Origin of the sequence: Brevibacillus fortis, assembly GCF_046196545.1 — a bacterium.
Classification (GTDB): Bacteria; Bacillota; Bacilli; order Brevibacillales; family Brevibacillaceae; genus Brevibacillus; species Brevibacillus fortis_A.
Genome location: NZ_CP176370.1, coordinates 3,761,092 through 3,870,770, shown reverse-complemented (window position 1 = coordinate 3,870,770; position 109,679 = coordinate 3,761,092). Strand labels below are relative to the sequence as shown.

The following is a 109,679-nucleotide window of genomic DNA, read 5'->3' as shown; positions in this document are numbered from 1 at the left end:
AGGAAACACCATCCGGCACAATGCTCGCTGCCTGTGCGCCGAGGGTTACTTCGAACAAACCAGCCACGATTGCTTGGGAAAAGGCTGGCGGAAAGCCAAAGGGGCCGAGAAAAATCGAGAGCAGCGTACTGATGATTTCCGTCAGATGAATCGTGGAGAATAGTTGGATTAATACCGAAAAAACGATGATGAAGCCACCGATCATGAGCAGTGTATTCAAAGCGGATTGCACTGCTTCTCCCATTAATTTTCCGAACGGACGTCCATCGCGGACACGTGCCCGATGCATCGCTTGCAAGGCGCGTAAAGGAAGAGGCAGTGAATTTTTCTCCAATGGGGCTGAAATAATGGCAAAAGGCGCATGGAAACGATAGATCACACCCATGAGTACAGCTGACAAATAATGAGTCAGAGCTAGAATGATGCCCATTTGCTCACTGTGGAAAAAGCCTATTGCCACTGCTCCCATCACGAACAAGGGGTCTCCCGTCGTTGTAAAAGAGACGAGACGTTCACCCTCAGCCTTCGTCACATTGCCTTGCAGGCGCAGGCGTGTTGTCAGCTTTGCGGCGACCGGATAGCCGGACGAGAAGCCCATAGCCAGTACGAACCCGCCTGTGCCGGGAACGTTAAACAGTGGGCGCATTAATGGCTCCAGTAACACGCCGACAAAATGAACGACGCCCAGACCCATCAACACCTCAGACAGCACAATAAAGGGAAGGGTAGAGGGGAAAACTACCTCCCACCATATTTTCAGACCGCGTACGGCAGCTTCAAAAGAAATCTGCGAGTAAGCAACCAACGAAATAACAATGGAAACTGTCGAGAGGGCGAGCAACAAAGTAAGTACGGGTGAGTGGCGTGACATGGATTCCTCCTGAATCGAAGAAAAGTAGTAGTACATGTCTACGTGGCAGGCGGGAGAACTATGCGTAAGCTTGGTCGACGAATATCTCCCAAGTGTGAAAGGAACAGCGATTTACCACATAGGCTGGTTACAGGGAGGGGGTTTTTCCATGCAGACAAAGCGTAAACCAATCGTGGGTGTAGCCCTGGGGTCTGGAGGCGCTCGCGGTTTTGCGCATATTGGTGTATTGAATGCGCTAGAAGCACATGGCATCCAGATTGACATGCTGGCTGGCTCCAGTATGGGCAGTCTGATTGGGGCTGTCTATGCCAACGGAATTGAACCGCACATGATGGGAAAGCTTGCTCTTAATTTAAAACGCAAGCATTGGCTCGATTTGACCGTACCCAGCATGGGCTTTGTTACGGGGGAAAAGATCAAGCAATTGATTCGTCTGTTAACGCACGGAAAACGCTTGGAAGAGCTGAACAAACCGCTGGCCATTGTGGCGACGGATATTGAATCAGGAGAGCGAGTCGTATTTCGTGAAGGCCCAATTGATCAAGCAGTGAGGGCAAGCATATCCATTCCAGGCATCTTCGTACCTGAAAAAGTAGGGGGGCGGCTTTTAGTCGACGGAGGAGTCATCGATCGTGTGCCCGTGACGGTGCTGCGTGAAATGGGTGCCGATATCGTAATTGCGGTAGATGTCGCCCAATTCGATACACGGATGGAGGTCAAAAGTATTTTTGATGTCATCGCCCAGACGATTGATGTCATGGAAAGGGAAATTCTGCGACATCGAATCATTGCGGCAGACATCGTAATCAGGCCAGATGTTGGACACTATAGCAGTATCGCGTACACGGGTGTCGAAGAAATTATCGAGCTAGGCGAACGTGCAGGTACTGAGCATATCGAACGCATTCAGGAACTAATTGCAAATTGGGAGGCACAAGAATGAGTGAGGAACAGCTTTATGCCAATAGACGCAGATCTACAGGAACCAGAGGCGTTAGCTGGATACTTGCCTTGGTTTTTGTCCTATTGGGTATTTCTTTTTTTGTACCGACGAATTATTACGTGAGTCGTCCGGGTTCAGCGATTGAGTTGGGGCCGATGATTCAAGTGGAAGGCGGCAAGAAAGACGAGACCGGCTCCTTCATGCTCACGACGGTTCGAATGGGCGAAGCGAATTTGCCGTGGTATTGGTACGCAAAAATGGCGCAGGATGTTGAGTTGATGCCCAAGGAGTTGGTTGTCAGTAAGGGCGAGAACAGCGAAGATTTTATCCGTAGAGAACAAGCGATCATGGACAATTCACAAAAAATTGCGGAGGCAGTCGCATTCCGTCTTGCCGGTTTCGAAGTGAAAATCGAGAAGCAGGGTGTGTGGGTGATGGGTACTCTGGAAGGGTTCCCTGCCCATAAAGCATTGCAAATTGGTGATGTCATTACGTATGTTGACGGGGTTCGCACGTCCGAGGCAAAAGATTTGCTGACAGCCCTCTCTACAAAAAAAGCAGGCGATCAAGTCGAAATTAGGTACACAAGAGATGGACAAGAGGCCAAAACGATGTTAACCTTGGAACCACTACCTGAATCCAAGTCAGTTGGAATTGGTGTACGCCCTGACAACAAACAGGAAATCATCATTCCGAAAGAAGTAACCATTGCCTCACAAGGGATTGGTGGTCCTTCTGCGGGATTAATGATGACACTGGAGATTTATGACCAGTTAAATACGGAGACGGATTTGACAAAAGGCTATAAAATTGCAGGAACAGGCACGATTTCGTTAGACGGAAAAGTAGGCAGAATCGGTGGCATTAATCAAAAGGTAATCGCAGCGGACAAAGCGGGCGCAGAGATCTTCTTTGCTCCGCAGGATACGCCAGATACGAACTCCAATTACGAGGAGGCGTTAGCGACTGCCAAGCGGATTGGAACTTCAATGAAAGTGGTTCCAGTCAAGACGGTAGAAGAAGCGATTACGTACATGAATGGACAAAAACCGAAATCTACCTGAGCAAACTAGCTGTCAAGCAAAAATGGTTGACAAAGCTTTGGGCAGGGTCTATAATCATCTTTGTTGTGCATGAGGTGAAATGCTATGAACATTAAGTTAGCAGAGTTAGAGCACCGAAAAGGAGAGCCGTTGCCATTCCAGGTAACCCTGGATGCAGATGAGCTGAAGAAGCGCCATCATGAGATTCGCGGGATTACTCCTGTGAATGCGAGTGGTGAAGCCGTACAGCTGGGCAATCTCTATTACGTAAAAGGAAGCATGAAGGCAGATGTGAATTTTGTCTGCGCGAGATGCTTGAATCCTTTTGTCGATCAGGCAACAGTAGATTTCTCTGAGACATTTGCGCTTGCGGATGATCCGATCCTGCAAGATGACGAGGACAGCGATATCCTTCCTCTGGAAGGCGATGAAATCGAGCTGGACTCGCTGTTGCAAGAGGATTTCTTACTGGCAATGCCGACCTTCCCGCTTTGTGAGGAGGATTGCAAAGGTCTGTGCCCGACTTGCGGTGTGAACCGTAATGAAGTGGCATGCAGCTGCAAGAATGAGCGTGTTGACCCGCGATTGGCTGGGTTGGCTGACTTTTTCAAAGACAGCAAATAAGTTTTCTTACTGTATTCAAGATGATTCGCCGACCATTCGTGGCAGCGTCTCATTTTTGAAGGATGGCATAAGCATTTTGCCTATACTGTCCACCCAATAGAGCTTCTTAGCATTTGTCAGTTGAAGGAGGTGTAAGGAAGATGGCAGTACCTCAACGGAGAACTTCCAAAACCCGTAAAAGAATGCGTCGTACGCACTTCAAATTAGAGATTCCAGGCATGATCAAATGCGATAATTGTAGCGAATACAAGCTTGCGCATCGTGTTTGCCCAAGCTGCGGTCACTACAAAGGCGTGAAAGTAGCGAAGTAATATTCGCTGCTACGAAAGCAAGGTGAGAAATCGCCTTGCTTTTTTTGTTCCTTCCTATTGCTTATAATTACTTGCGAACGCTTAATATTGCTTGCAACGTTTACTTAAATGACTTATAATGAAGTCAAGATAAGGATGGGGTTGAGGCTTCGTGTTTCAAGAGGAGAGGCTCGCTGCAATTCTTGCGTATTTGCAGGAGCACCAGCGAATCAGTGTGCAAGAGGTAGTTGAGAAGTTTGGGGTTTCCCGTGATACAGCGAGACGTGATATCGTCAAGCTGGAGGAGCAGGGGCAAATCCTGCGAACTAGGGGAGGAGCAGTATTGCCCAGCCTCAACAAAAAGAACTACTCCCATCAGGAACGAATGCAGCTTGACTTGACAGGAAAGCGCAGTATTGCTGCAGCGGCGGCCCGTCTGATCAAAGATGGCGATTACTTGCTGCTCGATGCTTCCACAACTGTTCAGCTCGCGGTGGAATCCTTGCAGACCCGCGACCATGTCATCATCACGAATTCATTAGCGACTGCCTCCAGTATGTCCCGAAAAGAAGGCGTTCTTGTCAAGCTTTTGGGCGGAGACGTACATGCAGAAGATCAATGTGTACTCGGTACACGTGTGATTCAAAACCTCGCTGATTTTCATGTGGATAAGGTGCTGGTTGGTGCATGTGGTCTTACAAAGGAAGGGCTCATGTCTACGCAGGAAGACCACGGCTTTCTGATCAAGGAAATGATCAAGCGCGCCGATCAAGTGATCATACTCACCGACCATACCAAGTTTGGGAAAAGCATGCTGTATCGCGTTGCCGGTTTTGACCAGATCGATATTATCGTGACCGATAAGCTGCCTGAAAAGGAAATGGCTGAGGCTTTGCACGCTAACGATGTAGAGGTGATTGTAGCTTCCACATGAAGCTATTGATCCATAATAAAGAGGATAATTTCCATTTGGCTGGCGTGAATGGGTGACCAGCGTGACAGCAAATGGATTTATCGAAAGAGAGTCCTTCAAATGGGAAGGGCTCTTTCTTTTTTCTTGCATTTGTGTACGGCCCCTGCTATTCTAGTAATCCTGACTTTTCCAAGAGGAGGGTTCTATGGTCTATTGGCGGATTATTCACAAGAGCTATCGTCGAAATCTTCAGTATCGTTTATCCCATGTCGTCAACAATGTCGCAAGCTCGATTTTTGGGCTTGTTTTTATTGCCATTTGGACGGGAGTGCTTTCTGGAAAACAAGTTTACGGCCCATATGATGTCAAAACGATGGGGTATTACATCGCGATTTGCCAAAGTGTTCTCTGGATGACAACATTTATCTCGCCGGGTCTGAATGTGCAAATAGCGGTAAGAAGCGGGGCTGTCAGCCTGGATATGATCAAGCCTGTTCATTATCTTTGGTACATGCTCAGTCAGGAGTTTGGACGACTTTTGTACAACGCTTGTTACCGAAGTGTTCCGATCGGCTTGTTGCTAGGATTAGCGGTAGGCTTCTTTTTTCCCTCCCATCCGTTCACTTATTTCTCATTTATCCTCTCGCTTCTGCTAGGAATTTACGTAGGCATGTTGCTCTTTTATCTCGCGGGCATTTCCTCCTTTTGGACGACAGAAATTCGCTGGGTACACCTCATCCTTTTGTCATTGATCTTTGGGTTAGGTGGCCAAATGATTCCGATTGACTTGATGCCCGGAATGATTGGAAAGGTAGCTCCTTATTTGCCTTTTTCCGCGATGATTTATTATCCAGTCATGACCTTGCTGGAGCTTGCACCTCCTTATGGCATGCTTGTACAAGCTGGCTGGGCGCTCGTTCTAACGGCAGTTGCTTTATCGGTGACGAACATGGCAAGAAGAAAGCTAGAAATTCAAGGAGGATAACCATATGTTTGCCCTCTATCGCAAACTGATTACGGCCAGTATTCGCTCGCAAATGCAATACAAGATAAATTTTGTCACGAGCGCTGCCACGACCGGAATGATTATGGTGCTAGATTTTATTATTCTCTCAGCGATTTTGTACCGATTTCACGATGTGGTCGGGTGGAATATTTACGAGGTTGGGATGCTTTACGGGATTTCCTCGGCATCTGTCTCCTTGTATCGACTGTTTGCACCGGAAATCAACGACTTTGAGAAGTACATCGTACAAGGGGAGCTCGATCAGTTGCTCATCCGACCTGTTTCACCTTTGCTTCTGCTATTGACACGCAATCTTGATTTGTCGAGAGTGGGAGGGGTAGTGCAAGGGGTGTCTGTTTTGGTCATCTCATTGTCGGGACTTGCGGCGGAAGGAAAATCGATTATGGGGTTGGTGCTATTCTCGCCGGTTGCCATTTTGTCTGGCGGAGTGATCTATTTCTCCATTGGACTTGCTACGGCTGGGGTCGCCTTTTGGACGCATCAGATGAAAGACATGCTAACCTTTACCATTTATGCGCCAGCCAATGCTTCCAATTATCCGATCGGGTTATATCCAAACTGGCTCAAATGGCTGTTTTTCTCAGCGATTCCGATCGCGTATATGAATTATTTGCCAATGTTAACGCTGTTGGGCAAAGGGGGCGAATGGTTTTATCCGATACTCACCCCGGTAGCTGCAGCGATTGCTTTTTATTTCGCTCGTATGCTGTGGAATGTCGGGATTCGACACTACCATAGTACAGGGAGCTAAGGAGGGGTAACATGATTGAAGCAAAGCACATCGAAAAATCATTTTTCCTGAATCAAGCGAAAGAGGGGCGCTTTGCTTCTCTACGAACACTCTTTTCTCGTGAACGAAGGGAAGTCAAAGCCGTCCATGACATCTCTTTTTCCATTGACAGAGGCGAGTTCGTGGGATATATCGGGCCGAATGGAGCAGGAAAATCGACGACAATTAAAATGCTCGCTGGAATTCTTCATCCCAGTCAGGGGGAGATACGAATAGGCGGATATAGTCCACAGCGCGAAAGAATTCAAGTAGCCTCGCAAATCGGCGTGGTGTTCGGGCAGCGAACACAGCTGTGGTGGGATCTGCCAGTCAGAGATTCCTTCGAAATTTTGCAAGCGATGTACAAGATTAACGACAAGGCATATCGGCGATCGATGGAGGAGTATCAGGAGCTGCTGGATCTGCATGAGTTCCTGGATACGCCAGTGCGTAAGCTGTCATTGGGTCAGAGGATGAGAGCTGATTTAGCGGCGGCACTGCTGCACGATCCACCTGTCCTGTTTTTAGACGAGCCAACGATTGGGCTGGATGTGGTCGCGAAGACTCGCATCAGAGCGTTTTTGAAAGAAGTGAATCAGACCCAGAAGAAGACGATTCTATTGACGACTCATGATATGGACGATATCGAGCAACTCTGCAACCGGATTATCGTGATCAATCATGGCAAAAAGATGATGGATACGAGCTTGGTCGATTTGCGACGCCAGATAGGGTTGCCAAGCCTCATTCGAATCGAATTTCGACAACCGCCCGAAAAGCTTTACGACCTAGAAGGAATCGAGCGGATGGAGCTATCAGACAATGTGCTTTCGATTTACTTCGACAAAGGAAAAATTTCTTCCCCGCGAATCCTTGCCGAAGTGGCGGGCTGGGGTGAACCTCTGGATATTCAGATGAAAGAACCGGGGATTGAGGAGATCATTCGGCTCATTTACCGTTAGGGACGGCTACCTATTTTCGTGAACGATACTTGTAATTCCGCATCTTCTCCCTTATACTGTGTTTTGGTACCAGGTATTAAAAACAGATCGCAATCATACATAGTACAATTGAATCCTGCTTATGGGGGTGTTCGGCATCGCCCGCTTGCCAAAAAAAGATCGCCAGTCCCGCTTGGTGCAGTCTCTGGCGGATAATCCATTTGCGACGGACGAAGATCTGGCTGAGTTATTTCATGTCAGTATTCAAACCATACGTCTAGACCGACTGGAATTAGGAATACCGGAGCTGCGTGAACGTATCAAGACAGTCGCAGAGAAAAGTCTTGATCCTGTAAAATCATTGGGTGTCGATGAAATTATCGGTGAAATTGTTGATCTACAGCTCGATTCACAGGCCATTTCCGTATTGGAAATTAAAGAAGAGCACGTTTTTTCGAAAACACAAATTGCCAGAGGGCATTATATATTTGCTCAGGCCAACTCATTGGCAGTAGCAGTAATTAACGCAGACGTAGCGTTGACAGCTACGGCGAGGATCCGCTTCGTCCGTCCTGTACGAGCAGGGGAGAAGCTGGTTGCCAAAGCAGTGGTGAGAACTCGTAACGGCGACGAATGCAAGGTGCGTGTAGAGACGAAGGTCCAAGGTGAATTGGTCTTTACCGCAACCTTCCGTGTAGTTGAAATGTCGAGCTACCATAACAGCATGGATGAGGAGTAAGGAGGAGTCACGGTTGCGAATTGCAGTGGATGCGATGGGCGGCGATCACGCACCGAAGAGTACCGTATTAGGGGCGCTTGCTGCCATCAAGGAAAACCCGGCCATTACAGTTGTATTGGTGGGAGATGAACAGGCTATTCGGAACCACTTGCCGCAGGATATTCCGGCAAACATTGAAATCGTTCCTGCAGCGGAAGTGATTTTGCCAGATGATGAACCGGTTCGAGCTGTTCGGCGTAAGAGAAATTCTTCGCTGGTTGTAGCTGTTGAGATGGCGCGCGAGAAAAAAGTCGACGCGATGATCTCGGCTGGGAATACGGGAGCATTAATGACAGCAGGCTTGCTGTACGCAGGTCGCATGGATGGAATCGAGCGCCCGGCGCTTTGTGCCTATATCCCGAATACAAAAGGCCGCGTAACACTGACGCTGGACGTCGGAGCCAATATGGATGCCAAGCCGCATCAGCTTGTACAATACGCGGTGATGGGGAGCTTGTATGCTGAAAAAGTATTGGGCTTCGAGCGTCCGACAGTAGGCTTGCTGAATGTCGGGACGGAAGAAGGGAAGGGAAACGAATTAACGAAAGCTGTTTTTCCTCTCCTTCAAGAAGCTGACTTGAACTTTGTAGGAAATGTGGAAGCACGCGATGTTATGCAAGGAGCCTGTGATGTGCTCGTATGCGACGGCTTTGTAGGAAATGTTTTGTTAAAGGCCGTAGAAGGTGCGGCTTCCACAATCTTTTCGCAGTTGAAGCAGGAGTTTACTTCCAGCCTGATTAATAAGCTAGGAGCCGCCATTCTGAAACCTGGATTGGTTCGCTTTAAAAAGAAAATGGATTATGCGGAATACGGTGGTGCTCCCTTGCTGGGATTGAAATCCCCTGTGATCAAGGCCCACGGTTCCTCAAATGAGCGCGCAATGAAAAACGCCATCGTCAGTGCTACGCGGTTTGTTCAGCAGGACGTGAACGAGGTTATCCAGCAATCATTACAGAAAAATACTTTGGGAGAAAGCGAGTGAAGCAGATGAGTGCAAAGCGTTCAGTAGGGATATTGTCTACAGGCTCTTATACCCCGGAGCGGGTATTGACGAACTTTGATCTGGAGAAAATGGTGGAAACCTCTGATGAGTGGATTGTTTCCCGTACTGGAATTAGAGAACGCCGCATTAGCTCACCGGAGCAAGCTTCCTCCGACTTGGCTTACGAGGCTGCCAAAGAAGCGCTCGAAAAAGCAAACATCAGCGCAGAACAGCTGGATATGATCATTGTCGCTACCGTAACGCCTGACATGTCGTTCCCGTCTACTGCTTGCTTGCTGCAAGAAAAGCTGGGTGCTACGCGTGCGTCTGCTATGGATCTTTCCGCGGCTTGCACAGGCTTTCTGTATGGAATTACGACAGCGGCTCAGTTCATCGAGAACGGTTTGTATAAAAAAGTGTTGGTCGTAGGCGTTGAGACCTTGTCCAAAATTACGAATTACAAAGATCGAAATACATGTGTGTTGTTCGGAGACGGCGCAGGTGCAGCTGTTATCGGTGAAGTTACTGAGGGCTACGGCTTCCAGTCCTTTGAGCTCGGCGCAGATGGATCAGGAGGATCCCTCTTGTGCATGCCGGCAGGTGGTTCCAGAACCCCTGCATCTGCTGAGTCTGTCGAACAAGGACTGCATTATCTCTACATGGCAGGCGGAGAAGTTTTCAAATTCGCCGTTCGCGTCATGAATTCTGCAACAGAGGCTGTCTTGTCCAAAGCGGGCGTATCGAAGGATGAGATTGACCTGTTGGTGCCGCATCAGGCAAACAAACGCATCATCGATTCTGCTGTACAGCGTTTCGGTCTGTCGGAGGATAAAGTTGCGATCAACCTGGATCGCTATGGAAACATGTCTTCTGCTTCCATTCCAGTAGCGTTGGATGAAGCAGTAAAGGCTGGTCGTGTCAAAGAAGGCGATAACCTGATTCTGGTTGGGTTTGGTGGCGGCTTGACTTGGGGAGCGACGCTCTTGAAGTGGTGCACGACTCCGGTAGAAGGGAGCAAGTAGGAATGGGAAAAGTAGCCTTTGTTTTTCCAGGGCAAGGTTCACAATTTGTAGGAATGGGGCAAGCTCTCTCCGAACAATCGGAAGCGGCCCGTCACATATTTGAGCAGGCTGATGAAGCGCTCGGCTTTTCCTTGTCGGGACTGTGTTTTGCAGGACCAGAAGAGGAGTTGAAGCTGACAGCAAACACACAGCCAGCTATTTTGACAGCAAGCATCGCTGTTATGGCAGCATTGAATGAAAAGTTGCCTAACTATAAGCCTGCGTTTGTAGCGGGTCACAGCTTGGGTGAGTATTCTGCTTTGGTCGCAGCTGGGGCCTTGTCCTTTGCAGATGCAGTCAAAACAGTGCGAGCTCGCGGTCAGTTCATGGAAGAGGCAGTACCAGCTGGACAAGGTGCAATGGCCGCTGTCTTGAACATGGATCGCGCGGCACTGCATGCGGTTTGCGAAGAAGTAACAGCATCAGGACATCCTGTTCAATTAGCGAACATGAACTGCCCAGGGCAAATTGTCATCTCTGGTTCTGCTGAAGGTGTGAAGCTGGCCGGTGAAAAAGCGAAAGAAGCGGGCGCAAAGCGTGTCCTTCCATTGAATGTAAGCGGTCCGTTCCACTCGAGCTTGATGCAGCCGGCAGCAGATAAACTGCAAGCAGTTTTGGAAGGCGTTACGGTACAAGAAGCGACTGTGCCTGTTGTGGCAAACGTAACGGCTAGACCAGTGTCTGAGGCAACCGTTATTGTAGATCAATTGGTTCAACAAGTTTCCGCCCCAGTTTTGTGGGAGGATTCTGTGCAATGGATGGTCGAAGCAGGCGTGACAACCTTTGTAGAAATTGGTCCTGGAAAAGTTTTGGCCGGTTTGATCAAGAAAATCGCACCAGCGGAAACGACGATTATCTCTGTACAGGATATGGATTCGCTTACTGAGCTTTTGAACGGAGGGGTACTATGCTAACAGGAAAAACAGCCCTGGTCACAGGGGCTTCCCGTGGTATTGGGCGTGCGATTGCTTTAAAGCTGGCAGAAGCTGGCGCTAATGTAGTTGTCAATTACGCAGGGAGTGAAGCGGCAGCGAGTGAGACGGTTGCGCTTATTAAGGAAATGGGCCGCGATGCCATCATGATTCGCGCGAACGTTTCTTCTACAGAAGATGTCAACGACATGTTCAAAGCTGCTCTGGATCATTTTGGTGCGATCGATATTCTCGTGAACAATGCGGGAATTACTCGCGACAACCTGATCATGCGTATGAAAGAAGACGAGTGGGACGATGTCATTGCGACGAATCTGAAGGGTGTATTCAACTGCGTAAAGGCAGCGACCCGCCCAATGATGAAGCAGCGTTCAGGCAAAATCATCAATATCACTTCTGTAGTAGGTGTTTTGGGGAACGCAGGACAAGCAAACTACGTGGCTGCAAAAGCTGGAGTTATTGGCTTGACGAAGACGGCTGCTCGCGAGCTGGCTAGCCGGAATATTACGGTGAATGCTGTTGCACCAGGATTTATCGATACAGAAATGACTGCTGTATTGCCGGAGGATGTCAAAGCAGGACTCACAAGCCAAATTCCGCTTGCCCGCTTGGGACAAACAGATGATATCGCAGCTGTGGTGCTGTTCCTGGCATCCGACGCAGCCAACTACATGACAGGGCAGACCCTGCATGTAGACGGCGGAATGTACATGTAGGAAGAAAACCTCAATCGAGCGTTTTTTCGAAAACTGGTTTTTTGAAAGCTCATCCACTATAATACGGGAGAGGGGGTGAAGCAAGATGGCAGATACTTTGGAGCGTGTGAAGAAAATCATCGTCGATCGTCTGGGTGTAGATGAGTCCAAAATTACTTTGGAAGCTTCTTTCAAAGAAGACCTGGGCGCTGACTCCCTGGATGTGGTTGAACTCGTAATGGAACTCGAAGATGAGTTTGATTTAGAGATTTCCGACGAAGATGCTGAAAAGATCACTTCTGTTGGTGAGGTTGTTAAATACATAGAATCTCACAAGTAATTGATCTGTTGGAAGTCCCGTACCATACGGGACTTCTCCTTCAATTGCCACCTGTACATAATCCAAATAAATACACGTTTTGCATGCAGTGAATGTTAGAAGCTGACTGCTGACTTTCATATAGAGGTGATTGTAATGAAACGCAGAGTGGTGATTACTGGCGTTGGTGTCGTTTCTCCAGTAGGGAATGACGCGCAGACTTTCTGGAACAGCTTGCTGGAAGGAAAATCAGGCATTGACCGTGTGGCTGCCTTTGACGCTTCTGATTATCCAACACAAATTGCAGGCGAAGTGAAAAACTTCGATCCTGAGCAGTATATGGAAAAGAAAGATATCCGACGTACAGACCGATTCGTTCAGTTTGGATTAGCTGCTGCCAAAATGGCAGTAGAAGATGCAAAACTGGAGATCACGCCAGAAAATGCGGAACGAGTGGGTGTATACATCGGGTCCGGAATCGGTGGTCTGACTACATGGGAAGAGCAGCATTCCGTATTGTTGGAAAAAGGACCGCGTCGCGTGAGTCCGTTCTTCATTCCGATGCTGATTGCAAACATGGCGTCTGGTGCAGTATCCATTCAATACGGTGCAAAAGGACCAACTTCCAGCGCGATTACCGCTTGTGCGACAGGTACAAATGCGATCGGTGATGCACTGCGTCTGATCCAGTTCGATCACGCAGATGTCATGATCGCAGGTGGAGCAGAAGCAACGGTGCGTCCAATGGCATTTGCAGGCTTTTGCTCAGCGAAAGCGATGTCCACCAGAAACGATGAGCCGCAAAAAGCAAGCCGTCCGTTTGACCAAGATCGCGATGGCTTTGTAATGGGCGAAGGTGCTGGTGTTCTGATCCTGGAGGAGCTTGAGCATGCGAAAAAACGTGGAGCAACGATCATCGCGGAAGTCATTGGCTACGGGATGAGTGCAGATGCTCATCATATTACTTCTCCATCTCCTGGTGGCGAAGGGGCAGCGCGTTGCATGGCAAGCGCACTGAAAGACGCTGGCGTTGACCCAACTGAAGTTCAATATATTAATGCACATGGTACTTCTACTGACCAAGGAGATATCGCAGAAACACAAGCGATCAAGAGTGTGTTTGGCGAGCACGCATACAAACTGGCTGTCAGCTCGACCAAATCGATGACAGGCCATCTGTTGGGTGCTACTGGTGGTGTCGAGGCAATCGCAACGGCATATGCGCTACGTGATCAAGTACTGCCTCCAACAATCAACTTGGAAAACCCGGATCCAGAATGTGATCTGGACTATGTTCCGAACCATGCGCGCAAGGCGACCGTCAATGTGGCTGTTTCCAATACATTTGGATTCGGCGGTCATAACGCAACGGTAGTCCTGAAGCGATACGAAGCATAAATGAGCCCTACTGATAGAAAAAGTAGGCAGTCTTCTGGAATGGTGGTGAGGGTGATGAATTTTGCACAGCTGCAAGAAACAATAGGCTTTCGCTTTCGCGATGAAAGTGTTTTGCGGCAGGCATTCACCCATTCTTCCTACGTGAACGAGCAACGCGGCAAACGAATATCAGACAATGAGCGGCTAGAGTTTTTGGGGGATGCTGTGTTGGAGTTGACCGTCTCCCAGTTTTTGTATAAAACTTTTCCGAAGATGAGCGAAGGGGAAATGACGAAGCTGCGTGCAGCTATTGTCTGTGAACCTTCTCTCGTCAAGTTTGCTGAACTGTTGAATTTTGGCGATCTCGTATTGCTGGGAAAAGGGGAAGAGCTGACAGGTGGACGTCAGCGACCAGCCTTGCTAGCGGACGTTTTTGAGGCGTTTGTAGGTGCGCTTTACTTGGATCAGGGGTTGGACGCAGTCTTTTCCTTTATGGAAAAATACGTGTACCCGCGCATCGACAAAGGAGAGTTTGCCCAGGTAACCGACTTCAAGAGCCAGTTGCAGGAATTTGTTCAACAAGACAATCTGGGAGACATCCATTACCGAATTGTAGAAGAAAAAGGACCAGCTCATAATCGAGAATTCGTATCTGAGGTGCTTTTGAACAATCGTTCGCTTGGCATCGGCTCTGGCCGCTCCAAAAAAGAAGCGGAACAGCAAGCTGCTGCACGAGCGTTGGTCAAGCTGGGGGATAAATAATCACTCGTCAGCGAGAAGGGCTGCATCATCTGCTACAAGATGGTGCAGCTTTTTTCTTTCGGGTGGGAAACATAGGGAAAATACTGCGAGATGACCGACATCTATGATACACTTACAGATGATCAAGTAGGCTCGTAGTAGGTAGCTCCTGTTCGATGCAGGGGCTTCTTTTCGGGTACCATCCGATCCTTGCATGTTTTCAATCTGCCAGTTTGGCAGGCAGTCTTGGATGGTTTCTTAAGGAGGACCGTACGTATGTATTTGAAACGCCTGGAGCTGGCTGGATTCAAATCCTTTGCCGATCGCACGGAATTGGAATTTGTACCAGGGGTAACAGCCGTAGTGGGACCGAATGGAAGTGGGAAAAGTAACGTTTCTGATTCGATCCGCTGGGTGCTTGGGGAACAGAGCGCGAAGTCGTTGCGTGGAGCGAAAATGGAAGACATTATTTTCGCGGGCAGTGACAAGCGCAAGCCAGTGAATTTCGCAGAAGTGACACTCACCTTGGACAATACAGATCGTTCGCTCGATGTGGAATATTCGGAGGTATCCGTTACCCGCAGAGTATATCGTTCTGGTGACAGTGAGTACTACATAAACAACAGATCCTGCCGTCTAAAAGACATCATGGAGCTGTTCATGGATACCGGGCTGGGTAAAGAAGCGTATTCCATTATCGGTCAAGGAAAAATTGAGGAAATTCTCAGTACCAAGTCCGAGGATCGCCGTGGAATATTTGAAGAAGCAGCCGGAATCGTCAAATACAAAACACGCAAGCGCGAAGCGGAGAAAAAGCTCGATGACACCGAGCAAAATCTGGTGCGTATTCACGATATCGTCAGTGAAATTACGGAGCAGATCGGACCTTTGCAGGAGCAGGCAGAAACAGCCAAGACATACAAGGAGCTTCATCGCCAGCTGGTTGAGCATGAAGTAGCTCTTTACGTGCAGCAAATTGAAGCAGCTCATACGAAGTGGGAAGCAGCCACAGGACGCGTAGAGGAACTCAAGCATCTGTTAATCGGACAAACGACCGAAGCATCCAAGCAAGAAGCTGATTTGGAGCACGCGCGTTTTCATGTCACCCAAATTGACCAATCTATCGAAGAATTGCAACAAGTACTGTTGACTGTCAGTGAAGAGACCGAAAAAGTCGAAGGACAACGTGAGGTATTGCGGGAGCGTATGCGCAATCTCAATGCCAATCGTCAGCAGACGATGGAGCAGATGTATCGGATTACCGAGAAACAGCACGGTCTTGAGGCAGAACTAGCTGAAGAACAAGAGCGGGCCAAGGAAGCCGATCGTCGAATGACCGAGGCCCACGCTTCGCTGCAAGAGGCAGAAGGTCAATTTTTTTCCATGGTGCAATCACTGACAGATGATGTTGAGCGTTTGAAGAGTGATTACTTCGAAAAGCTCAACGAAATGGCGAATCTGCGCAACGAAAATCGCCACCAAGAGCAGCTTCTCAAAACAAGCGAGGCCAGAGTCGAGCGTCAATTGTCTGGAAAAAAACAGCTCGATGAAGAAGAAGAGCAGCGATTAGCTCAGTTGAGCCAACTCCAAGATCAGCTGGAGAAGACCGTTTCTACCATTCAAGAAACTGGCGTCAGATACAAAGAGCTGGTTGAAGGTATGCGCGAAGGACAAGCCCGTCTCGAAACAGCCCGTCGAGAGCTGCGTCACTGGGAGCAAAAGCGGGAAGCAGCGAAGTCTCGTTTTGACCTGTTAAAAGAAATGCAGTCGGAGTTTGCAGGGTTTCAGCAAGGGGTAAAAGAAATTTTGAAAGCACGCGAGCGGGGCTTCAAAGGAATTCATGGAGCGGTCGCTGAGCTCGTTGTCGTGCCACAGCAATACGAGACGGCGATGGAAGTTGCATTGGGTGGAGCACTGCAAAACGTCGTCGTGGACAACGAAGCATCCGGTCGTGCAGCCATTGCTCACTTGAAGCAGCACAATGCAGGTAGAGCGACATTTCTACCGCTCGATGTCATCCGTCCTCGCACCTTGCAGGCAAGCGATAAGCGCCAGCTGGAGACGGAGAGTGGAGTCGTCGGAATCGCGAGTGAGCTCGTGACCTTTGAGGAAACGTACCGACCCATCCTTGAAAGTTTATTGGGCAATGTCATTATTACGGAAAAGCTGGAGCAGGCAAACAGTGTGGCCCGTACGCTTGGCTACCGATATCGTGTCGTGACGCTGGAAGGCGATATCGTGAATGCTGGCGGTTCCATGACAGGGGGGGCCTTGAAAAAGAACAGCACGAACCTGCTTGGACGCAACCGTCAATCAGAAGAGCTGGAAGCGCAGCTGGTAGAAATCGATCAGGCAATTTCTGGGCATACTACCCTTATGGAGCAGTTGACGAAGGAACTTGCGCAAATGCAGCAGGAGCAAGAAGCTCTGCGTACAGAAGGCGAGAGTCTGCGACTGAAAGAACAGGAAGTAAAAGGGCTCTTGCAGCAAAAAGAATCGGAAGGCAGATCCTTGGGCGAGCGAGCAAAGCTCGTTGAACAAGATATTGAAGGCTATCGCCGCGAAATGGAAGAAGCCAAACGCAAGCAAGAGCAGCTGCAAGCGTCTTTGACTGCCATGGAGCAAGAGGAAAAAGAGCTCGGTGCGCAGATCGCAGAAGCAGAGGCGAAACGCCAAGAGCAGCTCGAATCCAAAGAAGAAATGAATCAAAAGATAACAAGTCTCAAGGTACTGAATGCGCAGGTCAAGCAAGAGTATCAATCACGCTTGGAGCAAACAGAACGTTTGCTGGAGCAAAAAAGCCAATTGCAGCGCGAATGGGAAGAACAAAACGCGAATTTGGCATCTCTTGATGAGCTGGAGCGTACGAACGAATCGTCCGGGCTTGAGCTGGATCAGCGCATTAGCGAATTGCGTCAGGATAAAGACCGGGTAGCTGGCTTGATTCAAGAGCGGCGAAGTGAACGGGCGACTCTCTTTTACAAACAGGAGCAAGTGGAACAGCAGGTGAAGGAAATCCGCCGCGAGGTTAAATCGCTCGAGGAAAAGCTTCATCAGGAAGAAGTAAAAGTCAACCGCAACGAGGTTGAGCTCGATCATCTGTTGAATAAACTCTCCGAAGAATACGAAATGAGCTACGACCTGGCAAAGCAAAAATACCCGGCACGTGGCGAGATTCAGGAAGAGACACAAGTGGTCAATCGTCTTAAAAAGCAGATTGGGGCACTTGGCACCGTGAATCTTGGCGCGATTGAGGAATATGAGCGCTTGTCCGAGCGTCAGCAGTTCTTAAGCTCGCAGGAAGCTGATTTGAATGAAGCAAAAGACATGCTCTATCAAGTGATCCAAGAAATGGACGCAGAGATGTCGCGCCGCTTCAAAGAAACATTTGATGCGATCTCGGAGCAGTTCCGCGATGTGTTTGTCCAACTGTTTGGCGGAGGACGCGCAGATCTTGTACTCTCCAACCCAGATAATCTGCTTGAGACGGGCATCGATATCGTGGCGCAGCCACCTGGCAAGAAGCTGCAAAATCTCGCGCTCTTATCCGGGGGCGAACGTGCTTTGACTGCGATGGCATTGCTATTTGCCATCCTGCGTGTGAAGCCAGTGCCATTCTGTGTATTGGATGAGGTAGAAGCCGCTTTGGATGAGGCAAACGTTAACCGTTTCGCCGAGTACATGCACCATTTCAGCAACCAGACGCAGTTTATTTGCGTCACACACAGAAAAGGCACAATGGAGAGCGCAGACGTGCTATACGGTATCACGATGCAAGAGGGCGGCGTGTCCAAACTCGTCTCCGTGAAGCTGGAGGACAGTGACAAGTATATCGAATCAGCCTCTTAAACGGATTTGCCATTCAATTGATATTACCCGCAAAGGAAGATGAATATGAGTTTTTTCAAGCGCCTTCGTGATGCTATTGTCCAAAAGTCCGAAGAGGTCACCCAGAAGTTTACGGATGGCTTGGCTAAAACGAGAGACCTGTTAGTAGAAAAAGTAGAGGATTTGGTACGTCGCTACAAAAAGATCGACGATGACTTTTTCGATGAATTAGAGGAAATTTTGATTACGTCCGATGTGGGCGTCAATACCGTAATGGAGCTCATTGACGACCTGCGGACAGAGGTGCGCAAGCAAAAAATCGAGAATGCGATCGACCTGCAGCCCATTCTCTCAGAAAAACTGGTTGCCCTTTTGAAAAATGATGATGCTGCGGATACGGCTCTGAACGTAGAGAACGGTCGTCTGAACGTCATTTTGTTCGTAGGGGTAAACGGAGTTGGGAAAACGACCACAATCGGTAAAATGGCGCATATGTTCAAGCAGCAAAATAAAAAAGTGCTGCTGGCAGCAGGTGACACGTTCCGTGCAGCAGCGATTGAACAGCTGGAGGTCTGGGGAGAGCGTGTAGGAGTTGACGTAATCAAGCAGCAGCAAGGCTCTGATCCGGCTGCCGTGATCTACGATGCAGTTCAGGCAGCGAAATCCCGACAAGTCGATGTGCTGTTGTGCGATACCGCAGGCCGCTTGCAAAACAAAGTCAATCTGATGGAAGAGTTGGCGAAGGTTCACCGCGTATTGCAACGCGAATTGCCAGGCGCTCCGCACGAGGTCTTGCTAGTTTTGGACGCTACGACTGGGCAAAATGCGCTCTCGCAGGCGAAAACGTTTGGACAGTCTGCTGGTGTAACAGGTTTAGTCCTGACCAAGCTGGATGGTACAGCAAAGGGCGGTATCGTCATTGCGATTCGCAACGAGCTGAACATTCCGGTGAAATACGTCGGCTTGGGTGAAAGAATGGATGACTTGCAGCAGTTTGATCCTGAGCAATTTGTTCATGCGCTGTTTGCTGGATTGATCCAAAAAGATGAAACAGAACAGCAGGAAAATGCGTAAAAACATAGTGTTTCGAAGAGAAAAAAATGATGTCAATAAAAAAGCTTGACACTAGGTGTGGAATTAGGTACTATAATCTACGTGCTGTAAAGAAAAAGTCTTTACAGTTTGAAACGAGTACCTCATAGCAAAGGATTGGTTTCATGTTAGAAAAGACCAATCAAGTCAATCTCTTGTTTGACTTTTACGCGCCGCTACTCAAGGGCAAGCAGCGAGAATATCTTGAGCTGTATTATCTGGACGATTTATCGCTCGGAGAAATTGCCGAGATGCATGAGGTCAGCCGCCAAGCTGTTTATGATCATATTAAGCGGGCAGAGAAGCAACTGTTTGAATACGATCAGAAGCTGCGCCTCGCTGAGCGTCATGAAAAGCGCATGGACGTGTTGAATCGCATGAATGAACTTGTAAATGAGCTTTCGGAAAGCGAGACAAGAGACGAGCTGAATACTTTGCTCCACCAACTGTCAGAGATGGATTAGGAGGGCTCGCATGGCGTTTGAGAGCTTAGCCAATCGGCTGCAAAACGCGTTTGACAAACTGCGCGGCAGAGGGAAAATAGACGAGACCATCGTGAATGAAGCGATGCGTGAAGTTCGTCTGGCCCTGCTGGAAGCAGACGTTAACTTTAAAGTAGTAAAAGACTTCGTTGCTCGTGTCAAGGAGCGCGCAGTCGGTCAGGAAGTTATGAAAAGCCTGACGCCTGGTCAAATGGTGATCAAAATCGTGAATGAAGAGCTGGTCGCTCTGATGGGTGGCAACGTCGCTCAGCTCACGATGGCGCACCGCCCGCCGACCGTCATCATGATGGCAGGTCTGCAAGGGGCAGGTAAAACGACCACAACCGGTAAGCTGGCCAAGTACTTGCAAAAGCAAAACCGCAAGCCACTTCTGGTAGCGGGAGACATTTACCGTCCTGCTGCGATCAAGCAGCTTCAGGTTTTAGGGGATCAACTCAATGTTCCCGTCTTCACTCTCGGTGATCAAGTCAGTCCTGTCGATATCGCTCGCCAAGCGATTGAACACGCGAAGACGAATCATCTCGACGTAGTCCTCATCGATACAGCAGGTCGCCTGCATATTGACGAAGCGCTGATGGACGAGTTGAAACAAATTCGCGAGGTAACCAAGCCCGATGAGATTTTGCTCGTCGTGGATGCGATGACAGGTCAAGATGCCGTCAACGTAGCAGAGAGCTTTAACAGCCAGCTCGAACTGACTGGTGTGGTTCTCACGAAGCTCGACGGTGATACCCGAGGCGGTGCGGCACTGTCCGTCAAAGCTGTCACTGGCAAGCCGATCAAATTCGCGGCGATGGGTGAAAAGCTGGATGCACTCGAACCGTTCCATCCGGATCGTATGGCTTCCCGTATTTTGGGTATGGGGGACGTACTCAGCCTGATTGAAAAAGCACAGGCATCCGTGGATGAAGACAAAGCACGCGATATGGAACGCCAAATGCGTCAAGGTGAGTTTACCTTCGACATGTTCCTGGATTCCATGCAGCAGCTTCGTAACCTGGGTCCTTTTGAAGACATTCTCGGCATGCTGCCAGGAATGAACAAGATGAAGGGCAAAATGAACGTGGATGAGAAGCAGATTGCCCGCGTTGAAGCGATCGCCAAATCCATGACCAAACAAGAGCGCGCTAATCCTGATTTATTGAATGCCAGCCGTCGCAAGCGCATCGCAAGCGGAAGCGGAACGAGCATTCAAGAAGTCAATCGCTTCCTCAAGCAGTTCGAGGAAATGAAAAAGATGATGAAGCAATTCTCAGGCGCTGCTGACAAGATGGTCAAGAAGTCGAAGAAAAAAGGCTTAGGATTACCGTTTATGGGTAAAGGCGGAGGCAACAACCAAGGCGGGATGAACTTCCCCTTTAACTTCAAGCCACCGTTCAAGTGAGTAGGCATGATCTCTTCGCGACACTGACTTGTCAGCTGGCCGCGATGGTTCAGATATAGTAGCACCAACGCAGATGCTCTTCTAGCGTTGATTAATACAGGAGGTGACACAACATGGCAGTAAAAATCCGTCTGAAGCGTATGGGTTCCAAGAAAGCTCCTTTCTACCGTGTAGTAGTAGCTGACTCCCGTTCCCCACGCGATGGCCGTTTCATTGAAGAAATCGGTTACTACAATCCGGTTGCTCAACCGGCAGTGGTGAAAATTGATACCGACAAAGCGGTACAATGGATCCTGAATGGTGCAGCTCCAACTGATACCGTTCGTAACCTTCTCTCCAAAGAAGGCGTTATGGCTAAAGTGCACGAAACCAAATACGGCAAATAAGTCGGTCTTCTGGAGGTTTGATGATGAAAGCGCTGGTCGAAACGATCGCTAAAGCTCTCGTCGATCATCCGAATGAGGTTCGTGTTAACGCAGTGGACAAAGAGCGTACCCTTGTCTTTGAATTGTCGGTACACCCTGATGATATGGGGAAGATTATTGGCAAGCAAGGTCGAATCGCGAAAGCCCTGCGCACGGTCGTGATCGCCGCATCCGTGGAAACGGACAAGCGTGTCACGGTTGAAATTGTATGAGAAAAGGCTGGGAGCTTTCCCAGTCTTTTTTCTAGTATCCAAGATGCTCATAAACCATGATGGTTTTTCCGAAAGGAGTGGCGAAGGTGCTTACTATATTTCGGACGGTACAGGTTAAACTGATCATTACGGAAGCATCACGGGCTGCTCTCATTGATCAGTATAGCCAACGACTTCGTTTGCAGCGTAAAGAGTGGGAGCAGTGGCAGTTTCAATCGAAAAAGCTATTAACCGAGGCGAAGAAAAAGTCTGCGGATACATATGCGTTGGCGCAGGAAAAAATCGCGCAGGAAGAGCGTCGACGCAAGGAAAAGATAGATCACCTGACATATACCCTCCAGCAGGTAGAAAATCTCCCAGAGGGAAGCGAGATCGATTACCAGACTGTTCAAAGCCCTGTCACGATTCAAGAGGGCGATGTATGGGATGAAATTATGTCCGGAACGGAAATCATGATAAAAGACGGCCTGGTACATGAGATTCGGCTACAAACGAAAAATGGTTAACAAAGAAAAGGAGGAATGAACACGTTGAGCCAAAATAGTTTTTACGGAGTAGGCAAACTGGTTAATACGCATGGCCTGCGTGGTGAAGTACGTGTAACACCAACAACTGACTTTCCAGATCAGCGTTTTCGCAAAGGAAATGAGCTGTACTTGTTCCATCCGACACTCAGTGAGCCGCTAAAATTGAAAATCGCTTCTCGTCGCTCACATAAAAATTTTGAGATTGTGGGCTTTCAAGGCTATGAGCATATTAACGATATCGAAAAGTACAAGGGCGGAGAGTTGAAAATTCCAGAGGAAGCGCTGATGGAATTAGAAGAGGACGAGTTCTACATTCATCAGCTCGTCGGCTGCATCGTAGTAACCGACGAGGGCGAAGAACTGGGGAAAATCGTGGATGTCATGCAACCAGGAGCAAACGATGTGTGGGTAGTGAAGGGAAACCGCGGGGAAATCTTGCTGCCGTATATCGATGAATGCATCAAGGAAGTGGACATCGCGAACAAACGTGTGGTCTGCCATCTGATGGAAGGCTTGCTGTAGGAGGAACTTCAGATGCGGATCGATATTTTCACGCTCTTTCCCGAAATGTTTACAGGTGTTTTATCCAGCAGCATTTTGGGAAAGGCAAGCGAAAAAGAACTGGTTGATTTTCACGTCACCAATTTTCGCGATTTCTCTGAGAGCAAGCACGGTACGGTCGACGACACCCCTTATGGTGGTGGCGGTGGAATGGTGTTGAAGCCAGAGCCGTTGTTCCGGGCCGTAGAAGCCTTGACGGGCGAGAAAAAACCCCGAGTGATTCTGATGTGCCCACAGGGTGTGCCTTATCATCAGAAGCTTGCAGAAGAGTTAGCGCAAGAAGAGCACCTTGTCTTCATTTGCGGTCATTATGAAGGGTACGACGAGCGAATTCGGGAGCATCTTGTCACAGATGAGATCTCAATTGGCGATTACGTCCTGACTGGGGGAGAGCTTGCGGCGATGGTGGTCATTGACAGTGTCGTTCGTTTGCAACCAGGGGCGTTGGGAAACCAGACGTCAGCTGTTGAGGATTCCTTTTCAACAGGACTGCTCGAATACCCTCATTACACAAGACCGGCTGAGTTTCGCGGCTGGACAGTACCAGACGTACTGTTGTCAGGGCACCACGCCAATATTGAAAGCTGGCGGTTAAAAGAATCGCTGCGGCGAACAAAAGCACGGCGTCCAGATTTGTTGGAAAAGCTTGCGCTGACAGATGAAATGAAAAAGCTATTGGCTGAATTGGAGCAAGAAAAAAAGTAGGTAACAAATAGGAGAAGAGTCTTGTAGTTTTGTGCCCGCTGTGTTATTATACTTCTTGTGGCAATTTTGCCCGCTGACTAAGGCGGTCCGCTACTCGTAACGCAGCCTAAGCGGCTGGACCTACGGGTTAGACGAGTAAGAACGTCTATCGGAAGGAGGAAACTCAAATGAACCAAATTATCCGTGAACTGGAAAAAGCGCAATTGAAACAGGACATTCCTGCGTTCCGACCTGGTGACACTGTTCGTGTACACGTTAAGGTTATCGAGGGTCAGCGTGAGCGTATCCAGCTGTTCGAAGGCGTATGCATTCGCCGTCGCGGTACAGGTATCAGCGAAACATTTACAGCTCGTAAGATTTCTTACGGCGTAGGTGTTGAGCGTACATTCCCAGTACACACGCCTAAGATCGACAAGATCGAAATCGTGCGTCATGGTAAAGTACGTCGTGCGAAACTGTACTATCTGCGCGATCGCGTAGGTAAAGCAGCTCGTATTAAAGAAATTCGTCGATAAGCGTAAAGCTTAGAAAGAGGACTGGCCTGCTTGCCAGGCCTCTTTTTTCCATTTAACGATCTTGAAATAAAATAGTTCATCTTGACATATGTTACAGCTAAGGTTGGACGAGCTTTCATGGGAGGATCGTAAGTCATGAGCGAAGAAATTACCTCCAGTCATAAGAAGAAAAATGAACTATGGGAATGGATAAAGGCACTTGGGATCGCCTTAGTCTTGGCGTTTCTCATCCGTACCTTTTTGTTCGCCCCGTTTATTGTAGAAGGCGAATCCATGGAAAGTACATTACATAACAGCGAAAAATTAGTTGTGAACAAGGCGATTTACTTTTTGCAAGATCCGAAGCCTGGTGAAATTATCGTGTTCCATGCTGAAAAGGAACGAGATTACATCAAGAGAGTCATTGCTGTTGAGGGTGACACAGTAGAGGTCAAAAGCGATCAGCTGCTGGTCAATGGCAAAGTGGTAGAGGAACCGTATCTTGCACAATTAAGAGAACAAGCGAAGCAGCAGGGAGAGCCGTTCTTTACCCACGATTTTCCCCCGGTCCAAATACCAGCAGACCATATCTTTGTGATGGGCGACAACAGATTGAACAGTCATGACAGCAGAGCCATCGGTCCTGTTGCCGTCAGTACGGTTGTTGGTAGAGCTGAATTTACTTTTTGGCCGGTTGCGGGAATTCGCTTGACAAGATAATGCAAAGCTTCAAGGTAGGTGAGACATCATGACGATCCAATGGTTTCCTGGCCATATGGCTAAAGCACGTCGTCAAGTAACGGAAAAGCTGAAGTTAATCGATGTAGTCATTGAGCTTCTCGATGCACGTCTGCCGCTTTCCAGCCGTAATCCGATGATTGACGAGATTGTCAGTGATAAACCACGTTTGATATTACTTAACAAAGCAGATTTGGCGGATGAACGGGCAACAGATGAGTGGATTGCTTATTTTCGCAAACAAGGCATTCGCACATTGCCGATTGATGCCCTGAGTGGTAAAGGTGTCAACAAGCTCCCAGAAATGTGTAAGGAGCTAGCTGCTGACATGCTGGCAAAGCGCAGTGAGCGGGGGATGCAAGGTCGTGCCATCCGCATCATGATCTTGGGAATTCCCAATGTCGGCAAGTCTTCCCTCATTAACCGCTTGTCCAAGCGCTCCGTAGCGGCAACAGGTGATCGTCCGGCGGTAACCAAGGCGCAACAATGGGTAAAAATGGGAGATACACTGGAGCTTCTCGATACGCCTGGTATTCTTTGGCCGAAATTTGAAGATCAGATGGTAGGTCTGCGATTGGCGGCAAGTGGGGCAATTAAAGACGAGCTCATCGATTTTACGGAGGTAGCATTATTTGTCATCAGCTACATGATGCACTACTATCCGGAACGCCTGATCGAACGCTTCAAGCTAAAAGAATTGCCTGAGGATCGAGTAGAAATGCTTGAAGAAATCGGGAAGAAGCGCGGATGTCTCATTTCTGGCGGAAATATCGACTACGACAAGGCAGCGGAAATTTTCCTGCGTGAGCTGCGTTCCGGCAAGCTGGGAACGATCTCTGTCGAGCGCCCAATTGACTGGGAAATGGACGAACCGATTGGTAAGCCAGTATCTTTTCCAGAATAAGCTTTCCAGCCATCAAAAACCTGTCTATCGACATATACGGTAGGCAGGTTTTTTAGTATGAGAATCTGTAAGGAGAAATGAGTCAATGAATCTAGCGGATATGTCGATAAAAGAAATACGAGTGACGATGGAAAAGTTGGACGAGGTACCTAAAGATTTTTTACAATTGCTGAAAGAAGATAAAAGAGCGGGTGTACAGGCTCTGGCGAAGCAGGCGGAAGCAGCGATTGCGCGTCAAGAGAAGCTCGCACAGATGTGGGCTGACATGACCGTCTATGAGAAAGCCATGTTTGATAAGGGGGATCAATACATATTCGGGGTAGATGAGGTCGGACGAGGACCATTGGCTGGTCCAGTTGTCGCGTGTGCCGTGTGCCTGCCTAAGGATTTTTACTTGCCAGGTCTGAATGACTCGAAGAAGATACCCGTATCCACTCGGGAAGCTTTTTGCGAAATCATTCAAAGAGATGCGCTTGCTGTTGGGATCGGAATTGTCGATGCAGCAAGAATTGATTCAATCAATATATTGGCTGCTACAAAAGAAGCGATGAAGCTGGCGATCCAACAGGCAGGTAAAGCGCCAGATGCATTACTGATTGACGCTGTGCAGCTAACCGGAATGGATTGCGTGCAGGTTCCGATTATCGGGGGAGATGCCAAGAGTGTCTCGATTGCAGCCGCATCGATCGTAGCGAAGGTCACCCGTGATCGATTGATGGCCCAGTATGCCGAACAATATCCAGCCTATGGCTTTGACAAACACGCAGGCTACGGCACCCCTGAGCATTTAGCAGCAATCGCTCGATTTGGACCTACTCCGATTCATCGCAAGACATTCACTGGCGTAAAAGAACACGCCTAAAAAGTGCTAGTAACATACTGCCTATAGGAGGAGGATCTGCATGTTTTCCCCGTCGCAACTTATTCAATCATTCGTGCAAAAAGCACCCATATCCGCTCCGAAGCCGGTTGAGCTTACTCCCGGACAAGTGTTTAAAGGCACGGTAATCAAGCATTACCCGGACAATATGGCGCTCGTACAAGTCGGGGGAATGCAGGTTCAGGCTAAAATGGAAGCAAGTCTGGAACCGGGCCAGAAAGCTTGGCTGCAAGTTCAACCATCAACAGGTGTCGTCACGTTGAAGGTTTTGGAAAGCGTCGGGGAAGGAGCTGGCAAAGACGCCTCTCTAGAAGGGCTAATGCGATCACTAGGGATTGCCGATACAAAAGAGAACAAAGCGATCGTGCAAGCTCTGCTTGGTGCCAATCTTCCTGTGAACAAGGAAACCATACAAGCTTTTTCAGCCGTTGCTGGGCGATTAGGCGTAGACAATGCCACTATTGAGGCATTCATGACTGCCATGAAACGAAATTTGCCACTGACTCCCGATACAATCGCAGGGCTCAAAGCTTTTTTATCGGACAAGCCAATGGGTCAGCTCATACAAAACCTGTTGCAACAAACCTCGCTCTTTTTAGAGGGAGAGGGCCAGCCTGCACAGACGACAGGGCAGCTGCCTCAAAGCCAATCACAGCAAGTCCCCGGACAAGCTAATGCAGCAATGGGAGATGTCAACCAGCTTGTTAGTCAGTTAAAAGAAAAGTTGACCGGACTCTCTTTACTTATTGCGGGCAGCGATGGGACAGACGAGGGACTGGCAGTCAAGCAAATGCCACAAGGGAATCAGCCCAATCAAGGTGCTTCGCAAAACGCGACTGGAGGAAGCCAGACTCAGCCGCTGCCTGCGCAGAGCGGTCAGCCTTCAGCGCAAGTGCAGACATCACCCCAACCATCAACTCAGGCTTTCAGTAGCATACCATCGCCATCACAACCTGTTTCGTCAACTGTTTCCACTGAGACAGTACCTGCACTAAACACTGCCGGTAAGCAGGTGGAATCGCAGCAAAACGCCATGACCGGAAAGAGTAATCAGTTGCTGCCTAACGAGACCAGTGGTCCAAGCGTCGACTCAAAAATTGCTCGAAATGAGCCATTGCCTATTCCTCAGTCATCACAAATGAATCAGGAGCCGATCCAAAACAAGCAGATGGCAGAGCAAAGGGCCGTAGTGACAGATGCGGGGCAAAAAGTCATTCCACAAATGATGCCTCAAGCATCTGGTGCAGCGAATGGAGCCACAGCTGCTAACCCGATTGCTGAATTGTTTCGTCATTTAGGCGTAACCCACGAGAGGGAATTGATGGGACAGGCATTTTCACAGGGGACAATCGATTCGCATTCATTAAAGCAGATGGATACAGTCAAATCCCTCTTGCTGCAAATCAGTCAAGCGCCAGCTCAGGCACTTCCAACCGCCTTGCGTGAAGCTGCTGATCAACTGCTGCAACAAGTGACCGGACAACAGTTGATGATGGTACAGCCCTCAAACCAAGCTTTGTCTCAAATCGTTATGCAAATACCGATTCGCCAAGGTGAGGGGGATGAGACGGCTTTCGTCCAAATTGAGTCGAAAAAGAAAGGCTCTGGACAGCTTGATCCGGAGAACTGCCGTCTATTCTTTCATTTGGAACTCCAAAGTATGGGGACAACCATGATTGATGTAAGTATCGTGAATCGAATCGTTAACCTGCAAATTTTTAACGATACACCATGGGTGGAAGCACTCATTCAAGGGTCCAAGGATCGTTTTGCTGACCAATTACAGGACGTTGGTTACCATCTATCAGCTATGCGGGTCCAGCCAGTCCCGGCAGAGCGCGGCAAGTCAACAAGTCCGATCCAAGCCAAAGGCCCCATCCTGGCTGACTATAAAGGGGTTGACCTTCGCGTATGAAGCCGCCATCCTCTTCAGAGCAAAAACGCAAACAGGCAGTTGCGCTAAAATACCAGGCGGGTACCATGGAAGCCCCAAAGATTGTGGCAAAAGGCAAGGGGTACGTAGCTGACAATATACTGAAGACAGCAAAGGAGCATGATATTCCGGTACAAGAGGATCCATCACTTGTAGAGGTTTTGGGCAAGCTCGATTTGGATCAACAAATTCCTCCGGAGCTGTATCAAGTTGTGGCAGAAATCCTTGCTTTTGTCTATCGCATCGATAAAGGTGGAGGAACCAAATAATGAGCGATCGCCGCCGTCTTCTTGGTCAAAGAGGAGAACAGCTTGCTGAAAGCTATTTAGTGAACAAGGGTTTCCGCATTGTCGATCGAAATGTTCGAACAAAACGTGGGGAAATGGATTTGATTGCTCTAGACGGAAATTGCTTGGTTTTCATTGAGGTTCGAACGAGGAGCAGTCAATTTTTTGGAACAGCGGGCGAGTCCATTACTTGGAAGAAGAAACAGAAGCTGCGTGAGCTTGCCATCGAATACTTGCAAAAAACTTCACAGCCAATCCCGGCCTTTCGCTTTGATGTCATCGCGATTTACACCGGTACATCAACACAAGGTGGAGACTTCATGAAGCCGGTCATTGAGCATTATGAGAGTGCTTTCTAGGAAAAACGGGCTCTTGACCACGAATATATTGGGGATACGTCTACAGCATCAGTCGCAGAGCCAGCGTACTATGTACTGTACTCGACGCGATGAAACTCCTCCAAGCATCAAAATTCGCTTTCCGGCTCAAAAGCTGGGAAGCATTTTTTTTTGATAAAACGGATCGATTCGTACAGACAAGCCCATAACTAGTATCACTTTTGCTTTTGAATCTGGGATTTCGACAATTGTTTGAAAGAAAAACAAATGTTTTTCAAAAAAATAGCCGATTTGGTGTGACATTTTTCCATCTCATTCGTCAATAGTAGTATAGGAAATAATTTGGAGGTAAAAACATGAAAAAGATTAAGAACAGTTTAATGAAAAACGTCTCCTTAGCGGTAGCAACTATTTGTACTGTTCAGTTTTCAATTACAGGCATTGCTTCTGCACAAGTCACGACACCACAACCTATTGAAGCTTATAGTATGGTAGCAAGCTCTACTGGTTTGAAAGCAAGCGTAGGCTCAGTGAACGTCACGATTGGGGATACAGAAACCATTCGCCTTACTTATAATGGCAGCCCTATCGATAACGCATTGGTTGATTGGGAAATTGGCAGCTCCAGCATCGCTTCTGTCAGCAATGGGGTTGTGTACGGTAAGAAAGTAGGAACGACTGTTGTAACTGCTAGATACAACGGTTATCGAGCTACAGTTAGAGTGACTGTTGATAGAGCACAGATTCTCGAAGCAACGAAAACAGAGGTTTCTGTTAAAAAAGGTAAAAAAACAAACGTTAGTTTGAAATTTGCGGGCAGCAGTCTCCCTGGATCAAGAGCGACTTGGAAAACCGCGGATAAAACAGTTGCAACTGTTGACGATGGTGAAATCAAAGGTGTAGGCGAAGGAAGCACTGTCATTACTGCTAGCTACAAAGACCAAGAGGTAGAAATCCGTGTTGATGTTGAAGGCGGAAATTCTGATGGTAAGCTGGAAGCAGATGTTACCCAGCTGAAAATGGAAAAAGGCGATAAAGAAACCATTAAGTTGACGTATGACGACGATAAACTTTCCGGTTCAAAAGCAACCTGGAAAACTTCAAAGTCCTCTGTAGCAACTGTAAACGATGATGGTGTCGTTACTGCAAAAGGCAAAGGTACAGCAACGATCACTGCAAAATACAAAGGCTACGAAGTAGAGGTTGACGTTTATGTAGATACAGACAGTTCTGGTAAACTGGAAGCAGATGATACCAGCATTTCTTTGAAAAAAGGCGACAAAGAAACCGTTAAGCTGAAATACGATGGTGATACACTCAGCGGTTCGAAAGCAACTTGGAGAACAAACAGATCCTCTGTAGCTACCGTAGATGATGGTGTGATTACAGCAAAAGGAACCGGTACGGCTACCATTACAGCTGAATACAAAGGTCATAAGGTTGAAATTGAAGTAAAAGTAGATATCTCCTCTGGTAGACTTGAAGCAGAAGAAACAAGAATCTCCATGAAAAAAGGGCAGCAAGACTTTGTACTGCTCAAATACGATAATGAAAGAATTTCTCTTTCCAGTGCAACTTGGAGAACATCTAATTCTTCCGTAGCAACTGTAAATAGCAGTGGTGTGATTACAGCCCAAGGCAAAGGTACCGCTACTATTACAGCAGAATACAAAGGCTACAAGGCAGAAATTGAAGTAAAAGTAGATACTACTTCCTCAGACATGCTGGAAGCAAGCGATACGAGCATTACCTTGAAAAAAGGCGCGAAAGAAACGATTCGACTGAAATACGATGGCAGTTCAATCAGCGGTTCAAAAGCATCTTGGAAAACTTCTAAATCTTCCGTAGCAACCGTTAGCAGCACTGGTACCATTACAGCAAAAGCTAAAGGTACAGCAACCATTACAGCTACGTATAAAGGCGAAAAAGTTGAAATTGAAGTAAAAGTGGACAGCAAAAGCTCAGGCAAGCTGGAAGCAGATGACACAAGCATTACCATTAAAAAAGGTGACTCCGAAAAAATCAAGCTCACCTATGATGGCGATGACATCAGCAGCTCTAAAGCGAAATGGAAGTCCTCTAAATCATCCGTAGCTTCTGTATCCAGCAGCGGTTCGGTAAAAGGTAAAAAGAAAGGTAAGGCCACGATTACAGCTGAATACAAAGGCTATGAAGTGGAAATCGAAGTAACAGTAAAATAATGGAAGACAGGAAGCTCGCTGAATCTTAATTGGTTCAGCGAGTTTTTTTCCAAGAGGAAGGAAATCCTGTTATTTGTTGTGGAGGAGGAAAGAATCTTGAGAGAAATCATCTTGGAAAAATTAAAAGAAATCGAGCAAGCGCATGACTTAAAAGTATTGTTCGCTGTTGAATCAGGAAGCCGGGCATGGGGATTTCCGTCCAAAGATAGCGATTATGATGTACGTTTCGTCTATGTGAAGAAACCGGAATGGTATTTGTCCATTGACGACAAACGGGATGTGGTGGAAGTACCGATCAATGACCTTTTAGATATAAACGGCTGGGATATTCGAAAAGCGCTTAAGCTATTTCGAAAATCGAATCCGCCACTACAAGAATGGCTTGTGTCAGACATTGTTTATCTCGATACACTTGGCTTTCGAGATGAGCTGGTAAGGTTGCAAGGGGAAATATTTTCGCCAAAGGCTTCCTTGCATCATTACCTCAGTATGGCAAAGGGGAATTTTCGGGACTACCTTCAAGGCGAGCAAGTCAAAATCAAAAAATATTTTTACGTGTTACGCCCGATCCTCGCATGCATCTGGATCGAAACGTATCATACGAATCCACCCATTGGATTTGATCAGTTAGTTGCAGAGCTGATAACCGATGCTACGTTAAAAGGTAAAATTTCTGAGCTGCTCCAAAGAAAAATAGCTGGGGATGAGTTGAACTGGGAGCCAAGAATCGAAGAGCTTCACCATTTTATTGAGGAACAAATTGAGCGCCTGACTGCACTGACTAGCCAATATACAAATGATCTGGAGGACCCAACAGACAAGCTGGATGAGATATTTCGAAAATATTTGCAGAAGGCGTGGATTGTCAGTTAGTTACGATGGAAACGTTACGATAGATAGGGAGGTACAAATATTTATGCAGGATCATATCCGAAAACATATACAGCAACCTCTCGAAATTCACTTCGATCAACCAGATAAACCTTACGGCTGCTTCTCCCATTTCTCCGGTCATCCAATTGAGTTGGAAGGAGAACTATGGACAACTTTGGAACACTATTTGCAAGCCCAGAAAGCCTCAGGGAAGATCCTTGAAAAAGAGATCATGCGCAAGGCATTACAGGCAAAAGTAGAACAGTACCCTGTCATTCGTGAAATTCTGCTCTCTACTGGGGATGCAGCCATAATCGATCGTACGAGTAACGATCCAAACATACTAGGAAAATTGTGGATGGAAGCACGTGCAAGTCTAGAGGGGTACCAACCGCACTTCTATTTGCCGCCATGGATTGTGTTTCCAGAAGAGCATCCTTATAGTTTGTTTTGGCGGATGGGATTTGGTGAGGACTATGTCATGCATTATTGGCCATGGCTAGAGGAAATGAGCAAGGATGCCAGGAAAGAGTATGACGCTTATTTTCCGGTACCAGAGGAATGGAAGGTTGAAGATTTGGATGGGGAGGAAGAATGAAGCTACTGTTCATTTGCAGCAGAAATAAATGAAGGAGCTTGACGGCAGAAAGGATTTTTCACGGGATCAATGACTATGAGGTAAGATCAGCAGGTACTGAAACTGGGGCGCGTATCGAAGTAACAAGTGGTCTTATCCGCTGGGCAGATCTCATTTTTTGTATGGAGAAAAAACATGTAAGGCGGTTACAAGAAAAGTTTAGCTCGGAACTGATGGAAAAAAGGATCATTTGCTTGGGCATCCCTGATGAATATGTGTACATGGATGAGGAGCTGATCGAGATTTTAAAATCGAATGTTTCCGCATATATAGAGATTCCGGATTAGGCTGTTATTACCCGGTGTCGATGTATACCGGATTATTATGTATAATAAGGATGATATGGCTCGATCGCACTATCCATACTTATCGTAAAGCGAGGATTTTCACCATGAAGAAAAAACTTGTACTGGTTCTAGATGTTGAAATAGCAGACAAAGCTGATATGCAGCAACTGGCCGATTCTATGTCCACAGCCATTCAATCCGTGGAAGGGATTGCCTTGCAAGACCTGGTTATGTTTGATAACGATGAAAACAATGCTGACAAGCTAATTGCTAACATAAGAAAAGAAATGGCCTAATAAGGAGAGCGTCCTGTGTTTTTCGTTTATGTTCTGGCTTACCTGATCGTTGCTCTCCTCTATGGACTTTGGACGATGAAAAGCCAACAGCTCTGGGTTCGACTAACAGGAAATTTCATCGTTCACCTATTTATTGCTGCAATCATGAGTCTCGGTTACTTTTTTGCGGAAAGAAGTGGCAATGACCTGTAATGGGAGATGAGTGTATGGATTATCAAAAATTGAGTAAAGAACTGTCCTATGCGCTTCGTCATGCCCCCCATGAATATGAGCTTGAGTTAGACGAACAAGGATGGGTACCTATCAAGCAATTGCTTTTGTCACTTCATGAACAGCGCAAGTGGCGAGCGGTTACCGAAGAAGATTTACATACGATGATTGCGTTATCAGAAAAAAAGCGCCATGAGATCAATCAAGGCAAAATTCGCGCCCTCTATGGACATTCAATGCCGCAAAAGATCCAAAAGGAAGAAAAAGAACCGCCTGCGTATCTTTTTCACGGTACGCCGCAAAGATTCCTCGATTCTATTTTGGCTAGTGGGCTTGTTCCAAAAGGAAGACAGTATGTGCATCTGTCTGAAGACGTCCAAACAGCAGAGCAGGTTGGAAAAAGAAGAGACGATCATCCCGTACTTTTGCGAATCGATGCGAGGCAAGCTTGGCAAGATGGCGTGAAGTTTTACCATGGAAATGAGCTCGTATGGTTAGCAGATCACGTGCAAAAAGAGTATATCTCCGTATATCAGAAGTAGCTCGATTTGCTCGAAAAGAATCAACACAGCATAAGAAAAGACTCGCATTCGTGGTCTTACCCCTGTCAAGTAGACACAATTAAAAAAGCCTAAGCAGCCAGTGTGTTTCGGTATTCAACCGGGGCACACTGGTTTAATTTTTTCTGGAACCGTTCATGGTTATAAAACCAAATGTATTTTTCAATGGCTTGAAAGAGATCTTCTTCTGTCTTACACTCAGTAAAGTACAATGTCTCAGTTTTGAGATGCGAGAAAAAGGATTCGATGCAGGCGTTATCAAGGCAGTTTCCTTTGCGAGAGTGGCTGCCACTTATGCCAAGTTCCTTTATTCGCTTATTGTACTGTCGAGACGTGTATTGGAAGCCCTGATCTGAATGTAGGGTTGCTTTCAGCACGTCTCTTTCTTCGTTTAGCTGCCCCACAGTGTCTAACACAAGTTGTAAATCATTTCGCTTGGAAACTTTCCAGGCAACAACTTCGTTGTTAAAAAGGTCCTGAATGACCGAAAGGTAATAGTAACGGTTATGAAGTGCAACATACGTAATATCTGTTACAAATACCTCATTGGGCTTGTCCGCTCTAAACTTACGGTTAAGTAAGTTGGGATATACAATCGAAGGTGCTTTACCAAAATAGCGGCGCTTCCTCCTGATGATGGATTGAAGGTTTAATTCTTTCATCAGGCGGTATATTCGCTTATGATTCGCATTCAATCCCTTCTTCTTTAATGCTATCTGCATTCGTGGATAACCATAGTATGGATGCTCCAAATGAATCGCCATCATATGCTTTTTCAGAATCTGATCTAACTCATTTCTTGCTGACGGCTTTCCTTTGGTGCTAAGCCATTTGTAAAAACCCGACCGTGACACTTGCGCAATTTCTACCAACCACGTTAGTGGATATTTTTTACGCAGCTCGTTTATGATCGTAAAGCGAGTTATTTTCCATACCTTCCCCCCAGATGCAGATTGGGATTGCGCTTTTTTAGGTATTCTACCTGCGCCTTTAGATAGTCCCTTTCTTCTTCCACAGTAGCAAACTTGGTTCTTGGACGACCAACAAATGGGGTGTCACTAGAACCATTCTTTCCTCTTTGATCCACAAAACCTTCGCCTTTATTCTTCTTTCGAACCCATTGTAGAACTTGTGTTTTACTAGGTATCCCTAATTCCTTAGCTATTGCTTTATAACCCATCTCTCCCTGTTGATACATGTTTACTGCTCTCAGCTTAAACTCCTCGGAATAACGCTTGAATATTTGACCTTTTTTAGCCATGAGAAAATCCCCTCCAAGTAGAGTGTACCACCCACCGTTAGGTGGGCGGGCTTTTTACACTGTCTACTCAAAGGGGATAATATCATTCGAACGCGGGTCTTTTTTATATCAAGGTTAATCGTAAGGAGGTAAAAGCGGCATGGAATTGTTGTTTGCTTTTCTACTGTTGGCAGGACTTTTTGCAATTTACGACGCGATTCGGAAGCTGAACCAGAACATCGTAACGCAAGTGGATCAAAACCAACGAATCATTGAACTACTGAATGAATTGAAGAGAAAGCAGTGAGGGTAAGGGTGACCGAGCACAAGTGCGCAGCTGCCACGACAACGCATTCATGAAGTGATGGTGAGCAATTTTTTTATGTATTCCGCATGATGATTACCAGAATGGTAGTAAACTTCTCTAGCGACTTTACGTAAAACGGCTACATATTTTGGAATCAGGACTGAGATGACAGCATCCGAATTGTATTTGTCTTGTTCGTAGTCGATCAGGGGAAAATCACTAATCAGGAGAAAACTGTAATTACATCCATCTGGCACGGTGTCGTCCCATTCTTGAAGATTTTCAGAAAAATACGGCCAAGATATATTGATTTGAATGTGGTCTCGATCCTAAGTCCAGGATCAGCGATTATCGTTTTCCTCCTCATATTCAAATGGTTTCAATAATAAAACACGTTCTAAATCGTTGGATAAAGTGATAAGGTCCAGGTTGCTGTAAAAGGAAATGCGTTCAAAAATTCTCAAGCCAGTCACCTCCGTTTTTACGCTTTTTCATAAAGATAAAGAATACCGTCGTCGATCGACCAACTACGTAATGAATGCCCCCAATCGCTTGTTTGCGAAGGTAAGTATTTTTCGAGGTCATTTACGATTTTTTCCCAATTTTGATCACTATCAGTAATCTCGATGAACTCACCGTATACTAAGTCAAAAACGAGGTACCCCATTTCGTACTCAATGCAATCGATCTTATAGTAAGAGACACTGTATACTTCGTCCCAGTCGATATGAACAGGTTCAGCATGTTCGTAGTGGATAGAAATTTGATGGCGATCAACCGCGAAAATCAAATAGAACCAACTCCTTACCTATTTATTTGCAGTATACCTGTTGGTGAGAAAGATTTCCATAAATGTATGGTGGAGTGGTAGATGTTTGGGGAGAGTGTAGAGGTCAAGTTTGAGAAAGAGTTAGATTTAGAGTAATTAGAATTAATAGTAATCACGGGAGAATTCTTTAACGATGTAGTCTGTTTTCAATAAAAGCATTTTACTGTTCTATACCCAATACAAATGAAGTCCAGAACAAAAGACTTTTAACAAATTTGTATAAACGCTTAGACAAAACCTCCAATTTACTTGCCCACCCCCTCTATCTTTTCCTACCCTATAACCAGAGGGGGAGAGTACATGTACGCATGCAGTTATTCAGGCACGGTGCTCGGCATAGATGGAATGGTTGTCACTGTAGAAACAGACATTGCCAATGGCTTGCCTCAATTCGATTTGGTCGGATTGGGCGGTTCAGCAGTAAAAGAAGCGAGAGATCGTGTTCGTGCTGCCTTGCGCAACGCAGGATACGACTACCCAATGCAGCGGATCACCGTTAACCTGGCACCAGCAGACCAGTGCAAGGAAGGCTCAGGCTTCGACCTCGCTATTGCCTTTGGAATTTTACTAGCCTCGAAGCAAATGATCCCTAGACCGGAGAGAATCCTCGTTCTAGGAGAGTTGGCATTAGACGGTTCTCTTCGTCCTGTAACGGGTGTACTCCCTATCTTGCTAGAAGCCAAAAATGCAGGATTTACCCACGTGATTCTCCCCGAACAAAATGCAGCGGAAGCACAGCTCGTCGACATTACCGTATTGCCAGCGTGCAATCTGGAAGAGGCTGTGAACTACTGGAAAGAAGGACTTCATGGTAAAAACTCCGACCTGATTTTTCACGAAAGACAAACAGGCAAAACCAATGCAAACCAGCTGCCTCCAGACTTTGCCAATGTTTACGGACAGCACTTTGTAAAACGTGGTTTGGAGATCGCTGCAGCTGGATTTCATAATGTGATCGTTAACTGAAACATTACCATGTATAAAACCAATACAAAAGGACATTAGTTAAAACAATGCTAGTGTCTTTTTGTATTGGTTATAACCCTCGACAATTCCTTATACACGTTCAATCCCTCATTACCTATAACAACCCTACCCATTACGCAACACGTCCCATATACGTCTAACAGATAGTCTTAGCACTACGTCGAAGGTAGCAGAAATATTTGGTATAATTGGCATATGAATATAAATTCGCTTTCATCAAGAAGGTGGATCATTAATGTTTTTTGCTCAGAATAAAATTATGCTGGTGCTAGTGGCAATTATAAATGCTCAATATACAAACAAAAGATTGTCAAATGTAAAGAAGGGTCATAAAAGAATTGAACTGGAAATGAAAGTGTAGAAATAAAAGTCTAATTTTATGAGAAATGAGGGGCTTATACATATGGCTGAGTACCGTATTTATGCTGGACTGGGAGGAAGTTTCGGGGGTGCTAAATTCATTGACACTTTAGAATTTGAGAATGAAGATGAGGCTGCTGACTATGCCTTTGACACGGCTTGTGAAGAATTTGAGAGATGTGCTGGGCTTTACGGACTAGCGTCATACAAACAAATAAAAGAAGAGAATCCAGACTTAGATGATGACGACCTTGATGAGATATACAATCAAGAACGTGAACGTTGGCTTTCTTATAAAGTGGAGAGAGTTTAGTTAAAATCAATATTTCATTGAGAAAAGAGGCACCAGTATGAGAGATCTAATTACAACAACTTACACGAAAGAAATGATTGTATTAAACCTGCTTAACACAATCGAGAAATTGGGTGACATAAGCAATGGTGACATGGTTAAAATTGCGGAAGATTATAATGTTGACATTAAACGGATAAAAGACGTTGACATGGATCTGCATAGAATAGAAGACGTTCTTTTCAAGACTGTTTTGAATTTAATGGGGATAACAGGAATGAACCTAAGTGCAGCAGTTGTTGAGGAGATTTGGCACAGATTTATTTGCATAAGCTCTCAAAACATGAAGAGCATCGATGTTTATAATTATCTATATTCGGTTGCTAATGGCGAAACGGAATAAAAGGAGAAATTGAATGAATTTATCCTCATTACTAAACAGCCCATTATTTTGGGTAATCATTCTTGGATTGCTGATAGGATTGTTTATTAATAATAGCGCACCTGGCAATAAACAGAAAAAGCAAAAAGGATTTAAAGTGTACTACGCTAAAACGAGACAAGAAAGAAGGCACATCAGAGAAAATACAAGAATCTAATAAAAGATGGTTTTGATCAAAAGTACTTAATAGCAAAGGATTGATACAATGGCAAGAAGTCAACTTTTAAAAGATATTGTAAGCGGAACAGTAAGTTTGGAAAGTGTTTTTTTAAGATTAAAGGTCATAATGTCAGATTTTGAAAACGAGCATATAACGAACTGGGTAAATGGTGAATTACAGGGATACAGGGAGTCAAATGAGGTTCCTCATTACCGAGCATTTAAGGGAACTGCAATAGGAACTTTTATAGTTAATAATCGAGTCCAATATACTAATGCCCCAGTTCCTTTGGAGTCCTTACTTGATACTAAGGATGTTGAAGAAATAATCTCATTAAGAGTACACGATAGTATTGCGACTGTTCAATCAATGCTAAATGGAGACAATCGAGAAAAATATGGAAAAGTAGTTCCGACCTCATTCTGTCATTCAATATCAACGTATGAGCTACAAATTGCAGGGATCGTAGTCAAACTTTCTTCGACTCATCTAGAAGGAATTGTTTCTGCTGTAAAATCTAAATTAGTAGAAGTTATTATGGAACTAGAAAAGCAATTTAATAATCTGGATAGTTTAGATATAAAATCACAAGTAGGACGAAAATTCTACTAAGAAGGAACAGGTTGTATTTAACATAGAACAAATAATTTATGAGGGGTCTATAGAAATAGGAGATAAGAACAAGATAGGAAAATCCAGATTCGGTTGGATGGGTGGTAGGAAAGAATGAGTATTAAAATAGGAGACAACAACAAGATTAAAAACTCATCTATAGGTAACCAGTACAATTTTAACAATGGAGAAAAAAAGAAATCCTTTACTGAAAGACATCCGATCATCGTTTCGTTTGTGGTTTCTCTCGTAGCTGGATTTATATTACTCCTGTCATTTTGGAAGGACGTAATAAATTGGGTAGAAGGGATGTTTCGTTAAATTCGATAAAATGAAGATTTTAATTAGGGAGAGTGTTGCATGCATTACCCTTTAGTTGTTGCAGTTATAAAAGAGCCTTATTATCAGATACCTGATTGGTTGAATACAGATGTGGCTTATACTGAATATGTCAAGTTAACAGGTCAAACTACTAGTGATGAAGTTGATTTGTTTATTGCGATGCTTTTGGGATACAACAATATAGACATTAAGGGTACATCTCATGAAGTGTTAAAACGATTATTTGATGAATCGGATGTAGTAATTGGAGGAGGAATCTATTTCGAAAGCAATGATAGAATAATTCCTCCGAGTTGTTGTTCTGGTCTAGAAGCTTGGAGAGATGTGCTAGATAGTGTTATTAACAGGATAAGCCCTTGGATGGGGCATAATCCAACACCAAGAATGGAATTCGCTGATAATATAGTGCGTGTTTGGTCGGATGATTCTAATGAAGAAGATGTAGACAAGAATGAACTGTACTATATTGATTTTGATTATGTGGAGTTTATTGCAAAGCTAGAAATGGTTGAATCGGACTTAATGGAATTTGCAAGAGTGCCTCTCTTCAATAGATTTTTAGAGTTTGACCTTGAGTTAGCCAATGATGTGGTGAAAAGGTTTGAAAGTTGGTTTATCTTCAAAGGTGACTAAGAGGGGCAGTAAAGAAGTGAATAAAACGGTGATTTGATCAACATGACACCTGACCGGAGAGAGGATGATTTCATTGCCAATTAGTTGGGATTGGGATGGGGTGGAGCCTCGCACAAAGCCAATTGAGAAAAGTGAACCATTATTTAAAGAAGGTCAGAAGGTGTTCACTAAAGGCGGTCTTGAGGCAACTATTGATAAGCAATACAGTAAGTATTCAGAGTTTATATACACTATTTCTTATGTTAAAAATGGTAGAAAATACGCAACGAATATAAAAGAGACTAGCTTAGGCTTAATGCCATTCGAACCAGAGCCAGAAAAGCCTAAAAAGGATTATGTAGCAATTAGGCAGCGAGTTATTCAGAAGGCTGAAGAACAAAAGAAACGCGCTGACCTAATTGGAAGACTTGCAGAAGTGAAGGATTCCGGTTCTGAATACTACAAACAGTGGGGATACATTTTCCATCGAGAAGATACTGGTTATAGTATTGAGTTTATTTCAGTCAGTGGAGCTGGCGTATTCACTAGAGAACAACTCATGTTTCCTCACTACAGAAGAAAGAAAAAGACAAAAGAAATCTTTCCATCTTGGAAGGTTGAATCCGAATGAAAACAAGATTTAATTAGAAGGGATGAGTGCTGTTCACACTTTCATCCAAGAGGTTAATGGATTCAAAATCAAACATTGGACATTAGGTAATGTTTACTATATCCAAGTAGGCAGCGATTGGATTGTTGAAGATGAAGATCTTTCAAAAGTAATCGAGTTTGCATTGAAAGGGTAATTTGATTAGGGGGCAATTGTGGTTAGAAAAATATTAACTGCACTAGTATCATCCGTAATTTTCTGCCTGTCATTAGCGTTTTTAAACTATACTCCAGAAATTGATCGTGAACCTAATGTACAATACTTTTCTTTTGTCAGTTTGGTGATGATTTATCTGATATATGCCACTCCTGTTTATCTGTTGTTAGGCGTTCCAAGTTCATTAGTAATTGATATTATTAAGAGGAAAATAAAGATCTCAAATTCATTATTTAAGTATGTATTTGAAGTTGTTGTTTACTTGATTTCTGGTATTTTGGCAACATTTATTTTCTTACTTATTCTCTCAGGTGGAAAGATACTTTTAGATCTGACAAATACTAGAGGATTCTTTCAACTTGGGGCTATAGCTTCTTTACTTTATTATCACATTTATATTATGAGCTATCTTGTTAAAAGGCAAGAAGGATAGATAAAACAGCGATTTGATAGGAGGGTGATTAATGAAGAGTAAAACAGCTGGGCTACTCCTATTGGGGTTTACCATGCTTACAACCGTAATTGCTTACGGCTTTGACCAATTGACTAATGCAATTAAAGAGTCTGCTGTTTTTGTAAGAGGTGGAGGCTCAATCGGTACGAGCGAACCAAGTGTGCCTGAATTTACATGGATATTCCTTGGAATAAGCTTGTTTATTAGTTGGTATATGATGAGTATGAAGGATTGAATAGAATATCGTTTTTATTGGAAAATTTGGGGGATGAACCTGTATGAATCAGAAAGTATCAGTAAAATATTTTGATATTCCTGATAAATATGTTGAACTAGACAGCCCAACGGTCTACTCGATTGCTGAGAAAATGGATTTTGTGGAATATTGCAAAGAACATTATAGTCCTAAGAATCTTCGATATTACTTTACGGATAAAAAAGGAAGAAAGGTAAGTCCAAGATGGATTATTACCTATCTGTTTCACACAGGGAGCGATTTACTCAGGCATTTAAATGATGAAACTGAAGTAGAAGTTTACAGTAACACATATAGTGCGATCAACATTTTTAACAAAATAGGTGTCAAAGTGGAGGAAAAGAATAGGTATCTTGATTAAATTGGCATTTCATTGAATTTTAAACGGAAAAGGTTAATAATTCATGGGAACAAGAATTCGTGCAGAAATGTTAATTAAGCGCAGTTATCCTCATCTAAAGTATGTAAGAGTACACACTTACAAGCCCTATCACGTTACAATTTATATCTGGGATGACAATTTAACAATATCTGAAGAAGAAATGAGTGAAGTTGTTAATTTTGCATCGAAAAGCATTATGGTAAGTCTTAGATTCCAAGTAAAACCCTATGATAAATTGAAGGAAGATAAAATACCTGAAGTTGCAGAGTATCACCAGTTGCCTATGGAAATTTTGACTGTAGCTCAGATTGGAAACAATACAGAAGATGGGATCATCAATGCAATAAATACAGTGTTTCGATCCATAAATATGGAGTTTGTTAACTATGAAAGAGATACTGCTATGCTAAACTTTAGAGCCAACAACAGGGTTACTGATGTAGAGAAAGAAATGATACAACAATACTTGTCCGAATTAATTCCATTGGGGACGTATTTCCAAGTTGTTTATATGTGATACTCCATCAAATGGGGACTTCATGAGGATTGCAGTGTGTACTGATAAGAGGGTCAATTCATTTAATGTATACAAAATATTAATGGGTTAAACCTATAACGAGTTTCTATATTTACCATATTATTTATTTTTATTTAATTAATTCAAATATAAGGAGGAATTCCTCCTTATATTTGAATATCCTACTGAGCATGAAATTGCTCTAATTAATCCATTGTTCTCTTGTCATACTTCTCAGATCTAACGTCTAAAACTCTCTCATTGATCTTAATGTGGGTATCGTCAAGCCATTCTACTTTTTCTTCGGAAGGAAAAGTTACCAAGCAAGACTCAAAAACGACTTTATTAGTTGATGTAATGAGAAAAAAAGAACAATTAGATGATTTTGCTAACCAGAAACAGATAACTTTTAATGATCTTCATAAGATTGTAAAAGGAAAGTGGTTACTTTCTGCATTTGTGCAAAGCGTTTATTCTAAAATTCAAGAGTTACATAGTAAATGTTCTCAAAAAGCACTAGATGGCTTAAAAATGTGTCAGTATTGTGAGATCGGAAAAGACACTCAATGCTTATGGAAGATTAAAAGGCACCATAGTCTCCAGATTGCTGAGACTTTAGTATTAGATTACTTAGATGATACAGAACTAGACTATATCTATACAGATCTTCAAACACTCGCTTAAACCAATCTACTAGATTCGTTGAGCCATATAAAATTATTAAAAACGAGACAGGTATCAATTAACTAGTCTCGTTTTTTTGTTGCTCTGCAAGATACCTTAAAGAACGTAAGTAGGTTTATTCATAAATCTTCCCCATGTACAATATGGCCGCGAGTGACTTCCACTGTAAGCGTCCAATAAGACAGTGTATAGAAACTTACCTACATCTGTGGGACAATCTTCTAATTTAAAGTTTTTAAAGTAAAGTTGAGAAACTTTTCAGGATTCCATTGCCTCTAAAAAGGCAGCGAGCGATAGGTTTTCCCATTCTTCGGGGTTAATTTGAAGATCGTGTCTTAAAGCCTTGATAAATTGAATGAGTTCTTTTTTTGAATCAACATTGTTGCATTGCTCGAAAAGGTCCATATTATGATTTCTCCTCCCCTATAAAATCAAAGACACTCAGTGTTTAGTTCATCTCGTTGTGATTTCTGATTCCCCTGCTGGCATGAATCCCTAACTACTGTACATGCTCAAAATGCTCAAAAGCATTTGTAATCGACAGTAGGGGGGATCTCTCTGTCATGAAAAATCTCAACTTCAACTCCAAAGCTAGGAGAGTAGATCCACTGATCACCGTCGATTGCAGTGGTGTTATCAAGCGTTGGAAAGATTCATTATAGTCCGTTGAACACTACTCCTGACTTTTCCAGCATGTTAATATGATACTAACTATCTGGAACTTGGTGGTGAAGAAAATGGAAATTAGATTTGAAGCCAAAGTATGCCACATTGGATTATCTATTGGGTTCTTTTCTAAAGATCATATAATCGCGTGGGCAGATAAAGTAATTGATCTTTTAGAGGTAACAGATATACCTGATATCGTGTTTGACCTTTCAATGGTAAAAAAAGAGGAGGACATTCCTCGCTTACTTATCGAGCTTTGCACTAATTCAGAAGAGGAAAAAGCATTAAAAATAATAGTTGGAATGATTAACCTCAGTTACAAAAACAAACACTATACTCTTTATGAGACATGTGAAATTCTCTATAGGTTATCAAATTACGTTGATTCTGATCATAAATGGAATGGATATCTATATGCGATCACGGGAAACCTTGAGCTTGCCCTGGATGGATATGGGGATGTAGATACTTCAAGGGAAGAAATAGAAGAGTTTTTACTTGAACACGAGAAATATTCCGAATTGTTCGGTCTGAATTCACATCCAAATCAACCAATAATTACAGAGTTTAAGCCGAGGAAGGAGCATATACTTTTAGATGTTTCCCGTGTAGTTGCTCCAGCAGATCTTCATATGATCTTGAAACGTCAACTTGATTTCCCTGATGTGTACGGTATGAATTGGAATGCATTTTGGGACGCAATCACCGGTATGGTAAAGCTACCCATGAAAATAACTATAACTGGATGGGAAGTATTGGAGGAACGGCTTCCGAAAGAAGCAGATTCTTTAAAAAAACTTCTTAAGGACTATTCATTACGTTATACTAACGAAATTTTCACAGTAGAGTATGAACAATAAAACGAGACATCTTCTAATTGAGGATGTCTCGTTTTCATTTCTGTTGCTCCGCAAGATATCTCAAATACCTCACATGTTCTAAGGCCTTCTGCTTGTCTTCCTCGCTCAGCTTTTCTAACTCGTAGAAGAATAAGCTTTCATATTCGGAAAGAGGTTTGTCTTTCTTAGAGGAAGGGGAAGCTGTATCCTCCAAAATTCCGGCTTTCTCCAAAAGCTCCTCATATGTAACGCCCTTTAGATAAGCTGCAAGCACTTTCAAGGTCTCGTGTTTAGTTTTATGGGTACCAGCTTCAATTCTATTAATTGTCGAATGGCTCTCACCTGAAACATCCGCGAGTTCCCGCTGGCTTCTGTATCCACTTTTTTCTTTAATACCAATAAAAAAACGCCGAATTATTGGTGTATCAAGAAGCCAACTATAGAGGGGGGAGCTTCTTGATGTTGACAAACGCTTTTCGCTGGGGAAGGATTTCATCGCCAAAGTGCTGCAGCTTTTCCAAATCGTACATTTGAAGATATCTTTTTTTGGACAAGGTGTCTCATGTGTGTGACAAAGATATATCAGCCCTGAAAGGAGGCCAACAATGATCAAACCACCTAAAGGTATCGAATTCCATCGTGTTCACTCCTGATATGAAACGAATGGTCCAAGCATTGGAGGTTCTATTTAAGTCAAAGCCAGCAGAACCAAAGGAAGCTACTGAGACAGATCAATCAGTAAAGGGAAATAGACTAAAGGAATACTGGCCGACACTCACACAACTGCATAGAGGGCCGAAGAGCGGGAGAGAGCGAAGTTAGGAGCTACGCCTTAATACATTCCACCATTTCACCAGGTAAGGGTGATAACAAGGTCAAGGTGGGGTCACTGTCAAAATGATTTCTTTGGAAAAGCATTCAAGACAGTAAATGACCAATATATAAGGATTATTGTTATGACAAAAATGAAGAGATTCATTTTCGCTACGAAAACATAGAAGTAAGAGTTGAATCGCTGTTCAACTGCTCAAGTCTTACTGTTCTATGAAGTCCGGAATTAAAGAAACAAATGTTTATAAACGCTTAGGCAAAAGCTCCAAATTACTTGCCGACCCCTTCTATCTTTTCCTACCCTATAACCAGAGGGGGAGAGGACATGTACGCATGCAGTTATTCAGGCACGGTGCTGGGCATAGATGGAATGGTTGTCACTGTAGAAACAGACATAGCTAATGGTTTGCCCCAATTCGATTTGGTTGGACTGGGTGGTTCAGCAGTAAAAGAAGCAAGAGATCGTGTTCGTGCTGCCTTGCGCAACGCAGGATACGACTACCCAATGCAGCGGATCACCGTTAACCTGGCACCAGCAGACCAGCGCAAGGAAGGCTCAGGCTTCGACCTCGCAATTGCCTTTGGAATCTTACTAGCCTCGAAGCAAATGCTCCCTAGACCGGAGAGAATCCTCGTACTAGGAGAGTTAGCATTAGACGGTTCTCTTCGTCCTGTAACGGGCGTACTCCCTATCTTGCTAGAAGCCAAAAATGCAGGATTTACCCACGTGATTCTCCCCGAACAAAATGCAGCGGAAGCACGGCTCGTCGATATTACCGTATTGCCTGCGAGCAATCTGGAAGAGGCAGTAAACTACTGGAAAGAAGGACTTCATAGTAAGAACTCAGACTTGATTTTTCCCGAATCTGAGACTGCCAAGACAAATGCGAAGCAGCTGCCTCCTAACTTTGCCAATGTTTACGGACAGCACTTCGTAAAACGTGGCTTGGAGATCGCTGCAGCTGGATTTCATAATGTGATATTGGTGGGGCCACCAGGTTCAGGGAAAACTCTTTTAGCTACTTGCCTGCCCGGTATCATGCCGATCATGACCATTCATGAATCTTACGAAGTGACGAAAATATACAGTATTGCTGGTCAATTGAAGCGGGAGAGTGGGCTTGTCGAGGAAAGACCTTTTCGTGCCCCGCACCATACGATTACCGCTACTGCACTGATTGGCGGTGGTGCGCAAATCCCGCGTCCCGGAGAGTGTAGCTTGTCTCACGGTGGTATCCTTTTTCTTGATGAGATGCCCGAGTTTTCTCGGCATGTATTAGAGGTACTGCGCCAGCCGCTGGAATCAGGGGTTGTTACAATTGGACGATCTAAGCAGGTTTTTACCTTCCCCGCTCGATTTCTTTTAATCGGTTCGTGCAATCCTTGTCCGTGTAGATAATATCCTTGGCAAAACAATACTGAACGGTAACTGAAGCACGAGGGCGTTTTGAACCTTGACTAGGTGTTGTATGTACTTGAATTCGTTCAACGAGGGCTTTCACAATTTCACGCCTCGTTTCGAATGATGGATTGTCATCTAGCTTGTTTCGTAGTGAGGTGAGTAATTGAAAAGCATTCATCATCTTCGTAGAGTAATCGTGGTCAACTTGCAGCGAGCTCTTTATTTCTTTTAAGCGCTGCTCGAGAATCTCTTTCTCGTGATTGATCTTTTGAATCTGTTTTTCTAAATCGGTAAAAGTGATGATGCTTTTACGGAAGAGATCCAGGATACTTTGACGTTCGATGTCTTTATCATCTATGCTCTTTTGGATCAGTGCTGTTTCGGACTCCATATCGACCTTCTCAGTCTGCTTTACTTCCCTTGCTGCTGCAATCTCCTGCAGGGCTTCCCCTGGCTGATTAATAAAGGCCAAGCAATCTCTCCACACAAGGTCCTCGATCCAATCTTGCGGTAAATTCTTCGAGGTACATTTCCCTTGCATCGGGCCCTTATATGCTTGTTTACCGGTACAGACATAGAAACCTTTTAAAGCTCGTTTACTTCCAGGATAATGAATCCCTACATACTTTAATCCGCAGCACTGGCATTTTAGTAGGCTTCGCAGTAAATACTGATTCTTTGTGTTCCGCATAGCTTCAATTTGATTACTTCGAAGGACTTTCTGCGCTTTTTCCCACGTGTCAACATCAACTATTGCTGGAACTTCGCGTTCGATTAGATCGCGTTTTCGCGTACTCCTTTTACCATAAAAGTGGACTCCCTTGTAAGAGGTATTCGTGATAATCCCACGTACTCTTGAAGGGCGCCAGATACCCGCGGTATTCTCTTTACGTTTCCCACGAGCTACTTTCCGATCGTCTCTTGCGTAAGCAGTAGGGACGCCAAGTGCATTCAAATAATCGGATACCTTAATGCAGGAATGCCCTTGGTTAGCTAACATGTGAAAGATCAGCCTGACAACACCTGCCTCTGTCATGTCGGAGTGGGGGAGTAGCTCTTCACATACCTCCAGATAGCCTTCAGCGTCTACCCGATAACCGTAGGGGACAATACCACCAAGCCATTTGCCAGACCGTGCAGCGCGGTTTGCACCGTACCACAGACGTTCCAGGATGGTCTCACGTTCTAGGTCAGCTACACCTGCCAAAATGGTTAGCAGGAAGCGACCAGATGGGTCACCTGTATCAAAGGGCTCCGTCATGGAACGAATCTTCACACCGTCAGTTTCTAGCTCGTGGACGGAATTCAGGATAATTCTTGCGGATCGTCCAAGTCGGTCTAACCGGTAAATGAGAAGGAGATCGATAATTCCATTCTTAGCATCTTGTAACAGTTCACGACCAGCTGGACGTGCTTCTAATGGAACGGTTCCAGTTACACCATCATCCTTGTACCACTTAACAATTTCTAACTGATGGAGATCCGCATACTTACGAGCAAACTCGAGCTGGTTTTCGATTGTACCTCTTTCTGCTTGATCATCTGAACTGACACGTGCATATACGGCGAGCCTAATCAAAAACGTTCACCTCTATTTATATTTTATTGAATAGGAATATACGTTCGTTCCGTGGTGAGAAATAAAAAGCCCAGCGGGCTTTTATATCTTAAAGCATAGAATAAAGCAAATAAAAATTCTCTCGATCAAACACTGTTTCAGCTATTGAATCGTTAACAGTAATCTCCCATTTATCTAACTTCCCATTAATATACTTCAAATTCTCTATTGTCCTTATTTCCTCTGAGTATGTAGTTACAATTTCTACATATCTAATATTACTATCAGGCTCTTCAGAGACACACATTGATTCGATAGTTCCTCCTTGCTGGATATTAGAAGTGAAGATATCAAGATAATGGTTACCAACATAAATAAAATCGTTTCTTGCTTTAGTGATCATTATATTTCCTCCTCGTCAACACCGTACTGCTCTAAATAAAAATTGAATTTTTGTATTGTAGAATCTTTAGCAATTCGAAAGTCATTCGGGGTGTATAAACTATTATGCTTTCTAGTCTGATCATACAATGATTTATAAAGATTTTTTACAATAAATCCTACATTGTTTACTTTTTCCTGGAATTGACCACTGTCGAGAAAAAGCTCAAAACCAACTTTTTGTAATTTAGATTTTTTGAAGAATTTTTCAAGTTCGTTGTTAAACCAAATTTTAAACTCGTCACGAAGCTTTTCTGAAAAAATGTACATTTTATAGTCATCATTAAATTTATTCCACTTATTTTGACGAGTCGATTCAGCTTTTTCTTTCAGGATGTTATATTCTTCTTCATCAATTAACTTATTATCAAATAACTTTTGATACTTATCTAATTCATTTAACAATTTCTCTTCTTCATCTTTAATGATTCTGGCACGTGCTTCTTGGTATGAACTATAGCCGCTTTGGGAAAATGAATCTTGGTTCCCAGTACCTCCGGAGTGGTATGTGCTAACACTTCCTACGACCTGTAGTTCAAATTTAGGTTCTGGTTCCTCGGTTCGATCTGGAACAAATCTGTCAGGTGTTTTTTCGATCATACCCAATTCACTAAAATCAAATAGTTCTATTTGTTCATACTGCTCACGTTTTAATTCGGCGTATCGCTTTTGAGTTTTGTAGTAATGCCATAGTCGTTGTAAGTCGAGTTCCTGATGATAAACTACATTACAGTAATTCTCAAGTTCAGTTGTATTTTCCTCTCTTATTTTTCTTAAACCTCGACCAATAACTTGGGCATATGGAGATAGTGTTTTAAAAGGTCTAAATATCGATATTATGGAAGTATTCGGGTTGTCAAAGCCCTCACCGAGCATTTGAATATTAATTATGACATCATATGCTCCATTACAATAATCATTAATCCGAATTTCATTTTCTTTATCTGATAAATGGCTGCTAACATAAGTAGCTGTTAATCCTTCTTCATTGAACCATTTAGTTAAATCTTTCGCGTGTTGATCATGGCAAGCAACTGCTAAAACTTGATGAGCGGGATAGCTGTTCCTTTTTTCAAGTAAGATTTCTTTGGTAAGTTTAATAACTGCCTTTGAGCAACTTTCTGACATTGCTACACTTCTATTCACCCAATCGTCACCTAAAATAGCACGCGCTTGTTTCAGACTATACTTTTGCCCAGATTCATTGTCTACAAATTCGACAGTGCCTGGTACTTCTTCTTCCTTAACAACATCTTTTACAAGCCCATCTAGGATTGCCTCGCCAAGTGAATACTCAAAAATAGGATTCCTAGGGTTTTCGGTAATATCTAAACCATCGCCTCTGAAAGGTGTTGCCGTTAATTTTACAATTTTAGTTGCATTGAAATAGGATAAAGTCTCTTGCCACATTGGTGCTGCCGAATGGTGGGCTTCATCGATGATTATCATGTCAAAGAAATCTCTGTCTAAAAGATTGATTAAAGAAACATTTTCACTACTACCTGTAATTTTTTGAACGTTCGTTATGACAATGTCAGACATTTTTAGTTTTTGGAGAGTTTGTTCTTTCTCTCCGTCATTCTTAGGGTTGAAGCCCCTATATAGATAACTTTTTGGGAATAACTTTCTGTCAAAAATAACTTTTCGTTTGTACCAGAATGTCTTTTCTGGGTTGCTGATAGAATCAAATTCTTGGAATATCGTTTTTCTAACGATTTTTCCAGGAGCAATTATCAAAACTCTTCCTTTGCTTATTTGAAAGGGGAGTAATGCCATCAGACCAGTTTTTCCAGAACCAGTTGGCATTACTACGAGAACTTCTCGATACTTATGATCAGAAAACTCCTCATAGTGTGAGTGAACGGCTTCGTAAGCTGCTATTTGAGGGGGGAGTAGGTTGCTATTGTTTCCTTTAATAAAAGGAGTTACTGCCTGAAATATTGTCATTAAGGAACAATCCTTTCAAACGATAATGTAAACTTATGTAAATGGTAATATAGAACCATTGCAAAAGCAGTCACATTATGTCGAAAGATAGAAATTGGTTCGGTTTAGTAACATGAGCTGAGCGAAGCACCTTTTCTCGAATCCTGATTAATCTATCCTCACACAGTACTGGAGTTACTCCAAATTGGGTAGATAACTCCTCAATGATACCTGGTTGATCGAATTCAAGGTTAGACAGCATATGAAAGGGCAGTGCAGCGTACCTTGTAAAATTTCTTGCATCCCATTCCTGCAGCTCACGAAATGCCGCTGGCATCATTATCTGACGTCCGGAATGTCGCAGGATATGGCATAGCTCATGATAAAAATGCTCCCTTTGAATAAATAAGGGGAGCCTTTTGTCAATGGTGATGCTTTTAAATCGGCCGAGTTCATATGCCATAGATGGAATCTCTTTGTAAATGAGATAGATATCTAATGATCGTGCGATTCGTTGCTCGTCCAGTTCTACAGGTGAAGTTATGCCTAGCTGTCTGTAAAAGTGGCTTATCCAGGCTTCGAGTGGAGTAGGAGAGTATGAGATTTTCAATCTGGACCACCTCGAATGAGAATGTACGTTCGTATTTAAGCAAAAAAAAAGAGCAAAATAGGCTATTAGTATTATACCTTTTGGTGTAAAATTTTTCTAGATTATGTCGGTATATGATGAAAAGTATTAAAAATTGTAGGAGGAGAGTCCTCTTGAAAAAAACATTAGAGCATATATTGCAGAATTATGAAGTGGCTAAGTTATCTAATTATGGTGGAAATGACATTGCTAGATACATCCGTCAAGATGCCAAAGAAGTATTATTTGAAAGAGCAAGTCTGAATGAAGCTACATATTTAGTTGAAGGATCCGCTGGTAGAGGGAATTGGGCTGATATTCCTTGGTTAGCTGTATTTGATAAGGATATCACTATAACAGCAACAAAAGGTTACGATATTGTTTATCTTTTTCGGGCAGACATGACTGGAGTATATCTCTCATTGAATCAAGGTTGGACCTTCTTTAAAGATACGTACGGAACAAAGGGTGGGAGGGAAAAAATTAAAGCCGTTGCTAATGCATGGCGCAATCTACTAAGTTCAGCATTAAATGATTTTTCAGTTAAAGAGATAGATCTTCGTGCGACGAATGGTCTTGGGGAAGGTTACGAGTTAGGCCATATATGTGGGAAGTTTTATGAGTTTGGAAAAATTCCTGACGATAGTGTTCTCATTAATGATCTTCGTAATTTGTTAGGTGTATATAGAGAACTAAAGGGCCATCTAGGTAATAGGTCGATTGCAGAAATGGCGGAGTTATTATATACAAATCAAAAAATTAAAAAGAACTTACTTGATGAAGAGGAGAACGAGGATAAATTTCAAATCCTCGTGAATACAATAGAACCAAGTGAAACTCCTCTTGAACCGCAGCCTAAGCCAACAATAAAGAAATCTGGTAACAAAGAGGAATATCCTAGAAATCCAAAAATTTCAAGAGAAGCGCTAGAGTTTGCCAATTATTTGTGTGAGATTGACTGTAGGCATTTGACATTTACTTCGAGTGTTACTGGAAAGAACTTTGTAGAGGCTCATCACTTAATACCAATGCGTTTTCAAGATTATTTTGAGAACAGTCTAGATGTACCTGGTAATATCGTGGCTTTATGCCCTAACTGCCATAGACAGATTCATTTAGCAGAAGCATCACAGAAGGTTGAATTAATAGCTCAGCTTTTTGAGAAGCATCAAGAGAGTTTACAACGCTTTGGTATTAATGTAACAGTTACAGATCTCCATAAGATGTATGAAGTTCCTACAGTTTAAGTTTGCAAATGAGGTGAACACTGAATGTCAAGACGACAGAAGATTTATAAGTACAAAAGCTATGTTGATAAAGAAAATATCAAATTTAGGGGTTGTATAGAACTCAATCAGAGGTATCTTTTAGAAGTTCCTTTAATACGAGATGATGAGAATCAGAAGACTGTTCTGGTTATCATGAAAAATCCGAGTGTAGCTGATAAAAATAATTCGGACCATACAATTAATAACGTTCTTAAGTTTTGTTGGGGAAAAGGATATAGAAAAGTTCTGATAATGAACTTATACTCGTTTTATTCAACTGATCCAAAAGGGATCGCTAACCATATTAATAATAACCAAATCCATCTGGCTGTTGGCGAAGATAATGATAAAGTGCTTAAAGATGTTTTAAGCGAAGTTTACGACATTATTGTTGCTTGGGGTGGGAATACATTTGGTCTTACTGACTACTACAAAAATAGAATAAAGCAAGTTTATAAGATAATTAATAGCAAAAACTTGTACTATGTTGAAAGTGTATCTGGTGAGGGATGGTATCCAAGACACCCTCAAGTTTGGAGTGTAAATAAACAAATTGATATGATTACTTGGAGTGGACCTACGAACAATAAACAGTAGCACATGTGGATCAATCAGTAGAATAAAAGAAGATAGCACACCTCTTGAGCGCTTATCAGGAGGTTTTTTCCTTTTGTGTTGCATAAACAAAATCGAATGTTGCAGGTATTTAGAACTATTTATCGAGTGTATAATGTTGGTCTGAGGAAGTCATGGACTTGCTTAGTAAGAGGTGACTATCGTTATTAAAGGAAATAATCTGCAACTTGGTAAAATAGCAAGAATTGATGGAGTCAACATGGTGTTAAATGTGTGGCCTAAAAAAGATTAGGCTCTTTGTTAAGTGTGCATAGTTCTCTTTATAGAATTAAGAGGTAGAAAGTAGTAAGAAACAAAAAAGAACGCGTGGGTAAAAGCGCTCTTTTTCTGCAAAAATTCTCTTTGGATGGTAAGTAGAAGTGTCACTTTAAGTACGATTTCAAATGTTTTACTTCATTGCAATATTAATCTAGTGTAATCATTATTTTTTCAATTCGTTCTAAAAGTTTTTGGATTTTACTGTTATCGGAATCTCGATTTACCCAATTCAATAAGAATGACCTGTATCCGCCAAAATAGTTAATCAGATCTGATTTTCTTCTAAAGTACAAATTGTCGTGTTTTTTTCGATAATACAGTGGTTCGGAGTTTAGCTTCTGAATTAACTGGTCAATAGGAATGTTACTACTAGCTTCAGCTATGAAAATAACCTTATTAATATCATACAATCTTCTTCTTGAAAGAGTAATCTCCTTTCCAACAACAAATCCGTTTAGACTAATACTTTCTTTTCCTTTTCTAATTTTTTTATTATTTAGTTTAAAACCTTTGGAATAAAGTATTCGTGCAATTTTCTTAATAAAAAACGGATTGTGAAGATACTTGTTATTCGAAGAAAAGAGTAAATCATCAGCATAACGTGTATATACGATATTAAACTTTTTACAGTACTGATTTATTCTAAGATCAAGTTGTCTGAACACAATGTTTGAAACACTGGGCGACGTAATAGCACCTTGGGGTATCTTATTATTTAAAGAAATGATCTCGTAAAACAGTTTTAAGATTTGTTGTTTGTCGTCTTCACTAATTTTAAAGTAGTTGTCGAAAACACTTATTACTAGTTCTTTAGAGATTGAATCAAAAAAGTCCTGAATGTCTATTCTTAGATAAAACTGATTATTAAGATGTGGTATTAAATAATCTTTATATGAAGATCCTTTGACAAAGCCATAAACGTAATCTGGCAATGGAATATGATTCAAAAAATTAATTCTCAATTTGTCCTGTAACTGTCTTAGTAATGAATCATCATTCAAGCAATGAAGTTTTCTTGAACCTGATTTTTTAGGAATAAACATTATAGAATAATCTTTGTTCTTATCCGAAATAATGTCTGTAACGTCTTTCTGTTTAAAAGTTAAAATTTTGTCAAAAAAGAAATCTGTATTGAAAATAAATTTCTTACTTAGCATACATTTCACGTCCTCAAAAAAAAAAAGATGGATGAGTACCATCTCAAAACTGCGCTTCGCGAAATTTCAGCGGGCAAACATTACAACTGCGATAATCAGCCCGCGATTTTCCATATAGCGGCACTTAACCCACAGCCTTTTATTACTCGTTAAAATAATAAGTCATTGTGGGGTCCGAAGACCTTACTACTCACCCGAAAAGTTATTAACTACCTTTGTCTCTATTGTTTTTATTATATCGTATAGTTCTTTAAAGTGTAACTCAAAGATTTCTATTTTTTTCTTTTTTTCTATTTCTTTGTCAATATACTCTTCGAATATATAATCAATCCACTCTGTGACCCAGCCACTAGTTTTAACATATTTTTTACTATAAATATTAATCGTATCATATATTTTCTTCTCTTGATTATTTAGTGTTCTTTCTGACTCCTTAAGATGCTTTTGAAATTCACCTTTTGTTCTTAAAATATCGTACTTACCATTGACTATGAGTCTTGACACTGTAGTTTGATAGTAACTATCGTCTTTGAAATTATATAAATCATCAAAAATTTTATTAAAGGTGTTATATTTCTTTTTAAGCCAATCTATAAAAACCGCTGAGTTCAGATTATTTACTAAAGCTCCTTCGATTGTAGTATCTACAGTGTACACATTATATTCACGACAATACTCCAATACAAGAGACTTAATTAATTTGAAGGTACTACTGTTGATATACCACCAATCTGAGTCAATTGAAAAAGTACTCTTATTAATAAGTCCATTTATACGTTTTCTTAATTGGTGAGTGGAGTCTCTTTTTTTCCCAAAATAAAACTTTTCTTTCTCCATAATCATACTGGAAGCTAAAGGATTAATGTGCTCATTACTAGAGCTAACGATCTTTACTTTATTTGAATCTACTTTAAGTATCTTATCCATATCAACGATGACTAAGTAGGGGATATTAATATTCTTGCGTTTGGGATGAACTATATTTAGTTTTACACTATTGCCGTCGAAAGAGTAGAAATCAATAAAGTTCAAGAATTGAAAGAGCTCTCTTATTTTTTCATTACTAAAAAGTTCAATTTCAGTATCTCCTTCAACAAATACTATTCCCTTAGCGAAGTAATAGCCTGCTTCTTGGTCAGTTATTTTATTTATTTCTTTTAAGTCATCGGGTTTCCTCATTCTCTTGATTTTTGAATAATTATTCGATAAAGCGATATGATATATTGAACTATTATTCTTTGACTTCACAATGTTTTTTACAATACGAGGTGAATGAGTTGATAAAACTACCTGAGGTTTACCAGACTCATAATTGTAGGCCTTAACTAGTTTATCAATATATTGGGGGTGTAGCCCTGTTTCTGGTTCATCTAATATGATAAGTGCATGTTTAATCTTATCCCTTGATATTTCACCAATTATTCCACCTAGTAAAACTAAAAAATTAAATGAATTTATTCCATCGGAGTAGTAATCAAGGTTTTCATTTTTGTGGTTGAAATCGCTACCGTTCAACTGTAATTGTAATATTTTTATGAATAATTCTTGGGAACCAAATGAAGTTGTTTCTATGTTACTTTTTTGAAGGACAGACTTTATTATACTGGTTGTATCAGTGTATGTAGTACCGAAAGTATTACTGAAAAATTTTTCAAAATCAGATTGGAAATCAACAGATGGGAGCTTGCTAAAATCTCCAATAAATTCCCATAGTTTCTCCCAATCTGTAAGATTGATGTGTCTGCATTTTATCATGTAAACTGGAAATAAATTTTTAAGGGAGCTACGTAATTCATAGGGTATTTCTGGTAACCATTCAACAGTACCGTTTTTATTTTTCCTTAATCTTAAAGATAACTCATCATTATTTGTGAATTGAGATAGTTCATATATCTTGTTGAAAAAATCACTATCTAAACTGAAAATAGACCTATTTAGGTATTGCCGGACGATTTTATTTAGAAATGTAAAGTCATAAAACATTGTTACTTCGAAAAAATCATGATAAGGATTTATGGTATCTAGTAAAGCTGTACTTACACTATTATTTACTAAACTGTCGTAAAAAAAATTGATTGAATTAATTATATTGGTTTTACCACTTCCATTTTCACCGATAAGACATGTAACATCACTAAAAAGGATTGTTTCATTACGAATTGATTTAACATTTTTAATAGTAATTTTTTTGATCGACATAATGTTCTTACCTCTTCAAGAAAATTAGTTTTAAATTTCTTGTTATTTTACAGGAAGTCAAAGACTCAAGTTATCTCAATAGCATCAATAATAGGTTAACGCACTAATTATTTTTCTAATACTTGATGCTGTCATTTTTATTGATGTCAATGTGTCCTTGCGAAAAATTCCTCGGTAGATGCTTGCTCCCCAAGCATTTGTGGAGTTGAAGCTTGATTTGATTCAATCAATTTAACAGCTAAAACGGCAGCATCTCCGTATTTACCCATAAATTGATCCTCCTGACCCTGAATAAAAACGAGACAGCTATTAAGTAGCTCGTCTCGTTGTCATTTCTGCTGCTCCGCAATATATCTCAAGTACCTTACATGCTCTAAAGCCTTTTGTTTATCTTCCTCGCTTAGCTTTTCTAATTCGTAGAAGAATAGGCTTTCAAATTCTGGTTGTTTTGACTGGTTTTTATCACGACTAGAATTGTTACTGCGTCCTAGTAGATAGTCAATTGAGACCTCAAAATAATCAGCTAACTTTTGGAGGGTTTCGTTATCTGGCTCGCGTTTGCTTTGTTCATACATTGCATATGTAGTTCTTGCGATGCCAATTTTAGTTGCGACATCTTCCTGGCGCAGTTTCGTTCGAGTACGTAAATCTTTCAAGCGTTTACCTAGCAACTAGAACACCTCCTAAACTTATTATAACTACACAAAGAGTGACATTGAAATCAGTGTCACGATAAGTGTATTTTTTGGTTGACAAGACACATATCGTGTAATATATTTGAATCAAGTTACACGAATTGTGACATAGAGGGAGGTTATATTATGAGAGAATGGCTAATTTCAAAACGCAACAAACTTAGTCTCACACAAGAAAAAGTCGCAAGCAAAGCTGGAATTGCTCGAACAACCTACGCAATGATAGAGCAGAATAATCGTACCCCAAGTGTGAATGTTGCAAAGCGTATAGCTAAAGTGCTTGACGTTGATTGGACACTTTTTTTTGAAGATAAATGTCACATTACGTGTAGTTGTGTGGTATCTAAGCCAGCCTGAAAGGAGGCCCACAATGATCAAACAACCTAAAGGTATCGAATTCCACCGTGAGTTCGCACCTGATATGAAACGAATGGTCCATGCTTTAGAGGTTTTGCTTAAGTCAAAACCAGCAGAACCAAAGGAAGTCACTGAAACAGATCAACCAGTAAAAAAAGAGGAAACAGCCTAAACGAGTGCTGGACGACACTCACACAACTGCATAGAGCGCCGAAGAGCGGGAGCGAGCGATGATATGAGCCGCGCCTTAATACATTCCACCATTTCACCAGGTAAGGGTGATAACAAGGTCAGGTGGGGTCACTGCCAAGACTCGACGCTGCATGCAGTTGTGTGATGAAAGTGAGGTGATCAATTTGGATGAACTCGATCATTTGGTTAAACGAATTAGCTGGTACACCAAGAAAGTCAAACAATCAGCAAAATGGCCACGAGAGAAACGGCAACGTCGGCTCCCAAGACTTCTGGCTTACAAAGAAAGACTGCATGAGCTAATCAGAAAAAGAAAGCCCTCGGCTCATATGGATGCCGAGGGAGAGTCTGGAAAGTGAGCTTGGATTCATTGTACATCGAAAATCGAATAACGAAGGTAAGGATGGTGCGAACACATGAGCGACTTTGGCAGGCAATTGAGCCAGTCACTCCATGAGGCTGGGATGACTCAAATGGCATTCAGCTTCGAAACGAACGTCAGCAGAGAGGCAATCTCCTCCTACACAACGGGTAGGACTATTACGCCTCCAGATATTAAGTCGAAATCGGTGCTATTAACGGATAACCCATACCTGTCAATGGAGGCTGCTCAAGAGTCAACTGCTGGGACGAGCCCCGGAATCATAGGCGGTGATCGAATCGAAGTGAATCGTCACACCGTTCTGGATCGCACGGAACACGAAATGAACGAGCTATTGAAAGTGATTCGAGAGGCAGAGGAAAGCCTTATCAGTACGCCGCCACGATCCTTAACAACACAGGAAAGGCAAGCAATCGAAACCTTGATCCAAGAGACATTGGATGTCGTCACAGCAAGTACCAACCTCGCAGCAATCCTTTGCAGGGAGTACAAGGTGTCATGGATTAAACAATGGGCAATCCACAAATCAAAGTGGATGAAAAACGGACTCATGAAAATGATGAAAGGGGTAGGGCTACATGAATAATCAGTACATGGTGTTTGATCAAGACCAGCTCATGATTATGATTGGGGCATTAGTGGAAGAGAAGGTCAGGGTTCAGCAAGCGGGTAATGCCTGGCAAGCAAAACGGCTTATCATCACGGCAAATACTCTTATCGAAATGTATGGTGGAAATCCCGGTTACTTGGATGAGGAACAGTTAGAACAGGCTTCTGGAGCGTTAGAAAGAGCGGTTGAGAACCGTAGAGGTTTGGCACAAAACAAGGCGTCACAGGCTCTATGGCTTGCTGCTCGTTTACGGGAGGTAAAGGCAGAGCGGGAGAGGCGATTTCTTAAAGCACCGTATGTAATGGTGAAGGGCAAGCGGAAAGCGGTCCTTTTGAAAGCGAGAGAAGTCGCTGCATACCTACAATATAAAAAAACCGCCCGCGGCGAACGGACGGCTTAGAAAAACACTGTATCGGAAGAATACCACAACCACATAAGGAGGACAACCCCGTGAGTAAATCGCTTTTGGATAGAGGCATCGTAGCAGTAGAAAACATTGATTGGAAAGGTGATCGTTGGGCCGCATTTCAGGTGAACGGAGCTTTAAAAATCAGCGAATTCTCCAAATTGACTGAAGGGCAAGAAATAGTCTTGCAAAATTGGGAAGAGATCGAGCGATTGAGGAACTTTCTAAATAGCTTGAAGCCAGTAAAAAAGCCAGAGGAGGTTGTCATTCATGCAGCAACTGCTTGATTTTCCGGAGTACGTCGAACGGACAGAGCCTAACAGACAGCGGCAATTGGAACCCTTAGCTTTTGAGGTTGATGACAGCGGGCTTGAATGGACGGTGCGGGATGTTATCGAAGAATTGGAGCTTCTTGTTGAGGGGAAAGCAACGATGAATCAAGAGGATTTCGTAGAGGGGATAAGGGAACAGGCAAGACGCTTGATAAAGTAACGCGGGCTTCGGCCCTGCGTGGAAGATTCTGCGACCTCCTAGAATATGAGAGCGCACGTGAGGGAGTCTTCCACGGAGGTTCGAACCTCCAAGTAATACATAGCGAGGTCAAGACGTGGCGTAGGCAAGGAACTACAACGGCTGCCGTAGAGGTTGGGACGGTGGCGCCTCGCGACCAAATCCAGAGGAGGTGTGAAGAGTGGGGCAAGTGGCAGAAATGATTCTATCAGGTTTGCTTTGCCAAGTATGCGGCGCATATATGGACGATTTTGAGGAACCTGGACATCCAAGAACTTGCGAAGATTGCCAAGAAGAAAAGTAAAAGACCCAGCGCTGCAACGCTGAGTCTGATTCGAAGCATTTACCACTTAGCAGTATCGTAACGTCAACGAGCTGAAAGTGCAAGGAGGCGGAGCTATTTGAGTCTACAACAATTTGATCCAACCGAATATATGCAAGCACCTTCTCAGCCAAAAACGGCGGGGACTGAGGCGCTAATGACAAGACAGGCGCAGGAAGTACAAGCTGCAATGGTGGTTGCAAAGCGGTTTCCGCGGGATGAAAACGAAGCATATGGTCGCATTATGAAGGCTTGCAGCCGCAAGATACTTGCTGAAAATGCGATGTACGAATATCCAAGAGGCGGACAAAAGGTTACAGGGCCATCCATTCGTTTAGCAGAAGTGCTTGCTCAATGCTGGGGAAATATCGACTCAGGAATTATTGAGCTGGAGCAGAGAAACGGGGAGTCATCGGTGATGGCCTATGCTTGGGATCTAGAAACGAACACTCGCCAATCAAAAACGTTTACCGTGAAGCATGAGAGGAAAGCGCGCGGATCGATTAATAAGCTAGACGACCCTCGGGATATTTATGAGCTTGTAGCAAATCAGGGAGCTCGCCGGGTTAGGGCATGCATTCTCTCGGTCATACCGGGTGACATTGTAGATGCTGCGATTGAGCAATGCAAAGTGACACTTGTTAGCGGTCATAAAGAGCCACTCTCGGATAGGGTGAGAAATGCGCTTGTGTTGTTTGAGAAGGACTACAGCATTTCAAAAGAAATGGTGGAAAAATACATCGGTTGTAAGGTAGATGCCTTCTCGGAACATGACTTCATTCGTTTAGGAAATGTGTATCGTTCGTTGAAAGATGGCATGGGAAAGCGTGAGGATTACTTCGATATTCGATTAACTCATGAGAATGGGTCGAAGCTGGAAGAACAATTCAAACAACAACAGCAGCAAGAGCAAGGTGGTGTAAATCCTGATGGTGGAGCTGAACAATCAGAACTACCACTCGATTGAGGCTGATCTAGTTTATATGAGCAACAGCCAGTACAAGGACTTCATTGAATGCGAGGCTAGGGCCGTGGCAAAGGTGAAGGGGGCTTGGATAGAGCCACCAAGCGATGCTTTGCTAATTGGTTCATACGTACATGCTTGGGCCGAAGGAGCGCTAGAAGAATTTAAGGCAAGCAACCCGGCATTGTTCACAAAAAAAGGCGAACTGTATGCACATTACAAGGTCGCAGACAAAATGATTGAAACATTGGCAAATGATCCGTTTATAACTTTCCTTCTTCAAGGAGAGAAAGAAAAGATCATAACAGCAGAATTTGCAGGAGCGATATGGAAGGCAAAGCTGGACGTTCTACATGCTGAAGGAGAACGGATCGCGGATATCAAGACAGTCAGGGATATCCGGGGGAAGCACTGGGATAAGGAACTCGGCTGCTATGTCTCATTCGTTGAGGCATACGGTTATCTGAGGCAGATGGCGCTTTACGTGGAGTTGGAACGAATCTATCACGGTCGCAGCCATTGGTACGATCCTTACATCATCGCTGTTTCCAAGGAAGACCCACCAGACAAGGAAGTAATCAGCATGGATACACACCGGATTGAAGATGAGCTGGCTGAGATAGAACGGCGTATGCCTCGAATCATTGAAGTAAAGTCTGGTTTCACGGAACCAAAAAGATGCGGCACCTGCCGATACTGCCGTGAAACAAAGAAGTTAAGCAAGGTCACGCATTATATGGATTTAATTGCTTGATACGCCGAGGGGGCAGGGGATGGGCATAGCAGAATACGGGACAACGGGGTTTTTGGTCCTTCCCCGTTTGTCTTTCCGGAATAGAAGGGACAAGCTGTTATTCGCTGATTTGATGGAACGGGCCAGCTACAAGGACGGTGCTGGGCAGAAGCGAGGCGAATTGCTGTTCAATACAGCAGAGTTTGAAAGGGAAGTGGGCTGGACACGCAAAGCAATCACTACCTCACTAAACCATCTGGTGAAGGATGGCTTGATCAAAATTTCAGCAGCAAAACGCAGATGTGACGGGGTTTTCATAACGATTTTGCACTATAACCAGATGCAAGACTTGAGCACTTACAAGGCTCACAATTCCTCCGAAAAAGGGACAATCAAGGGACAATCAAACGCCGACGAAGGGACAATCAAGGGACAATTAACCGATTGTGAAAACCCTTGTGGCTCTAAGGATGAAGGGGGTTCGCAAATGACAGAAGGGACAATCAAGGGACAATCAAATGCTCATGAAGGGACAATGGAGGGACAATCTTTATTTATTAAACAACAAGAACAGCAGTATGAACATAAGAACCATTTAAAAGACTTACCCGAGCAGTTGTCGAGAATGGAGCATGTGGAATCCTTTGTTGACTCGCAAATGCTCGCCAACCCCATATCCACTTTGCCAAGAAAACTCTTCGTTGAATATTTCAACACCATCCGTTTGAAGCGAGCAACGGGTCGGATTGCAACAAGTAAAGCGGTGAAGATATGGGACAAGCTGTTGACTTATTGGGAAAACGAGAAATTGGCTAACACTCCTGACGGTCGGGCAGCCATCATCCTATACGCTTTGAGCATTCACATTATGCAGCATGATGACAAGGACGAAGATTACACCTATGGGATTATCCGTAGAACAACAGAGCATGAAGCTCGCCGGAAGATGCTAAAACTCAGGAATCAGGGAGGTGCTATTCGTGAAATCGCTGCAACAGGTACTGACTCAGGGCGAGCAGAGTATCACGAGAAGCGCCGAAGCTTCTAAGCCGCCAGCAAGGCAATGCCCTCATTGCGAGAGAGTACTCGAGCCGGTGCAAATCGACCTTCTTGGTCAAAAACGATGGGGGGCAGTCACTTGCTCTTGCGAGACAAAGGCCAGGGAAGCCTTTGAACAAGAAAAGCGGAGGCGCGAATGGTTGACCCTCTGCCATGAATTCACAAGCAGAGACAAACTGCTTCCAAAAGCAACTCTAGAAAACTACGAAAATCGTATGGGATGCACGAATGCCATTAAGATCGCAAACAACTTTGTTGATACATACATCGAATGGTTAAGTGATCGCCCAGGATTGGGGCTTTACCTCAACGGACCAAATGGGTTAGGGAAAACGCACCTTCTCACAGGGATATATAAAGCGTTGATGAAACGGAACGTTTCGGCAGTATTTATGACCACCTATCACATGTTCCAGCGATTCAAAGAGGTAGGCAAGGTCAATGATTACGAGTATGAAAAACGCCTTTTGAAAGTGCTGTATGGTTGCGAGGTGCTACTTCTGGATGATGTAGGCGGTGAGGTTCCTTATGACTCCCGGGCTGAGAAACTGCTCGATGTAATCAACGTTCGAAGCCAAAAGAGGCCCATTATCTACTCGAGCAATTTCACGACAGGAGGGCTTGAACAGTGGATGGGAAACCAAGGGAAGAGAATCGCTGATCGTATCTTGGAGAATGCCATCACGATCACGCTGAATGGCGAAAGCAACCGGGGACTGATTAACGATGAACATCATGACTGGCTTGCTGGAAGGGTGAAAGGCCTTGAATAACACTGTCGAACAAACCGAAACCATGATTCATGTCCTAATGAATATTCAAGCTGAACAGAGCGTGCTTGGGACGATGATCGTAAAAGGTACTAATTTCCCGTTGGTTTACTCGATTTGTCTGCCTGAGGATATGTACTCGCCTCATCACAGGAAAATCTATCAAGCCATGGTTGACCTAAATCAAAAAGGTCAGCCAATCGATCTTGTATCAGTAACCACTCGTCTTCAAGATGACAAAACGATTGATGATGTGGGTGGTGTTAGTTACCTGATGGAGCTGGCAGGCTCAGTTCCAACAGCTGCAAACGTTGAATACTACGCAAAAGTGGTTCGTGAAAAATCAAATTTACGCAAGTTGCACTTGGCTGCTTTGCAAGTACCGAAGCTGATCATGGAAGAGGTTGACCTCGATAAAACAGTCGCTTTCCTAGAGAAAACGCTTCTGGATGTCATTGCAAGCTCTTATAGCAAAGGTTTCCGGAAAACAAAGGATGTTCTCCTGAATGTCTACGATGCTATCGAGCATAACGCAAACAGTGGAGCTGGCGAGGTAACGGGACTTTCAACCGGATTCAAAGAATTGGACCGGATAACGAGAGGGCTGCAAAGGTCGGACTTAATCATTGTCGCTGCTCGTCCATCCGTTGGTAAAACTGCCTTCGTTCAAAACATAGCACAACGTACTGCGGAAAAAGGTTCCGCCCCGGTAGCGATTTTCTCGCTCGAAATGAGCGCGGAGCAGTTGGTACAGCGCATGATCAGCTCAGAGGCTAATATCGAGGCGGACCGCTTACGAACAGGACAGTTAGAGGAGGAGGATTGGCTAAAGCTCACAGAGGCCATTTCAAACCTTTCTAAAAAGCCAATATATATCGACGATACCCCAGGTATTACGGTAAGCGAGATTAAAGCCAAATGCATGCGCCTCATGAATGAACACGGTGGGCAGTTGGGTGCCATTATGATCGACTACTTGCAGTTGGTTCGCTCACGAGCAAAGGCAGGTAGCAGGCAAGAAGAGGTATCTGAAATCTCACGCACCCTAAAGGCGATTGCGCGTGAGTTGGATGTGCCAGTCGTTGCACTGTCTCAATTGAGCCGTGGAGTAGAGCAGCGGCAAGACAAGCGCCCAATGATGTCAGACATTCGAGAATCAGGATCAATTGAGCAGGACGCAGATATCGTTGCCTTTTTGTACCGCGATGATTACTACGACAAGGAAACAGAAAACAAGAATGTCACTGAAGTCATCATTGCAAAGCAACGAAACGGTCAAACGGGAACGGTAGAGCTTGCATTCCTGAAAGAGTTCAACAAATTTGCTGATCTTGACCAGCGTTTTAAAAATAGCCAGATGACTATGACTGATGTCTCCAAGGATGAAGATGACGAGGATGGAGACAAAACATGGAGGAGCTAGCAGAAGGGCTGTCTGGTGAAATTGCGGTAAAGGTGCCGATTCCTCAGCGATTATTGTTGATTCAAAACGATAAAGAGCGATCAGCAGCAATGCGGCAATGGTGGAAAGCTTACGCAGACAGGTATCCGGAATTTAAAGCAGATCGTACGGACGCCTAGTTTGTATACATGGTAAAACGGGGAGGAGAGCAGACATGAAGCAAGGCAAACGCCCAAACAGACGGCAAAAAGAAGAAATGCAAGCACGCAATTTAAACCCAGCAAATTGGCTGGTTGAGCGCGATAGCACGACAGAGCTGGTTTTAATCCATCGTTTCTCCGGTAATACAAAGACTATCAAGAAAGGGGCATAACCGGTGCAACGGCTGATTATCCCCTTGCTGATGGAGAAGAGACGGCGGAACCCAACAACAAAGAAGATGGAGAACATTTGGGTCGTTCCATCATGGAATCATTTGTACACCATCGTCAGAAATGCTCCAACTCTAGGTAAGTGGGGAGAGCTTTATAAACAGCGTGTAGCAGAGGCTGCTCTTGAATGGGCCATGGATAACGATTGGGTGATGATTGAGACCAGAAAGGTAATTCTTCGCACATGGATTTACTGGAATGACGCAAGAGAGAAGGATTGCCATAACACTGATAAAGCTTGGGCAGATGCTTTTGAAGGAATCCTCTACAGAAACGACAGTCAGGCATTGATTCAATATCAGGACTTTCAAATTGATCGGGCAAACCCGCGTATCGAAATAGAGCCGATTGTTGGCGGTCTGATCGTAAGAGACACGCCAGCACGAAAAAACAAGCCATCAAAAAATCAGATGGCCATTGACTTCTAATCCAAGGGAGAGTGTGGAAAATGAGCAATCAAGCACAATTTACGGCGATGGTAAAGAAAATGGCAACGGATGATAAAAAAATGGTTTTGAGCTTGGAGTTGGTAGGGAACATTGAGCCAACTTCGCTGGTGAAATTGGTAGATATGATCGGTGACAAAGTGACTGTAAATCTTGGTAACCCACAAATGGCTATGGAGTTTGACGAGAATGAAAGAGAAGAACGTCGCGGTTTATCCGTTACAACCGATCAGTCTGGAGTGGTAACACAAGTTAGCGAAAACAACGAGGAAGACAACAAAGATACTGGTGACCTGGAGAAGGGTGGCGACGAATCCTCTGAAAACGAGGAAGGATCTGAAAACACCTCGATTCAAACGGAAGACTCGGAGAAAAAAACACCTGATCCAGAGCAGCAAAGCCAAGAAGAAACCGATGACAAAACGAGTGAAGGCGATCAGGAGGCAAATAAACAAGATGATGCTGTCGCTGCAATCGACAAGGATAAACTGGTGGCATTCATCTTGAGCGGACAAGCTCCAGCGTTTGAAGAAATGGAGTATGACTTCCCTGCATTGCTTGCACGAAAACAAAATGGCGAAACGTGGATTAAGATTGCGTCGTCCATAGGCACCTCGTCCTCCAAACTTCAAACAGCTTGGTCCAAATACAAGAAACTCGTTGCTGAACATATGGCAAAAAACGGTGAGGAACCGGGGGCAGCGTAAAGCTGCTCCTCTCCCCTAGAAAAGCGGAACCATATGACAGCCGTTAAACCGAAGCCGGAGCATCCTTGGAGACGTGGCTTTCCTAAAACCTCCGAGCAAAAGCGGATAAACGAAACCATCGTTAATGCGAAAGTGAACGACTGGAAAGTAGGCGGAGCATTGCCACCTTGGAACGGGAAGAAATAGGGCTACTCAGGATAACGGCGTCCATGACTACCAAAAAGTTCATGGACGCCTCCATACACACGAACAGGAAGGTCAGGAAACACGATGGCAACATGACCAGCATCAAGCTGTAAACGGTCGGAATCTTGTTCTATGACATAGGGTAACTCCATAGCATTCAGGGCCTCTTTCAGATAGTTGACCTCAGCCCATTCGACCGAGTAATAAAATGACTTTTCCATAAGACCAACTCCTTCGCTCTATTATGCCATGAGGAGTTAGGACAAAAATAGACGGGCACACAAGCTCAAATATGTTAAATAATCGTCAATCGTTTCTTAAAGTGAACATAACCCAATCAGCACCAATGAAAGTTGCTTTTGTGCAGATACCTTCAAAATGCCAAACATCTTGCGCCACGGAGTAGGGACCATTTACAGCCCAACTTTGACCAATCTTTCGTGATGTAAGCAATGTTTCTAGCACTGCTTGGGAGAGATCGCTCTGATCTAAAGGGGATTTAAAGCTGATTGCATAGTTGTAATCGCCTTTCGAGTATGGTTCACAGGCAAGAAGATTTAGTTTGGTCCCGAATGTGATTTCAAGATTTGAAAACATCTTCATTACTTTTTGTTTGGAAGATGCCTTTGAATAAATACTCCAGTGAATAGTTTCAAACATAAATCTCAACTCCAATAAGGCAGTGTATTACCAAATATTAAAATAATGCTCAGGATACTTACTTTAATACATCCAGAATTAGGGAGGTTGAACCAACTATAAGTGTAATCAATAAAATTGCACAAACGATAGTTACAGCTCGCCATGACTTGGCATAAAGAACAGCGCATAAAAAAACAAATTCAACAATGACAATAAGTACCCAAGAATCAAAATTCATACAACACCTCAATAATGTATGGCATCATTACCCATATATTACCACAGGTGGTCGGGGCAAACAGTAATTAACACAATGCTCAGGGAGATAAGGAGGAACGATTCGTGAGAAAGCAGGTTCCTAAGTGTTCAGGATGCGAATTTTTGGGCGAAGGAGAAGCGTTGTCATACAGGAATGCAGTAATCACAGGACTTGTAAAAGCGAGGTTTTGCAAGCATCCGAAAACTATGACTAGAAACGAAGAAGAGAGAACAGCGGGTTATCCAGGTATCGAGTCCAAGCAATTCAGAACAAGTCCGAATTGGTGCGCATTACGATAACGCACGCCTTGTTTTACAAAATGTCTATTCAGGTAAGAGGGAGGGGTTACAAGTGGTTTTGTTGTTTGTTATCTCCTTTGGATTGTTCATCCTCCTGTTTATCCCTGTTGGAGTTCATTGGGGATTGGTTCTTATTAATGCAGACTACAACGACAAGATTATCGAGTGGGAACGATTCTTCTGGAGAACCTGGTTTATGAAAAATTTGAAAATGGCTTTGTTATGGAGCGTAATTCAGATGATCGTATTTATCGTGATGTGCTATTCAATTAACAGTTTATCTCAATAGTTAGGGAGGAAAGTGGGATGGAATATAAATTGTTTTTAGTCGGAGAGGAATACATTGTTGCACAGACAGCAAAAGAAGCACTGGCTGACCACAACGAGCGTGGCGGCGAAGGATATCACCGTACGATAGATGACGTATCAGAGGTCCCTCTGGATAAGGCAGGTAGGTTCGAGCAAGAGGAAGGCGGCTATAAAGACATGACCTTCCGTGAGTTTATCGGTAGCGACTTCGTTTATGAAAAACCGACATGCATTTGCTGGATGGAGTGATGGAAATGACCGAACAGCAGATCATCGAAACGCTGGCAACGAAGGTGATGGGGTGGAAAGTTGATGGTTCAAAGCTGATTAAAAACGGATACGTTTCCTACTTGATCGAATGGAACCCACTCAAATACATGGACGATGCTTGGGTGATAGCAGAGAAACTTCACATCGGGGTGCTTCCACAGTCTCCAGGGGCTCCAGAGGATATGAAATTCCTTGCAGTCTTTGAAACTCATCCATATGACCGAGATATTGAAGTCTACGCAAATACAGCGCAAGAAGCCATATGCAAGGCAGCGCTGGAGGCAGTCGCTTAACAAAACGGTAATTAAGGAAAGTCCGTAGTTACGTTTATAGAGGAGTTAGACACCGTTTCTTCACCGATTGCTTGTACATGTATATGGTCATGGAGGACACGATTGTCAAACTTCCACGTGAGTGACCATCCGTCTCTTCCATCTATGTCATAACCGATAAGTTCTCTTTGACCCCAAGTCTGAGTACCGGTTGGGATCAACCAGAACAACATCGTTTCCGTATTTTTTGCTTCAACATGAATGGTCATTTTATGAACACCTTTGGGTGCCCTCCACCAGTTTCCTATTTTTGGTAAATCAGTGGAGACTCGTAATATTTCTGCACGCTGAAGATTTGTGTCAAGTAAGACAGGTTCAATTTTTGGGGGGAATATTAGGGCAAGGATCACACTGCTCAAAACAAACATGAATTATCACCTCGAAAAAAGTTTTCCCAAGGTTGGCATCTGTCATTAAACAAAACAATCGATTTGTAAAGGAGCGAGAACATGGATAAGAAGCAGCTTCTCATAGATGCAATTTCGGGGAATAAATCAATTTTGGCGGAACTGAACAACTTCGCTGAAAATGAGGGCCACACAAACGCGCAGGTGATGTTGGCGGTATGCAGTAAGATCCGTCAACTCGAAAAGGAAACTGCTGAGTTAGAACGCGCACTTGAGCAGGGAAATGAGCTAAAGAGGGAACGGGATATCCATGAGTGGTTCGAACTGACATACTCACAATACCTGACTATTCCCCGGAGTGTCCTGCAATCCATGCCTGTAACGTGGCAGAAGAAGTTTGTTGTACTCCTGGACGAGTTGGATGAAACACAGTGGCTATCTTTGTTACCAAAGGATACCTGCTACAGGGTAGAGCTCAGACAAACGAAGGATTCGCTAGACGGTAGAGGATGGAAGTGGGGCAGCAAAGTATCAGACCCACTCGCTGATTATCAAAGGGGACGAAGGAACATATTTGCCGAGTGATCGGAGGTATTGAGATGGGCGACTACTTTGAATGTGAAGTGAGAAGGAACAACGAAGATGAGACACATGTCGCAACAATAAGCCTGCGTCTTCTTCCGAGAATTGGGGAACACATTAAAATCGCAACGGATCAGAATGTTTATAGTTGCAAGGTAACAGACATTTGGCATTTTGTAGGCGGAAAGAATGCAGGGCACACCGTTCAGATTTACGTGGACTGGGCTTAACTTAACATTACGTTTGATAAGGGGTGGCAAACGGTGTTAGAAAAATACATCGGTTATGAATGGTCAATGTATATTGTTTGCTACCTACTCGGTTTGGCGACAGCAGCAATCATCTGGGCGGTAGTGATTGCGATAAAGGGAGGGGAACGGGATGCAAGCAGGACGTGAGATCAAGTTTCGGGCGTGGGATAGGAAGCAAAGCAAAATGGTCGACATGAATCATCTAAGGCATCATGCAAGTGGATTTCGCTTACTTGACGAAGACAGGGAGTATGAGTTTATGCAATTCACTGGTCTCCGCGACAAGAACGGCAAGGAGATATACGAAGGTGACATTTTGCGGTATCCAGACGCTTACGACAGCGGAAGCGATTGGGAAGAAACGATTAGTGTCGGGGCAATTGAATGGGACACAAATCAAGCTCAGTTCACTGTAACAAACAGGCATTCGGTTGATCTGGAGTGCTTATTTGAAGACATCGATGAAACAGAAGTGATCGGGAACGTATACGAGAATCCTGAACTCTTGGAGGTGGACAACTGATGCAAGCAGGACGTGAGTTGGACAAGCAAGTTGCGGAAGCATTGTGGTGGCAGGTTGACGAGCATATGGACATCTATGTGAATGGTGAAGTATGGGAGAAGATACCTCAGTTCTCCACCACAGGGGACGGAATGTTAATGCTGATTGAAGAAGCGCGGAAACAAGGCATTTTGATCGACATTGATACCATGGAAGATAGATACAAGGTAAAAGCCTACCGATGGAACGATCACAAACTGGAGTATGACGAGATTGGGAGAGTCGAGGGAGAGTCAGCGCCTCGCGTAGTATGCGCCGTGTTTTTACAGGAAAAGGAACTGAGAAATAAGCGGCACTTAACATAAGAGAAATTTAGGAATGTTAAAAATGGGTGTTATAGATTTCTCCAAAATCAAGCCAAGCTTTCACAGAAGCATAAACAAGCACAATTATGACAAGAAGAATGAGAGCCAAGCACCCCAAACAGCTGTACTTCATATTTAACACCCTTTTAGAGAGAAAATATATTAAACGTTCAACCAGTTACTAAATTATACCAATTATCGCGTTGCTTAACAAAATATTTCGGGAGTTAAAAATCCACGCTCATTAATCAGAGCGTGGAAAAATAAAAACTAATTAATTTGAGGGTAACTTGTTAGTCATCTTGCCTAATATTTGATTGACATGAATCGGACCGATCATTCTGCTATCTAAACTATTTAAACGATTATCACCTAAAACGAATATTGTTTGTTCGGGGATAGTTATAGGCCCGAAATCCTCAGTTAGATAGAGATTTTCTTTCTTGGCTACATTTTTAGCTGATGCCAAGTATGGTTCGTCGACCGATCTGTTATTGATGTAGAGAATATCATCTTTATATTCAAGCGTTTCTCCCGGCAACGCAATAACCCTTTTAACGTATTGTCGATCTTTCTCGGCTTGGAAAATAACGATATCCCCACGTTGGATAGGATGGGAGTCATAGTAGGTTTTATCAGCAAGAAATCGATCGTTGCTGTTCAAAGTAGGGGCCATACTCTCACCTTCAGAAACAAAGACACTTGTGGATTGGTCAGGCTGGACAGAAGAAAGACTTGCGAAAATTAAAGATAACATGAGGAAGAGCGTTTTCATTCGTATCACCACCTTATAGTTTTTTCTAATTTTATCCAATTGATTTCCAAAAGAAAAGCCCCCAACAGGGAGCCCGAATATGCGTTCGTCAAACCATATTATAGCATGGGCTGCCACGAGGGGGAATTGGAAAGATGAGCGCACAGGTACAAGAACAACTGTCATTTCTACAACCGGTTAATGAGAGAGAAGTCAGAAAAGCAGTTGTGAAAGAATTGAAATCATACAAAGCCCTCCGTGTTGCTGTTCAAAACAAGAAAGAGCAAGTGGAGAAGGGCATAGAGCAATTGTTCCCTCGGCTGCAGCTTTCAGAGACACAGAACGAATTGAAAGCGAAGCAGATCGAGAGAGCACTCGAGTATTCACTCGATGAGGTAGAGCGACAGATCATCGAAGAGAAGTATCTCAGTACATCCCGGGTCAAAGACATCAACGTTTATCTTGATATGGGATTGGACAAGGATCGGTATTACGAGAGTAAAAAAGAAGCTATTGCTCAAATTGCAAAGGCACTCGGTATGATCTGAGTGCCTTATTTTTAAAAAATGCACCGACAAAATCCCGACAAAATACGGGACAAAAAAACCGATAAAGGGCGGGACGATTTGAAATGTCATGGACGGTAATCTTGAGTCAAGAGCAAGCGACATCGGCTCTTGGGAGATACCGTCTATCCCTTATCAATGACGCACCGGTACATGTCGAATGGGCGATGAAAGCTGTTGGTTTACCAAGCAGAGCAGCAGGAGTCCTAGCGCGCATGATGTGATTTAACACAACGCATGCCTTGAAGTTGCGGCGAAGGGTACGGGGAACGTGTGAGAGCGTAGTGAACGCTTTTTACATTGTTTTTGTATTGTTCGTTGCAATAACGACCATGACCGATCTGCTTGGAGGTTCGTCGTTGCGACAATATGTCATGCAGGTGATTGTATGAATAGATACTCAAACAGGAAATGAGCAGCGCCAGTATATCGGCTGCCTCCGGATCATAAATGCTACGGTTGTGTATGGGTGAGTGTCCAGGGAAACAAGCTGCATTGCTTACGGCCTGTATGTGTGAAGCAAAAGAAGTAGCAGCGCTCAATAAACAGGGACTTATTTGCGAGTCGCGACTCAGACCACTCGCTCCCTGTTCGGTGGGCGTTCCACATGGTGAATTTATCGCAAAAAAACATCTCGATTCACCTTAGATAGTGAAACGAGATGTTTAATCGTTCTTTTTGTTATTTAGTTATTCGATCTTTTGAGACAGTACCGTTTACAGTTCGTTCTCATTTTGTGCAATTTTAACAGCGATGTAACCTGCCAAATCCGCTCCCTCTTGTGAGTTAACCGAAACTGTATGTTGACCAGTTCCCCATGCTGAGCTACTTATCTCATCAAAAGCATCACCAGGTGCAACATTTCCGGACATTAACTGAGTACCACTTGAATCCGTTACTGATACGAAAAAGCTAGATGTTCCATTATTTTTTACATATACTTTCACCCAACCGTAACCAGATGGTATGTTGAAACTCTTGTTAGTATGTGTTTTTTTAAGCGGTTCGTTATCAATAGGCTTTTCTACTGCCATAGGAATGAATACGTTCTCGGGATTTTTTTCGGAATCATCCAAATCATTAACCTGATTCCCCGTAACGTGACTCACAGCTGTATCAGGGGATGATGCCATAGCACTAGATCCAATAGATAGACTGCTAAGTAAAAGAGCTGCTGCAATTGTGCCTTTAATGGATTTTTTCATAATAACTCCTCCAATTGGATTATTTGGAATAAATTTCCTATTCACTATATTACATGAAAAATTTGGTTATGCAAGAGGTAGTTTCCTTTTCTTGCCATACTTCTGTTGAAGGGGTCCTATGGATATCGGGAAAAGATTATTCTATTAAGGACCCAAGCAGTGCTTTTTTCATGGAGGTGGGTGAAATGTAGTGCGTCAGTATGTCGACTCAGCGACAGGAGAAATTTACTACACGGAGGAAGTGCTGCGACGGTCGGACGAGATTGTAAAAGTTTTTCGTCCAGTAGGTCGCAGCTCAAAATTCGTAAAGATCAAAGCCAGCCAGAAGGCAAAGCGACGGCTCAGAAAGCTGTCACTCGCTGAGGCTGGCTTTTTGTTGAAGATTGCACCGTATGCAAGCGAGGGCACTAACCTCTTGCAAGGTGACAATGAGCGCGGGCAAAAGGGGACGCCACTTACCGTCAAAGACCTTTCCCGCATCGCAGACTGCTCCTATCCAACAGCACGCAAGATCGTGAAGACATTCGTGGAGCTCCACATCATGCGTAGAACCGATTTGGAAGGACGGTCAGGTTTAGCAATTAATCCACTGTATTCTCTCAACGGGAAGACAGCAGAAGCTTGGCTCCTGAATCTATTCAAGAAGGAGATCACAGAGGCTGGCGAGGACCCCAATTTGGACTAGGGGGTCGCCAGAAGCCAACAGGCAGCCAAAGCATGAGGCTCTAAGCTTCAACCCCATTTTTTGCGGTGAAACAAAGCATATACTTTTACGCTGGAATAGTAGTTGTTTGATTACACCTGCAAAACACGGCATGAGCTCAACAGTATCAAGGCATCCGGCAATTTTAAAGCTGGCAATATTCTTTATTCTTACTTTATCGCCACGAAGGAGCTGAACAGCTTGGACATACGGAAAATATCAGTCTCTAAAATCAATCCAGCCCCATATAATCCCCGCGTGGATTTGCAACCGGGTGACATCGAATACGAGAAGCTGAAAAGATCGATTGAGGAATTCGGTTGCGTCGAAACGCTCGTCTGGAATGAACGGACGGGTAACCTGGTCGGAGGTCATCAACGATTTAAGATACTTGTTAATGAATTGGGATCCACGGAAGTTAATGTTTCTGTTGTGGACTTGGATGACATCCGCGAGAAGGCGCTCAACATCGCATTGAACAAGATCAGCGGTGCTTGGGATGAGGAAATGCTTGCCCAGGTGTTGGTGGAACTGCAGGAGAGCGATTTGGACGTAGAGCTCACAGGCTTTGATTTGGATGAAGCTGTAGATTTGATCAATGATTTCGTCAACATTGAAATAGATGAACCAGTTAAAGAAGATGATTTCGATGTTGAGAAAGCACTAAATGATATCGTTGAACCGGAGACGAAGCCAGGGGATATCTGGAGGCTCGGGCGGCACATTCTTATGTGCGGAGACGCCACAAGAGAGCAGGATATAAAACGGCTGATGGATGGACAGCAGGCAGCACTAGTAGTTACTGATCCACCCTATAATGTTGCTGTCAAAAGTGAATCGGCAGGACTGGCTTTAGACGGAAGGGAAAGCATCTTGAATGATGATATGCCTATGGAGCAATTCGCGGACTTCCTTCAAACTGTGTTTGCAAATTATGCATCAATCATGGACCCGAAAGCAGCAATCTATGTTTTCCATCCTTCTAGCTATCAGCGAGAATTTGAGAACAAGATGAACGAGGCCGGAATAGTATCACGTACCCAGTGTATTTGGGTTAAGAACGCTTTTTCATTGTCATTTGCTCAATATAAGTTCAAACATGAGCCAGTGTTCTATGCTCATCTAAAAGGTCAGGCTCCTGCATGGTACGGAGATCGTAAGCAGACGACGGTCTGGAGAACTGAACTCTCTTTAATCCCTGAAGAGCCAGAGACTGTCTGGGAGGTATCGCGAGGGGATGTAAGCAAGTACGTCCATCCAACCCAAAAGCCATTGGCGCTGCTTGCTATTCCAATTGGGAACAGTAGTCAGAAAGGTGATACCACTGTCGATTTTTTCGGTGGTAGTGGATCTACCCTTATGACGTGTGAGCAGATGGGGCGTATCTGTAGAACAATGGAGCTTGATCCGAAATTCTGTGATGTCATCAAGAGACGTTTCTATGAATTGACGGGCATTGAACCTGTGTTACTAACGAGACAAAGCGCTAGAAAATGATGTCGATTTCGATATCGGGCCACGCTTCTTTTAGTGGCAGACCATTTAACTTAACAAGATAGAGCAACGCATCTGGCTGTTGTGTAGTAATGACACTATCCTCGTCATAGTAACGTGTGAACGAATGACCAAACGGAGTGTTTGTTATTGAGTATCTGTTGCTATTATAAATAAACTCGATGTCACGACCTGATCTTATATCTTCAACGAATTGATCATATGTGTAAGGCGTCATAGCATGCACTTCCTTTCTAAATATAAGCAAAAGGGAGACGCGTCAACGTCCCCCCATGCAACCAGGTCACCCCGGCTGAGATAGCGAAGAGCTGCGGCCGCAGTTTTTACCAAGTCGCTATCTCGTTTTCCATTTTACAGGAAAGCCGAGGGTGCCACAATGAAAACAACAACAGAACAGTCATCTCCTGAATCTATTGACCTTCTATTGCAATATCAAATTGAAGTAATGGAAGGCATCATGGAATCTAAGGATCAATACAGGAGAGTCGTGAAAGCAGCCATTGCAAAGTGGGTTAAGGACTTCCAATCAGGCCATATCGAAATCAAAACAGTAGATGACCTGAAAAAACTGATAGAGCTGGACATTGAGCTGCAAAAGGATGAATTATGAAAAGAGAGGAGATAGTCTGCAATTGTTGAAATTCTGTTAACAGGAGGGATATGAACTTGCAGAAACTAGCTCAATTTTCAGGCGGGATACTTTTAGGGTTCGTTATGTTAACGGGAGTAATTTATACTCTGTTCGAAAACGTTAACGATCTGAGTAGATGGAGCGAACTGACAAAAAACCTAGCTCAAATTAATGTCACAATCGCTTTGGGATATGCTGCTCTAGTTGCTGGTATAGCCGCAGCATTAAAACATGCAGGGCAATTTGCTCAACACAAAGGCCGTCTCTACGGGATGATAAAAGCATTTGTCTATTTCATCACTATGAATCTTTGGCTGTATTTTTGGTCTTTTTCAAAAACATTGGCGTGGTTAAATTTGATTCCTTTTCTAGGGGCGATAGGGACGTTTGCTTTTTTGAGTAAGCAGTTTTTGATAGTAGTGCGAGAAATGTTAAATGTTGAAGATTGATTAAACTTGATGCGCTCGTAAAGGGTGCATCTTTCTTTTTGAAAACAACCCCATGAAGTGGTGAGGTGGTGGACATGTAGATGGCGAGAAATCCCGAAAAGCAAAGATGCAAGGCAAAGAGCAAGCAAAGGGGCCAACAGTGCAATAACTGGGCAAAGCCCGGATGGGATGTCTGTCGTTTCCATGGTGCTGGCGGCGGTGCCCCAACGCGCAATACAAACGCAGTCAAAACAGGCGAGTTTCAGTCGATCTGGATGGACGCCTTGACTCCAGAGCAAGCAGAGGTGATTGAAAGGATCAGTCTTGATCCATTACAACAGGCGGATGAAGAGATCCGCTTGTTTACTTGGCGGGAACGAGAGATGATGCTCCGCATTCGAGACTTGAAGGAAGGATTGACCGAAAAGCAACGTCGGGTCCTTCAAGAGAGGGTCGCTATAAAAGAGCCTGTACAGGTTCATGATGAAAAGTCTGGGCAATCCAAGACGGTCGTGCTGTCTCGTAATGAGTTGGTTACTACTGAAATCGAAGAGACAGAGTATCGTGCAATTGAAGATATCTTGTCGCTTGAGGAAGCGCTGACCAGGGTCCAAGATAAAAAATTGAAGGCTATTCAACTGAAAGCGCAACTGTTGAGCAATGGCGGTGGTACTGAGAAGGAGATCATTGTTCGGAGGTGGTCGCGTGACAAATCTGGCACTTGATCTTGATCCGTTTGAGGGATGGACACCGCATCCCAAGCAAATCGAAGTTATGGAATGTGATGTTCGAAACGTGGTTATGAACTGCGGGCGACGGGGTGGAAAAACAAACGTGGGAGCCCGAAAGTTTTTCGATAACATCCTAGCAGACGTTGAGGCAGACAAGGGTTTGCCATATAAGCCCCCACGCAACCTTAAGGTCATGAAAAAGCCAAAGCCAAGGCTTGAATACTGGTGCATTTCCCCGACCTATTCCATGTCAGAGATACAGCAGGAAGAGCTGGCGGCTGTCATTCCAGAGGAAATGATCGAGAACTGGGACTTATCTAAGAATCGGGTGTGGCTGAAAGGGTACATCCTCATTCAGTTTAAATCTGCCGACAATCCGAAGACGCTAGTTGGTAAAGGACTGGATGGTGTGTGGCTTGATGAGGCTTCCAAGATGAAGGAGCAGACTTGGAGCGGATACCTCTCTTATGCTCTCGCTGATAAAGGCGGCTGGAGTGTTTGGACGACCACGCCAGAGGGGATGAACTGGTTTTACCATGACATCGTGTTGAATGGGCAGCATACGCAGGTAGGCGGGCAATTGGACGAATATCGCAATGATCCAGAATGGCGTAATTTTTATTGGACAAGCAAGGACAATCCATTGCCAGAGTTGCAAAAGAATATTCAGCGCATGATTGAAACCATGCCGAAACGATATGTTGACCGGGAGATATTCGCCCGGTTCGATGTGTTTTTTGGGCAGGTCTATGAGGAATTTGACCGATCGATACATGTTGTACCGCGCGCGCTTTGCGAGCAGAAGTTCAAAGAGGGACATTTTGTTCACATTGAGGCGGGGAAAGACTGGGGCTTTACCAACCCCGGGGTTACTCTCGTTGGGGCAATGACCGCCAACGGAGAGTTGTGGATTGTTGATGCTATCTATAAGGCTCAGATGGAGATTCTTGTCCCCGGCAGTTCAGATTGCTGGGTGGCTCAAGACAAGGAGATCATGAAGAAGTGGAAGATCAAAATGTTTTGGTGTGACTCAGAGGACGCGAGCAACATTAAAACGTATCTGACTAATGGTTTGCCAGCTAAAGCAGCTCAGAAGCACTTGAAAGAAGGCATACGGGCTGTCTCCACTCTGTTCAAAGTGAAGAGTGACAATGGCAGGCCAAACATCTTTATTTCCGATCATTTGAAAGAGGTCATCCAAGAATTGACGAACTACAGATATCCGGAAGATGTTACAGGCGACCGTGCTGAGGTGCCAGTGAAGGAAAATGATCACTCTATGGATGGTCTTCGGTATCTAGTTTGGAACAGCAAGGTGTTCCATCAGTTGCTGATCAGCAGATTCAAGGTAATCCCTTGGAAAGTGGCCTAATAGCTCGTATCAAATGACTCAGGTAAAATCCACATTTCAGGATATCCTTTTGAAGGTGTGGAGTGTATGTCATTGATGGAGTTAGTAGATCTATTCCAGCCAATGATTTTCTCGTTGTTCAATTCAAAAGTTACTTTGTAATAACGGTTGGATGCACTGGCTTCCGGATAAAAAGGAGTTTCCTTTGCATCAACTTTATCAATTTCAATAACCGTACCATGATTTTTTGTAATTACACGATTTATTTCGGCCTTGTGCTGATTTTTTAATCCCCAATCTGCAAGGAAAAATAGTGGGATACAAACCATTAAGCCGGCTAGGATAATTCCAAGGCTTGTAGTTTTATTTCTCCTGAAAATGATAGCCAAGATAATCGTTGCAAATAAAACAATCGCACACAAAAAAAGAAAAACGTAGCCAATTTCAATCACCTCAAGAATTGTATACGTCCAGTTATGGTGATGGTTCCAAAAAACAATTTAGGGGGTGACGAAAATGCAAACGATGCTGCTGGAGCAGTTTTACGAAGATAACAAAGCCAACAATTCGTGGCGGTGGGTATCAGACCTGATAAAAAAGCACCAGACGAAGGACTACTCGCTCATGCGAAGGTATGTCGATGGAGACCAGGACATTCTCCACAAACAAGAGGAAAAGGGCAAGCCGAATAACAAAATCGTCTTAAATTTTGCTCGGAAAATTATCGACTTCGGTACTTCATACATTGCTAGTAACCCAATTCGCTATTCTTCCAATGAGGCAGGAGCAGACGTGGAAGAGTACGTTAAAAAGCTGCAGGCTGTCCTGATGGATAACGATGAAGAGAGCTTGTCTTACGATATTATCGAGGACGGTTCGATCGATGGTGAGGTATTCGAATACTACTACTTTGACGAGGATGGACAGATTTGTATTACTGAGTTCAAAGCAGACGAGTGTATCGCTGTGTATGACACGACGGTTAAATCCAAGCTGATTGCGGTTATTCGGTACTATACGATGACGGATGTTAGCAGAAACACCAAGACTTTGCTGGTTGAAGTTTACGATGAAAACGAGATTACTTACCTCCGACAAGAAGGGACTGCATTAGTTCTGGATATGAGCAGGGAACAGAATCCCGTCTCGCATAACATCACTGTCCGCGTAAAGGACCAGGATGGTAAGTTTCAGCAGAAGCCCGTTGTCCCTTGGACGCATTACGTCAATCGACGTCGGAAACATCAGCAAAACCGCGATGATGGGATGGTTGAGGGGATGGGCGATCTGTCAGACCTGAAGCAACTTATGGACGCGATTAACAAGGCTGTCACTGGTAAGGTAGATGTGCAGGAATATTTCAAGAATCCAAAAGTCATTTTTGAAGATTTGGATCTTGATGAACTACTCCTGTATGACGCAGAGGGGAACCTCATCACGGACGTGGAGAAGAAGAAGCAGTATCTTGCTAAAATGTGGTCTACCTCTCAAATCCTTGTAGGCAAAAAAGCCGTTCCGGTCACCTGGGACCTACAGGACACTCATGAGGAAAACACTATCAACCGATTGATCGAAACGATTCTTGACCAAACTGGAACACCTCACCTGCGACCTGACCAAGTTGGGACAGCTCCATCCGGAATTGCATTGAAGATCATCTTTTACCATGCCGACATTAAGGCGGGCATAAAGATGCGCCAGTATGGAAAAGGGTTTCGTAATCGAATTCGTATTCTTACTGGGATGCTGAATCAGAAATATAGAAAGCAATGGGATTACCAAGCTGTCGATGTGAAATTCAGTAAGAACATGCCAGTGAATGTGGTGGAAATGGTGGAGATCGTGACGAAACTAGTTGGTCAGTTGTCCCATGAGGAAAGGCTGGCGCTGCTGCCGTTTGTGGATGATCCGCGGGCATCTCGTGAAAAACTGCTGAAAGAACAAGACGAAGAGGCCGAACGCAGAATGAAGATACTTGACCCGGACGCATTGGAAGACAAGGAGCCCGTAGATGATGACACGCCCTCTGACGATGAAAAGAGTTCAGAAGGTGACGCTGCATGAGCAGGGAGGAACGTTACCAAGAGGAACTGGAAACGAGAATCGAAAAACATGGGGTTAAATTAAAGAAGCTGTTTTCTAAAGCCAATAAAAGCATTGTGCAAGAAATCACTGACCTCTACGCTCGATTTGCTGAAAGTGGAGAAGAGTTAGTGTCCTTGATTTATAACGCCGCACGGCTCGACCTCATCATGACAAGTATAAAAACCATCTTGTACACCCTCCGTATGGAAGAAGAGCAGCAACTTCGAATCACATGGGCGGAAGAGTACAAGGTCAGCCTGTTCCATCACCTCTATTTTCTTGAACAGGATGCACAAGTAGAGGTTCGGCTTCCACAGATCAATACCGGCATGGTACTTGCTGCATTGGAGCGACCATGGAAAGGCAGGCATTTTTCCAAACGAATTCGCATGCGTACTGACCTGTTGGCGGCAACCATGGAAGATGTAATTACTCAGGGTGCAACTCAGGGATGGGGTGTGACCCGAACAGCTAAGGAGATTACGAAAAGGACATCAGAGAGTTGGTCAAGCGCCCAACGCCTTGCTCGTACAGAACTAAACCGGGCTGCTGCCCAAGGGCAAACCATGGCCTACCAAGCCAATTCAGATATTGTGAGCGAAAAGGAATTTTGTGCCACGTTGGACAAGCGGACTTCTTCTGAGTGCCGCAAGCTGGACGGCAAAAGATATCCGCTTGATTATGACACAGCCGACAATCCAGGGCGTGAAGGTGAACGCATACCTAATCATCCAAATTGCCGATCGTATTGGCGGCCTGTACTCAAATCTAAGGTCTTGGAGAAATTGGAACGACAGCGTGCTTATCGTATTGATCAGGAGAGAGGATACACCTCTGCGCGCACTTTTAAAGAGTGGGCTGACAAAAAGGGATTGGCAGCTTAACAGCACGATAAACCGTGTTGTTTTTTATTGCCTGAAAGGAGGCGAGATCGATGTGATCAAGATTCAAGCATTTCTGGACAACGGTGAAATGAAAATCCATGCCATTGGTCATGCGAATTATGCCGAGCATGGAAAGGACATTGTTTGCGCCGGGGTTTCTACCATCATCCAAACAGCATTACTTGGTATTCAAGCAATTGCCCAGCAATACCCGGATTACGTGTCTTTAGAAATTCAAAATCAGGAAGGAGAAGGTACGAAGTGAAAAAGTCACAATGGTTATTTCGTTTGCAACGATTCAATGATGGAGGAGGAGAAGGTGGGCAAGGTGGTAATGATGGAGGCGGCGGTTCCGGTGGAGCTGCTGGAGCAATCGACGGAGGGGCACAGCAAAATGGTGGCGGCGATAAGGGCGGGGAAAGTAAGCCTGCGGTAGCGTTTGGATCTAAAGAGGAATACGATTCCGCACTACAAGGAGCGGTCAGTGACTTCCTTAAAGGGCTGGGCATCGAAAAGGCTGATGACTTAAAGGGGATCGTTGATTCGCATAAGCAAAAGCAAGAGGCTGAAAAAACTGCTGAACAAAAGCTGTTAGAGCGGGAATCTGACCTGAAGAACGCCAATGGTACAATCCAATCCCTCCGGATTGAAAATGCCTTCACTTTGGAGGCAATAAAGCAAGGGATTGACCCAGATAAACTTTCTGATGCCATTCGCCTGGCTGATCTATCTAAGGTCGAGGTGACGGATGCAGGCAAGGTTAAAAACATCGATAAGCATGTTACTGAGTTGATCACTTCTAAACCGTGGTTGAAGGCAGATGAAACACCGCGGGGAACTACTCCTGGAGCAAAGCCACCAGCCGATCAAAAGTCTACCATTCCAAATATCTCAGACCTGCGTAAATTGCAGCGCATCTAAAAGGGGGCAATCATTTATGAATAGCATGGTACTGGTAAAACAAGCACCACTTCACTTTGATTTGCAAAGATTCAATGAGGGAGTAACGTTCAGCAGCAGCCTTAGCGGATTGATTCCGGAAGAGACATCACAAGAGATCATCAAGGATGTAGTCCGCGGTTCGGCTATTTTGAAACTTTCCGAACTGGAACCAATGACAACAGCAACAAAAAAGATTCCAGTATTTCTAGATAAGCCTGGAGCTTACTGGGTAGGGGAGGGAGAACGTATCAAAACCTCGACAGCTTCCTGGACACAGGTTACATTGACCGCTAAGAAGCTGGCTGTCATCATTCCAATGACAAAGGAAGCATTGGATCGCTCACGAATCGATGTGTTTGAAGAACTGAAGCCGTACATTGTTGAAGCATTCCATACTAAATTGGATGCAGCTACGATCATGGGGACAGAGTCACCGTTTACTTCTAACATCTTGGGGGCAGCTATTAATGTAGGGAACAGCTTTACTCGCGGTTCTGTCGCGGGTCAGAATCTGGCCGATGATGTAAACAGCGTCATGGCACTGATCGAAGCCGATGACCAAGAGCCACGAGCGTTTGCTGGGCATATCGGATTAAAGACATCCTTGCGCGGATTGAAAAATAGCCAAGGTGATCCTCTTTACCTTTCTTCTATACGTGAAGGAGTAGCTGAAGATTCACTGTATTCGCTGCCGATTGAGTACAGCAGAAATGGTGCTTGGGACAAAACAAAAGCTGACCTGATTGCTGGTGACTTCAAAAAGGCCAAGACAGGCATTCTTAAAAATATTGAGTATGAAATCTTACGTGAGGCGACTCTTCACTCCATTACTGGAGCAGATGGGAAGCCTCTTTCTCTTGCTGAGCAAGACATGGTTGCATTGAAAGCTACGTTCCAAGTTGCGTTCCTTGTAATCAAAGAAGGGGCATTTGCTGTCCTCCGACCTACCGGATTTGTACCAACACCTTAATTATTGAAAGGAGCAATCGTTCATGAAAAAACCAAATGATATGCTGACAATCACTGGTGGCAAGGAGAAGAAAAAAATTAAAGTGACGCGGAAAGCATTTGAAGTAGTGTACGAACCATTGGGATACAAGCTGGAAGATGACCCTGTTGCAGATGAAGTGACACCGGTGAATACCGATGGCAATTCTGACAAGTAATGAGCTGATCGGTTTTTATGCTGAATTTGCATCGTGGGAGCCTAGTCGACTTGATCCAGTCATTCTTCGGGCGAATGTTTATGTAGAGGGACAGGTGACGTTACCTGACCCTGTCCCTCTTGAATTGAAACTGGCCGTTGCAATGGTGCTCAAAGACATGGCCCAAGATCGACGATTGAGCAGCACCAAGCAAGGGGATTATCAGGAGACGTTTTCCTATGTGAGCAATGATCCAAAAGTCGAAGGTATCCTCAACAAATATCGGAAGAACAGGGGGCAGAAGCTGTGGATGATCTAACCGAATACAAGAGGCTTCTGTGCCACTCTTTTACCCTTCTGGATGTCGGGGGGGAACCTGACCCTTTCACTGGGGGAAAAGACCGCTCAGAATGGCTTCCTGTTGTTCAAAAAGTGCCTTGCAGGGTGTCCGGTTCCCCTGGTCGCATTCAGCAGCTTACAGGGCGACAGGCGACGCCTCAGGATTTCCTCATGCACACCCTGTACGCAGATTTTAAGGCAGGCATGCGGCTCAAGATTGAACAACCTGAATTCGCAGGCAATCTGTATGAAGTCAGTCTCCCTTATCCTGTGTATGGAGCTGAAAGCTTACATCATTACGAAGTAGTGATTACAATGATCGATCCTGTCACGGGCGAGGAACCGGAAATCTGATGGCAAAGGTAGATAAGAGAGACCTGGAGCGTATGTATAAACGCTTGAAAAAGCATCACAAACGCGAAGTACAGGTTTCTATGGATCGGGTTGCCCGAATGGCAGGTATGCAGGTGTTGCGGGGAGCTCAAGATAGGGTTCCAGTACGGGACGGGATTCTTCGTGCCTCTCTAGTTATTGGTCACAAGGAAAATGTATTTGATTTGGTCCTAAGTGGGCTTCGAGCTGAAATCACGGTAGGCTCCAACCTGTCATATGCGCGTTACGTGGAAGAAGGGTTCACTCAGAGGAAAGGGCAATTTGTGCCGGGATACTGGGATCGAGAAAAATTCGTCTATGTCCCTGATCATCCAGACGGCATGATCTTGAAAGGGAAGCGTGTTCCCGGTGTTCACTATCTTGCGAGATCGACAGCAGAGGTTGAGTCAATCATGGACGAATTGGTTAAAGAAGAGCTAGATGATTTAGCAAGGAGGCTGTTTCCCGATGGGTGATGATGTGCTGTCTATACGACACTGGCTATTTTCTCTGACGGGTATCCAAACAGAGAACCTTTCTGTACCCAAGGACTTTAAACGGCCGATGTGGTTTGTAGAAGAGCCATTTCGTATTCCGGAGCCGCGGCGTTCTGATGCCTACCGAGAAAAAGGGACGATGAACTTTGTTCTGATGGCAAAGGATGCTGAACAGCTTTTTGCTCTCTCTATAAGTGTCAGGCAAGACCTTGCGGATCGGAGCTGGATTCTTCCACTCTACGGCTCGGACAAGAAGCAAGTGGGATATCTGCGAGAGTGTCGTTTGACCATGAGCAAGCCAGATAACTTAGACCGATCGTTTGAATTGAAGTACACCGTTTATATCCCCTATACTCCGGTGGTTTACGACCCGTTAGAAGTTATTCATAGACGCTACGATGAATCGCTGAGGAAAGGAGACAAACGTTATGGCTCGCAAACAGGAGCAGGATAAACCAGCTTATAAAAAAGAGCAAATATTGCAGGTAGCAGAGCAGAAGTTCGGGTTAAACCGAACCGAAGCAATTGCTACCTTTTTTGATGCCCCAGACGAGATGACAGTCGATCAGGCAGAGGAATTCGTGAAGAAATTCAAGGAAAGGACGGTGAAGTAAATGGCCGGACAATATCAGTTGGGAGAGAACAAGGTCTTATCCGGTGTCTACTCCTTTTTGAAGTCATTCATCAAAGAGCAAACAACAATCGGCAATCGTGGAAAGCTTGCATTACCAATCGTCGCGGATTGGGGCCCAATCGGGGAATTTGTAACAGTCCGAACCAAGGCTTCCGCTGAGAAAATCTTCGGAGTCGCAGAAGCGTTTAATTTGATTTGGGCAGCTAACCCTTATCCAACGGAGGTATTGCTGTACCGCGTGGCAGGGGATAATGCGGCCGTTGCAAGTGTTACTTTGAAGAGTAATGCAACTGATGTACTACTTGTGGAAGCCAAATACAAAGGCGAGGCAGGTAATAACTTGAAAGTCGTGGTGCAGCCCAGTTTGTTGGATGCTACTAAAACAGAGTTGCTGATCTATCGGGGAGCGGAGCTGGTGGACAGTCGGGCAGCGAAAACGGTGGATGATCTGGTTCAGGCTTTCAGTGATAGCGAGTTTGTTGTCTTGAGAAAGATAGCCGATACACTTCCTGATGCTACGGCGGGTGTAAGCCTGACTGGAGGTAACAGCGGAACAAGCGTAGAGGCGACCAAATACACCGCTTACCAAAGCGCGCTGGCTACTCAGAAAGGCAAGTACGGTGTATTTACTCTTGGAATTGCTGATCCTGCCCTAAATGCGGCAGCGGAAGACTGGACTAAACAGCAAAACATGGTGGGGAATTACATCAAGTTCGTTTTCGGCGGCGATGAAACAAGGGATAAAAACAAGCAAACGATCATGAAGGCGTCTACCGATGTGAACCACATGGCTGTTGTCAATGTAGGAAGTGGAGCTCGTTGGAAAGGCAACACCTATGCGAGTTCAAAAGTGGCAATTTACATTGCATCCCTGATGGCTTCCCTGCCGCTTAATTACACGATGGCATTGTACATTACACCATTCGAATCATTAACACATGAGTGGGACCCGGATACTGACTTAATTGAAATAGTGCAAGCTGGTGTACTCATGCTGAACATGGACAACCGGCAGGTTATCATCCAGGAGCCTGTAAATACCCTGACTATTCCGGGGCCTGATCAGTCAAAAGACTACGGCAAGATTCGGGTGGCTGACACCTTCCACACCATTCTCCATGCAGAAGAGGAAGCAGGAAAGGAGTGGATTCGTCAGCAGCCAAACAGCAACAGCCCTGCCCGCCGCGCTGCCTTTTGCCAGATGATGAAGCAAGAAGTTTTCAGACCCCTTGCTATGCTAGAGGTTATCGCCAATGATTACGAGTTTATCGAAGACCCGGAATATCACGGGGAGGACCCGATTTACACACCAGCTCGTAATGCTGGTCATTTCATTGCTGGCTTCCGCCATCAAGATGCGCTCGAAAAAATTTATATCTACAACAAAGCGAAGTGAGGTGATACAGCATGAAAGAAACGTATTCCGGTACTCATGGGCATTTTTACGACCAGAATGGAAGGGAACTTCCCGAGTGTATTGGCTTCGAGCTCACTGAGGAATTTGAGAAGGGAGAAAGTAAGAGGGCTGGGAAGCTTCGGAAAAGACATCGTGTGCTGGCATCATCTGTTAGCATGACAGCTACGTTTGAACGTACATCGGATATCCAGCAACTCATCATGGAAATCGCAGCAAACCCTGAAAAGAAAGTGAATTTTATTGGGGAGCTCGATGACAAAGTAGCAGGGAAGTACCGAGTCGCAGTAACTGGTTTTTGCCCTGACTCTCTATCATTAGCAAAATGGAGCCACGGAGAACTAGATGAAGATACATCCCTCGAAGGTACAGTTGACGACTACGAGTTTATTTAAAAATACCAGGGCTATCCCAAGGAGGAACATCAAATGAGTCAGTTTTTGACGATGGACGATTTTTTAAGCATGAATACGGAAGAAGTCGTAAGGGACGTATGGGATTGGAAAAAGAAAGGCGTTAAGCTGCCGATCCGATCAGTTTCCGGTGAAGTTTATTTCAAAGCACGGAAGGCAGCATTGAAAGTCTCTGTTTCCGGTAAGAAGAGTAAAGCAGAACGGAAAGTGGAGTTTGACGACTTGCGTTTAAAAGCGGAGATCATCATTGCAGGTATCGATCCAGACCGTACAGATTTTCGCATTGATTCCCAACAAGTGCTTGCGAAGTACGGTAAGATTGCTGCTGTTGATGTAGTCCCTTGCATATTCAGCCCGAATGATATTGACGCACTATATGAAGCCATCTCCAAAATTAGCGATTTCGTTGAAGACGAGGAGGCGGAGGAAGAGGTAAAAAACTCATAAAAGAGAGTCCTGAGCTGGCTCTCTTTTCTTATATTTGGCAAGAAAAAAACAAGCTGCCGTCAGAGATTTTATGTCTGCCAGAACGTGAAAAACAGTTTGTCTTTGTTTCTACAGCGATGGAGATGGAGCGTAAGGCGGAGCAAGCGAAGAAGATGGATATGATAAAGGGCAAAGGGCGCCGAATAAGAGGGAGGAGATAGCAGATGGCAGCGACTACAACACTTGCGTTTCAAGACAAGATGAGTCGTCAGCTCGCTTCCCTCCTGCGAATGCTCGGAAAAACTCTCGATGCTTTCGATGATGTGGAAGATGCGGCAAGCGATATGGAAGAAGCGGTTGAAAACATAGATGATGGCGCGATCAGGGAAATGGAACGTGCATTGGATGACGCTTACCAGCAAGCAACAAGACTGTCCCGGGAACTTTCTGATGTCGATCAAGAAGCCAGTATCGTTGATAGTAAAGGGGCTTCAAGGCTGGAAAGAGCCCTCCGTAAAGCTGCAAAAGCTGGTGACGAAGCAGCAGCATCACTTGAGCATGTAGATGCCGTTGCAGGACATCTTGAGGAAATTGGCGGACTGGCAACAGCGGGGGGTGCGGTCATTACAGCGGGATTGTCGGCTGCTGCTATTGCCGCACACGACATGGATCAGGCTCTTGGTATTCTTCAGGCGAATGTAGGCGCTACTGACGCCGAAATGACAAGCATATCCGAGTCTGCAAAAGGACTTTTCGCGACTGGTTTGGTAGAGACGCCAATGGAAGCAGCAGAGGCTTATGGACGGTTACGTCAGTTATTAGAAGGTACAGACGAACAGATCGGGAAAGTGGCTGAAGGTGCTCTCGCACTTGAAAAGGCGTCTTTCGGCAATCTCGATCAAGCAAGCATTGCAAAAGCGTTGGATATGATGCAGGGGCAATGGGCTACTGACCCAATTAAAGGATTGGACATGATAACGGCAGCTTACCAACGAGTGGGTGACAAGGCAGATGATTTGCTCGATACAATCTGGGAATACTCACCACAATTCGCGGAGGCAGGTATTAGTGCGGAAAAAATGATGGGGATGTTCGTTGCAGGAGCTGAAAAGGCATTTAATTTTGACAAGCTGGGAGATGCGTTCAAAGAGTCGTTCGGTATTCGATTGAACAAAGCGCTGGATGAGAAAGCCCTGGGCGCTCTTGAAGGTATTTTCGGTGAGGATAAACTGTTCAAAATGCTCGATCAGATCAAAGCCGGTGGAAAAGAAGCAGAAAATGCGATCATGACGATCACAGCAGGGATTGCTTCTATCAAGGATCAGAAGCTACAAGATGACGTCTTAGGAAACGTCTTTGGAACTCAGTATGAAGATGTTGGACGGGATGCTTTAATGTCCATGCTTAATGCTGGTCCACTTGAAGATTTTGCAGGAAAAACAACAGCAATAGTTGGCCAAGTTTCGAATGAATGGCAAGCGATGGCAAATGAAATGAAGTTGGCAATTGATCCGATAGGCGACTCCGTATTAGAAGTGACTAAACCAATTGTAGGTCTTCTTGCGAAGATTGCTAAAGGAATTGGGACTTTTACAAAAGAGCATCCATTTATCACGAAGGTAGCTGTTTCGTTTTTGATGGTGGTAGCTGCACTGGCTTTATTGGTAGGTCCATTGATCTTCCTAGCTGGCATATGGATGCCAGTATCAGCTGGTTTTGCAACAATGACTGGGGCAATGGCTGGGTTTGGAATCGCATCAATAAGTGCGTTGTTGCCTATTCTTCTAGTCATAGCAGCAGTGATAGCATTAATTGCCGTTGGCTGGTGGCTCTATGAAAACTGGGACATGGTCAGTGCCTATTTGGTAGCAGGGTGGGAATGGGTAAAATCAGTGGGGATGGCAGCCTGGGAAGGACTCTCTGCGTACTTTGGAATGGTCATTGATTTTTGGAAAGGGCTGTTCACTGCCTTTATCCAGTTCCTCACAGGTGACTGGTCAGGGGCATGGGAGACAATTAAGGAAACTTTTTTCAACGCCTTTACTACGATTGACGGCTGGTTTGATGGGTGGATAAGTGGTTTGTTTGATAGCGGCAAAAAAATCATACTGACAATCGTTGAGGGGATCTTATCTGTTAAAGACGAAGTAGCAAATGCTATTGCCAGTGCATTAGAATGGGCTGATCAATTCCTACCGCATTCGGATGCTGAGCTTGGCCCTTTTTCTCGCTTAACAGATAGTGGGATGGCTATTCCTGAAACTATGGCAATCGGTGTTGAAGCCTCAGGTGATTCATTAGCTGCAGCGCTGGATAGCACTTTTAGTCAGGTTCCAAGTTATACACCTTCTATAACAAGTGGAACTCAGGCACAGTATACATGTCCAAGTGAGCAGCCAACTTCTTTTTATATTGACTTCCGTCCCACTATTCAATTGACTGTGCAATCAACAATAGAGAATTCTGAGGAAGAATTAGAGAGCTTATGTGAGAAGATGGCCGATTTGCTTGCAGAAAAAATAGGACACGTATTAGCCGGTACAGGTTCTATCGTGCTTGAATAAGAGGAAATATATTCTCATACGGAAGCTTTCACGTGTTATAATCTTCCATATACAACAGAATCGGCTCCTCAAGGGTGGTCGGCTCATCTCCCATGTCGGAAACGGGGGGAGGTGACGCCTGTGACAGTGTTCCAAGCATTGACGTTGATGATTTCATTCGCAATGCTCGTGGTAGCGATCCTGTCTTTCCCCAAAAAGAAATAGACCTCCCTTGGGTCCAAATCCGGAGAGGTCTATCTCTAGTTAATCCTTGAGCCGCCCCCATGTAGGGAACGTCTGTTGTATAGGCCGTAGGTGCTGGAACACCTGCGGTCATTTTTAGTGTAATCCAGCTATATAACTTATATTACTGGATTTTTTCCATTACAGCAATTGTCAATCAAAATTAGGCGTTTCCACTTAAATAGCTAGGAGATTTATAAAGTAGAAGCACACTCAAACGAGTGTGCTTTTTATGTTGAGAGGAGAGATATAGAAACAAGTGAAATACAAGCACCTTGAGTTTTGGCTAACCTGGAACAATAACGTTGAAAAGCTTCGTCTTCCTGTCATTCCACCCAAAATAGCAGTAAAAATCGGGCATAGCTATATCGATATTGAACTGGTTGCCATTGGGGAAGCGACTATCATCGGAGAATCTACCTTGGAAGAGTATTCTTTTTCTACGTTTTGGCCTGAGACATATGATCCGGGGTTGTGTGAATACGATGGTTTTCCGTCTCCAGAAGAATTTGTGGAGACTTTGAAACGGTGGAAAAATTCGGGTTATCCGATTCGCTTTACAGTAACTGAAAGTGAACAAGATATTATCAATGTTCCAGTGACCATACGGGATTTTAGCTACGAATGGGACGGGTTTGACATAGATTTCAAGTTAGCATTGAAAGAGTATCGGTTCGTGACCATGGAGAGTACTGAGGTGAGTATTCCTTTCCAAACAACGGGTAAAGGGAAACGACCGGATACACGAAAAGCGAAGGTGTCAGCCACCAAGAAAAAAGAAGAAAAAAAATCATTGGTTGATAAGTATCATTCACGATGAATTCTTGGGCGGAAAGGTAGGAGACTGATGCTGCCAAAATATCATTACGAAGTTCGATTTCAAAAGCCGGGTAAGCAAGCGCTTCACCTTCCCTTCTCAGAAGCAACATGGTCCGGAAGTCGTCAGGAAGCAAAGCGTACTCTGGCTGTTAAAACCAACAATGGACGGGATCGCTTTTGGCCTGATGTGAATGTAGAAGAAGGCGACCTGATAGAGTTGATTTCTTTCATGTCTGGCTCTCCTCGCTCACTTTTCACAGGAATGATTGCTGACTTAGGAAGGAGAGCAAAAGGAGATATCAACGCAGTAGCATATGATTTCGGCTTTTATTTACTCAATAACGATGTAGCTGTGGTTTCAACAGGTGAAGCTGCCGATCAGCTTCTAAAGCGTATTTTCGCGCAGCATGGCATTCCCGTTGGGGGCATAGGAGCAATGCCTGCCGTGGAAAAACAAGTCATTCGCGGAAAGAGTGTTTGGGATGCAGTTGGAGACGTCCTCAATCAAGTATTTCGCTCTACTGGTGTTCGGTATTGGTGCTGGATTGACCAAGGGAAGATTTATGTCGGAACACAGCGAGGGCAAACGATTCAGTGGAAAGTCCAGCAAGGAAGCAATTTATTAAACGCTGAACGTAAACGATCAATTGCAGACATGAGAACAGTTGTAAGAGTGGTCGGGAGCGACAGTGAATACATTTCTGTTTTACATGATGAAGTTGATTCTACCAACGCTAAACGGTACGGACATCTTGTTAAGGTTATAGAAATACAAGATGAAGACCGGGGAAACAAAATTGAAGTGGCTAAGCAAGAATTGCAGAATCTAAGCCGGGTCAAGGAGCAGGCTTCCGTTACTTCCTTGGGAATTGATGACGTCATTGCTGGGACGAAAATTGAAGTCTTCGAGGAAATCACGAAATTGCAAGGGGTGTTTACTGTTTTCGGTGACAGCCATACGATACGACCTGGCTACCATGAAATGAAACTCGATTTGCAGATGGAGGTGAATGGAAGGTGAATGGTTTTCAAAAGCTTGCCCAAGTTCTTTCAGGTGCCAATCAAACACAAGGAGCTGGCGGGGCAAATCCCCCCCCAAAGGATGTACGAATAGAGTTGGCAACTGTCATTAAGCCTCCACCAGATTTAAAAATCTTGATAGATGGTATGACAGAACCAATTGGGAAAGAGTTTATTACTGTCTTAGAACATTTGACGAGGCATACACGAATTGTCACGATTACCCATCAAGAAAAAGCAGAGCGTGATCTGGGTGACATGAAAAAGGAAGATTTTTTAGACACGGATGACTTGGCTGCGCCGTTTACTTCGTTCAAACATAACTATTTGTTACTGCAATTTGAGGACGTGCTGAAGTTAAACGATAAAGTACACGTGTTATCTGTGGACTCTGCCTATTACATCCTAGATAGGGTGAAACGCCCATGAGTATTTTTCCGGTTTTCCCAGTGACTGACGAAAGCCCAGCAAAGGAACAACGCCCCATTAAAAATGTTCTCAGAACGTATAAGTTCGATTTTGAATCAGGACAGTTTGTGGTGAGACCGGACGGAAAGTCTGTAATGATTGATGGAGAAGAAGCATTGCTCCAAAAAGCCACAAAAGCATTACGTACCGATCGCTATATGTATTCTATTTATTCCTCAGATTATGGGAATGAACTGAAAGAAGTGATTAGGAGTGATGGAACGAGAGCGTGGAAGCAGGCAGAGGCTAAGCGATTAGTCCGCGAGGCTTTAGAATATTTGCATGGGATAGAACGTTGCGAGAGTTTCTCTTTTGAGTGGGTAAGTAACACCATGAAAATATCCTTTTTGATGATTACTGAGGAAGGGGTTTTGGAGATGAGTATCAATGTCTGAAACTGATCTTAGCTTTCTGGAAAGCTCAACCTTCCAGCAAATTTTATATGAAATGCTCCTTACCGTCCCAGAAGATCTGGACAGAAGTGAAGGTTCAATTATTTACGATGCACTTGCGCCAATTGCACTAGCCTTATTCAGACATCATAAAGAACGCGGCATGATCATTGAACAAGCTTTTGCTGTAACTGCAACGAGAAAATATCTTGAACTGATGGCAATCGATTATGGATTGCCTCTGGATAAAGACGAGCCAACAGAGGATTTGCGCAATCGTATATTACGCCATAAACGGAATCCTGAGCGCGGTGGAGCGTTACCCGACTATGAGCGCTGGGCTAGATCAATACCAGGGGTAAACTATGCGTCAGCACTAAACTTGATAAGAGGGATCGGCACCGTAGACGTAGTTGTTGGTGGCACAATCCCTGATTTACTCGAGAAGGTTCAAGAGATAATTGACCGCCGCAAGCCGCCAGGTCTGGATGTAATTGTTCGACTTGTTAGTAAACAAGTAGTGAAAATTGAGGTTGCTGTTAGGGGATTAGACAAAGAAAAAGCACGTCAAGCAATACTTGCTTATACCAGTTTGATTGGGGTTGGAGGTACCTTATTTCTTGCACAGATCTTTGCGGCGCTGGTCGGAGCTGGGGCAACAGATGCTGAAATCCTTTTGCCGACATCCAGTATTACACTAAGGCCAGATGCACAAATCGATCCGGTGGTGACGATCACATGAACGAAGATCAGGTTAATGCACTGATGGCGGAGCTATCTAGTGACTATAAAAAAAGCCGGCATATGCGTGCGATTATGAGTGCGGCTTCCGGTTATTTGCCAGTAGATAGCGACATGTGGAAAGCGTTTTTTCTTCATCTCATGCACAAGGAATCATTAGACCTTTGGAGGAGTGAACTAGACGCTGCCGATGATGAGGACCTACTTGCAAAGCTGAGAGCAGCTAATGGCAGGTTGACGGTTGAATCTATTCTTACACAAGGATTTGGGCTGCAAGAATCATATCGACTGATGCCAGAAGACGGGCTAATTGCTTCCGAATCTGGATGCATGGCTGACGGCTGGGAATACGCGCCATTAACCTCCGTCATCTATACAACGCCGGAAACGCTTGGAATCGCACAGGGTATCGTCAGGTTAATGGGACTTGCTGGCTTTCGATACTTGTTTTCAATTGCTTTATCTTACAAGATCGAGTATGAACGAGGATCAGCAGCTGTTAGTGTGGACAGGTATGGAGCCATACTTACGGTTGACCATTGGGACGATGAACTGAGCGGAATGGAAAAGGATACAACTCTTTCGGTAACACAGCATTCATTGCAAAACATAAAACATGAACACAAGAGTTGGTGGTCTCCAAACGTATTTTTTTCGGATGATTTAACATTTGCTGACGAAGTATTTTATGTTCAGCAATCAAAGGTTACAAAAACAATATAGGGGGTGTAGGAATTGCCTTCAAAAACAAGCGATGTAAAAGGGATGAAAACGTATCAGACATTTCATCTGGCCAAGGACAGGAATGTTTTTATTGCCGTTGGGAAAACGTCTCCGTGGAATACCGAAAACCCTGAAAAGGTTCCAGATGTCTCTTATGGGCAGACGATTACAGAGATTGTGGCGTTGAAGCGAGCTGACCAAGTAAGGTTTGTAACGCCAGATGATACAAATGGAACGATCGAACAGCAAGGTCATAAGTGGCGTATCATTGATGAGGACGAAGCGCGGGTAGCCGATTGCAGATGGGTATATGTACAAGCTTGGCTAAGATACGATGAGTTTCCCATTTGCACGTACCGACAAACTGGTGTATATGCGGGTACGATATTGGCAGATGAATTACCAATTAATAAACAGGTAGTCAAACCGGATGAAGTAAAGGATATGGGTTTCCTGTTAGCTGTGACAAATCAGTCGCCTCTGCAAAGGGAAGCCACACATCGTGAGAGCATTGAGTATATTTTGGAACTGTAAAGGAGGGTAACGATGGGAAAGGAAGTATACAACCGATTTGATCCTACGAGTAGATGGAAATCTGTTGATTTCGTCGGCGGCCGCCGTGTTCAAACGGCTGAGCTAAACGAAATACAGGCGATGTCTCTCTATCGCGATAAACAAATAGGGGACGTTATTTTCGGATCAGGACACATTTTAGAGGGCGGGCAGTTATTGATTAACAAGGAAAAGACAATCGTCATCATATCAGCAGCACGGGTATATCTAGGAGGAATCATCCACGATGTACCAGAAACAACACTGACGATAAGGGGAACGGGAGAGGAAAGTATTGGGTTGCGGGTCAATCCACAAACAATTACATACGAAGACGACCCAACCCTGTATGATCCAGCGGTTGGGTTTTCTAATTTTGGCATGCCTGGCGCTCAGCGAACAGTTTTGAATGCCATATGGCTAGTTGATGATCCTGAAGCGACTCATATGTATCGGCTGGTAAACGGCGAGTTGATTACATCCAAGCTACCACCAGAATTAGAAGGTTTCACGCCCATTCTCGCAAGACGTTCGTATGATACGAATGGTTCATTTCTTGTCTCAGGCATGGATGGTTATATCGAGCCGAGGGATGCTGCAAACATAACACTCGTAATCGACGCCGGCAGAGCCTATGTTCTCGGGTACCAAATTGATAAGTTAGTTCCCTTACGAATTTCCATACCTAAGGCATTAGATAGCCGTGTGGTAGTTAACGAAACGAAGACATATCTGTCTAATATATTCTTTTACCCTCTAAATTCAAAGCCTGTAAAAGCTTTACAGACAGTAACAGCGACAGTTGAGAAGACAGAGACAATTACCCGTGGAAATGTGGCAGGAACCTCAGACCTTTTACCAAAGACGCCTGTTGTCGATATTGTTTCAATTCAGGCTGGTGGCACAACTTATATCAAAGGTACAGACTTCCAACTCTCAGGCGATGCCGTAGATTGGTCATTGGCGGGTGCAGAACCTGCCGGCGGGGTGTCGTATACAGTCACGTACCGCTATACAAAACTAATGGTAATTGGCACAGACCTGATATTGGAAAACAACGGAGTAAAGTGGCTAAGTGGTGATAAGCCCGTGCCGAATTCAACTTTCCAGACGACCTATGAGTTTTATCTAGGACGGAAAGATGTCTACTATCTCACTTATCAAGGTGAAGTCCATATCATCCACGGTCAATCGGACATGAATCCTTACCCGCCATCATCTCCACCGGATGTATTGGAATTGGGAGAATTGTATCTCCCACCGAACAGTGATGCTGTGGTCGTAACCAATCGCAAGCCAAAACGTTTGACGATGCTCGAGCTGCGTTCTCTCCTGGATCGTTTGGAACGAGCAGAGTACAACCAAGCGGTGGCAGACCTCGACCGGCAGGCGCAAAACTCTGATCCGTCACTAGTGAAAAAAGGTGTTTTCACAGACAACTTCACCAATTTTGAACGCTCCGACGTTACCCATCCTGACTTTAATGCAATGATTAACCCTCGTGAGAAGACGGTGCAATTGCCAGTTGAGAATAGTTTTATTGATATGCAAGTGAATCAAGCTGCTTCTACTGTTCGGTTTCATGAGCGTTTGATTACGTTGCCTTACACCGAAGAGGTGCTGATCGATCAGCCTTTTGCAACCGAGACCATGAACGTGAATCCATACCAAGTATTCGGGAATCTTGCCACAATTCGTTTGACCCCTTCTCATGATACCTGGGTGGAGACGTCTACAGTTACACAATCCGTTTGGGGATGGTGGTCGGATTGGAGGTCAACGGGAACAATCCGGACAGAAACAAAGGTCATATTGGATGAACAAGTTCCATTTATACGGCAACGGGAGGTAACAGTAGTCGGTGAAGGCTTTGAACCGAACAGTGATAATATCAAGGCTACATTTGACGGACTGCCCGTTGATCTTACACCCTTGAACGGATCCTCTTCAGGTACACAACCAAACACAATCAAGGCAAACGCCCAAGGACGTTTTACCTGCAAGTTTACAATTCCAGCTGGTGTCCGCACAGGAACCCGCGAGGTCTATTTCTGGAATGAGGTGTAATGATGGCTACGAAACAAAATGAAGCAAAAGCGTCTTATACAGCGATTGGTCGGAAGCAGGTGGTGGAGCAGACGTTCTGGCAGATTCCATCTTGGAGGCTAACTGACCCACTTGCCCAAACTTTTATGCTCACGGAAGAACGGTTTGTCACTTCCGTTGAGCTTTACTTCGGAACAAAAGACCCGGTAGCGGACTTAACGGTACAGCTCCGTACAGTAGTAAACGGCTATCCGTCCATGACAATCTTATCCTCTGTGGCAATCAACCCGGCCCAAGTGAATATTTCAAACGACGGAAGCAAAGCAACAAGGGTAAGATTCCCGGAACCCGTGCTGATACAAGCCAACACAGAGTATTCAATCGTACTTTTAACTCCTTCAAGCCAGTATAGAGCGTATGTAGCCCGAATGAGTGAGAAAGACCTTATGTCTAAGAAAATCGTTTCACGCCAGCCTTACGATGTTGGTGTCCTGTTTTCGAGTTCCAACGGTTCGGCATGGACGGCACACCAGGACTCCGACTTGAAGTTTAAGCTTTACGGAGCCAAATTTACGAATGACGCAAAACTCCAATTCAATCCTGTTTCTGCAAATCAAGTCACTCAACTTGTCCTTTCTGCAAGCCAACTTATACCTCGAAATGCTGCTTTGTTATGGCAGTATTCCATAGATGAGCGAAATTGGTATGCATTAGATGATCTGGATGTGACATGGTTAACACAGCCGACAAACAAAGTGCATGTCCGGGCTCTATTTAAGACAACTGGGTCGTCACCAGTCGTCCAGTCAAGTGTGAGTCTTATCCCGATGGCGTATAAAAAGAATGGTATCTATCTGAGTCGGGAAATTTCAGCAACAGCGCCGTTTACGAAAGTCACTGTATATGTAGAGTTGAGCACACCAAGTGGTACATCACAAACTGTTGAATATTCCATCGATGGTGGTAAATCGTGGGCAACTATGGGATCGGCGACCGAACAAACGCCAATTGATGAAGAGTTTACCCGATTGAAGTTTGAGCGGACGGTAGCTACTTCTACAAAGCTACGTATCAGGATTAAACAAAGCACAACGGTAGCAACCCTAACACCGAAGTCGCGGGCTCTGATGGTGCATACCTCATAAGGAAGGTGATTCAGATGTCAGTAACAACGGCTCGTATATCGACGGACCCGAACCACCCTGATAGTTTGTCATCGGGAGCCGCTAAAATTAATAGTAACTTTGATGCGATAGATTCAGCTTTTTATAATATTATTTCACTTATAGAAGGATCGGCCGACATAGTAAAAATCGTTGATGTCCAAATGTCGGGTCAAATGACTATTGCGAACATCCCACAAACTTACCGTCATTTGAAGGCTTATTTCGTTTCGCGGAGTGTGGCCAACGAAGTTGATTCGTATTTTCTTATCCAATTTAATGGAGTTACATCACGTGATTATTGGGCATATAACACGACGAACGCTCAAAATTCGTTTGCCTTTGCAAGAATCCCAGCTGCCAATGCAGATGTTGGATTTTACTCGACAGGAGAATTACTCGTATTTGATTACGCAAATAAAAACATAGCAAAGAGTGTTCAAGTGTCTCAGATTTCGAAACGTCAAAAGGCTGTAGCCGGAAGTTCATCCTTTACTGGAGGAACTTTCGATAAGACTGATGCTGTCACGTCCATTACGTTTTCTACAAGTGGTGGATTTACTGCGGATTCGCGAGTTGTACTATATGGTATTAAGTAGGAGGATGTCTGTATGAAAAAGGTCACATTCGACTGCGATACTGGTGAAACAGTAGAATTAGACATGACAAAAGAAGAGATTGACGAGCTGGACCAAAATGCCAACACGCCACCAATTCTTACTCAGGAAGAACTACTATTGCTGGCTCTAACAGATACACAATTGAGGCTTGCTGAACAACAAGCACTGACCGATCGGTTGGCACTTGCCATATCAAATATGCAAATAGGGGGTGCTCAAGCATGAATTTCAATCACTATATATGGAAATACCTTTTTGACCGGAAGCTTCGGCCTGCTTCGGATATAGAAGTGGCCTATCAAAAAGGCATCCTCACACGAGAGGAACGGGATGCGATTTTAGGGGCTGAGGAAGGTAGCAAAGAAGCATAATCGGTACAACCATTTCGACGGGAAGATAATGATATAGCAGAAAAGTGGAATAGGAAGAAGGCACCCAGTGTTTGGGTGCTATTTTTATTGCCCCGAGGGGGTGAGGAGGAAGATGAGTTGATGAAGTTTCTTCAGAGCCTAGAAAACGTAGCAACCCCAGCAAACGCTTGGGCGACAACAGCAGGTGCCGTCATGGCGCCCGCCTTTCACTATCTATACGGTACGAACCGACAAGACATCCTGATTGTGCTCTTTTTCATGATTGTCCTGGATTGGATCACAGGCATTTCCGCAGCGAAAAAAGACCAGTCCTACTCGTCTGAATATGGTTTGTCCCGAATCCCAAGGTCGCTTTTTCTTTTAGCATTGCCGGCTGTTGCTAACATGTTGGATCGGGTTATGGGCACGCCCGGATTTCTGTTTTATGGAGTCACATTCGGTCTACTCTATCACACATGGAACAGCCTCACAGCAAATGCCCATCGAGCTGGTTGGCCAGTGCCAAAGTCGATAGTTAACTTGGTCAGTTCTGAGATTAAGGCTAAGGCTGAGCGAGCTGCACGAAAGGAGACAAAATAGGAATGAACATTACTATTCAAGGTGCGCGTGTGATTGACGTTCGCGCCTCTTTACCACGCCACAAAACACTAAAGTATGGACGGCGTAAGCTGACTGACATCCGATCGGCAGCCATCCATCATTCGGCTACATTGAGCGGATCACAGGAGGCATTCGCACGCTATCACGTCAGCACAAACGGCTGGCCCGGCATTGCCTATCATTTTGTGATCCAAAAAGACGGTGTTATTTACTGGTGCAATGAACCAGAGGTAATCTCCTACCATGTTGGCAATAGCAACCGTCATGCGCTAGGCATTTGTCTTGTAGGTGATTTCCGGATACAGCAACCAACAGCAGCCCAGCTAGACGCTGCAAACCGACTTATCAAGCACTTACAGGAACAAATCCCAACCATGAAGCAGGTGTTTGGTCACCAAGAGTACCCCGGCTACGCGTGGAAAAACTGTCCTGCATTTCCGATGGGCAAGTTTCGGTTGGATTATTCACAGTTTTTACAAAAGCCTGTGGGTAAAATAGACAAACCGCAGCAAGTTCCGGTTGCTATTAGCCTAAATGGTTCGCTGTTATCAGTGACGGGTTTCCTAAAGGATGGTGTGTCCATGCTACCTGTCAGAGCTGTTGCCAATGCTGCTGGTGGAAAAGTGGAGTGGATTGAACAGACGAAGGATGTTCGTGTTAACGGCAAAGACCTAAACGAAAAGCTCATTTCGGGATCGGCATATGCTCCTGCTCGTGAGCTGGCTGCTGCACTTTGTCTACAGATTGAGTGGGATGGCAGTACAAATACAGTAATATTGAGAGGATGAGTTTCATGGATAAAACATACAAGAAGAAACAGGGAGTTTTGATGATCGTAGGGGGAGCTCTTGCAATTGTAGGAGCAGGGTACGGGTTACTGACAGATGGGGAAAGTCAAGGCGATCCAGCAGGCCTTTGAAATACTTCTAGCCGCATTTTAAAAGCGAAAGCCCTCCTACGGAGTATATCAATCTGTAATCCGGGGAGGGCTTTTTTTACGTATTACGATTATTCGTAACACAAATTATAGCTGCTAAGTAAAGAATTGAAGCAACTATAGCTCTTAAAAAGGAGTCTTGATCAGAGTCATTGTTATAAATTGAAACAGAAGCAACTACCACAATGTGACCAATGACGTAGACAAGAAGACCGTACAAAATTTTTTTAAGCATAGAAGATCATCCTAATTTTAGTAGTCGAAACTATCGTAATCTGGAGAAGCCATTTCAATATCGGCAGCATAGGATACGTTCATGTTAACTGAAGGATTTGTACTGCCGGAGAAGCCAATTTCAATACCACTCGCATGAATTTGTACATGTCCATATTCTCCAACAACATTTGCTGAGCCTTCATCATCATTTTTATAAACTTTTGCGGTCAGCACAATTTCGTAGTCGTTTTTCATTGAGTCAATATCTACATCATAGGCAATTCCTTTTTCAGGGTCAACATCGTTTAGTGAAACGTCATCACGATCCATTCTATATGTTCTCATGATATAGCAGTCGTCTTCATATAGCGTGAAATCATCTGACCAGGCGAGTGCAATCGCATCAGTAAATTCATAAAATGGGTCTGTCAGCCACTCACCAGTAGCTACAAACTTAAAATTATCCTTGCCACGCTTTTCACTAATTCTTTTAGCTACAACACTCATTTTAAAATCCTCTTTGTCTAATGTTCGTGGTTTAAACTCGCCGGTATCCTCTTCATCAAGGTTTCTATAAACCTCCTTAATACTAACAATCTCACCCTCCTCTTTACTTAATTCATAGATAGCAGCATCTGATAAAGTATCAATTTGATCTTGAGTTATATGTTCAGCGAAATCCAATTTCTCCAAAGCTAAAACACGTTCTACAGTTGATAATGGAGTGATATTCTCTTCTTGCGTTTTTTCTTTGGTGTTTTGTTTGTCAAAAGCGAATGCAGGGTTGACAGTTAATATAGACAAAACTGTGGCAATAGCTAAGACCTTTTTCATAAAATGCACCTCAATCCAGAAATTTTACTACAAATTGAATATATACCATTTTTATCCAATGGTAAATCTTTAAACCAAACATTTAACAAAAAAATAACATTTAGGTATTTTTTGGTGATCATCCGAAAGACTTGGTTGATTCAAAGTTTTCTTTGCACGTTGATATGTTGTTCATATATAATGAGAACAAATGTTCGCAAAAGGGTGATTAACGTGGAGACAATCAAAGCAGTGATTGATGGCCAACTCCAAGCTGTTCCGGTTTTAACCAACAGTCATCTAGTCATGATAAGAAAAATCCGTACCGGAGCAAGTCCTGGATGTGCTCCTGACATTCTCCGTGATTTGATAGAGGCTGGACTGGTGGAGGATAAGGCTAATGAATATATTGTATGAACATCACTACGAGGAAGTTATAATCCCGTTAGCACCGGTTGATTCAGACGCCTTGGCAGAAATGAATGTCATTATTTACGATTCTGTACGCAAAGACTATGCGGTCAACGTGAGTTGGCACGAGAACTGTATTCGTAGGGAATGGGGAGTAGTCAAAGACATCGACCGGGATGATCACAAGATCAAGCTTGTTCGGGTTGATGGTGTATGGTGGGTGCCCATTGAAAAAATGCTGCAGGTAGAGCGGGTGTAGTTGACCATGATTCAACCTGACCAATGGCGAGAAATCCTGCATGAATAGATCCTGTACGGCTTGCTGTTTAAGGCACTAGCGCTGGATGCACAAAAGCTAAATCAAGATCAACTAAAAATGTCATACCGTCCGGTGTTGGATACCATTTCAATGGGCAGAGAGGAAGCATCACGAATATCGTAGCCAGTTTGGGGAACTGGGCGGAAAAATCCACGTTCAGAAAACGACTGATGGCCTATTATACTTTGTTCTTGTGACTGTGCGTGGCCGACAGGAAGAATGCATTTATAATGTAAAATCATTTAAAAGCAGAATGTCAGGTACGGCTTAATAATTATCTATACGACGCCAAGCAAGCGAACGGGCATGTATAATATGTACCAATGGATTAAAGTAACAAAAAACCCGCCAAGTGATAACGAGCGGGTTATTTTTGTTACTTTATTTACTATGCTCCATCACTTCAAATGATTGCTCACATACTTTATTTGTCACATAGTTTTCGTAATTTATAACTTAGTTGGAAATGTTTTGTCGAATGATGAAGGTGAGTATATATCATATGAAATCCATCAGAATCGAAAAACATTTTGTCGAATTAAGTGAAATAATGTCGAAACATTAAACTTTATCAAGATATAAGATTGATAGTAATATGATGAAGCTAAATTGTAAGTATTTGGAGGCGTATTTATGGGGTTATCTCGTAGTGAACGTAATGAAGACAGAAGAGATGCAAGATTAGCGCGTCGCGAAGCTTTAGAGGTCAAAGCTGCAGCAGCAGCAAAAAAAGTATCCAAAACTGCTAGTAGTACCCAACAAAGTAATACCAACGCAGCAAAGACATCCGTACAAAAAGCTAGTGTAGATAAAGTTGACATTAGTCAAGCCGCAAGAAATTTAGCAGCTACGGTGCCTAAACAAGCTCAAACATCGAATAACACAGGAGTAATGCATGGCCCACCGATTCCACCGAAGACTAGTAGTACCAAAACATCAAATAACACGGGAGCTATGCATGGCCCACCGATTCCACCGAAGACTAGTAGTACCAAAACATCAAATAACACGGGAGCGATGCATGGTCCACCAATTCCACCGAAGACTAATAGTACCCAACAAAGTAATACCAACGCAGCAAAGACATCCGTACAAAAAACTAGTGTAGATAGAGTTGACGTTAGTGAAGCGGCAAGAAATTTAGCAGCTACGGTGCCTAAACAAGCTCAAACCTCAAATAACAAAGGAGTAATGCATGGCCCACCGATTCCGAATAAAAATGGGAAGACATGGGGTGAGGCAGGGAGTGAAGCTGCAGTTAGCGCTACAGCTGGTACAGTGGTAACTACCTCATTTGAAACTGGTGGACAAGCTTTTTTAGGTAATTCGTCCCTTCCAGGGCCAATATCGAAAATTGCTGGACTAGGTATATCAACTGTCGATGTGTATTACGATGCCGCAGCTAATCTCTCTAAAGGTGATATCAAGTTTGGGGGTAATAAATCGATTTCGCAATCTTTTACAGAGGCTGCTACAGGGGCTATAATATCTGAACTAGGTTCATCGGCATTGGTGAATGCAATAGCAGTAACACCAGTTTATACGCAACTAACACCACAGAAAGATAAAACTACGGCAATAATGGCTGGATTAACTACCGGTTATGCAATTTCGCTTGTAGATTCAAAGATTGGAGTATCATCAGGATTAGCCGAGCGTGTTGAGAAAGAAAAAGGCCGAGTTAAAGAGTCGGGTAAAAAAATTAATGAGTATATTAATCGAAACAACAAAAAAACTTATAGTGACTTTACACATAAGGAAAAACAAGCGATTGATAAATATATGAATAATGTGGCGTTTCAAAATGATCGTATACTAAAAGCAAAGGTAGATTGGGAAGCCGCTAACCGAATAGGTGATAGAGATGGAAAGGATAAAGCAAAAGCAGTTGCCAAAGATGCAAGAGAAAAAGGTGGTATGTTAAGTAGAGAGACAAGTATAGATCGTATTAAAGAATTGAATGATAAAATACTAAAAGAAAAAAATAATTATAGAGAGGCAGAAAAAAACAAGGACAAAAAGGCTCAAGACGCAGCTCGTGAACGAGCTAACGTATATAGAACCCAAGGTGGTACTATAAGATAAAATGAATGCAACATTGCACATTCGATTTGAAAAAAGTTTTAGACCAAGATATGACTAACTGGAGGAATAATATGAGAGTACCACGTCATCTGAGAATCTTAATACAAATCATTTTTGTGGTGACTTTGATGTCAGGCTGTTCCCAAACTAACAAACCAGTTGAGACGACTGAATTCATAAAATACGAAGATAAAACTAATAAATTCACTATTTCATATCCAAAAGACTGGACTGTTGATACAACGCAAAAAAATGTAAATGTTCTGTTTAATTCGCCGAAAGAGAGCGAACAAGACGTTTATACAGAAAATATAACTGTAAAGGCGTTTACATTGCCAGAGGAAGCTACATCTCCTATGGAAAACTATAGAGATGGAATGATTGAGACTATTAAGAAGCAGACACCTGGTATTGAAGTTCTTAATACTTCCAACTTAACAATAAATGAGCTTCCAGCTCTTCAGATCCTTTTAAGAGAAAAGCGAGATAATGTAGATTTATCGCATCAGATGACTGTTGTATTTAAAGGCAAGATGGGGTATGTACTAGGATTTACCTGCTTAGATGGAGAGCTTGACAAATATTCCTCAACAACGGATAAAATAATAAATTCTTTTAACATCATCAATTGAAATATTTTTAATCCATCAGGTAGTAAAAATATGTTTCTCCCAAATTTTAATGGGTATTTTCTTTAGACCCTTCGAGATCTGTTAAGTAAAGTCGTCGGCAATGATATCATTTCAGAACCTCACCCTGTCATAAAAAGGGTAGCGAGCTGATTTCTTTCATCAAACAAAAGTTCCAATTAACAGCTCATCGTACAATCTCATATCAAAAAGCCCTTCGGATAAGAGAAGGGCTTTTTGATTTTTTATTCCTTCATTAATATGTCTAAAATAGGAGCGATTTTATTTAAGTAATTATCGGGTGGAATCTTGCGATCATGTTCCCAATCGAACAGTGTACGCTCATGTACCTCTAAAAGCTTAGCGAATTCCCTCTTTGTATACCCATGAAATAAACGTGCTTTTACTATGCGTTCCCCTAAAGTTGATTCCGGCAGTTTCTCAAAACAACCGAGAAAAGCAACTGAGACGTCAAGCACTTTGGAAAGTCGTCTTAGGCTGGGAGGCGAAACTTTTAATTTATTAGCTTCTGCTAATCCAATTGTTCTTGTACACAATCCCGTGGCAGCGGCGAGATCGACCAAGTACATCTGTTTTGCAGTACGTGCTGCTCTAAGACGGCCACCAGGACTATCATCTTTCATGTCTATAAAAGGAGAATAGGGTGTTTCCTTTTGTATAGATATTCCAAGGGTATTATCTTCAACCTTGCCCTTGTGGATTCTTCGGTACTCGAGAGAAGCAAACCTGCTCGTGCTCTCCCCAACAAATCTACAAATACCGCTCAAAGCTCTCAGGTCCCTTGTTAGATCGCATCGATCTACACATCGAGGTTCCTAGAGTACCAGTTCAACTTCTTCACAACAGAAAAGCAGAGGAGTCCTCAAGAGACATTCAGCAACGAGTAGAACAAGCGAGGGCTGTTCAATACGAAAGATACCACTATCGTCCAGGATGTCCTTTTAACAGTGTGATGAATGGAGAAGAGCTGCACCAATTCGCACAGCTGGATAAGGAAGGACAAGAGATGCTGCAGCTTGCCTTCGAGACATTAGGTTTGAGTGCAAGAGCATACGATAGAATTGTAAAAGTGGCCAGGACAATTGCAGATTTAGATGGGGCTTCCCGTGTAGATGCTACACATGTAGCAGAAGCAATTCGCTACAGAGCCTTGGATCGAGGGCTACTGTTTTAAGAGTCCTGAATATATAAAAAACCGTTAAATTTTGACGTCTCAGTGCAATACATCAAAGAAATGGACATTTCCCCTCCTTGCTATGGTGAAAAGAAAGGACATAGATGCCTTGAGGAAGAAACCTTCATTTTCTTTAATATTTAACGTATACATGTAAATTTCAACCTCATTCAGACTCACTAGTTTCATCAAACAAAGTTTTATCTACAGCAGTAAATTCTAATCGTAAATGAATACGGTACAAGATTTCAATTACTTCAGCAAATCCAAGCAAGAATATAGAAGAAATGATGGAATAAAACACACTGGTTAGAAAATGAAGAAAATTATCATTAAGATCGTCGAACCAAATATATAACCCGACGATAAAACCAACTATAGTAATAACAAACGCCAGAATCCGAATCCATCGAGCGTATTTATTTGTATAGCGTTTGAACAATACTCTCAACTCCAAAGTATCCGATTTTGTGGAAACTAGAAATCCTCGACATTTTGGTAAAGAAAACAGAGTAGGGCATTAGTTATCACTCGCATCATTTACATTTAGTCTCAAGTAAGTGGCATCCACTTCTAACAAATGGTTTGCCATGATCGTCGCAAGCCCCAAAACGAATAAAGGTTCCCTATGCCTCTCGTAGGGTTACTTTGTTTGCGCTTCTAGCTGAATCTGGGTCCATAAATTGAAAGGGATCACTCTCTCAGAAGCAAAATGAACAGATATCAAATTCTCCATCATGGCAGAGCGATTTATAACCGCAACATGGACAAGTAAATTTTGCATTCATTTGAATTTGCTCACTTCCTAAAACTAAGAGATAAATTTTCTCAACAGTGAATTAACTACCTTGCCATAATAAGCAATCCATAAGAAAAAAAGATCCATACGATCAGCAATGATCCAAAAACTGCATGTCGCCTATAATCCTTATTATTGACAATTTTCTTCATAATAAATGTAAAGTTTACAAAGAATAAAATAGCCAGTATCGGATTAAGGAATAAAGCTGAAAAAACAATGAATCCCATATTATTCACCTCATCCAAATTATACCATATCTTTCTGGATGATTATCAATACGCGCAGTTTGAATCAGTATGCTGATCATGCTCTTACGTTGTTCCTAAACTATTATTGCTTTGACGCACAGTTTGCTTTGCTGCAAGGTCACATCTCCAAAGATGTCAACGCTTGTCCAAATGTCAAATAGTCAAACCACTGGCCTTCCTTCCTCCCTTTGTATGAATTCGATACTAATTTCCTGTGATTCAGTTCATTTACAAGTTGTGGAATTAATTGATACATCTATCATTTTGCGAAAATATAACGATAGAAAATAGCCATTATACGTACAATGTTCCTAATTAATTTGAAACAATTAGTATGATCTGGAAAGGAATATGCAAGATGTTGGCGAATAAGTAGGGACAAAGGCATATATTGTCGAAATGTCTGATGATATTTGTAATCTTTATTACCTAGATATTGTTATGACTAGAAGTATCCTGAAGAGAGTGGAATCTCTTTTGCTCGCGTGCATGTAGGTACATTTCCCAGCACTTCCAGGTTGCGCAGAATATTTCTCGCATGGAAGAAGCTTTTTCTTTGTGTTCATACTTGCTAGGAAAGGGAAAGGAAAATTGATGGAGAGCATTGCAGATTTATTTAAGAAAAAAGAGTACTACCACGCATTTCAGCCCATATGTCAACTCCCTGAGAGAAGTAGAATAGGGTACGAAGTTTTACTTCGCAGTAAAGCGGGGACCCATCCAGAGGCAATGTTTTCTTTGGCAAAGGAAAACAAAAAACTGCCAGAACTCGACGTCCATTCCCTGCATTATGCGCTCTCGACTTTTTTTCATTCGTCGATTGAACACAAAAACGAGCTTTTATTTGTGAATATTTTTCCTTCTACCATCATAGAAGACACATTTCCTAGCTTCATTCAAAAGATCGCTCGTTCCTTTCGTCCCTTTTTAAACCAAATCGTTTTGGAAATCAACGAATCGATTATGGAAGGAGAATGTTGGAGCGAACCCATTTTTACACGACGCATAGCTGAATTGAAAAAGATGGGGTTCTTAATTGCGTTGGATGATGTGGGAGATGGCG

Annotated in this window: 144 protein-coding genes and 2 pseudogenes (2 of these 146 only partly in view); 124 read left to right on the top strand and 22 right to left on the bottom strand. The window is 43.8% G+C overall.

Translation table 11 applies throughout. The annotated features are described in order from the left end of the window. Positions 1-871 carry the 5' portion of a sporulation integral membrane protein YlbJ gene (gene ylbJ / locus ACKKE8_RS19230; RefSeq protein ID WP_409174459.1) on the bottom strand. The gene continues 368 nt to the left of window position 1, outside the view, so only the first 871 of its 1,239 coding nucleotides appear in the window; its start codon is at positions 869-871; its stop codon lies off the left edge, out of view. Positions 872-1,019: 148 nt separating this feature from the next. Between ylbJ and ACKKE8_RS19225 the strand changes: the two genes are divergently transcribed. The 39 genes from ACKKE8_RS19225 to ACKKE8_RS19035 all read left to right on the top strand — a co-directional run bounded on the left by ACKKE8_RS19225 (position 1,020) and on the right by ACKKE8_RS19035 (position 34,163). Then, a complete protein-coding gene (locus ACKKE8_RS19225; RefSeq protein WP_409174458.1) occupies positions 1,020-1,814 on the top strand; it encodes a patatin-like phospholipase family protein in 795 nt (264 codons plus the stop codon). After that, entirely contained in the window at positions 1,811-2,878 is a 1,068-nt protein-coding gene (locus ACKKE8_RS19220) for a SepM family pheromone-processing serine protease (protein ID WP_409174457.1), read from the top strand. Before ACKKE8_RS19225 ends, ACKKE8_RS19220 begins: the two co-directional genes overlap by 4 nt. A gap of 84 nt (positions 2,879-2,962) precedes the next feature. Then, complete coding sequence (locus ACKKE8_RS19215) at positions 2,963-3,481, top strand: YceD family protein (protein ID WP_409174456.1); 519 nt, start codon at positions 2,963-2,965, stop codon at positions 3,479-3,481. Between the two features lie 140 nt (positions 3,482-3,621). Further along, positions 3,622-3,792 (top strand): 50S ribosomal protein L32, encoded by a 171-nt coding sequence (gene rpmF / locus ACKKE8_RS19210; protein WP_005834357.1) that lies wholly within the window; start codon positions 3,622-3,624, stop codon positions 3,790-3,792. A gap of 151 nt (positions 3,793-3,943) precedes the next feature. Continuing rightward, positions 3,944-4,705, top strand: coding sequence for a DeoR/GlpR family DNA-binding transcription regulator (locus ACKKE8_RS19205; protein WP_409174455.1), 762 nt, complete (start codon positions 3,944-3,946; stop codon positions 4,703-4,705). A gap of 184 nt (positions 4,706-4,889) precedes the next feature. Then, positions 4,890-5,669, top strand: a complete 780-nt coding sequence (locus ACKKE8_RS19200; protein WP_409174454.1) for an ABC transporter permease — start codon at positions 4,890-4,892, stop codon at positions 5,667-5,669. Positions 5,670-5,673: 4 nt separating this feature from the next. Then, complete coding sequence (locus ACKKE8_RS19195; RefSeq protein ID WP_409174453.1) at positions 5,674-6,462, top strand: ABC transporter permease; 789 nt, start codon at positions 5,674-5,676, stop codon at positions 6,460-6,462. Between the two features lie 11 nt (positions 6,463-6,473). Continuing rightward, positions 6,474-7,442, top strand: coding sequence for an ATP-binding cassette domain-containing protein (locus ACKKE8_RS19190; protein WP_409174452.1), 969 nt, complete (start codon positions 6,474-6,476; stop codon positions 7,440-7,442). A gap of 121 nt (positions 7,443-7,563) precedes the next feature. Then, positions 7,564-8,160, top strand: a complete 597-nt coding sequence (fapR, locus tag ACKKE8_RS19185; protein WP_409174451.1) for a transcription factor FapR — start codon at positions 7,564-7,566, stop codon at positions 8,158-8,160. A 13-nt stretch (positions 8,161-8,173) separates the two neighbouring features. Next, a complete protein-coding gene (plsX, locus tag ACKKE8_RS19180; RefSeq protein WP_409174450.1) occupies positions 8,174-9,181 on the top strand; it encodes a phosphate acyltransferase PlsX in 1,008 nt (335 codons plus the stop codon). A 5-nt stretch (positions 9,182-9,186) separates the two neighbouring features. Then, positions 9,187-10,203 carry a beta-ketoacyl-ACP synthase III gene (locus ACKKE8_RS19175; protein WP_409179162.1) on the top strand — a complete coding sequence of 339 codons (1,017 nt, stop codon included), beginning with the start codon at positions 9,187-9,189 and terminating at the stop codon, positions 10,201-10,203. A 2-nt stretch (positions 10,204-10,205) separates the two neighbouring features. Continuing rightward, positions 10,206-11,156: an ACP S-malonyltransferase gene (gene fabD, locus ACKKE8_RS19170; RefSeq protein WP_409174449.1), complete on the top strand. Its 951-nt coding sequence runs from the start codon at positions 10,206-10,208 to the stop codon at positions 11,154-11,156. After that, complete coding sequence (gene fabG, locus ACKKE8_RS19165; protein WP_409174448.1) at positions 11,150-11,890, top strand: 3-oxoacyl-[acyl-carrier-protein] reductase; 741 nt, start codon at positions 11,150-11,152, stop codon at positions 11,888-11,890. Before fabD ends, fabG begins: the two co-directional genes overlap by 7 nt. An 85-nt stretch (positions 11,891-11,975) precedes the next feature. Then, the gene (acpP, locus tag ACKKE8_RS19160; RefSeq protein WP_005834336.1) at positions 11,976-12,209 is read left to right on the top strand and encodes an acyl carrier protein; all 234 of its coding nucleotides are present in this window, start codon (positions 11,976-11,978) and stop codon (positions 12,207-12,209) included. A 135-nt stretch (positions 12,210-12,344) separates the two neighbouring features. Further along, on the top strand, positions 12,345-13,586 hold the full coding sequence (fabF, locus tag ACKKE8_RS19155) for a beta-ketoacyl-ACP synthase II (protein ID WP_409174447.1): 1,242 nt from the start codon (positions 12,345-12,347) through the stop codon (positions 13,584-13,586). A 54-nt stretch (positions 13,587-13,640) separates the two neighbouring features. Next, complete coding sequence (rnc, locus tag ACKKE8_RS19150; RefSeq protein ID WP_026043146.1) at positions 13,641-14,327, top strand: ribonuclease III; 687 nt, start codon at positions 13,641-13,643, stop codon at positions 14,325-14,327. A 255-nt stretch (positions 14,328-14,582) separates the two neighbouring features. Beyond that, positions 14,583-18,155, top strand: coding sequence for a chromosome segregation protein SMC (gene smc / locus ACKKE8_RS19145; RefSeq protein WP_409174446.1), 3,573 nt, complete (start codon positions 14,583-14,585; stop codon positions 18,153-18,155). Between the two features lie 45 nt (positions 18,156-18,200). Next, a complete protein-coding gene (gene ftsY / locus ACKKE8_RS19140) occupies positions 18,201-19,208 on the top strand; it encodes a signal recognition particle-docking protein FtsY (RefSeq protein ID WP_409174445.1) in 1,008 nt (335 codons plus the stop codon). Positions 19,209-19,351: 143 nt separating this feature from the next. Then, positions 19,352-19,690, top strand: coding sequence for a putative DNA-binding protein (locus ACKKE8_RS19135; RefSeq protein ID WP_016743283.1), 339 nt, complete (start codon positions 19,352-19,354; stop codon positions 19,688-19,690). Between the two features lie 10 nt (positions 19,691-19,700). After that, positions 19,701-21,113 carry a signal recognition particle protein gene (ffh, locus tag ACKKE8_RS19130; RefSeq protein ID WP_409174444.1) on the top strand — a complete coding sequence of 471 codons (1,413 nt, stop codon included), beginning with the start codon at positions 19,701-19,703 and terminating at the stop codon, positions 21,111-21,113. A 113-nt stretch (positions 21,114-21,226) separates the two neighbouring features. After that, a complete protein-coding gene (gene rpsP / locus ACKKE8_RS19125) occupies positions 21,227-21,499 on the top strand; it encodes a 30S ribosomal protein S16 (protein ID WP_007719713.1) in 273 nt (90 codons plus the stop codon). A 23-nt stretch (positions 21,500-21,522) separates the two neighbouring features. Next, positions 21,523-21,750, top strand: a complete 228-nt coding sequence (locus ACKKE8_RS19120) for a KH domain-containing protein (RefSeq protein ID WP_007719711.1) — start codon at positions 21,523-21,525, stop codon at positions 21,748-21,750. Positions 21,751-21,836: 86 nt separating this feature from the next. After that, a complete protein-coding gene (locus ACKKE8_RS19115) occupies positions 21,837-22,256 on the top strand; it encodes a YlqD family protein (RefSeq protein WP_409174443.1) in 420 nt (139 codons plus the stop codon). A 15-nt stretch (positions 22,257-22,271) separates the two neighbouring features. Further along, positions 22,272-22,799, top strand: a complete 528-nt coding sequence (gene rimM / locus ACKKE8_RS19110; RefSeq protein WP_409174442.1) for a ribosome maturation factor RimM — start codon at positions 22,272-22,274, stop codon at positions 22,797-22,799. Between the two features lie 12 nt (positions 22,800-22,811). Beyond that, positions 22,812-23,543, top strand: coding sequence for a tRNA (guanosine(37)-N1)-methyltransferase TrmD (trmD, locus tag ACKKE8_RS19105; protein WP_409174441.1), 732 nt, complete (start codon positions 22,812-22,814; stop codon positions 23,541-23,543). Between the two features lie 167 nt (positions 23,544-23,710). Continuing rightward, positions 23,711-24,058 carry a 50S ribosomal protein L19 gene (gene rplS, locus ACKKE8_RS19100; protein WP_015891886.1) on the top strand — a complete coding sequence of 116 codons (348 nt, stop codon included), beginning with the start codon at positions 23,711-23,713 and terminating at the stop codon, positions 24,056-24,058. Positions 24,059-24,193: 135 nt separating this feature from the next. Further along, positions 24,194-24,757: a signal peptidase I gene (lepB, locus tag ACKKE8_RS19095; RefSeq protein ID WP_056486462.1), complete on the top strand. Its 564-nt coding sequence runs from the start codon at positions 24,194-24,196 to the stop codon at positions 24,755-24,757. Between the two features lie 28 nt (positions 24,758-24,785). Next, the gene (gene ylqF / locus ACKKE8_RS19090) at positions 24,786-25,679 is read left to right on the top strand and encodes a ribosome biogenesis GTPase YlqF (RefSeq protein ID WP_409174440.1); all 894 of its coding nucleotides are present in this window, start codon (positions 24,786-24,788) and stop codon (positions 25,677-25,679) included. Positions 25,680-25,764: 85 nt separating this feature from the next. Further along, the gene (locus tag ACKKE8_RS19085) at positions 25,765-26,541 is read left to right on the top strand and encodes a ribonuclease HII (protein WP_409174439.1); all 777 of its coding nucleotides are present in this window, start codon (positions 25,765-25,767) and stop codon (positions 26,539-26,541) included. A 40-nt stretch (positions 26,542-26,581) separates the two neighbouring features. Further along, entirely contained in the window at positions 26,582-28,474 is a 1,893-nt protein-coding gene (locus ACKKE8_RS19080) for a hypothetical protein (RefSeq protein ID WP_409174438.1), read from the top strand. Beyond that, on the top strand, positions 28,471-28,761 hold the full coding sequence (locus tag ACKKE8_RS19075; protein ID WP_392429775.1) for an EscU/YscU/HrcU family type III secretion system export apparatus switch protein: 291 nt from the start codon (positions 28,471-28,473) through the stop codon (positions 28,759-28,761). Before ACKKE8_RS19080 ends, ACKKE8_RS19075 begins: the two co-directional genes overlap by 4 nt. After that, entirely contained in the window at positions 28,761-29,138 is a 378-nt protein-coding gene (locus ACKKE8_RS19070) for a YraN family protein (RefSeq protein ID WP_409174437.1), read from the top strand. The genes ACKKE8_RS19075 and ACKKE8_RS19070 overlap by 1 nt, the downstream gene beginning before the upstream one ends. 335 nt (positions 29,139-29,473) lie before the next feature. After that, positions 29,474-31,318 carry an Ig-like domain-containing protein gene (locus tag ACKKE8_RS19065; RefSeq protein WP_409174436.1) on the top strand — a complete coding sequence of 615 codons (1,845 nt, stop codon included), beginning with the start codon at positions 29,474-29,476 and terminating at the stop codon, positions 31,316-31,318. A 96-nt stretch (positions 31,319-31,414) separates the two neighbouring features. Continuing rightward, positions 31,415-32,191, top strand: a complete 777-nt coding sequence (locus ACKKE8_RS19060; RefSeq protein WP_409174435.1) for a nucleotidyltransferase domain-containing protein — start codon at positions 31,415-31,417, stop codon at positions 32,189-32,191. 43 nt (positions 32,192-32,234) lie between these two features. Next, on the top strand, positions 32,235-32,789 hold the full coding sequence (locus ACKKE8_RS19055) for an NADAR family protein (RefSeq protein ID WP_409174434.1): 555 nt from the start codon (positions 32,235-32,237) through the stop codon (positions 32,787-32,789). Positions 32,790-32,827: 38 nt separating this feature from the next. Then, positions 32,828-33,115 (top strand): protein tyrosine phosphatase, encoded by a 288-nt coding sequence (locus ACKKE8_RS19050; RefSeq protein ID WP_409174433.1) that lies wholly within the window; start codon positions 32,828-32,830, stop codon positions 33,113-33,115. A gap of 104 nt (positions 33,116-33,219) precedes the next feature. Then, positions 33,220-33,411 carry a hypothetical protein gene (locus ACKKE8_RS19045; protein ID WP_409174432.1) on the top strand — a complete coding sequence of 64 codons (192 nt, stop codon included), beginning with the start codon at positions 33,220-33,222 and terminating at the stop codon, positions 33,409-33,411. A 15-nt stretch (positions 33,412-33,426) separates the two neighbouring features. Beyond that, the gene (locus ACKKE8_RS19040; protein ID WP_409174431.1) at positions 33,427-33,603 is read left to right on the top strand and encodes a hypothetical protein; all 177 of its coding nucleotides are present in this window, start codon (positions 33,427-33,429) and stop codon (positions 33,601-33,603) included. Between the two features lie 14 nt (positions 33,604-33,617). Continuing rightward, entirely contained in the window at positions 33,618-34,163 is a 546-nt protein-coding gene (locus tag ACKKE8_RS19035; RefSeq protein ID WP_409174430.1) for an RNA 2'-phosphotransferase, read from the top strand. Between the two features lie 89 nt (positions 34,164-34,252). On the opposite strand, the gene ACKKE8_RS19030 is transcribed toward ACKKE8_RS19035, so the two are convergent. Beyond that, positions 34,253-35,442 (bottom strand): IS3 family transposase gene (locus ACKKE8_RS19030; protein ID WP_409174429.1). Its coding sequence is split into 2 segments (ribosomal slippage): positions 34,253-35,154 and positions 35,154-35,442, totalling 1,191 coding nucleotides; the frame shifts between segments, so codons are not numbered across the junction. Between the two features lie 139 nt (positions 35,443-35,581). Here ACKKE8_RS19030 and ACKKE8_RS19025 point away from each other — a divergent pair. Then, on the top strand, positions 35,582-35,728 hold the full coding sequence (locus ACKKE8_RS19025) for a hypothetical protein (RefSeq protein WP_409174428.1): 147 nt from the start codon (positions 35,582-35,584) through the stop codon (positions 35,726-35,728). A 481-nt stretch (positions 35,729-36,209) separates the two neighbouring features. Here the strand turns inward: ACKKE8_RS19025 and ACKKE8_RS19020 are convergent, their stop codons facing one another. After that, positions 36,210-36,518: a hypothetical protein gene (locus tag ACKKE8_RS19020; RefSeq protein WP_409174427.1), complete on the bottom strand. Its 309-nt coding sequence runs from the start codon at positions 36,516-36,518 to the stop codon at positions 36,210-36,212. Positions 36,519-36,857: 339 nt separating this feature from the next. Here ACKKE8_RS19020 and ACKKE8_RS19015 point away from each other — a divergent pair. From ACKKE8_RS19015 to ACKKE8_RS18970, 10 genes and pseudogenes are all read left to right on the top strand, one after another. Continuing rightward, positions 36,858-37,517, top strand: a pseudogene (locus ACKKE8_RS19015) (magnesium chelatase domain-containing protein); the annotation flags it as partial. A gap of 430 nt (positions 37,518-37,947) precedes the next feature. Beyond that, positions 37,948-38,217 carry a hypothetical protein gene (locus tag ACKKE8_RS19010; protein WP_409174426.1) on the top strand — a complete coding sequence of 90 codons (270 nt, stop codon included), beginning with the start codon at positions 37,948-37,950 and terminating at the stop codon, positions 38,215-38,217. Between the two features lie 37 nt (positions 38,218-38,254). Next, a complete protein-coding gene (locus ACKKE8_RS19005) occupies positions 38,255-38,599 on the top strand; it encodes a hypothetical protein (protein WP_409174425.1) in 345 nt (114 codons plus the stop codon). 244 nt (positions 38,600-38,843) lie between these two features. Further along, the gene (locus tag ACKKE8_RS19000; protein WP_409174424.1) at positions 38,844-39,410 is read left to right on the top strand and encodes a hypothetical protein; all 567 of its coding nucleotides are present in this window, start codon (positions 38,844-38,846) and stop codon (positions 39,408-39,410) included. 360 nt (positions 39,411-39,770) lie between these two features. After that, entirely contained in the window at positions 39,771-40,385 is a 615-nt protein-coding gene (locus tag ACKKE8_RS18995) for a hypothetical protein (RefSeq protein WP_409174423.1), read from the top strand. Between the two features lie 64 nt (positions 40,386-40,449). Then, positions 40,450-40,995 carry a hypothetical protein gene (locus ACKKE8_RS18990; RefSeq protein WP_409174422.1) on the top strand — a complete coding sequence of 182 codons (546 nt, stop codon included), beginning with the start codon at positions 40,450-40,452 and terminating at the stop codon, positions 40,993-40,995. 193 nt (positions 40,996-41,188) lie between these two features. Then, a complete protein-coding gene (locus tag ACKKE8_RS18985; RefSeq protein ID WP_409174421.1) occupies positions 41,189-41,623 on the top strand; it encodes a hypothetical protein in 435 nt (144 codons plus the stop codon). A 31-nt stretch (positions 41,624-41,654) separates the two neighbouring features. Next, entirely contained in the window at positions 41,655-41,879 is a 225-nt protein-coding gene (locus ACKKE8_RS18980; protein WP_409174420.1) for a hypothetical protein, read from the top strand. Positions 41,880-41,922: 43 nt separating this feature from the next. Continuing rightward, entirely contained in the window at positions 41,923-42,261 is a 339-nt protein-coding gene (locus ACKKE8_RS18975) for a hypothetical protein (protein ID WP_409174419.1), read from the top strand. Positions 42,262-42,304: 43 nt separating this feature from the next. Further along, positions 42,305-42,799: a hypothetical protein gene (locus ACKKE8_RS18970; RefSeq protein WP_409174418.1), complete on the top strand. Its 495-nt coding sequence runs from the start codon at positions 42,305-42,307 to the stop codon at positions 42,797-42,799. 206 nt (positions 42,800-43,005) lie between these two features. Here the strand turns inward: ACKKE8_RS18970 and ACKKE8_RS18965 are convergent, their stop codons facing one another. Beyond that, positions 43,006-43,122 (bottom strand): DUF5412 family protein, encoded by a 117-nt coding sequence (locus ACKKE8_RS18965; RefSeq protein WP_409174417.1) that lies wholly within the window; start codon positions 43,120-43,122, stop codon positions 43,006-43,008. Between the two features lie 34 nt (positions 43,123-43,156). Here ACKKE8_RS18965 and ACKKE8_RS18960 point away from each other — a divergent pair, with 34 nt between their 5' ends. Next, positions 43,157-43,483 (top strand): hypothetical protein, encoded by a 327-nt coding sequence (locus ACKKE8_RS18960; RefSeq protein WP_409174416.1) that lies wholly within the window; start codon positions 43,157-43,159, stop codon positions 43,481-43,483. Positions 43,484-43,741: 258 nt separating this feature from the next. Here the strand turns inward: ACKKE8_RS18960 and ACKKE8_RS18955 are convergent, their stop codons facing one another. Then, positions 43,742-43,888, bottom strand: coding sequence for a hypothetical protein (locus tag ACKKE8_RS18955; RefSeq protein WP_409174415.1), 147 nt, complete (start codon positions 43,886-43,888; stop codon positions 43,742-43,744). 332 nt (positions 43,889-44,220) lie between these two features. Here ACKKE8_RS18955 and ACKKE8_RS18950 point away from each other — a divergent pair, with 332 nt between their 5' ends. Continuing rightward, a complete protein-coding gene (locus ACKKE8_RS18950) occupies positions 44,221-45,012 on the top strand; it encodes a barstar family protein (protein ID WP_409174414.1) in 792 nt (263 codons plus the stop codon). Between the two features lie 34 nt (positions 45,013-45,046). On the opposite strand, the gene ACKKE8_RS18945 is transcribed toward ACKKE8_RS18950, so the two are convergent. Next, entirely contained in the window at positions 45,047-45,409 is a 363-nt protein-coding gene (locus ACKKE8_RS18945) for a helix-turn-helix domain-containing protein (RefSeq protein WP_409179161.1), read from the bottom strand. Between the two features lie 738 nt (positions 45,410-46,147). On the opposite strand from ACKKE8_RS18945, the pseudogene ACKKE8_RS18940 reads away from it, so the two are divergent. Then, positions 46,148-47,215: pseudogene (locus ACKKE8_RS18940) on the top strand (YifB family Mg chelatase-like AAA ATPase); the annotation flags it as partial. Here the strand turns inward: ACKKE8_RS18940 and ACKKE8_RS18935 are convergent. From ACKKE8_RS18935 to ACKKE8_RS18920, 4 genes are all read right to left on the bottom strand, one after another. Beyond that, positions 47,163-48,803 (bottom strand): recombinase family protein, encoded by a 1,641-nt coding sequence (locus ACKKE8_RS18935; protein WP_409174413.1) that lies wholly within the window; start codon positions 48,801-48,803, stop codon positions 47,163-47,165. The pseudogene ACKKE8_RS18940 and the gene ACKKE8_RS18935 overlap by 53 nt on opposite strands. A gap of 88 nt (positions 48,804-48,891) precedes the next feature. Further along, positions 48,892-49,185, bottom strand: a complete 294-nt coding sequence (locus ACKKE8_RS18930) for a hypothetical protein (protein ID WP_409174412.1) — start codon at positions 49,183-49,185, stop codon at positions 48,892-48,894. Then, positions 49,185-51,170: a DEAD/DEAH box helicase gene (locus ACKKE8_RS18925; protein ID WP_409174411.1), complete on the bottom strand. Its 1,986-nt coding sequence runs from the start codon at positions 51,168-51,170 to the stop codon at positions 49,185-49,187. Before ACKKE8_RS18925 ends, ACKKE8_RS18930 begins: the two co-directional genes overlap by 1 nt. Before the next feature lie 70 nt (positions 51,171-51,240). Continuing rightward, positions 51,241-51,759: an ImmA/IrrE family metallo-endopeptidase gene (locus ACKKE8_RS18920; RefSeq protein ID WP_409174410.1), complete on the bottom strand. Its 519-nt coding sequence runs from the start codon at positions 51,757-51,759 to the stop codon at positions 51,241-51,243. 152 nt (positions 51,760-51,911) lie between these two features. Between ACKKE8_RS18920 and ACKKE8_RS18915 the strand changes: the two genes are divergently transcribed. Together ACKKE8_RS18915 and ACKKE8_RS18910 are read left to right on the top strand one after the other, a co-directional pair. Beyond that, complete coding sequence (locus tag ACKKE8_RS18915) at positions 51,912-53,024, top strand: MrcB family domain-containing protein (RefSeq protein ID WP_409174409.1); 1,113 nt, start codon at positions 51,912-51,914, stop codon at positions 53,022-53,024. Between the two features lie 24 nt (positions 53,025-53,048). After that, positions 53,049-53,642, top strand: a complete 594-nt coding sequence (locus ACKKE8_RS18910) for a DUF1643 domain-containing protein (RefSeq protein WP_409174408.1) — start codon at positions 53,049-53,051, stop codon at positions 53,640-53,642. A gap of 443 nt (positions 53,643-54,085) precedes the next feature. On the opposite strand, the gene ACKKE8_RS18905 is transcribed toward ACKKE8_RS18910, so the two are convergent. The 4 genes from ACKKE8_RS18905 to ACKKE8_RS18890 form a co-directional block, all read right to left on the bottom strand. Continuing rightward, entirely contained in the window at positions 54,086-55,096 is a 1,011-nt protein-coding gene (locus ACKKE8_RS18905) for a reverse transcriptase family protein (protein ID WP_409174407.1), read from the bottom strand. A gap of 186 nt (positions 55,097-55,282) precedes the next feature. Further along, a complete protein-coding gene (locus ACKKE8_RS18900) occupies positions 55,283-57,295 on the bottom strand; it encodes a retron Eco8 family effector endonuclease (RefSeq protein ID WP_409174406.1) in 2,013 nt (670 codons plus the stop codon). Positions 57,296-57,441: 146 nt separating this feature from the next. Further along, entirely contained in the window at positions 57,442-57,564 is a 123-nt protein-coding gene (locus ACKKE8_RS18895; RefSeq protein WP_409174405.1) for a hypothetical protein, read from the bottom strand. A gap of 60 nt (positions 57,565-57,624) precedes the next feature. Continuing rightward, positions 57,625-57,966, bottom strand: coding sequence for a helix-turn-helix domain-containing protein (locus tag ACKKE8_RS18890; protein WP_409174404.1), 342 nt, complete (start codon positions 57,964-57,966; stop codon positions 57,625-57,627). A 150-nt stretch (positions 57,967-58,116) separates the two neighbouring features. Between ACKKE8_RS18890 and ACKKE8_RS18885 the strand changes: the two genes are divergently transcribed. The 16 genes from ACKKE8_RS18885 (at position 58,117) to ACKKE8_RS18810 (ending at position 67,281) form a co-directional block, all read left to right on the top strand. Continuing rightward, positions 58,117-58,347 (top strand): helix-turn-helix transcriptional regulator, encoded by a 231-nt coding sequence (locus ACKKE8_RS18885; protein ID WP_409174403.1) that lies wholly within the window; start codon positions 58,117-58,119, stop codon positions 58,345-58,347. A 13-nt stretch (positions 58,348-58,360) separates the two neighbouring features. Then, positions 58,361-58,519, top strand: a complete 159-nt coding sequence (locus ACKKE8_RS18880) for a hypothetical protein (RefSeq protein WP_185746314.1) — start codon at positions 58,361-58,363, stop codon at positions 58,517-58,519. A gap of 188 nt (positions 58,520-58,707) precedes the next feature. Further along, positions 58,708-58,842 (top strand): hypothetical protein, encoded by a 135-nt coding sequence (locus ACKKE8_RS18875; protein ID WP_409174402.1) that lies wholly within the window; start codon positions 58,708-58,710, stop codon positions 58,840-58,842. A 113-nt stretch (positions 58,843-58,955) separates the two neighbouring features. Then, the gene (locus ACKKE8_RS18870) at positions 58,956-59,507 is read left to right on the top strand and encodes an XRE family transcriptional regulator (RefSeq protein ID WP_409174401.1); all 552 of its coding nucleotides are present in this window, start codon (positions 58,956-58,958) and stop codon (positions 59,505-59,507) included. Continuing rightward, complete coding sequence (locus tag ACKKE8_RS18865) at positions 59,500-59,931, top strand: hypothetical protein (RefSeq protein WP_409174400.1); 432 nt, start codon at positions 59,500-59,502, stop codon at positions 59,929-59,931. Before ACKKE8_RS18870 ends, ACKKE8_RS18865 begins: the two co-directional genes overlap by 8 nt. A 50-nt stretch (positions 59,932-59,981) precedes the next feature. Beyond that, complete coding sequence (locus ACKKE8_RS18860; protein WP_409174399.1) at positions 59,982-60,224, top strand: hypothetical protein; 243 nt, start codon at positions 59,982-59,984, stop codon at positions 60,222-60,224. Continuing rightward, positions 60,208-60,429: a hypothetical protein gene (locus tag ACKKE8_RS18855; protein ID WP_007719610.1), complete on the top strand. Its 222-nt coding sequence runs from the start codon at positions 60,208-60,210 to the stop codon at positions 60,427-60,429. Before ACKKE8_RS18860 ends, ACKKE8_RS18855 begins: the two co-directional genes overlap by 17 nt. Positions 60,430-60,881: 452 nt before the next feature. Beyond that, complete coding sequence (locus ACKKE8_RS18850) at positions 60,882-61,736, top strand: hypothetical protein (protein WP_409179160.1); 855 nt, start codon at positions 60,882-60,884, stop codon at positions 61,734-61,736. Further along, positions 61,699-62,487, top strand: coding sequence for a PD-(D/E)XK nuclease-like domain-containing protein (locus tag ACKKE8_RS18845; protein WP_088908188.1), 789 nt, complete (start codon positions 61,699-61,701; stop codon positions 62,485-62,487). The genes ACKKE8_RS18850 and ACKKE8_RS18845 overlap by 38 nt, the downstream gene beginning before the upstream one ends. A 19-nt stretch (positions 62,488-62,506) precedes the next feature. Next, complete coding sequence (locus tag ACKKE8_RS18840; RefSeq protein ID WP_088908187.1) at positions 62,507-63,514, top strand: hypothetical protein; 1,008 nt, start codon at positions 62,507-62,509, stop codon at positions 63,512-63,514. Continuing rightward, positions 63,447-64,298 (top strand): ATP-binding protein, encoded by an 852-nt coding sequence (locus ACKKE8_RS18835; RefSeq protein ID WP_157696778.1) that lies wholly within the window; start codon positions 63,447-63,449, stop codon positions 64,296-64,298. Before ACKKE8_RS18840 ends, ACKKE8_RS18835 begins: the two co-directional genes overlap by 68 nt. Positions 64,299-64,320: 22 nt before the next feature. After that, the gene (dnaB, locus tag ACKKE8_RS18830) at positions 64,321-65,718 is read left to right on the top strand and encodes a replicative DNA helicase (protein ID WP_409179159.1); all 1,398 of its coding nucleotides are present in this window, start codon (positions 64,321-64,323) and stop codon (positions 65,716-65,718) included. Then, positions 65,706-65,876 carry a hypothetical protein gene (locus ACKKE8_RS18825; RefSeq protein ID WP_409174398.1) on the top strand — a complete coding sequence of 57 codons (171 nt, stop codon included), beginning with the start codon at positions 65,706-65,708 and terminating at the stop codon, positions 65,874-65,876. The genes dnaB and ACKKE8_RS18825 overlap by 13 nt, the downstream gene beginning before the upstream one ends. Positions 65,877-65,911: 35 nt before the next feature. Then, on the top strand, positions 65,912-66,070 hold the full coding sequence (locus ACKKE8_RS18820) for a DUF6906 family protein (protein ID WP_188065929.1): 159 nt from the start codon (positions 65,912-65,914) through the stop codon (positions 66,068-66,070). Positions 66,071-66,073: 3 nt separating this feature from the next. Then, a complete protein-coding gene (locus ACKKE8_RS18815; protein ID WP_409174397.1) occupies positions 66,074-66,556 on the top strand; it encodes a RusA family crossover junction endodeoxyribonuclease in 483 nt (160 codons plus the stop codon). Between the two features lie 20 nt (positions 66,557-66,576). Further along, on the top strand, positions 66,577-67,281 hold the full coding sequence (locus ACKKE8_RS18810; protein ID WP_409174396.1) for a hypothetical protein: 705 nt from the start codon (positions 66,577-66,579) through the stop codon (positions 67,279-67,281). 188 nt (positions 67,282-67,469) lie between these two features. On the opposite strand, the gene ACKKE8_RS18805 is transcribed toward ACKKE8_RS18810, so the two are convergent. Both ACKKE8_RS18805 and ACKKE8_RS18800 read right to left on the bottom strand, forming a co-directional pair. Next, the gene (locus ACKKE8_RS18805; protein ID WP_409174395.1) at positions 67,470-67,688 is read right to left on the bottom strand and encodes a hypothetical protein; all 219 of its coding nucleotides are present in this window, start codon (positions 67,686-67,688) and stop codon (positions 67,470-67,472) included. Between the two features lie 85 nt (positions 67,689-67,773). After that, the gene (locus ACKKE8_RS18800) at positions 67,774-68,127 is read right to left on the bottom strand and encodes a hypothetical protein (RefSeq protein ID WP_409174394.1); all 354 of its coding nucleotides are present in this window, start codon (positions 68,125-68,127) and stop codon (positions 67,774-67,776) included. A gap of 592 nt (positions 68,128-68,719) precedes the next feature. On the opposite strand from ACKKE8_RS18800, the gene ACKKE8_RS18795 reads away from it, so the two are divergent. From ACKKE8_RS18795 to ACKKE8_RS18785, 3 genes are read left to right on the top strand one after another with little or no spacing between them, the layout of a single operon-like run. Then, complete coding sequence (locus ACKKE8_RS18795) at positions 68,720-68,956, top strand: hypothetical protein (RefSeq protein ID WP_409174393.1); 237 nt, start codon at positions 68,720-68,722, stop codon at positions 68,954-68,956. 17 nt (positions 68,957-68,973) lie between these two features. Continuing rightward, positions 68,974-69,225 carry a hypothetical protein gene (locus ACKKE8_RS18790; protein WP_409174392.1) on the top strand — a complete coding sequence of 84 codons (252 nt, stop codon included), beginning with the start codon at positions 68,974-68,976 and terminating at the stop codon, positions 69,223-69,225. 5 nt (positions 69,226-69,230) lie between these two features. After that, a complete protein-coding gene (locus tag ACKKE8_RS18785; RefSeq protein WP_409174391.1) occupies positions 69,231-69,539 on the top strand; it encodes a BC1872 family protein in 309 nt (102 codons plus the stop codon). Between the two features lie 11 nt (positions 69,540-69,550). Here ACKKE8_RS18785 and ACKKE8_RS18780 read toward each other — a convergent pair whose 3' ends face one another. Further along, entirely contained in the window at positions 69,551-69,946 is a 396-nt protein-coding gene (locus ACKKE8_RS18780; RefSeq protein ID WP_409174390.1) for a hypothetical protein, read from the bottom strand. An 81-nt stretch (positions 69,947-70,027) separates the two neighbouring features. Here ACKKE8_RS18780 and ACKKE8_RS18775 point away from each other — a divergent pair, with 81 nt between their 5' ends. From ACKKE8_RS18775 to ACKKE8_RS18755, 5 genes are read left to right on the top strand one after another with little or no spacing between them, the layout of a single operon-like run. Then, positions 70,028-70,510, top strand: a complete 483-nt coding sequence (locus ACKKE8_RS18775) for a hypothetical protein (RefSeq protein WP_409174389.1) — start codon at positions 70,028-70,030, stop codon at positions 70,508-70,510. A 14-nt stretch (positions 70,511-70,524) separates the two neighbouring features. Continuing rightward, on the top strand, positions 70,525-70,737 hold the full coding sequence (locus ACKKE8_RS18770) for a hypothetical protein (protein ID WP_409174388.1): 213 nt from the start codon (positions 70,525-70,527) through the stop codon (positions 70,735-70,737). 33 nt (positions 70,738-70,770) lie between these two features. Then, entirely contained in the window at positions 70,771-70,905 is a 135-nt protein-coding gene (locus tag ACKKE8_RS18765) for a hypothetical protein (RefSeq protein ID WP_409174387.1), read from the top strand. After that, positions 70,889-71,281 carry a YopX family protein gene (locus ACKKE8_RS18760; RefSeq protein ID WP_409174386.1) on the top strand — a complete coding sequence of 131 codons (393 nt, stop codon included), beginning with the start codon at positions 70,889-70,891 and terminating at the stop codon, positions 71,279-71,281. The genes ACKKE8_RS18765 and ACKKE8_RS18760 overlap by 17 nt, the downstream gene beginning before the upstream one ends. Then, the gene (locus tag ACKKE8_RS18755) at positions 71,281-71,625 is read left to right on the top strand and encodes a hypothetical protein (protein WP_409174385.1); all 345 of its coding nucleotides are present in this window, start codon (positions 71,281-71,283) and stop codon (positions 71,623-71,625) included. The genes ACKKE8_RS18760 and ACKKE8_RS18755 overlap by 1 nt, the downstream gene beginning before the upstream one ends. Positions 71,626-71,899: 274 nt before the next feature. Here ACKKE8_RS18755 and lepB (ACKKE8_RS18750) read toward each other — a convergent pair whose 3' ends face one another. Then, the gene (gene lepB, locus ACKKE8_RS18750; protein ID WP_409174384.1) at positions 71,900-72,400 is read right to left on the bottom strand and encodes a signal peptidase I; all 501 of its coding nucleotides are present in this window, start codon (positions 72,398-72,400) and stop codon (positions 71,900-71,902) included. A gap of 134 nt (positions 72,401-72,534) precedes the next feature. Between lepB (ACKKE8_RS18750) and ACKKE8_RS18745 the strand changes: the two genes are divergently transcribed. Together ACKKE8_RS18745 and ACKKE8_RS18740 are read left to right on the top strand one after the other, a co-directional pair. Beyond that, a complete protein-coding gene (locus tag ACKKE8_RS18745; RefSeq protein WP_409174383.1) occupies positions 72,535-72,927 on the top strand; it encodes an ArpU family phage packaging/lysis transcriptional regulator in 393 nt (130 codons plus the stop codon). A gap of 83 nt (positions 72,928-73,010) precedes the next feature. Beyond that, a complete protein-coding gene (locus ACKKE8_RS18740) occupies positions 73,011-73,169 on the top strand; it encodes a hypothetical protein (protein WP_409174382.1) in 159 nt (52 codons plus the stop codon). A gap of 492 nt (positions 73,170-73,661) precedes the next feature. Here ACKKE8_RS18740 and ACKKE8_RS18735 read toward each other — a convergent pair whose 3' ends face one another. Continuing rightward, on the bottom strand, positions 73,662-74,150 hold the full coding sequence (locus ACKKE8_RS18735) for a hypothetical protein (RefSeq protein WP_409174381.1): 489 nt from the start codon (positions 74,148-74,150) through the stop codon (positions 73,662-73,664). A gap of 190 nt (positions 74,151-74,340) precedes the next feature. Here ACKKE8_RS18735 and ACKKE8_RS18730 point away from each other — a divergent pair, with 190 nt between their 5' ends. The 6 genes from ACKKE8_RS18730 to ACKKE8_RS18705 all read left to right on the top strand — a co-directional run bounded on the left by ACKKE8_RS18730 (position 74,341) and on the right by ACKKE8_RS18705 (position 79,530). Continuing rightward, positions 74,341-74,835 carry a hypothetical protein gene (locus ACKKE8_RS18730; protein ID WP_409174380.1) on the top strand — a complete coding sequence of 165 codons (495 nt, stop codon included), beginning with the start codon at positions 74,341-74,343 and terminating at the stop codon, positions 74,833-74,835. A gap of 219 nt (positions 74,836-75,054) precedes the next feature. Then, complete coding sequence (locus ACKKE8_RS18725) at positions 75,055-76,350, top strand: site-specific DNA-methyltransferase (RefSeq protein WP_409179158.1); 1,296 nt, start codon at positions 75,055-75,057, stop codon at positions 76,348-76,350. Between the two features lie 394 nt (positions 76,351-76,744). Beyond that, positions 76,745-76,978 carry a hypothetical protein gene (locus tag ACKKE8_RS18720; RefSeq protein WP_409174379.1) on the top strand — a complete coding sequence of 78 codons (234 nt, stop codon included), beginning with the start codon at positions 76,745-76,747 and terminating at the stop codon, positions 76,976-76,978. A gap of 56 nt (positions 76,979-77,034) precedes the next feature. After that, positions 77,035-77,448, top strand: coding sequence for a hypothetical protein (locus ACKKE8_RS18715; protein WP_409174378.1), 414 nt, complete (start codon positions 77,035-77,037; stop codon positions 77,446-77,448). A gap of 80 nt (positions 77,449-77,528) precedes the next feature. Then, entirely contained in the window at positions 77,529-78,152 is a 624-nt protein-coding gene (locus tag ACKKE8_RS18710; RefSeq protein WP_409174377.1) for a hypothetical protein, read from the top strand. Continuing rightward, entirely contained in the window at positions 78,133-79,530 is a 1,398-nt protein-coding gene (locus tag ACKKE8_RS18705; RefSeq protein WP_409174376.1) for a terminase large subunit domain-containing protein, read from the top strand. The genes ACKKE8_RS18710 and ACKKE8_RS18705 overlap by 20 nt, the downstream gene beginning before the upstream one ends. Here the strand turns inward: ACKKE8_RS18705 and ACKKE8_RS18700 are convergent. Continuing rightward, complete coding sequence (locus ACKKE8_RS18700) at positions 79,527-79,961, bottom strand: hypothetical protein (RefSeq protein WP_409174375.1); 435 nt, start codon at positions 79,959-79,961, stop codon at positions 79,527-79,529. The genes ACKKE8_RS18705 and ACKKE8_RS18700 overlap by 4 nt on opposite strands. Before the next feature lie 64 nt (positions 79,962-80,025). On the opposite strand from ACKKE8_RS18700, the gene ACKKE8_RS18695 reads away from it, so the two are divergent. The 31 genes from ACKKE8_RS18695 (at position 80,026) to ACKKE8_RS18545 (ending at position 101,880) form a co-directional block, all read left to right on the top strand. Further along, on the top strand, positions 80,026-81,573 hold the full coding sequence (locus ACKKE8_RS18695) for a phage portal protein (protein ID WP_409174374.1): 1,548 nt from the start codon (positions 80,026-80,028) through the stop codon (positions 81,571-81,573). Beyond that, positions 81,570-82,478, top strand: a complete 909-nt coding sequence (locus tag ACKKE8_RS18690) for a minor capsid protein (protein ID WP_409174373.1) — start codon at positions 81,570-81,572, stop codon at positions 82,476-82,478. The genes ACKKE8_RS18695 and ACKKE8_RS18690 overlap by 4 nt, the downstream gene beginning before the upstream one ends. A gap of 52 nt (positions 82,479-82,530) precedes the next feature. Then, positions 82,531-82,743, top strand: coding sequence for a ribosomal-processing cysteine protease Prp (locus ACKKE8_RS18685; RefSeq protein ID WP_056486611.1), 213 nt, complete (start codon positions 82,531-82,533; stop codon positions 82,741-82,743). Next, positions 82,740-83,399, top strand: a complete 660-nt coding sequence (locus tag ACKKE8_RS18680; protein WP_409174372.1) for a hypothetical protein — start codon at positions 82,740-82,742, stop codon at positions 83,397-83,399. The genes ACKKE8_RS18685 and ACKKE8_RS18680 overlap by 4 nt, the downstream gene beginning before the upstream one ends. 16 nt (positions 83,400-83,415) lie before the next feature. Then, positions 83,416-84,390: a phage major capsid protein gene (locus tag ACKKE8_RS18675; protein WP_409174371.1), complete on the top strand. Its 975-nt coding sequence runs from the start codon at positions 83,416-83,418 to the stop codon at positions 84,388-84,390. A gap of 22 nt (positions 84,391-84,412) precedes the next feature. After that, positions 84,413-84,586, top strand: a complete 174-nt coding sequence (locus ACKKE8_RS18670) for a hypothetical protein (RefSeq protein WP_409174370.1) — start codon at positions 84,413-84,415, stop codon at positions 84,584-84,586. After that, positions 84,567-84,884, top strand: coding sequence for a DNA-packaging protein (locus tag ACKKE8_RS18665; protein ID WP_409174369.1), 318 nt, complete (start codon positions 84,567-84,569; stop codon positions 84,882-84,884). Before ACKKE8_RS18670 ends, ACKKE8_RS18665 begins: the two co-directional genes overlap by 20 nt. After that, positions 84,872-85,258 carry a hypothetical protein gene (locus ACKKE8_RS18660; protein ID WP_409174368.1) on the top strand — a complete coding sequence of 129 codons (387 nt, stop codon included), beginning with the start codon at positions 84,872-84,874 and terminating at the stop codon, positions 85,256-85,258. Before ACKKE8_RS18665 ends, ACKKE8_RS18660 begins: the two co-directional genes overlap by 13 nt. Further along, positions 85,258-85,752 carry an HK97 gp10 family phage protein gene (locus ACKKE8_RS18655; RefSeq protein WP_409174367.1) on the top strand — a complete coding sequence of 165 codons (495 nt, stop codon included), beginning with the start codon at positions 85,258-85,260 and terminating at the stop codon, positions 85,750-85,752. The genes ACKKE8_RS18660 and ACKKE8_RS18655 overlap by 1 nt, the downstream gene beginning before the upstream one ends. Next, positions 85,745-86,227: a hypothetical protein gene (locus tag ACKKE8_RS18650; RefSeq protein WP_409174366.1), complete on the top strand. Its 483-nt coding sequence runs from the start codon at positions 85,745-85,747 to the stop codon at positions 86,225-86,227. The genes ACKKE8_RS18655 and ACKKE8_RS18650 overlap by 8 nt, the downstream gene beginning before the upstream one ends. Beyond that, positions 86,202-86,387, top strand: a complete 186-nt coding sequence (locus ACKKE8_RS18645) for a hypothetical protein (protein WP_048033498.1) — start codon at positions 86,202-86,204, stop codon at positions 86,385-86,387. Before ACKKE8_RS18650 ends, ACKKE8_RS18645 begins: the two co-directional genes overlap by 26 nt. Beyond that, positions 86,388-87,803, top strand: a complete 1,416-nt coding sequence (locus ACKKE8_RS18640; protein ID WP_409174365.1) for a phage tail sheath N-terminal beta-sandwich domain-containing protein — start codon at positions 86,388-86,390, stop codon at positions 87,801-87,803. It begins immediately after the preceding gene. A gap of 11 nt (positions 87,804-87,814) precedes the next feature. Continuing rightward, complete coding sequence (locus ACKKE8_RS18635; protein ID WP_409174364.1) at positions 87,815-88,216, top strand: phage tail tube protein; 402 nt, start codon at positions 87,815-87,817, stop codon at positions 88,214-88,216. A gap of 33 nt (positions 88,217-88,249) precedes the next feature. After that, the gene (locus ACKKE8_RS18630) at positions 88,250-88,681 is read left to right on the top strand and encodes a phage tail assembly chaperone (RefSeq protein ID WP_409174363.1); all 432 of its coding nucleotides are present in this window, start codon (positions 88,250-88,252) and stop codon (positions 88,679-88,681) included. 203 nt (positions 88,682-88,884) lie between these two features. After that, positions 88,885-91,224, top strand: a complete 2,340-nt coding sequence (locus tag ACKKE8_RS18625) for a phage tail tape measure protein (protein WP_409174362.1) — start codon at positions 88,885-88,887, stop codon at positions 91,222-91,224. Between the two features lie 111 nt (positions 91,225-91,335). Next, a complete protein-coding gene (locus ACKKE8_RS18620) occupies positions 91,336-91,428 on the top strand; it encodes a putative holin-like toxin (protein ID WP_221629570.1) in 93 nt (30 codons plus the stop codon). Between the two features lie 277 nt (positions 91,429-91,705). Beyond that, the gene (locus tag ACKKE8_RS18615) at positions 91,706-92,266 is read left to right on the top strand and encodes a hypothetical protein (RefSeq protein ID WP_409174361.1); all 561 of its coding nucleotides are present in this window, start codon (positions 91,706-91,708) and stop codon (positions 92,264-92,266) included. Between the two features lie 27 nt (positions 92,267-92,293). Continuing rightward, positions 92,294-93,286, top strand: a complete 993-nt coding sequence (locus ACKKE8_RS18610; RefSeq protein ID WP_409174360.1) for a hypothetical protein — start codon at positions 92,294-92,296, stop codon at positions 93,284-93,286. Continuing rightward, positions 93,283-93,714 (top strand): DUF2577 domain-containing protein, encoded by a 432-nt coding sequence (locus ACKKE8_RS18605; RefSeq protein ID WP_015891799.1) that lies wholly within the window; start codon positions 93,283-93,285, stop codon positions 93,712-93,714. Before ACKKE8_RS18610 ends, ACKKE8_RS18605 begins: the two co-directional genes overlap by 4 nt. Continuing rightward, positions 93,711-94,148: a DUF2634 domain-containing protein gene (locus ACKKE8_RS18600; protein ID WP_409174359.1), complete on the top strand. Its 438-nt coding sequence runs from the start codon at positions 93,711-93,713 to the stop codon at positions 94,146-94,148. The genes ACKKE8_RS18605 and ACKKE8_RS18600 overlap by 4 nt, the downstream gene beginning before the upstream one ends. Further along, positions 94,141-94,887, top strand: coding sequence for a baseplate J/gp47 family protein (locus ACKKE8_RS18595; protein ID WP_409174358.1), 747 nt, complete (start codon positions 94,141-94,143; stop codon positions 94,885-94,887). Before ACKKE8_RS18600 ends, ACKKE8_RS18595 begins: the two co-directional genes overlap by 8 nt. After that, the gene (locus tag ACKKE8_RS18590; protein WP_409174357.1) at positions 94,884-95,609 is read left to right on the top strand and encodes a hypothetical protein; all 726 of its coding nucleotides are present in this window, start codon (positions 94,884-94,886) and stop codon (positions 95,607-95,609) included. The genes ACKKE8_RS18595 and ACKKE8_RS18590 overlap by 4 nt, the downstream gene beginning before the upstream one ends. Positions 95,610-95,621: 12 nt before the next feature. Beyond that, positions 95,622-96,143 (top strand): hypothetical protein, encoded by a 522-nt coding sequence (locus tag ACKKE8_RS18585; RefSeq protein WP_409174356.1) that lies wholly within the window; start codon positions 95,622-95,624, stop codon positions 96,141-96,143. A 12-nt stretch (positions 96,144-96,155) separates the two neighbouring features. Beyond that, positions 96,156-98,228 (top strand): DUF4815 domain-containing protein, encoded by a 2,073-nt coding sequence (locus ACKKE8_RS18580; RefSeq protein ID WP_409174355.1) that lies wholly within the window; start codon positions 96,156-96,158, stop codon positions 98,226-98,228. A gap of 2 nt (positions 98,229-98,230) precedes the next feature. Continuing rightward, positions 98,231-99,352: a hypothetical protein gene (locus ACKKE8_RS18575; RefSeq protein WP_409174354.1), complete on the top strand. Its 1,122-nt coding sequence runs from the start codon at positions 98,231-98,233 to the stop codon at positions 99,350-99,352. Positions 99,353-99,366: 14 nt separating this feature from the next. Continuing rightward, on the top strand, positions 99,367-99,969 hold the full coding sequence (locus ACKKE8_RS18570; protein ID WP_409174353.1) for a hypothetical protein: 603 nt from the start codon (positions 99,367-99,369) through the stop codon (positions 99,967-99,969). A gap of 12 nt (positions 99,970-99,981) precedes the next feature. Further along, positions 99,982-100,215 carry a hypothetical protein gene (locus ACKKE8_RS18565; protein WP_409174352.1) on the top strand — a complete coding sequence of 78 codons (234 nt, stop codon included), beginning with the start codon at positions 99,982-99,984 and terminating at the stop codon, positions 100,213-100,215. Next, positions 100,212-100,361, top strand: coding sequence for a hypothetical protein (locus tag ACKKE8_RS18560; protein WP_409174351.1), 150 nt, complete (start codon positions 100,212-100,214; stop codon positions 100,359-100,361). The genes ACKKE8_RS18565 and ACKKE8_RS18560 overlap by 4 nt, the downstream gene beginning before the upstream one ends. A gap of 120 nt (positions 100,362-100,481) precedes the next feature. Continuing rightward, positions 100,482-100,940, top strand: a complete 459-nt coding sequence (locus tag ACKKE8_RS18555) for a holin family protein (protein ID WP_409179157.1) — start codon at positions 100,482-100,484, stop codon at positions 100,938-100,940. Between the two features lie 2 nt (positions 100,941-100,942). After that, positions 100,943-101,749 carry an N-acetylmuramoyl-L-alanine amidase gene (locus ACKKE8_RS18550; protein ID WP_409174350.1) on the top strand — a complete coding sequence of 269 codons (807 nt, stop codon included), beginning with the start codon at positions 100,943-100,945 and terminating at the stop codon, positions 101,747-101,749. Between the two features lie 5 nt (positions 101,750-101,754). Then, complete coding sequence (locus ACKKE8_RS18545) at positions 101,755-101,880, top strand: hypothetical protein (protein WP_409174349.1); 126 nt, start codon at positions 101,755-101,757, stop codon at positions 101,878-101,880. Between the two features lie 270 nt (positions 101,881-102,150). Here the strand turns inward: ACKKE8_RS18545 and ACKKE8_RS18540 are convergent, their stop codons facing one another. Continuing rightward, a complete protein-coding gene (locus tag ACKKE8_RS18540) occupies positions 102,151-102,948 on the bottom strand; it encodes a hypothetical protein (RefSeq protein ID WP_409174348.1) in 798 nt (265 codons plus the stop codon). A gap of 213 nt (positions 102,949-103,161) precedes the next feature. Here ACKKE8_RS18540 and ACKKE8_RS18535 point away from each other — a divergent pair, with 213 nt between their 5' ends. The 4 genes from ACKKE8_RS18535 to ACKKE8_RS18520 all read left to right on the top strand — a co-directional run bounded on the left by ACKKE8_RS18535 (position 103,162) and on the right by ACKKE8_RS18520 (position 106,374). Further along, positions 103,162-103,344 carry a hypothetical protein gene (locus ACKKE8_RS18535; RefSeq protein WP_409174347.1) on the top strand — a complete coding sequence of 61 codons (183 nt, stop codon included), beginning with the start codon at positions 103,162-103,164 and terminating at the stop codon, positions 103,342-103,344. Then, entirely contained in the window at positions 103,328-103,597 is a 270-nt protein-coding gene (locus tag ACKKE8_RS18530) for a hypothetical protein (protein WP_409174346.1), read from the top strand. Before ACKKE8_RS18535 ends, ACKKE8_RS18530 begins: the two co-directional genes overlap by 17 nt. 693 nt (positions 103,598-104,290) lie before the next feature. After that, a complete protein-coding gene (locus ACKKE8_RS18525; protein WP_409174345.1) occupies positions 104,291-105,742 on the top strand; it encodes a hypothetical protein in 1,452 nt (483 codons plus the stop codon). Positions 105,743-105,813: 71 nt separating this feature from the next. Then, positions 105,814-106,374: a PsbP-related protein gene (locus tag ACKKE8_RS18520; protein WP_409174344.1), complete on the top strand. Its 561-nt coding sequence runs from the start codon at positions 105,814-105,816 to the stop codon at positions 106,372-106,374. Between the two features lie 242 nt (positions 106,375-106,616). Here the strand turns inward: ACKKE8_RS18520 and ACKKE8_RS18515 are convergent, their stop codons facing one another. Beyond that, on the bottom strand, positions 106,617-107,159 hold the full coding sequence (locus tag ACKKE8_RS18515; protein WP_409174343.1) for a hypothetical protein: 543 nt from the start codon (positions 107,157-107,159) through the stop codon (positions 106,617-106,619). Between ACKKE8_RS18515 and ACKKE8_RS18510 the strand changes: the two genes are divergently transcribed. After that, positions 107,054-107,566 (top strand): ATP-binding protein, encoded by a 513-nt coding sequence (locus ACKKE8_RS18510; protein WP_409179156.1) that lies wholly within the window; start codon positions 107,054-107,056, stop codon positions 107,564-107,566. The two genes, ACKKE8_RS18515 and ACKKE8_RS18510, sit on opposite strands and share 106 nt — an antisense overlap. A 1,644-nt stretch (positions 107,567-109,210) precedes the next feature. Further along, positions 109,211-109,679, top strand: partial view of an EAL domain-containing protein gene (locus tag ACKKE8_RS18505; RefSeq protein WP_409174342.1) — the 5' portion only. Its footprint extends 254 nt past the window's final position; 469 of the gene's 723 nt are visible here — the first part of the coding sequence; the start codon lies at positions 109,211-109,213; its stop codon lies off the right edge, out of view.

What these genes read in the sequence shown, in the direction of transcription:
- ACKKE8_RS19225 (WP_409174458.1), top strand. Translation starts at nt 1,020, where the DNA reads ATGCAGACAAAGCGTAAACCAATCGTGGGTGTAGCCCTGGGGTCTGGA.
- ACKKE8_RS19220 (WP_409174457.1), top strand. Translation starts at nt 1,811, where the DNA reads ATGAGTGAGGAACAGCTTTATGCCAATAGACGCAGATCTACAGGAACC.
- ACKKE8_RS19215 (WP_409174456.1), top strand. Translation starts at nt 2,963, where the DNA reads ATGAACATTAAGTTAGCAGAGTTAGAGCACCGAAAAGGAGAGCCGTTG.
- rpmF (WP_005834357.1), top strand. Translation starts at nt 3,622, where the DNA reads ATGGCAGTACCTCAACGGAGAACTTCCAAAACCCGTAAAAGAATGCGT.
- ACKKE8_RS19200 (WP_409174454.1), top strand. Translation starts at nt 4,890, where the DNA reads ATGGTCTATTGGCGGATTATTCACAAGAGCTATCGTCGAAATCTTCAG.
- ACKKE8_RS19195 (WP_409174453.1), top strand. Translation starts at nt 5,674, where the DNA reads ATGTTTGCCCTCTATCGCAAACTGATTACGGCCAGTATTCGCTCGCAA.
- ACKKE8_RS19190 (WP_409174452.1), top strand. Translation starts at nt 6,474, where the DNA reads ATGATTGAAGCAAAGCACATCGAAAAATCATTTTTCCTGAATCAAGCG.
- fapR (WP_409174451.1), top strand. Translation starts at nt 7,564, where the DNA reads ATGGGGGTGTTCGGCATCGCCCGCTTGCCAAAAAAAGATCGCCAGTCC.
- ACKKE8_RS19175 (WP_409179162.1), top strand. Translation starts at nt 9,187, where the DNA reads ATGAGTGCAAAGCGTTCAGTAGGGATATTGTCTACAGGCTCTTATACC.
- fabD (WP_409174449.1), top strand. Translation starts at nt 10,206, where the DNA reads ATGGGAAAAGTAGCCTTTGTTTTTCCAGGGCAAGGTTCACAATTTGTA.
- fabG (WP_409174448.1), top strand. Translation starts at nt 11,150, where the DNA reads ATGCTAACAGGAAAAACAGCCCTGGTCACAGGGGCTTCCCGTGGTATT.
- acpP (WP_005834336.1), top strand. Translation starts at nt 11,976, where the DNA reads ATGGCAGATACTTTGGAGCGTGTGAAGAAAATCATCGTCGATCGTCTG.
- fabF (WP_409174447.1), top strand. Translation starts at nt 12,345, where the DNA reads ATGAAACGCAGAGTGGTGATTACTGGCGTTGGTGTCGTTTCTCCAGTA.
- rnc (WP_026043146.1), top strand. Translation starts at nt 13,641, where the DNA reads ATGAATTTTGCACAGCTGCAAGAAACAATAGGCTTTCGCTTTCGCGAT.
- smc (WP_409174446.1), top strand. Translation starts at nt 14,583, where the DNA reads ATGTATTTGAAACGCCTGGAGCTGGCTGGATTCAAATCCTTTGCCGAT.
- ftsY (WP_409174445.1), top strand. Translation starts at nt 18,201, where the DNA reads ATGAGTTTTTTCAAGCGCCTTCGTGATGCTATTGTCCAAAAGTCCGAA.
- ACKKE8_RS19135 (WP_016743283.1), top strand. Translation starts at nt 19,352, where the DNA reads ATGTTAGAAAAGACCAATCAAGTCAATCTCTTGTTTGACTTTTACGCG.
- ffh (WP_409174444.1), top strand. Translation starts at nt 19,701, where the DNA reads ATGGCGTTTGAGAGCTTAGCCAATCGGCTGCAAAACGCGTTTGACAAA.
- rpsP (WP_007719713.1), top strand. Translation starts at nt 21,227, where the DNA reads ATGGCAGTAAAAATCCGTCTGAAGCGTATGGGTTCCAAGAAAGCTCCT.
- ACKKE8_RS19120 (WP_007719711.1), top strand. Translation starts at nt 21,523, where the DNA reads ATGAAAGCGCTGGTCGAAACGATCGCTAAAGCTCTCGTCGATCATCCG.
- rimM (WP_409174442.1), top strand. Translation starts at nt 22,272, where the DNA reads ATGAACACGTTGAGCCAAAATAGTTTTTACGGAGTAGGCAAACTGGTT.
- trmD (WP_409174441.1), top strand. Translation starts at nt 22,812, where the DNA reads ATGCGGATCGATATTTTCACGCTCTTTCCCGAAATGTTTACAGGTGTT.
- rplS (WP_015891886.1), top strand. Translation starts at nt 23,711, where the DNA reads ATGAACCAAATTATCCGTGAACTGGAAAAAGCGCAATTGAAACAGGAC.
- lepB (WP_056486462.1), top strand. Translation starts at nt 24,194, where the DNA reads ATGAGCGAAGAAATTACCTCCAGTCATAAGAAGAAAAATGAACTATGG.
- ylqF (WP_409174440.1), top strand. Translation starts at nt 24,786, where the DNA reads ATGACGATCCAATGGTTTCCTGGCCATATGGCTAAAGCACGTCGTCAA.
- ACKKE8_RS19085 (WP_409174439.1), top strand. Translation starts at nt 25,765, where the DNA reads ATGAATCTAGCGGATATGTCGATAAAAGAAATACGAGTGACGATGGAA.
- ACKKE8_RS19080 (WP_409174438.1), top strand. Translation starts at nt 26,582, where the DNA reads ATGTTTTCCCCGTCGCAACTTATTCAATCATTCGTGCAAAAAGCACCC.
- ACKKE8_RS19075 (WP_392429775.1), top strand. Translation starts at nt 28,471, where the DNA reads ATGAAGCCGCCATCCTCTTCAGAGCAAAAACGCAAACAGGCAGTTGCG.
- ACKKE8_RS19070 (WP_409174437.1), top strand. Translation starts at nt 28,761, where the DNA reads ATGAGCGATCGCCGCCGTCTTCTTGGTCAAAGAGGAGAACAGCTTGCT.
- ACKKE8_RS19065 (WP_409174436.1), top strand. Translation starts at nt 29,474, where the DNA reads ATGAAAAAGATTAAGAACAGTTTAATGAAAAACGTCTCCTTAGCGGTA.
- ACKKE8_RS19055 (WP_409174434.1), top strand. Translation starts at nt 32,235, where the DNA reads ATGCAGGATCATATCCGAAAACATATACAGCAACCTCTCGAAATTCAC.
- ACKKE8_RS19045 (WP_409174432.1), top strand. Translation starts at nt 33,220, where the DNA reads ATGAAGAAAAAACTTGTACTGGTTCTAGATGTTGAAATAGCAGACAAA.
- ACKKE8_RS19035 (WP_409174430.1), top strand. Translation starts at nt 33,618, where the DNA reads ATGGATTATCAAAAATTGAGTAAAGAACTGTCCTATGCGCTTCGTCAT.
- ACKKE8_RS19025 (WP_409174428.1), top strand. Translation starts at nt 35,582, where the DNA reads ATGGAATTGTTGTTTGCTTTTCTACTGTTGGCAGGACTTTTTGCAATT.
- ACKKE8_RS19010 (WP_409174426.1), top strand. Translation starts at nt 37,948, where the DNA reads ATGGCTGAGTACCGTATTTATGCTGGACTGGGAGGAAGTTTCGGGGGT.
- ACKKE8_RS19005 (WP_409174425.1), top strand. Translation starts at nt 38,255, where the DNA reads ATGAGAGATCTAATTACAACAACTTACACGAAAGAAATGATTGTATTA.
- ACKKE8_RS19000 (WP_409174424.1), top strand. Translation starts at nt 38,844, where the DNA reads ATGGCAAGAAGTCAACTTTTAAAAGATATTGTAAGCGGAACAGTAAGT.
- ACKKE8_RS18995 (WP_409174423.1), top strand. Translation starts at nt 39,771, where the DNA reads ATGCATTACCCTTTAGTTGTTGCAGTTATAAAAGAGCCTTATTATCAG.
- ACKKE8_RS18990 (WP_409174422.1), top strand. Translation starts at nt 40,450, where the DNA reads ATGATTTCATTGCCAATTAGTTGGGATTGGGATGGGGTGGAGCCTCGC.
- ACKKE8_RS18980 (WP_409174420.1), top strand. Translation starts at nt 41,655, where the DNA reads ATGAAGAGTAAAACAGCTGGGCTACTCCTATTGGGGTTTACCATGCTT.
- ACKKE8_RS18975 (WP_409174419.1), top strand. Translation starts at nt 41,923, where the DNA reads ATGAATCAGAAAGTATCAGTAAAATATTTTGATATTCCTGATAAATAT.
- ACKKE8_RS18970 (WP_409174418.1), top strand. Translation starts at nt 42,305, where the DNA reads ATGGGAACAAGAATTCGTGCAGAAATGTTAATTAAGCGCAGTTATCCT.
- ACKKE8_RS18960 (WP_409174416.1), top strand. Translation starts at nt 43,157, where the DNA reads ATGAGAAAAAAAGAACAATTAGATGATTTTGCTAACCAGAAACAGATA.
- ACKKE8_RS18955 (WP_409174415.1), bottom strand. Translation starts at nt 43,888, where the DNA reads ATGGACCTTTTCGAGCAATGCAACAATGTTGATTCAAAAAAAGAACTC.
- ACKKE8_RS18950 (WP_409174414.1), top strand. Translation starts at nt 44,221, where the DNA reads ATGGAAATTAGATTTGAAGCCAAAGTATGCCACATTGGATTATCTATT.
- ACKKE8_RS18930 (WP_409174412.1), bottom strand. Translation starts at nt 49,185, where the DNA reads ATGATCACTAAAGCAAGAAACGATTTTATTTATGTTGGTAACCATTAT.
- ACKKE8_RS18925 (WP_409174411.1), bottom strand. Translation starts at nt 51,170, where the DNA reads ATGACAATATTTCAGGCAGTAACTCCTTTTATTAAAGGAAACAATAGC.
- ACKKE8_RS18910 (WP_409174408.1), top strand. Translation starts at nt 53,049, where the DNA reads ATGTCAAGACGACAGAAGATTTATAAGTACAAAAGCTATGTTGATAAA.
- ACKKE8_RS18905 (WP_409174407.1), bottom strand. Translation starts at nt 55,096, where the DNA reads ATGCTAAGTAAGAAATTTATTTTCAATACAGATTTCTTTTTTGACAAA.
- ACKKE8_RS18900 (WP_409174406.1), bottom strand. Translation starts at nt 57,295, where the DNA reads ATGTCGATCAAAAAAATTACTATTAAAAATGTTAAATCAATTCGTAAT.
- ACKKE8_RS18895 (WP_409174405.1), bottom strand. Translation starts at nt 57,564, where the DNA reads ATGGGTAAATACGGAGATGCTGCCGTTTTAGCTGTTAAATTGATTGAA.
- ACKKE8_RS18885 (WP_409174403.1), top strand. Translation starts at nt 58,117, where the DNA reads ATGAGAGAATGGCTAATTTCAAAACGCAACAAACTTAGTCTCACACAA.
- ACKKE8_RS18880 (WP_185746314.1), top strand. Translation starts at nt 58,361, where the DNA reads ATGATCAAACAACCTAAAGGTATCGAATTCCACCGTGAGTTCGCACCT.
- ACKKE8_RS18875 (WP_409174402.1), top strand. Translation starts at nt 58,708, where the DNA reads ATGAACTCGATCATTTGGTTAAACGAATTAGCTGGTACACCAAGAAAG.
- ACKKE8_RS18870 (WP_409174401.1), top strand. Translation starts at nt 58,956, where the DNA reads ATGAGCGACTTTGGCAGGCAATTGAGCCAGTCACTCCATGAGGCTGGG.
- ACKKE8_RS18865 (WP_409174400.1), top strand. Translation starts at nt 59,500, where the DNA reads ATGAATAATCAGTACATGGTGTTTGATCAAGACCAGCTCATGATTATG.
- ACKKE8_RS18855 (WP_007719610.1), top strand. Translation starts at nt 60,208, where the DNA reads ATGCAGCAACTGCTTGATTTTCCGGAGTACGTCGAACGGACAGAGCCT.
- ACKKE8_RS18850 (WP_409179160.1), top strand. Translation starts at nt 60,882, where the DNA reads ATGCAAGCACCTTCTCAGCCAAAAACGGCGGGGACTGAGGCGCTAATG.
- ACKKE8_RS18845 (WP_088908188.1), top strand. Translation starts at nt 61,699, where the DNA reads ATGGTGGAGCTGAACAATCAGAACTACCACTCGATTGAGGCTGATCTA.
- ACKKE8_RS18840 (WP_088908187.1), top strand. Translation starts at nt 62,507, where the DNA reads ATGGGCATAGCAGAATACGGGACAACGGGGTTTTTGGTCCTTCCCCGT.
- dnaB (WP_409179159.1), top strand. Translation starts at nt 64,321, where the DNA reads ATGATTCATGTCCTAATGAATATTCAAGCTGAACAGAGCGTGCTTGGG.
- ACKKE8_RS18825 (WP_409174398.1), top strand. Translation starts at nt 65,706, where the DNA reads ATGGAGGAGCTAGCAGAAGGGCTGTCTGGTGAAATTGCGGTAAAGGTG.
- ACKKE8_RS18820 (WP_188065929.1), top strand. Translation starts at nt 65,912, where the DNA reads ATGAAGCAAGGCAAACGCCCAAACAGACGGCAAAAAGAAGAAATGCAA.
- ACKKE8_RS18810 (WP_409174396.1), top strand. Translation starts at nt 66,577, where the DNA reads ATGAGCAATCAAGCACAATTTACGGCGATGGTAAAGAAAATGGCAACG.
- ACKKE8_RS18805 (WP_409174395.1), bottom strand. Translation starts at nt 67,688, where the DNA reads ATGGAAAAGTCATTTTATTACTCGGTCGAATGGGCTGAGGTCAACTAT.
- ACKKE8_RS18800 (WP_409174394.1), bottom strand. Translation starts at nt 68,127, where the DNA reads ATGTTTGAAACTATTCACTGGAGTATTTATTCAAAGGCATCTTCCAAA.
- ACKKE8_RS18790 (WP_409174392.1), top strand. Translation starts at nt 68,974, where the DNA reads ATGGAATATAAATTGTTTTTAGTCGGAGAGGAATACATTGTTGCACAG.
- ACKKE8_RS18785 (WP_409174391.1), top strand. Translation starts at nt 69,231, where the DNA reads ATGACCGAACAGCAGATCATCGAAACGCTGGCAACGAAGGTGATGGGG.
- ACKKE8_RS18780 (WP_409174390.1), bottom strand. Translation starts at nt 69,946, where the DNA reads ATGTTTGTTTTGAGCAGTGTGATCCTTGCCCTAATATTCCCCCCAAAA.
- ACKKE8_RS18775 (WP_409174389.1), top strand. Translation starts at nt 70,028, where the DNA reads ATGGATAAGAAGCAGCTTCTCATAGATGCAATTTCGGGGAATAAATCA.
- ACKKE8_RS18770 (WP_409174388.1), top strand. Translation starts at nt 70,525, where the DNA reads ATGGGCGACTACTTTGAATGTGAAGTGAGAAGGAACAACGAAGATGAG.
- ACKKE8_RS18760 (WP_409174386.1), top strand. Translation starts at nt 70,889, where the DNA reads ATGCAAGCAGGACGTGAGATCAAGTTTCGGGCGTGGGATAGGAAGCAA.
- ACKKE8_RS18755 (WP_409174385.1), top strand. Translation starts at nt 71,281, where the DNA reads ATGCAAGCAGGACGTGAGTTGGACAAGCAAGTTGCGGAAGCATTGTGG.
- lepB (WP_409174384.1), bottom strand. Translation starts at nt 72,400, where the DNA reads ATGAAAACGCTCTTCCTCATGTTATCTTTAATTTTCGCAAGTCTTTCT.
- ACKKE8_RS18745 (WP_409174383.1), top strand. Translation starts at nt 72,535, where the DNA reads ATGAGCGCACAGGTACAAGAACAACTGTCATTTCTACAACCGGTTAAT.
- ACKKE8_RS18740 (WP_409174382.1), top strand. Translation starts at nt 73,011, where the DNA reads ATGTCATGGACGGTAATCTTGAGTCAAGAGCAAGCGACATCGGCTCTT.
- ACKKE8_RS18735 (WP_409174381.1), bottom strand. Translation starts at nt 74,150, where the DNA reads ATGAAAAAATCCATTAAAGGCACAATTGCAGCAGCTCTTTTACTTAGC.
- ACKKE8_RS18720 (WP_409174379.1), top strand. Translation starts at nt 76,745, where the DNA reads ATGAAAACAACAACAGAACAGTCATCTCCTGAATCTATTGACCTTCTA.
- ACKKE8_RS18710 (WP_409174377.1), top strand. Translation starts at nt 77,529, where the DNA reads ATGGCGAGAAATCCCGAAAAGCAAAGATGCAAGGCAAAGAGCAAGCAA.
- ACKKE8_RS18695 (WP_409174374.1), top strand. Translation starts at nt 80,026, where the DNA reads ATGCAAACGATGCTGCTGGAGCAGTTTTACGAAGATAACAAAGCCAAC.
- ACKKE8_RS18690 (WP_409174373.1), top strand. Translation starts at nt 81,570, where the DNA reads ATGAGCAGGGAGGAACGTTACCAAGAGGAACTGGAAACGAGAATCGAA.
- ACKKE8_RS18675 (WP_409174371.1), top strand. Translation starts at nt 83,416, where the DNA reads ATGAATAGCATGGTACTGGTAAAACAAGCACCACTTCACTTTGATTTG.
- ACKKE8_RS18670 (WP_409174370.1), top strand. Translation starts at nt 84,413, where the DNA reads ATGAAAAAACCAAATGATATGCTGACAATCACTGGTGGCAAGGAGAAG.
- ACKKE8_RS18665 (WP_409174369.1), top strand. Translation starts at nt 84,567, where the DNA reads ATGGCAATTCTGACAAGTAATGAGCTGATCGGTTTTTATGCTGAATTT.
- ACKKE8_RS18655 (WP_409174367.1), top strand. Translation starts at nt 85,258, where the DNA reads ATGGCAAAGGTAGATAAGAGAGACCTGGAGCGTATGTATAAACGCTTG.
- ACKKE8_RS18650 (WP_409174366.1), top strand. Translation starts at nt 85,745, where the DNA reads ATGGGTGATGATGTGCTGTCTATACGACACTGGCTATTTTCTCTGACG.
- ACKKE8_RS18645 (WP_048033498.1), top strand. Translation starts at nt 86,202, where the DNA reads ATGGCTCGCAAACAGGAGCAGGATAAACCAGCTTATAAAAAAGAGCAA.
- ACKKE8_RS18640 (WP_409174365.1), top strand. Translation starts at nt 86,388, where the DNA reads ATGGCCGGACAATATCAGTTGGGAGAGAACAAGGTCTTATCCGGTGTC.
- ACKKE8_RS18635 (WP_409174364.1), top strand. Translation starts at nt 87,815, where the DNA reads ATGAAAGAAACGTATTCCGGTACTCATGGGCATTTTTACGACCAGAAT.
- ACKKE8_RS18630 (WP_409174363.1), top strand. Translation starts at nt 88,250, where the DNA reads ATGAGTCAGTTTTTGACGATGGACGATTTTTTAAGCATGAATACGGAA.
- ACKKE8_RS18625 (WP_409174362.1), top strand. Translation starts at nt 88,885, where the DNA reads ATGGCAGCGACTACAACACTTGCGTTTCAAGACAAGATGAGTCGTCAG.
- ACKKE8_RS18610 (WP_409174360.1), top strand. Translation starts at nt 92,294, where the DNA reads ATGCTGCCAAAATATCATTACGAAGTTCGATTTCAAAAGCCGGGTAAG.
- ACKKE8_RS18600 (WP_409174359.1), top strand. Translation starts at nt 93,711, where the DNA reads ATGAGTATTTTTCCGGTTTTCCCAGTGACTGACGAAAGCCCAGCAAAG.
- ACKKE8_RS18595 (WP_409174358.1), top strand. Translation starts at nt 94,141, where the DNA reads ATGTCTGAAACTGATCTTAGCTTTCTGGAAAGCTCAACCTTCCAGCAA.
- ACKKE8_RS18590 (WP_409174357.1), top strand. Translation starts at nt 94,884, where the DNA reads ATGAACGAAGATCAGGTTAATGCACTGATGGCGGAGCTATCTAGTGAC.
- ACKKE8_RS18580 (WP_409174355.1), top strand. Translation starts at nt 96,156, where the DNA reads ATGGGAAAGGAAGTATACAACCGATTTGATCCTACGAGTAGATGGAAA.
- ACKKE8_RS18575 (WP_409174354.1), top strand. Translation starts at nt 98,231, where the DNA reads ATGGCTACGAAACAAAATGAAGCAAAAGCGTCTTATACAGCGATTGGT.
- ACKKE8_RS18570 (WP_409174353.1), top strand. Translation starts at nt 99,367, where the DNA reads ATGTCAGTAACAACGGCTCGTATATCGACGGACCCGAACCACCCTGAT.
- ACKKE8_RS18565 (WP_409174352.1), top strand. Translation starts at nt 99,982, where the DNA reads ATGAAAAAGGTCACATTCGACTGCGATACTGGTGAAACAGTAGAATTA.
- ACKKE8_RS18560 (WP_409174351.1), top strand. Translation starts at nt 100,212, where the DNA reads ATGAATTTCAATCACTATATATGGAAATACCTTTTTGACCGGAAGCTT.
- ACKKE8_RS18555 (WP_409179157.1), top strand. Translation starts at nt 100,482, where the DNA reads ATGAAGTTTCTTCAGAGCCTAGAAAACGTAGCAACCCCAGCAAACGCT.
- ACKKE8_RS18550 (WP_409174350.1), top strand. Translation starts at nt 100,943, where the DNA reads ATGAACATTACTATTCAAGGTGCGCGTGTGATTGACGTTCGCGCCTCT.
- ACKKE8_RS18545 (WP_409174349.1), top strand. Translation starts at nt 101,755, where the DNA reads ATGGATAAAACATACAAGAAGAAACAGGGAGTTTTGATGATCGTAGGG.
- ACKKE8_RS18540 (WP_409174348.1), bottom strand. Translation starts at nt 102,948, where the DNA reads ATGAAAAAGGTCTTAGCTATTGCCACAGTTTTGTCTATATTAACTGTC.
- ACKKE8_RS18530 (WP_409174346.1), top strand. Translation starts at nt 103,328, where the DNA reads ATGAATATATTGTATGAACATCACTACGAGGAAGTTATAATCCCGTTA.
- ACKKE8_RS18525 (WP_409174345.1), top strand. Translation starts at nt 104,291, where the DNA reads ATGGGGTTATCTCGTAGTGAACGTAATGAAGACAGAAGAGATGCAAGA.
- ACKKE8_RS18520 (WP_409174344.1), top strand. Translation starts at nt 105,814, where the DNA reads ATGAGAGTACCACGTCATCTGAGAATCTTAATACAAATCATTTTTGTG.